Raw genomic sequence first — 115343 nt, 5'->3', positions numbered from 1 at the left:
GGAACCGGCATTCTCCGTTCCGCACAACGTTGCTCAAGCAGGGCGGGATCAAAGATCCTTCCGGTCAAACGCGGTTCCCGCTTGATGGTCAAACTACCCATGATCACCGCATCGCTTGCAGCCCGCAGGAGGTTGAGAATCCAGTAATCGCAGAGACCGCCGTCGGGGTCGATTCTATTGCTTTTGGCAATCAAGGTTCCGTCGGGTGAGGCGGGAAATGCAATACGACCGTCGATCGACATAACGAAAGAGCCAAAGGTGTAGCAGCGGTCGGCGTGAACGGCAGGAAATTTGAGAGGGCCGTAAATTTCTTCCACCTTTGGACAGGAAAGAAGTGTTTCGGGAAGGCTTTCCCACTCCCTTCCCGTATAGATTCTCGACAATCGAAGCCGGTCGACTGGAAAGCGTTCCTCTTCCATCGGTCCCCCCTATTGTACAGATGTATATACCAGTCCCATCAAGAGTGTATGCTGCATAGGGGAATCTGTCAAAGGGGACCGTAGGGTTTTACCGCCTCAACGCCGACGCCGCCATCCCGAAGCAGGCTTTCCGCCCGTTCGCTATCGCCGCTCTTGATTCTGATGCAACTGCCACAATCGGAACTGAGATATCTGGGGACCGGTATCAGGCGGCAGGGAACCCCTGCTCCACTAAGCAGCCTCTCTCCACGAATGGCATGGCTGGTTGAGTGGACAAGCACCACTGCGTACTCTTCGTTCACTACACCTCTCCCGAAAGCCGAGAAACGGCATCCACGGCACGATCGATATCTCCATCATTGGTAAAAGGCCCCACACCGAACCGGATGGTCCCTTCAGGAAAGGTTCCGATGCTTCGATGGGCACTCGGGGCGCAATGGAGTCCGACCCGACAGAGAATTCCGTATTCTTCGTCCAGCCGCATCCCAGCCTCGGAACAGGGCATTCCATCGATGTTAAAAGAGAGTATACCGGTACAGCATCCTGCTTCCGGCAAGGGGAAACCGGGCCTTCGATCGGGCCCATACAGCCGAATCCCCTTCATCTCAGCAAGAGCCTCGTACAAACGCATAGTGAGAGCCGCTTCCCGGCGCTGGAGTTCAACTACCCCCCGACCGCGTATCCATGTAAGGGCTGCAAGCAGCCCTGCAAGGCCGACGCTGTTCATCGTACCGCTTTCAAAACGATCGGGAAGGAATTCCGGTTGCGTCTCACGCTCGGAACGGCTGCCGGTGCCTCCCCGTATCAAAGGATTGATGGTATCCACCGGTACGTACGGTCCGAACAAGGCCCCGCCGGTGCCGGTAGGGCCAAGGAGCCCTTTATGTCCCGTAAAAGCAAGGATATCCACCCCATCGTGTTCCATATCGATGGGTATGCTACCGGCACTCTGGGCCGTATCGACAAGAAACAGGGGGTATTGCATACCAAGAGCCTTTCTTCTCTGCCGGACGACGGCACCGAAGCGGCCTACAGGCTGTACCGTGCCGGTAACGTTCGAGGCGTGGTTCACAACAACAAGCTTGGCAGGCTTCTCCAGGGCAAGCTCCAGCTCCCGAGAATCGGTGCGTCCTTCCGCGTCGCAGGGGAGGGTTTCGACGATAACGCCCTGCTGCTCGAGAAAACGTAAGGGCCGCATCACAGCATTGTGCTCCATGGAGCTGACAATCACCCGGTCTCCGGGGATAAGCAATCCCCGGAGTACCAGATTAAGGGCTTCGGTAACATTGGACGTAAAAACCACCCGCATGGGATCCTTAAGGCCAAAGAACTCGGCAAGGGCCTCCCGGGTGTCGTAGACGATTCGTCCCGCCTCCAAGGCAAGACGGTGTCCGGCTCGCCCCGGACTGGCACCTACGTCGGAGAGGAAGTCGGCCATGGCTCGGGCGACCTCCGGCGGTTTCGGCCAGCTTGTTGCACCGTTATCAAGATAGAGAGGGTCCATCAAGCTTTTCGAGATATAATCATCCGGAATTCGTCACCTACCGCTTCGACCTCAACCGAGCAACCCATTTTCGTTGCCATACGCTTTACATTCTCCCGGCTGGTAACCGTCTCGACCATCACCTCAGCCGGAAGACGCCCCGCCTGGATGGCCTTTCGCACCAGGATAACGGGTTGGGGACAGCTTAATCCCCGTGCATCCAGTTTTTCAAACTCCATACTATTCCTCCCTCATACGAAAACCGACGAACAAACAGAAGATCAATCCGATAAAGACGGCAATCACACCCGCAGGGCCGATTCCTCCCACCTTCAAGACCCCGTCCGCCATAGAGTCGGGAGATCCCGCCAGAGAGAAATTATGGCTGAAAGCAGCCCCTGTTATCATCCCCAAAACAAAGAGAGAAGCATCTCCGTCGCCCTCTCCCGAAAGAAAAAGCTGTCGTCCCGGGCAACCGCCGGCAAGGGCAAAGGCAAGGCCGGCAAGCACCATGCCCAGGAAATTCCAGAGATGACTACTATGGGCAACCGGCATGCCGACAAGCCCCGGATGAAATTGTCCAAGAACGAGATTCATGAGAAAGGCGGCAACAACAAGGGCTGCAACCCCGCTGATCAGGTGACTGTCCCCCATGATGATAAGATCCCTGATAGAACCCATGGTGCAGAAACGCGTTCGCTGTGCCAGAAAACCAATCAACAAGCCTGCAGCAAGGCTGATAAACAGGGGAGCAAACATCGATCCAGGCCCCTTCTCACTGAAAAAGACGGCCCCCCCGCCCAATTTCGGCGCAGCAATGCGCAGAATCAGCAGAAAGACCATAAAGGCGGGAAAGACCCACCCCACCACTGCCCCGCTTTTGTGGGAACGACCAAGACTATACCCCCGCTTCAGGAAAGCCACTCCAATGGCAATACCCACGGTAAGTCCGGCAATACCGGTAACAGCATTCAAATCTCCCGCTGCCAGTCGCAGCAAAGCACGCCAGGGACAGCCAAGGAAAACAAGGGCGCCAATCATTGCAAAAACACCCAGAAAAAAGCGAATCACCGGTGCCGAACCGCTTCTTGAACGGAATTCTCCAAACAAAAGCGCGGCCACCATGGAACCAAGAACAAAGCCCATGATCTCGGGCCGAAGATACTGGACGACGGCTGCACGATGAAGCCCGAGGGCACCGGCGATATCACGCTCAAAACAGGCGACGCAAATGCCCATATTCGGCGGATTTCCAAGAAACTGAAGCAGAGCCGCAATGATACCGATAAGAGCTCCGGTAACGATAATACCGGTCCGGGATGCGAAAAAGAGTGTTGTCTTTTCTCCTCTCATAGATTCCTACCTTATGTGTAATGTTCGGTTTTACCACACCATACCATACAAACAGCCATTGTACAATTAATAACGTAATGGGGGATGCAGGGAAATCGCTGATCCTTTCATTAACAAGACAAGGCTTTGTTTTTATCCCCTTACTGACATTCTGATCTCTTCGGCCTTATATCATCTAAACCTAAAACGTTCGTGGAAAGACCAGATACGCACGATGGAATCGATAAAAAACTGTTAAAGACATTTTCTCCAAAGTGATTTTTCGGTACAATGAACCAATGTCGTCATTATTGATCATCGGCATAGCCATAGGCCTTTCTATGGACGCCTTTGCCGTAAGTCTTTCCAGCGGATGCGGAATGCCGGACGCAAAACCACGTCATGTCATTATCGTTGCAGCATCTTTCGGCCTTTTCCAGGCCGCAATGCCGATAGCGGGGTGGTACGGGGGAGCCATGTTCCGCAAGCAAATAGAAGCATGGGACCACTGGGCCGCCTTCGGGCTGCTAACGATCATTGGGGTCCATATGTTTCTTGAAGGGTATAAAAGCACAGCATATTGTGAAGACCCGGAGATACGTCCGGCAAAGGAGATCCTGCGTCCAACAAGACTTCTCCTTCTTTCTATCGCAACGAGTATCGATGCCCTGGCAGTAGGCCTCTCATTTTCCTTGGCCGGTTACTCCATCTTTCCTGCAGCAATTGTAATCGGAATCGTCACCTTCCTTCTTTCGGCTCTCGGGGTGAAGGCGGGGGGAAAACTCTATCATCTTCTTGAAGCCAAGGCTGAATACGCCGGAGGTATCATCCTCATTGCCATCGGCATGGAAATTCTCTACACCCACCTTTCGTGAAAATCACTAAAGCGCCGCAGGAGATAGGATTGGATTTCGGATCGTTCACCGCCTTTGAGCAAGCGGCAAAAATCTTCTGAATCGGCAGTCAGAATAACCAATTCCGATAGGGCTTTCGTCTGCCGCTGCTCGGCATGGGCAGGAGCAACAAGTACCAGCAACACTTCTCCCCCCCTTGCATCACGAGGCCGGAGAATACCGGCCTTTGCTTCACGGACCCCGGCCGAGCGGCAATGGAGAACCCTGATTCCCTGATCTTCAAATCGCAACGAACCATAGGATTCCCTTCGCAAAAAATCCGTTTCCAGCTGTCGCCTATTCAGACAGACATCGGCTACCGCATCAACGGCGGCTTCGACAAGATGCCGATCGTCATTTTCTTCATATACGGTAAGAAAAAAGCCGTCGAGAATCCGAAGAAGGGATGAAAAGTCGACCGAAGAATCCCTGCTGCACTCTTCGGAAAGGTTTGTCGCATGCGTAGAAAGGGGGATTTCCGCAATGGTACGGCGCAGGCGATCGCGGATAATATCAGCGCTTTCATCCCCGGATATCTGCAACAAGCGACCGGAAAATCCGCGTATGGGATAGGTAGAGATCACCAAATCCCAGGAAGGTTCAGCCTTTCCAAGTCCGGCTGCCTGTGCGGGATCACACCAGGCTGCATCAACCATCCCCCCGGGAGGCAACAACTCACGTACGAGGCTTTCAATATATCGGGACATACCAATGCCTTCGAAGCAAACAACCCTCACACGGATACCACCATAACGGCGGCATATCACCCGTTCGACCCCTGCGGAGAGGGTGACAGCTGCATTCCGAAGCTCGGACAAAAGTCGTGCAAAATCGGGAATAGAAAGGAAGGCGGAAAGCTCAAGGCCGAACTCCCGTACCAGGGTCAGGGAATAGGGATCTCCGACATCTTCTTTTGCCTGATGTCCCTCCGGGCGCCAAGAAGGTACGCCAAAAACGATGCGTCTGATTGCAGCGGCAATCATCAACTTAAGATGGGAAAGCAATTCGTTATCCTCGTGAAGCCATACTCCCTGCTCCTCTTCAATAGTGGTAAGGGTTCTCTCTACGATACGATCGACAGCATCGAAAAGATCGGTAAGCAACAGTGACGGGGAAGGCGTGGAAAGCTGAACGATCTCTCCTGAGGCGAGGATACGCGCAAGCTGAACAAGTTCGCCCTGGGGAAGGGTCTCTCCAAATAAACGGTGAAACGCCAAATCACCGCAGGACCGTGCCGCTTTTATGTAGATACCAGGCAGATGAGGCATCCGGGACGGGACATCCAGCGGGTCTCGGAGAATACCGCCTTCGGAAATTCGGCGATGCGAGACGAAAAGATAGCAAAAGAGAATCATTAAACTGGGGGGAGAGAATTTCGCGCCCAATACATCCTCGGCTTTGCCAAGGGCATCCCGCAGGCCCCTGGCAAGCTGGTCGATGCCGAGGATGCCAAGAAGCTTTCGAGGTGCATGAGATTCCTGTTTGCTAGCTGAGGGATAAAAGAACCCCATGCCTTCCCGAGGCAACAAACTGGGAAAAAGACGGGTGAAAAGCTTGCGAAGCGCCCATTCATCTCCACAAAGGCGAACGCCCACCCCTTTCCGGCGCTCAAGGTAGCTTGAACGAGGCAGAAATAATTCGATCTGATCAAGATCATTTCCCACCGAAGAGTCACTGACGAAAAAGGTATGGGACAGTTCTCCGTATTTGATCCAGCGCCCTCCGGTAATGAGATAAAGGAGAATCATAATCGGTCGCTTCTCGGATTCGACCTCAAGGCGCAGCCCAGCATAGAGATCATCGGCATCCAGCCGCCCCGATAGAGGAGATGAAATTCTCACCCCAACCCCTCGTTTCCGTTCCAAGGGAATCCCCCGCAGGGCCAAGAGGTGTTCCAATCGTTGCAGATCTCGGTGAATCGTCCTGACCCCGGCCCCCGACTCCTCTGCAATCTTATCGATCGTCACCCAATCGTGATTGGCAGTGAGGAGCTTTAAAATGGTGCCGACTCGTTGTTTCACCCATAGACCTCCAACCACCGTCGATACGAAGAGGCAAGGAGGGGGGTAATAAAAGCCCTCGCTTGATCGGCGGATTCGCAGGATAGGAGCTGCCCGTGTAATTCACCAAGCTGTTTCCGAGAAACTGCCGCACAAGCCGCTTTTAACTCGGGGATGGCATTGATGCTTGCACTAAGCTCATCAACACCGAGGGCAAGCAGGGCAATGGCAGTTTCCGGATGGCTTGCCATATCTCCGCAAACCCCGACGGGAATCGCAAGCTCGTGGCAGACCTTCACAACCCGATCGATGGCATGAAGGACCGCTGGATGAAGCTCCTGATACAAATGGGCAACGGCGGGATTGCCGCGATCAACGGCAAGGGTATATTGAACAAGGTCGTTCGTACCGATACTGACGAAATCGATTTCGTGGGCCAGTCGCTCAATGGTCATGACGGATGCCGGGGTCTCCACCATGATGCCGATCCTCGGCATGGTTTCGTCCTGGGGCGCAAGGTCCTTAAGCCTCGAGCGGACCATCTTAACCTCTTCGACGGAGATCACCATGGGAATCATCACCTTAATGGGAAATCCTTCTGATGTAACCTTGGCAATGGCGATTAGCTGATCATCAAGCGAGCCGCTTCTGGCTCTCTGGTACCTGATACCGCGAAGCCCGAGAAAGGGATTGTCTTCCGCAGGAGCGGTTGCATAGGGCAGGGGTTTATCGGCGCCGCAATCCAAGAGCCTTACAATAACGTGCTCCGGCGCCACGGCCAAGCAGACACCTCGGTACTCCTCTACCTGTTGGGAAACAGTGGGAAAATCAGAATAACGCATAAAGATAAATTCGCTGCGTAACAGGCCGACCCCTTGGGCCCCATAACGTTTTGCCTGTTCAGCATCCCGCTTACCCCCGACATTGGCGGCAATGGTCACGGAAGAGCCGTCGGCTGTCCTTGCTTCCGTGGAGGCCGACCATACCATACGCTCTTGTTCCGTACGCCGTTCACGCGCCTTTCGTAACATAGCCTCTTCTATCTTCGCTTCGGTCACATCGGTATCGACTACACCTCTATCGCCGTCGACGATGACAAGCTGGCCGCTGCGAACCCCTTCCACCAGTCCGGGAACCCCTGTCACACAGGGGATGCAGAGGGAACGGGCAAGAATGGCGGCATGACTTGTTCGCCCCCCTTTTTCGGTAGCGATGGCCACAACCTTCTCGGTATCAAGCCGTGCGGCCCCGGAGGGAGTCAGTTGTTCGGCAATGACAACGCAGGAATCAGGGAGAGCTCCGGGATCGGAGATCGACCCATAATAGATGGCTTCGGCAAGACGCCTTCCGATATCCAGGATATCGTCGGCCCGTTGCCTGAAGTAATCGCTTTCAAGCTGGCGAAACTCCTCGGCGGTCTCTTCTGCAAAGTGCATCACAGCCGTCTCCGCCGCCATCTCTTCGGAAAGGATGATGGTTCGGACGCCTTCTTCCAGATCTTCCCCGGTTAAGAGCTCAAGATGGCCTTCGAATATCTCCGCATCCTCCTTTCCAACCTTAAATCGGATACGATCGGCAAGTTTCCTGTAATAGGCCGCGGCAATCCCGATTCCCTTTACCAGCCGATCCAACTCCGACTCGGGCTCTATGCTCAGGCAACCGGCGATGGGAACCTCACGTTCCCTGAGAAGAAACACAGCACCGGCTCCGAGCCCTGGAGAAGCGGGAACACCCTTCATGATTGCCCCTCCCCTGCAGGCCCCTCTATCAGAAAGCGCTTCAGTGTATCCAGTGCACCTTCTTCATCCTCACCATCGCAGATCAAAAGTACCTCATCCCCCCGGACCACTCCCATTTTCATGATCTTCAAAAGGCTGGTACCCGGTGCCTCTTTTTCACCCTTTCTGATAGTAACGTGGCAGCCGAGCTGCCTCACGAGCTGGACAAATTTGTTGGCGGGTCTTGTGTGTAACCCCTCTTCTGATTTCACGATTATTGTTTCTTCCAACATGATCATCTCCTTGTTCCGGCCCCTCTCATGGAGCAACAATGGTGCCCGGTCTGAGAAACCGGGTATTGAGCGACGCCATTTCCGCCGCATGAGCAACAGCGGAAGGGAAATCGGCTCCGGTCGTCAGCGAAAGAGCGAGAGCTGCAAGAAAGGTGTCTCCGCTCCCAATAGGATTCATAGGCAGGGTTGTGGCAACAGGGAGCTCTCCGCCCCGCTCTTTTCTCAGGTCATAGTAGAGGACGGACTTGGCCCCTCTTGTGACGACAAAAGAACAGCCTCGACGCTGTGCCTCAACGGCAAGAGCACCTTTTACATCGGGCCCGGCGCCGAAGCTTTCTTCAAATTCCTTCCCGTTTACCTTTACGACGACTCGGGAATCTTTTTCCTTGGATCTCTCTTCTGTTGCCTCGGCAACTGCGCCAAGCACGGCAAGCATATCGCCACCGGTCATATCGAGGAAAAGGGGAAGACCGAGTGTGACGGCCCGACGAGCAATAGACTCCAGAACCTGCCGCCCAATAGTTCGGGGACGGCTGCCGGCAATCAAACAGAGATCACTTGAGGGAAGGTGGCCGAGCCCGCGCTCCAAAAGTTCTTTGCCTAGCCAAGCGGGTACGGGGTTCGCTTCACCAATGATCAGTTCAGTTGCAGCCTCTTGCCCTTTTTCTACCTTTTCCTGATCGATCAGGGTAACGGCCCAACGCGTCCTTCCCGGGTAGGGCACGGCATCAAGGCGAATTCCATCGGCCTCCGCCATCTGCCTATAGTAATCAAGGCTCTCATCCCCGAGGGGAGAAAGCAATAAGGGAGAGGCCCCCAATTGAGAGGCGACTCGACAGCTGTTCGCAGCCTTCCCTGCGGCAGCCTCGATATAGTCAATCGCCCTGATTACGCTCTCGGCCCTCAGGGAGGGGATTCTCACCACTCTGGAAAGAGCGGGACTCACCCCTACAGCAAAGAATCTCGGTCCGGCCATCACATATCGTCCTTCAAAGCCGGAGCATGTTCAAAAATCCACTGCTCCGCTTCCAAAGACCAAAGGCCTCCGTTTTTCCCGACTATCTCACATAGAGGCGCAAGCCACGGTTTTTTTTCCGCCTCCCCGGAAAGCTCGTCGAGGGCAAAGAGTGGGAAATCATACTCCGTGTAGATCAGTTTCTTTCCGCCGGGTAGCTTATCCAGGGCAAGGGTCGCCTCGGGGACGGCAGGAAGCCCGCCGACATGGGAGACCAAGGCCTCTGGTCTTATCAAGCCGTCCTCCATCAATTCCAAGGCCTCCCGCTCATCATCCGCGGTTCCACCCGTCGTCCCGATCACATGGTGATCAAAGTAGTGGACCCCGTAATAATTCAAGGCCGCCGAGAAATTCTGATCTGTCGGACCGGCAAAAAAATTGATACAGCCGTTAAAGGCAAGCAGTCGATTTGCCTGTTCCAAAAGCGGAGCACTTGCCACCATGACCAGGATATCATCAAAACCGTTTCCCCCGGAAAGATTTTTTAACAGCTCTTCGTTCTGTTCTTCCTTAAGCGGATTGATAAAGAAAAGCTCAATGCCCCGTTCGATCGCAACGTGTCGAAAAATTTCCTGTGCCCTGGTGATTCGGGCATCATCGGCATCGGTAACGACAAGGCGCTGAGGACGCTGGGGGCCTGCAAGGGCGTAATCGATAGCAGCCAGCCCCATGGGACCGCAGCCTCCTATGATTGCCATCTTGCCTCCGTTACGAATCCCCATAAAGTGGTGATGGGACCGCCTGTCGCTGCGAAAAAGACTGCGGCAGGCACCGATAACGCAGGAGTAGGGCTCGGCAAGAGCAGCACGAAACTGCTCCTTGACGGAATGGACAAGCAGGCAATCCACCTCCATCAACTCCGGAGGCAAGATCACATAGGTCGCGTCCCCTCCGCAGTAGGCATAGGAATACCCCGGGGAATCCATGCTTCCCTTGTAGTTGAGGGCCGGCTGGATCGTGAATTGATCCCCTGCCTTGTAGCGATCGGCCCATCGCTTTCCAACCTGCACCAGCTCTCCCGCACACTCATGTCCCACCAGAACGGGGTGCTTGTCCACATCGGCCGGTACCCGCTTGTGTTCGGGACCGAGCTTGGCCGCTTTCAGGGTGCTCATGCAAAGGGTATCAGCTCTGACCTTTGCAAGAATTTCATCCTCCCGGATGTCGGGGAGATCAAAAGGCTCTACCCGAATATCCATCTTTCCATACAAACGCGCTCCCCAACTTTTCATCATTCCAACTCCCCGGCCTGAAAAGCCCGATCAAAATCTTTTAAAACGGCAATCACCTCGTCCCGATTGGAAGAAGCCCGCAGTCGTCCTATGTATTCGTCGCTGTCGCAGAGTTCCGCAACCTGGGCAACCACCTCTTCGTTGTGCTCTTCCCTATTTATCGCCCCGGCGAAAATCAACATATCGACAGGATCGTTCTCCTCATCCCCGAACGCTACCGGTGTATGGAGCATGACAAAGGCGTACCCTGTTTTCAAAACGCCGTTTTCCGGCTTTGCATGGGGCATGGCAATTCCAGGCGCCACGATAAAATAGGGGCCAAAGTTTTTATGGTTTTCGATGATGGCGTCGATATAGCGACTCTCGCAAAGTCCTGCATCGACCATCATGTTCCCTCCCGATCTGATTGCCTCTTCCCAATCTCTTGCAGCAACACCGGTGGCAACGGTTCCGGCATCGACAAGTCTCTGAACAAATGACGGCATGATACTATTCCTCCTGTAAGCCCTTCACAACGATGAAAGCGGGGGTCGCCGACAAGCGCCCCCGACATATGTGTAAGGAATCTCTCTTATTCTTTTTCCGATCCCGCAAGCTCCTTGACGATATCATCGTATTCGGGAGCATTGACGAAATTGGTGATACTGAAGTGGCGGGCGTTAGGAGCGCTTTCCTTTGCCCGATCACTTAAATTGACATGGCTGATAACCAGCTGTGCATCCTGGGGAATATCATCAACCGAAGAGTGGAGTACTTCGACCTCTACCCCTGCAGCCTTCAGCTTCTTTTTGAGACGGTTTGCCCCCATGGCACTTGATCCCATTCCCGCATCGCAGGCAAACACAATCTTGCGGACCTTGCCGAGGTTCTTGATGTTCTGCACCTGGCTCTTGGCCTGAGCAAGGGAAGCATCTGCATTTTCCTGGCGTAAAGCGAAGCGGCGGACAAAGGGCATTGCAACAACGAAACTGACAGCCGTAGAGATAATAACTCCTAAGAGAATAGGGAGCTGACCGCCCTTGGGGGATACAGCCATGAGCGCAAAAATGCTGCCGGGAGAGGGGGTGGCAACTTCTCCGGCCCCGAAAAGGCTGAAGACCGCAACACCGGAGGCTCCGCCGGCGATGACGGCAAGCAGGAGAATGGGGTTCATCAAAACGTAGGGGAAATAGATCTCATGGATACCGCCGAAGAAGTGGATGATAATGGCACCTGGGGTAGAGTCTTTGACCGCGCCCTTGGAAAAGAGCAGATAGGCCAAAAGAACACCAAGCCCCGGGCCGGGATTGGTCTCAAGCAGGAAGTAGATCGAACGTCCGGTTTCCTGGACCTGGGCTATTCCCAGGGGAGAAAAAATACCGTGATTAATGGCGTTGTTGAGAAAAAGGATTTTCGCAGGTTCTACAAAGAGTGAAACCAGGGGCAAAAGTCCCATTTGAATAATCGCCCCGACGCCTGCCTGAAGGGCATGGGTTATACCCAACACAACGGGGTTGATCAGCAGGAACGAAAAGAGCGCCAAAAGCATTCCGATGATTCCGGCGGAAAAGTTATTGATAAGCATCTCAAATCCGACCGGAATGTGTGGTTCGACGGCCTGGTCGAACTTCTTGATAATGATACCGCCGACAGGTCCCATGATCATGGCACCAATGAACATCGGTATATCCGCCCCGACAATAACTCCCATGGTGGCAACAGCTCCGACGACACCTCCCCGGATGTTCCAGATCATACGTCCTCCGGTGAAGCCGATCAGCAGCGGAAGCATATAACTGATCATCGGCCCGACCAGAGTTGCCAGCCTCTCGTTGGGGGTCCATCCCGTAGCAATAAAGAAAGCGGTAATCAAACCCCAGGCGATAAACGCCCCGATATTCGGCATGACCATTCCGCTCAAGAAACGCCCGAATCGTTGTATCCGCGAGCGGGCCCCAATTGCAGCACCTTCCATAACAACCTCCTGTGTGATTTCCTTTTTATGCTACATGGGGTTTTCGCAATCGGGCAACAATAAGCACCACAAAGATGGCAGTTACTGCCAAAGTCCTATTTGGCAGGAAATATGGAAGAATCTATCTTTTTACATATAAATGAGTTATGGTGATTTCTTTCTCTTCGGAGCCATCAAAGGCGCCGAAGAGAAAGAGTGATCGAACCGGAAAAAGACTTTCCGGGAAGAAGCGTCAGCGCTCCCATGTCGTCCCGGTTGAAGGCATCGGTAACATTAGAAAGGGGCTCCAGGGCTACAGCCGAACGGTTGGGAGGGGTAAAAAGCTGAAAAAAGGAGAAGGCTCCTTGCGTGTTCATAGCCAGCGATATGGTATCGGACGACAGTTCTACGGTACGCCCGCTTTCGCCCTTCTCTTTTTCTATGGGATAGGCGATATCGTATACCCCCTTGCCGAGAGGCCGGCTGCGGCGAAAATCATAGAAGCCGGCAGAGGCTTTCCCCTCCTCCACCGGGACGAGGCGGCCGGTCGGCATGAGATCCTCTCTAACCTCCACGTAATGCTCGCAGGGGATGGAGATCTTCATATCATCGGCAGCAAGACCCGGAAGATGGAAATAGGGATGCCAGCCGAAACCGACAGGAGCCGGGCCTTCGCCCCGGTTGACGGCACGGAAGGCAATGGAAGCGGCAATCCCGCTTCCGGAACGAAAAAGCCGATAGCTTACCGAGAGAGCCAGACGGAAGGGATATCCCGCATCCTCACCTAAAAGCCAGCTGAGGTCGACCCGCCTGGCCGACGGACTTGTGCTTTTGGAGACAAGCCGGCCGGGCATCTTGTAGAGCAGCCCGTGGATGGCGGAGCCATCTTCCTGGTTCGCAGGCAGGCAAAACTCCTTTCCTTCAAAACGATAGCCTCCTCCGGGGATTCGATCGCAAAAGGGGAAAAGCAGCCGGCCGCGAAACCAGGGGTTCTCTTCGAGCTCATGCTCTTCATCGCCTGCAAGGAGATCGACAGCATCACCTCCCTGTCCAGGAACAAGAGAAAGCCGCCGGACCGTTCCCCCAAGATGAGGGTAGAGCTCCATCTCCGCCCCCCCAAGGCTCAGGATCACGGGGCGTGCCGCTGAAGCGGGAGAGGTCATCTGGAATCTCCTATCCCCGGGAAAAGGGCCAGATAATCGTGAGGATCGTATAGATCGAAACGGATCCTTCGAAAGAATTCATATCCGCCGCCGCTTCTAACCTTATCGAGCAGGGCCGATATCTGTCGCTGACTCTGGTAAGCGGCAATAGCGGCGAGCTTTGCCCCAAACCCCTCCTTGTCGGCGGCAAGACAGTAATCGGGCTCGCCGGAAAGGGCACAGTAGATGGGATATTCAAAAATCTGAGGGACCTCGGCAAGGGTTTTGCCGAGCTCCGGCCAGATATCCCCTGTGGCATGGAAAAGGGAAATAATGAGCTCTTCATAGACAATCTTATGATCGGGATGGAGGTCCGAGTTGCTGCACAGGAAGAGGCGATCGGGGCGCACCTCCCGAAGCAGAGCCGTATAGGCGCCCTGAAGTCCTCCATTCGGCGCATCTGAGGAGAGGGATCGGCCCCGCCGGGTAAAAAGGTCTCCATCGGGAAAGGAGAGAAACCGACAGTCGGGATTGCCGAGGGCGTTAAGGGCCTCTCTGGTCTCCGCCTCACGAATTTCGGCGATGTTCTTCCGCTCATGATCGTCGCAGTACCCCAAACGACCGTCGGTGGTAATGGCTACCGTCACATTGCAACGGGCTTGTACACCCGCTGCAACGGCAAGACCTGCACCGATGACCGCATCATCATCGTGGGGAACGACGAAAAGCCATGTTTCTCCAGCCTTAGCCCCAAACTCCGCCACCCCATGACGGGCGTGCCAGGAAAAGCTCATTTCGATGTCTCCATTTCGTTTCCGACCTTCCGTGCCCGGGTGGTCTGATCAAGCTTAACGCCACAGTTGATACCTACCTCTACAAGGAGGTTCCAGCCGGCTGCAAGCTGCAGATATTCATCGGCCCCTTCAAGAGCAGGAACCACAAAGGTCGGGAAAGAGGTCTGCCTGGAGGCAATGGCCACGACCGTAAGCCCCACCCCATCCGCAAGAGTTTGTTTCAGCTTTACCTCTTCCTCGGGGAAGGGATTCACAAGGATCACCACATCATCCGGTGTCATTACCTCTTCGATCCCGTGAACGGCATAGGTTCCTTCGAGAAAATCCGAACGCTTGCGGGAAATTTCGTTGGTCTTGAGGGTCAATTCTTCGGCAACCCCGTCGTTCCTTCCCGCCCAAAAGAGGGTCTTGGCCTTGGTCACCGCATCGACGATCTCTTTTGCAGGGGCGGCATGCAGAACCGCATCAAGAGCGGACGCAAGCTTTTCCCTGTCGGGAACAGGAAAACCGGCACGTTCGGCAAAGATGGTGTGGTAGACAAGGGCCTGTTCGATCACACTTTTGGTTGCCGCAACAGCCGCTTCCGGACCGCAGGAGAGGACGATGGCGTGATCAGCCTCGTCGGCGATTGGGGTTCCCGCGTTGGCAACAATACCGACGCTCTTTATTCCCCGTTTTTTGGCGCTGCGGACCAGGCGAAGGCCTTCCTTCGTTTTGCCGGAATTACTGGCCACAAAGGCAACGCCGCCGGCCAGGGGATATTCCAGCGCCTGGGTTGCCCCTTCCACCACAGGAAGAAGGGCAGAACCTCTGCGCAGGGCCTCGATTCTCGCCCGCTTGGCCGGAAAGATCCGGGAAGAACCTTCTCCGGAGAGGAGAAAGGGCCCCTTTATCCCTGTAAGCTCCCCAGCCAACTTTTTTACCGCCTCAACGTCCATTCGACGAATCACATCGGGGCTCTCCAGCATCTCCTTAACAAGAGAAAAATCGGCATATCGTGCATCCGTTCCGTTCATACCATGCTCCTTTTCTATCTGATGATTGTATGCTATGCTTGTGGCTCACTACCACAATCGCTGATACTTCGGCATATCGCCCACAAGGGGGCGAAGGTAGTCGAGAAAGGCATCGGTGACCCCGTTTCCCGACTCATTGATATAGTAATCCGGCATGGGCTTTGCCCGTACAGCGACCTCGGATAAGGGGACAGTACCGTATCGGACGGCATAATCCCCGGCAAGGCGCTCCATGCAAATCATGCTTCCGCTTCCGCCGGAGGCCGCAAGCCTTGCAGCCTCAAGCCCACAGGAAAAGGCCTCGCTTCGATCGGTGGCACTTGCCCGGTCATCGGCACACATGGAAAGGCTTTCGGTGATCTGGAACTCTCCCCGGTAGCCGGTCTCCTCATGGATCAGCTGATGAAGCGAGATAGCAGCGCTGGTACCGCCCATGGCCCCAAACTCGATATTTGAAAACCCGTCCTTCGCGGCAGAGGCCGAAACAGGGGTCCCGTCACGCCAGATGATGCCCTCTCCGCAGACGATCGAACAAAATCCGTAGGCCTTGATGCATTCTTGTACATCTTTCAAAACCTGCTCCCTGGACAAGGGCCGTTCCGGCAGATAGATAAGATGGGGAGCATCTCCCTCACCTTGCTTCGCCATTATCGACGATGCGGCAAGCCATCCCGCTTCCCGTCCGACGGTCTGGTGGATCACAAAGCGATCGACCCGCTGCATGTCCCTGGCAAGCTGCCCCGACTGAAGGAGAGAAAGGGCGGTGTATCTGGCAGCAGAGCCGTAGCCGGGGGTGTGATCCGTACCAAAAAGATCATTATCCACGGTCTTCGGGATGCCGACTCCGTAGAGTTCATACCCCTCTTTACGGGCAAAGGCCTCTATTCTGTGGATGGTGTCCATGGTGTCGTTCCCACCGGCAAGAAAAAGATAGCGTATATCCTGTTTTTTTAGTCGCTCGAGAATAACCGGCAGATCATCGTCTTTTAATTTGTAGCGGCAGGATCCGAGGGCGGAAGAGGGGGTGAGCGCCAGCAATTTCCGTTCATCGGAAGACAGAGCCCCAAGGTCGATGAGACGATCCTCCAGAAAGCCCTCGATACCGAATTGCATGCCGAATATCTTGCCCCTCGCTCCGGCCTCAAGCACGCCCTCCACCGCTCCCGCAAGGGAAGCGTTGATGACTGAGGTTGGGCCGCCCGATTGTCCGATAAGAATATTACCCTTCATGTTTTACTCCCGTAATGATTTCGATATGTTCGTGGAGGGCCATGAGTGCAGCCCCCTTCTCTACCCAGCAAGGATCGTCGACAAAACGAACCGACCCCTTCGGCGCTTCCGCATCCCCAGAACGCTCCAATCTCCTTTTCGCCTCCTCGTCGAGAACACCGGAGATGAATATTGCGTCAACATCCAGAAAGCGACCCAAAAGCCTGCCGAGCCGCAGCACCTGGAGGGCGATATCCCCCTCCAGCGGCCACAGCCCTTCATCCAGCTCACCGGCCCCGCCCTCCGAACCACGGTAAAGCTTTCCGTCGAGAAAGATACCACTTCCGATGGTGGGAACATTGCCGTAGACAAGAAGATGAAGCAGGTTCGGACGCTCACTATCGAGCAAAGAGGCATCGGCCAGGGCGGCGGCATTCGCATCATTGTCGGAACAGATAAGCGAACAGTGTGCCTGTTCGGCCAGAAGCCCCGGGACCTCCCCGAGGTTCCAGGGAAAATGGGAGGAGGAACCGACTCGTCCTCCACCGGAGACCACCGAAGAGGCTGCGAAGCCGATCCCCCGAAGGGGTATGGTGGAAGATGCGGAGCCAAGCCACCGTGCAACATCCGCCAGCTCGGTCAGAACATCCGCTTCGCCCATTCCCGCCAGGGAGAGTGTCCGGCGGTCGGATTCCTGTAAGCCCGGAGTAAAAAGCGATGCGGTCACCCGATCATGGGCAAGATAGATGCCACCGAAACTCCCGTAACCGGGATCGAGTTCCACAAGGGTTGCCTTCCTTCCCCCGGAACTGCCGCTTTCTCCCCTGCCGACTTCCCGGATAATGCCCCAGTCAAGAAGCTCTTTCATCCTGATGCTGACCGTCGAGGTGTAAAGTGAAAGAGCGGTGGCAAGAGCGCTGCGACTGGCAAAGCCACGCTTTTGCAATTCGCCGATAATACGGAGGATTGTCTGTGCCTTTCGATCTTGCTGGTACATCCGTTATTAGTTTCCTCAATGAGTGAACTAATAGAAGTATAGAGGCTTTTCTCCCTGCCGTCAAGAAAGATCTCAGGGATGCGGCTGAAAAAAAGCAGGTAACACTGTACTATAAGCGTTATGAACAGAGGCTCCATACATACCATACGACACATATTTCTTTCCGATCGGCGTTTTGAAGACGAAGGGCTTCCGGAAGAACTTTTTGAGCATTTCCTTGGAGGAAGCGGCATAGCCGCAGAACTCTTTTCACTATTTCCGAGCGCAAACCTTTTTATCGCTCCGGGATTACTGACGGGTAGCTCTCTCCCCTTTTCCGGCGGATGGAGCGTCGTAATGCTCGCGAAAAAGGATGGCTCCCGGCCCATGCTTCTTGAAACCTTTGGCCAAGGGAGTTTCGGGAAAAGTATCGCAAGCTGCGGCTTGGACGGTCTTTTATTTCACGGCATCTCCCCGGAAAGCACAATCCTCCACATTAGCCCGAACAAAGTCCGTTTTTTCTCAACGCCCTTAGACAGCGATTTGAATGATCCCATCGAACTCGAGCAGAGACTCCTCGAAGATATGGCAGGGAAGGGGAAAGAGGGGGCTGTGCTCTGTATCGGAAAGGCGGCACGGGAAGGGGATCCGGCAGCGGCCCTTGTTCACGAGGGGAGGACGCTTCCCGCCGGAGGCGGGACAGGGCTCTTTTTTGGTTCATTGAAGCTTACGGCCATAACGATCGAAAGGGGAGAACAGCAACGTCTTCCTGCCGAGAAGGAAGGGTTTGAGAACCTTGCCGAGACAAGTGAAGCCACCATCCGGGAGCTCGTCACACGAAAAGGAGTTACGGCTTTTATGCCCACAGGAGCCAGGGGGCTCCTTCTGGTACGGATGGCCGGATACCTCCCCATTCGGCCGAGGATCGACGACCGCATGCTCCTGCCCTTTGTCGAAGGGCTCGGAACCGTGGGGCTGCTTGCCCCTGCCCTTGCGGCCGGGCTCATCCCCGAAGGGAAAGAGGAAGGGAAAATGCACAGAAAGGAGGCTCTCCTCTTTCGAAAAATGACCACCGGCGGTTGTAAGGGCTGCCCCTTTCCCTGTAGCGGGCAGCTACGGATCGAAGGAAGATACGGAGAGATGAGCATGCCAGGTTACGTCGACCTGGCCGTTCCGATCTCCCTGCTCGGCATCCGTCATACCGCCGACGCCCTCCAGTTCGTCGAACACGCAAGAAGAAGGGGCATGGATCCCGCCTCTGCGGCAAAAGGATTGTTTCACCTCATAGAAGAGAAAAGTATCCGCCCTGGTGACATCGATGCCTTTTTGGAATTCCTTGATAAGCCGTCGGAACATCACGTTCCGGACCATCCTAATCTCTTTCCCTTTTCCTTCGACCCTTTGGCCGCATTAACACCCCATATAGACACCATACGGGATCGAAACGTCCCCTTTACCCTCGCCGAATATCAGATCGGTACGTGGTGGAAACAGATCAAAGGACTTCCAAGACCCGCCATGTTGTATCACAAAAAGGAGGACTTTTGGGTTGAAAGGGAGAAGGCCACTATCGCCATTGCCGTTGCACAGCGGAACCATCTGCTTGTCGCTGCGGGAATCTGTCATCAGGCCCGGCTGATAAGCGAAAAACATTTCCCGCTTTTCTCCCTGCTTAATGCATTCACAGGCCTGGAGCGAACGCCCAAGGGCTATCTGGAAATGGGAAATCGCATCATGGAAAGGCGAAAAGAACTCTTTCCACTACCGCCTATCAAGGTCGAAGATGAGCGGATAGCCGGACTCCTCTCCTTTGTCGGCGAACCCGTTGATAAACTTCTCTTGACATAAGCGTGAAAATCATGCATCCTCATTTTCACGTTACCGATGTGGGGGCGTGGCGAAGTTGGTTATCGCGCCGGCCTGTCAAGCCGGAGATCGCGGGTTCAAGCCCCGTCGCTCCCGAAAGATTACGATGGATGAACCGCCTGTCAGAGGCGGTTTTTTTGTCAATATCCATTTCTTCTTCCGGCCGGATATGAGTTTTTTGTTAAAATTCTTCTCATCATCACGCAGAGAATTGACCTTGGGCATACTCCTATAATAGGAAGTAGTATGGGAAACGGGGAAACGGTGCGGGTACTTGTCGTCTGCATCCATAATAGCGCACGCAGCCAAATGGCAGAAACCTATCTAAACGCCATGGGCCATGGAAAGGTCGAAGCCAAGAGCGCGGGATTGGAGCCGGGGAAGCTTAACCCCATAGTGGTACGGGCGATGCAGGAAGATGGTTACGACATTTCAGGCAACACTACGAAGAGTGTTTTCGATTTCCGCAAGGAAGGGCGTCGTTACGATTACGTTATAGCGGTCTGCGACAAAGAGGCGGAGGAACGGTGTCCCATCTTTCCCGGAGCAGGGAAGCGACTTCACTGGCCCTTTGGAGACCCTTCAAGTTTTCAGGGCACTGAAGAGGAAAAGCTGGCCTACACGAGAAAAATCAGGGATGAGATAAAAGAAGGAGTTCAGCTTTTCTTATCCCGCTTATGACGATACATCCGCTGATCGGCGCAATTGACCAGCTGATCCACCAAAACCTCTATCTCAAGCTCATATTGTGTGGAGGCGGGTTCAAAGGAACTATAGCCTATGCTGACACTAAGAGGAATCCCTTCCGAGATTACCGCCTCCCGTGCGAGTTCCTCATCGATTCTTATACGAAGCTGCTTTGCCGCATCCGTTGTACAGTTGGGATGGATGAGTAAAAACTCATCGCCGCCAAGACGACAAATAACATCCCCGCTTCGAAGAATCCGTTTCATTACCGCGGTAATCCTCGTAATAAGGCGGTCCCCTGCCTCATGACCAAGGGTATCATTAACCAACTTGAGTCTGTCGATATCGGCAAAACCGACCGTAAGAGGAAGCCGCTCCCGCTTTGAACGATGCAGCTCTTTCTCAAGCATTGCCAGACCGACCCGACGGTTGTAGACCCCGGTTAATTCATCGTAGGTTGCATACTCGGAGAGCCGCATCTGGGCCTGGTGACGAAGGGTAACATCGACAAGCGAAAAAAGAACCTCCCCCGACTCTTCGACCATTGAGGCATAACCTTCCACCCATAACCGCTTGCCAGTTCGGGTAAGCAGCTGAAAGACTATGCGGGGATCATCGACATTAAAGGTACGGAACAGGGCAAGCCTCGCCTTCAGCCGCACTCGTTCACTTCCGGCAACAAGAACAAAGAAATCGGGAAACGAGAGGAGCTCTTCCAGTGAATATCCGGTAAGCGAAGAGGCCTGGGGGTTAGCATAGCTGATGGCCCTGCCATAAAAAACAAAGACCGCCACGGGGCTGTGTTCCGCATAGGCCCGGAAACGACTCTCGCTTTGGATGAGTTTCTGCTGCTGAAGCATTCTTGCATGAACATCCTGATGGATTCCGTGCATCTCCAGGGGAGAGCCGTCACACCCCCTTCTGGTGACCATGCCCTTCGAGCTGATCCAGCGATAGCTGCCGTCATCGGTTTCAAGACGAAATATCTGCTCGTAGCTCTCCTTTCCCGGTTGAAGGGCTTCTTTTATCTTTTGGGCCGCAATGTGACGATCGGCACGGTGCATCATCGCCAAAAGCTCCTCAAAGCGGAGTGCCGATACAGGCTTCCGATTGAGCATAGAAAACCAACGATCGTCGGCCTCAAGACAATCCGTTCCGATATCCCAGCTCCAGAAGCCGAGGCCTGCTCCCTCCATGGCAAGGTTTATTTTTTCTCTCTTCTTTTTGATATCAAGCACATCCCGAAATCGATGGAAGCTAAGTATCCAACGCATAGCCGAAGCCATCAGTCCCATGAGGCCCAAAGCGACCCAAAGAGCCCGATTCAGGTCGGCAAACTGATCTGAAGCATAAAAGATAAGAGCACCTGCCAGATATACGGGAATGATAAAAAACGGGTGGAGTAAGAAGATCGAAGAGACCAGCAGATAACAGCTCATGAACAAAACCGAAGAAAAGAGAGAAAGCCCTGAGTAGTGGCAAAATAAGATCACCCAGGTAAAAAGAAGAAGAATCGAAACATGGAGGAGCGTATGTCCCCACTTCGCGGCATGACAGGGAGAGTGAAAAATGATGAAGCCGGAACCCAAGGCCATCATGATAGATAGGAAAAGGACCGGAAGATAAAATATCACGGTGCTGCCGTCGAACAGGCAAAAAATAATCCAGATTAAAACGGAAAGGTGTAAAAGGATGGAAAAATGGAAAAGAGAATGTGCATTTGTCTCACGATTGTAGGCAACAAAATCCCTCCGGTGTTGAGAATAGGGAGACAACAGTATTCGACATTCGGCAGTCAACCTGCTCAGCATCATAGAATCCCTGCGGTTCTCCCTACATTGCCTATTTTTTCCATATGGTAAGATTAATGGATTATAGCGTAGTGTCAAGCACCTCACCGGCCGGGGAGAAGCGCTTCTATCCGTTCCCTAGGCTGGGGACCGACAAGGAATTCGGCTATCTTGCCATCTCGGACAAGTACGGTCGAGGGGGTTCCCATTACACCGAATTTTCGGGCCGTAGCCATGTCGTTTGAAATATTTACTTTAAAGACATTTTTTCTTGTAGAAGAAAATTCATCAAATAGGGGGGTCATAGGTTTGCAGGCGCCACATCCGTCGCTATAAAAATAAAAGAGAGCAGCTCCTCCGTTTTTCAAAGCCCGATCATACTTACCGCTTAACTCCGGAGCCTGTTTTCCCTTTTTCATCCTCATTTTCAATACCATTCCATATTGAAGAACAAAGAAGAATCCAATCGCAATCAGAACACCGATTAGTAGATTCATAGCGAACCTCCAAAATTAGTTTTACTTAATATATAATTTTATATATATAATTGTCAATGGGTCATGGGCAAAGCAACGCCCATGCGTTATACTATACGTATGATAATATATTATCAGGACATAGCACCGCTCTCGGATTTCGGTATCGGGATCCCTGTTTCAGACATTCGGGCACCCAAATGCATTGAATATCTTTCCGGTCTGCCGGAAATCCGTCCCCATCTTGCGGCATTAATCTGCAAAGAACACGAGGAGAGCATCAGCCGCACGGATGTAACAAGAGTCCATACACCGAACTACGTGAAGCGGATCTTCGAGGAAGAACGGGAGAGCACTCTTATTGAAGCCTTCGAACTTCTTGACGAGAAGGGAAACTATAACCGCTACGATCCGTCAAAGGCCAAACGTCCCCTTAAAGAACTCTTCGACACACTCCTTGTGAAAACGGCCGGAACCTATCAGTGCGCAAAAAGTGCCCTGGAATCGGGTTTCTGCTTTTACTTCGGCGGAGGATTCCACCACGCTCATCCCGACTTCGGTCACGGATTCTGCCTGATAAACGATATAATGATTACCGCAAGACGGCTCATGGCGGAAAAGCGTGTCGAAAGTGTTTGGGTGATCGATGTGGATGCCCACAAAGGTGACGGAAGCGCTGCAATTGCACATTCCGATCCATCAATCAGAACCCTGAGCATCCATATGGGCGCAGGATGGCCTCTGGACAGACTCGAATTCGGCCCGGACGGTACACAGCATCCCTCCTTTATTCCCAGCGATATCGATATCCCTGTCTTCGAGGGGGAGGAGCACCTTTACAACCGTGCCCTTGCCGAGGGGCTGGAAAAACTCGCCGCATTCATGAAGCCGGATCTTGCCATCGTGGTCTCGGGTTCCGATCCTTACGAAAAGGATACCCTCCCCTCCTCGGCGAAGTTACAGTTGACGCTCGAACAGATGGCCGAACGGGATCGCCTTGTCTATGATTTTTTGAAAGAACGCAGGATTCCCGCCGCATATCTTATGGCAGGGGGCTATAGCCCTGAATCCTGGCGGGTCTATGCCGCTTTGCTGGAGTTGGCACTCAAGGATCGCCTCAAAAGCTGAGCATCCCCGAATCTCCAAGTCCGAAGGAAAGAGAGACAAGGGTAATGCCCAGCAAGCACTATTTCCTTAGGCCGACGGCATCGGCTATCCTGGAAGCAAGAGCACAAAGAATCGTTTCGTCGTCGTCCCCGGCACAGCGATTCGCTTTTATGGTCCCGCAGACGCTACAGCGGTGAAGCACCATTATCTCCCCGTCGCTCTTGCTCCAGATTGCAATGGGTTCCATGGCACCGCCGCAGAGGCTTGCCCGGTCCCCCGGACGAATATCGACATGCCGGCTCCAGAGGCAGAAGGGGCAGTGGTTTCGGTGTCTGGTTCCCCAGGAATAGGCAGGAACGGGCGCTCCGCAGTGAATGCACCGAAAGCCGGAAGCTACATCAGCGGCCATCGAAGCCTCCCCTCCGTCCCTCTTTCCGCATGGTATAGCGAAGCCTGCCGAAGCGGCGATCCTTCTCCCGCCGCCTTTCACGCTCATCGACCTCTCCGGCAGAGGCCTCATGCAAAAGCTGCAGATAGTTGAGATAACGATCCTGTTCGATCTCTCCGGCTAAAAGCGCTTTTCTTACCGCACAGCCCGGTTCATTGCGATGGGTACAGTCCGAAAAACGACACGCTTCGGCCAAACGTGCAATATCATCGAAGGAAGCCTCTGTCGATGCCTCGCTGCCGGTAATGCCTACCGACCGGACCCCCGGCGTATCGATGACCAAAGCGCCGGAAGGAATGCGGAAAAGTACCCGTTCCGTGGTGGTGTGTCTTCCCCGTCCGTCGCTGTCGCGAACCGCTGAGGTCCTTGCCATCGAGCTTCCGAGAAGGAGATTGATAAGGGTGGATTTTCCCGCTCCGCTGATGCCGGTCAGGGCGATACTTCTTCCAGGAAGAAAAAGATCGTTAAGCTCCCCGGCTCCCGCTCCGGAGATCGAGTCCACAAGATAGATGGGAAGTTCTCCGAAACGGGCGGCAGCCCGTCGCCTGTAGGTCTCCGGCTCATCGACAAGATCGATCTTTGTAAGAATCAGGGCCCCCTGAGCCCCCCCGCTTTGAACATTGGCAAGGAAACGCTCGATCCGGCGAAGGTTGAGGCCTTTCGCGATGGATGAAACAATTCCTATCACATCAACGTTTGCCGCACTCAGATCCTCGTCGCCGCAGCTGCGGCGATGCAGAACCGTGGCACGGGGCAGGATTCCCTCAATACGGAAATGAGCGGGATCGTCGGTGGAGGAGAGGGCACACCAGTCTCCTATCACCGGCATAGGCTGTACGCCGAGATCAAGGAGATAACGGAAGCTCCCGGAAAGGGTCAACGCTGCTTCACCACCGGGATGGATCCCCCGATAGCGCTCTCTGCCGTCACGGACGACTCTGGCAGGTATCAATCCCTGACATCGATAGGGTTCGAAATTTTCGGCAAAACGACTATTCCAGCCATATTGCTCGAGACGATATATATTGTCGGAATAATGCAATGGTTTCCATCCGTAGAAAGAGGTTCATATACGAAAGGCATACCGCCTAACGGTCAGAATCTCCCCGGAATGGAATGAGTGTATATGAAAAAGTACCTACCTCACTCCCCCATTCCGGGGATACTCACCGAGATAGCGTTCCTGGTTTTCATATACACTTCCTTTCCGCACCATTGTGCATAAGATTTGTTATAATAATGATAGCTCGACGACAGGCGTTGGTCAAGGCCTTTATCAGCGGTATCGGATGACCCGGCACAACCGCAGTATGAGTCCGGAAACGAGAAACAGTGGAAGGAACAAAAGGATCAGTCGGGGAAGCAGGTCGATATGCCGCTGATAAAAGGTTTCAGGTCTCCCGTACAATGGTACATCGGCAACGATATAACCGGGATGGTAGTGGGGCAGTTCCACGCGGATTTTCCCGACAGGCGAGATGATGCAGGTAAGCCCGCTTGCCGTCGAACGAAGCAGGGGGCGACGATTTTCAACAGCCCGAAAGAGGGCGTTTGCGGCGTGTTGCTGTCCTTCGGTTTCGGTTCTACTCCAAAAATCATTGGAAATATTGAGAATCATATCGACTCCGGGTACCACATGTGCCGCCACCTCACCGGGGAAACTGTCCTCAAAACAGATGGGGGTGATAAAATCGGCTCTGGGGTGGGAAAAGATCACCGAATTGCTTCCGGCCTCCCACAAGGTGGCGTCGAAGTCGGTCAGAATTTTATAGAAAAGGGGAAATTGCTTTTCATAGGGAAAGTACTCGGAGAAGGGAACCATATGCATCTTTCGATAGGTGGCGATACGCTTCCCGGTATCCGAGAACAAAACCGAGGCGTTGTAGTGGTTTCTTATGTTCCCGCCGTCATCACCGATCACCTCGTCGTAGTCATCATTGCCGGTCAAAAGCCAGGTGCGGAGTTGTCGCTGAAAATGCAGAAGCCGGTTGGCAAGGGCCGCATTGGGATGCGAGGAAGGATCCATGGCGCCCCACTTCCGGAGATTCGGTACAAAGGCCGTTTCAGACCAGGCGACAAGGTCGACCGGTTTCCCGCTTCTTTTTAACGCGACCACATCATCAGGAAGTGTATCAGACAGAGAGCTTGACGGCGACGAGAGGGCAGCACGGGTTAAGGATTCCAAAACATCAAGGGTCGATGCGTAGTCGTTTTTACGGGGATCGGTGTTCTGCTGAATAAGGGCCACGGTTATTTCGCTTTTCGCTTCACGGGCTTCCCATTTGTCGAGAGCAACAACACCGTAGACCATTACGGAGAGGGTCATGACAACAAGGAGCAGCGCCTCGCAACAGCGCACGGGTTTCCTTCCAAGTTGTTTCCCGCCCTGAGAAAATCCTTCTATAAGGGAAGCAACGAGGGCGGCAAAGAGCCAGAGAAAGAGATTGACACCCCACACGCCGAAAAGGGAGGCAATCTGGATCACCACCGGATAGCGGTACTGGCTGGTGCCGAGAATCCCCCAGGGGTAGCCGAGAAAGCCCCCGGAACGAATAAAATCAAAGGCGACCCATATCAACGCCATCAGAGGCAGCCGAAGACGCCGCCCCAGGGAACCCGGAACGGCCCTTGAGAGCAATAAAAGCAGGGGAATATAGAGGCAGTAGATCACAATGTGAAAATCGGTAACAAAATGGAGGGAAAGCAGATCGTAGGTACCAAGCCAGTAGTTACCGAGAAGCGCCTGAAGTGTCCCGTAGGATACGCCGGCGAAAAAGGCCCTGACAGGCGAGGTATACGACAGCACCAAAAGCAGGGGAATCGGTGCGATATAGCCTATCCAGCCGATCCCCTTTACCGCCAAAGGTGTGGAAAACGAAAGGCTTACAAGCACGGCCGAAGCAAGGGCGAGAAGTGTCGACCAACGCCAAAGAAACAGATCCAAGCCTCTGCCGCCTTCCGCAGCCAGCCGTCCTCGTCGTCCGATGCGAGCGGCAACGTAGCCGACACCATCGAGCAATACAAGGGGAAGATAGCGGATCAGGCTGTTGAGCCGCTGGATGGATGAATCGGGGGCAAGTCTGAGGTTCCCCTTTGTCTCGGCAAACCACTGAGCATAACTCATATTGGCATTGGCAGCAAAAATCAACGAAAAAAGCAGAAAAAGAAGCGAGGGAACGAGCAGAAGTTCACTGCCAACGGAAAGGCGTCTGAGCCGTATTCTGGTGCCGAGACGGCCCCTTGTTTTCCCCATCCTTACGGAAAGGAGCCACAGAAGGTGAAGGGAAAGCAGCAGGGCCAGGGCAATATCTTCGCCCAGGCCGCCACCGGAGGCCATGCCTACAGGTCCCTTAATAAGGTGGGTAAGAGGAACTGCCAATCCCACGATGGCAAAGGCCGGGAACCACTGTTCGAATGGCCAGCCAAAAGCGCTTCTCCGTTGCATGTTGTCACCATACAACGGAAGCCAGGGTCCAGGAAAGTCCGATTCGTCAGAATGGCGTTAGGAAGACGATCCCGACATCAAAAAAGAACGTCGGAAGTACATGCCGAAACATCGGTGACCATCATGCCGGCGGAACGAGCCGCCCGGATGCCGACGGGGCTATCCTCAAAGACCTGGCAAAGCTCCGGGGCCCGGCCCATAAGGCGCGAAGCCTCCAGATAGATCTCCGGATCGGGTTTCGGGCGATCCACATCCTCCGCAGCAAGCAGAAAATCGAAACGTCCGGCAAGTCCTGCGGCCTTGATATTCAGCTCGGCTATCCGACGGTGTTCCGAAGTGGCGAGGCAGACGGGAAGCCTTCCGAAATAGTCGGTAAGAAGCGCGACAACAGGCTCTATCGGCCGCGCAAAAACGAGGCCGGAGGTGTAATGAGCCTCCTGTCGCTCCACATGCAATCGAAAATCAAGGGGCCTTGCAAGAAGCAAAGAAAGCCGTTCGACCATGTCGTTCTTTCCATACCCGATAATCGCCTTAAACTGCTGGGGCGAAAGGCTATAGTTATCAAGCTCCAGAAGCGTCGTTTTCCATGCCCGATAGTGAATAGCGAGGGTGTCCACCAGGGTCCCATCGATATCAAAGATGAGAGCCCTGGCGGCAGGGTCGATAGAAAGGGTCAACGTGGGAACCAGGATCAGGCGGGAACCCAGTCCACATCAACCTTATCTTTCGGGTCATAGGGAGCCTTCACAAACATCGCTTTCCAGGGCTTATCCCCGACATTTTTCAGATAGTGGTTGCTTTTCGGGGGCACATGAATGAGGTCTCCCTCGTTCAGCACGATCTTCTGTTCATCCACATAGATCTCAACACTTCCTTCGAGGGTGAAAAAATCCTCCTCGATCCGTTCATGATAATGACAGGTAAAGTCCTCACCGGGCATGATAACAACCATGCCGATATCGACATGTGGTCCCCGTAAAAGGTATTTCGGACCGGATATGCCGTCGAATCGGTAGGCTACTTCCTTTTCGTTGATCATCTTGTACGTCAAAATTCTTCCTCCATGCTATAATTGCGGGCTCATTCGCCCGGCGCTTTCCACATTGATGTCGTAATACCGGCATCCACCAGGGTAAGTTGCTGCGTATATGCCTTTAGCCAACGGTCATAGGTTTCCTGATACACCGAGGCGTTGCCACGATCAGGTTCGAAGAGTCGCTCCTTTCGAACGACAGCCGCCACCCCGTCGGAAAAACTTCCGTAAAGGCCGGTGCCCTTTCCTGCGCAGATTGCGGCTCCCAGGGCCGTGGCCTCCTTTACCTTACGGGTCTCCACCGGGACCTGAAGCACATCGGCAAGGATCTGGCACCAGAAGGGATCGACAGATCCTCCGCCGGCAAAGATCACCTTTTCGGGAAAGGTACCGGTAAAGTCCCTGATGCGCAGAAGATTTGCCTTTGTCACGATCGCGGCGTTTTCGAGGATGGAACGGCCCATGGCCGCCCGGGTGGAAATATCACCTTCCACATTGAGGTTTAAAAACGATGGAGCGGCATGATACCACTTCGAATAGTTCATCGGGCCCGAAAAGATGGGAATGATACCCTTTGATCCCGCGGGGACCTGGGCCGCCATTTCCGAAATCAGGGCGTAGGTGGACATCTTTCGCGCCGCAGCCGTCGGCTTCAGATCGGGGCAGATGGCGTCCCGAAACCAGCGCATCACAATGCCGGGATAAAAGACGATGGTCTCCGCCTGCCAGAGCTCGGGAACGGCATGGAAATTGATGCGGACCCGGCGACTTGCATCCTCAAAGGGCCTGTTCATGTTCAGTTCCTGCTGCCAGAAACTGCCTCCGAACACCGCACAATCCCCCGCCTGCACGGCACCTACCCCGATGCTGCCGAGCTGGGCATCCCCGCCTCCGGTGACGATGGGGAGCCCCTTCGGCAAGCCAGTGCGGAGAGAGGCTTCACTGCCGACGGCTCCGATCACCTCGCCGGACTCATGGACCGCAGCGGAAAGAAGCTCTTCTTTGATACCGCAGGCCCTGGCAAGAGCAGGGTCCCAAGCGCGGGTTTCAAGGTTAAACAGGCCGGTGGTACCGCCGTTGGAAGGATCGATGCTCAAAGGGGCACCGAGTTTATGAGCGATCCAGTCGCTGAGCATTGCCACCGATGCAGCTTTTTCATAGATATCGGGTCTGCGCTCCTTGACCCAAAGCAGCCTGGCAATGGCTGCCAGGGAATAGGTCTGGCCCGAGGCCTTGTAGACCTGTTCTTCAAGCTCCGGATGATCTTTTCTAAGGGCAATCACCTGCTCGACGGACCTGGCATCGACATTTGAACAGGCCCATATCTCGTTGCCCTGATGATCGAACAGAACAATTGCTTCCCGCATGCTGGTTGCAGCGATCCCTGCAAGATCGAGATCGGAAACCTGTGAGAGCGCCTCTTTCAGGCAGTTCTCAAGCAATTCCCAATTTCGTTCCCAGTCAAATCTCATGGAACCGGGAACCCCTTCCTCTTCGGGATGGCTCCATTCACGGCCCACCGCCGCTATTTGTCTACCGGTTTCATCAAATATGACTGCTCGACCGCTTCCGGTACCCGCATCCAGTGCCAACAGATGTTTCATTCCTCTACCCTCTCAGCTTTTGAAGCGGGGCCGCCGAAACGACCCCATGGTGATAGTTTAGAAATCGTAGTTATCGATATTTTCTGCGTTAAAAACGGTTCGTTCGGGAAGCAAGATGATGCCGTTTCCGTCCGCTTCATAGTCGTAGCCCTGAACCGAGTTCGGGGAAACCTTGACCGTTCCGACCCCGGGTACATCAAAGGAGTCGCCGACGTTATACACCGTGCCGTTTGCAAGTTGGTTGGCAACATAAACAGCCAGTTTGCCCTGGACAACAACATCCCAGAGGGCAAAGCGGTTCACCGTACCGGACTTTACGTACTGCTTCATGGCATTCGGTGTGGAAAAGCCGACAATGATGACCTTCCCGCCAATACCCATGTTCTCTGCAGCCTGTGCCGCGGCAGGGAGAGCGGTGGAATCGGGACACAGAATCGCATCAAGTTCCGGATAGGTTGTGAAAATATCGGTGGCGGTCTGGAGGGATTTCTGGGGATCCTGATAACCGTATTGGGTGGTAACGACCTCCCAATTGCCGTGCTCGCTTGCTATGGTCTCCTTTGCCACATTTACCCACTGGTTTTGGTCGGTAACCTCCGGGCTGGAATAGAAAAATGCAACCTTGGCGGCCTTTCCCCCCACCTGATCGGCAACCATCTTTACGAGAAGCTTTCCAAGTTGCTGAGGGGTCCCTTGATTGATGTAGTAGGAGCGGTAGCGTGGATCGACATCGGAGTCCCAGGTCAAAACCTTGACCCCCTTGTCCATCGCCCGCTTCAGTGCCTGGTTGAGCCCGTCGGGAGAAAGGGCGGAAACGGCAATCGCATCGTATCCCTGGTTTACAAAGTTGTTGATATATTCGATCTGCGCGCTGACACTGGCCTCGCTGGGACCATCGTATTTGACGGAAATTCCCAACTCCTTGCCCATCTCCACGGCGCCTTTGCCGCCTGATTCAAAAAAGCCGTTACCGGTAATCTTCGGAATGAACGCAACACGTGTTCCTCCTGCTTCGCCCTGCCCGCCGGCGAAGGAAAAGGAAACGATAAGCAGGCTTAAAAGTACTATCATGCCCGCCATTCTCATCATGCTTCTCATCATTACACCTCCGTGAGAATTATTATGCTTCCACCTCTAAACGAGGCGGCAAGAACCACATAAACCGCCCCCGCCTATTAGGCCTGGAGCCCGATACGCAGTGCCCTCCGATTGAGACGCTGCTGTTTGAAAAAGGAGTACCCGACCTTCCCGACAACGGTGGCGATCAGAATAAAACCGGTTACCACCTGGGATACATCGTTGGTGACCCCCATGGACATCAATCCCTGCTTCAAAACACCGAGAAAGATCCCCGCGATCAAGGTGCCTGCCACACTCCCTTTTCCTCCCTGGATGTCCGTTCCTCCCAAGACAACGGCGGTAAGGGCGGGAAGCAGCGCTTCCGATCCGAGATCCGATCGCGCCGAGGTAAAATAGGAGGTAAGGAGGATACCGGCGATGGCGGCACCGATGCCGGTGAGCGAATAGGTGATCATCAGGGTCTTTCTGATTTTGATACCGCTGTAGCGAGCCGCTTCCATGTTGTCGCCGATCAGATAGAGGGAACGCCCGACCCTGTTCTTTTTCAGGAAAAGACTTAAAACGAGGGAGAAAAGCAGAACGATGATAAGGCTGTTCGGAACAGCTCCGAGGCCTCCGTAGGCAAGGGAAACAAAGCCTTCGGGAAATCCCCCGATTCCGTTGTAACCGGAAGCTCCAAGGCTCCCGGCAATCCCGGTTGCCAGTCCCGAATAGAGAAACATCGTCCCCAGGGTAATAACAATGGCCGGGATATCTGTAGAGGAAACGAGGAGACCATTAAACAATCCGGCCAAAAGACCTGCCAGAAAACCGGCAAGGATCGCTACTCCGATGGGCAGGCCCATCTGCCAGGAAAAACCTGTTACGATGGAGGTAAGTCCCATCATCGAGGCGATGGAGATATCGATTCCTCCGGTAATAACCACCAGGGTAAGCGGCACGGCAACCAGCAGGATGTGGGCAAAATCACTCGTCGTATAGAGCAAATTCGAAAAGTTGAAGAACGACGAATTGATCAGGCCGAAAACAGCAATCTCCAGAAAAAGTGCAAGAAGGATAAAGTATTCCCATCGTTTAAAGGAAACGTTGCCTACGAGTTTCATACGGCCCCCTCCTCAAGTGCGGACTCTTCAAGTACAAGCTGGGCCCGTCTGCTTTTCAGCTGAGCCTCGAAGGCCTTTCTGAATCTGAAATCAAGCAAGACGACCGAAAGCAGAATGGCCCCGGCAATCGCGTCGTTCCAGAATGCAGGAACCTTCAGGAAAACAAGGATGGAATCGATGGTGGTAAGAAACAGGCCTCCGACCAGCGCCCCCATGGGGCCGCCTACCCCGCCGGAAAGGCTTACCCCGCCGAGAACGCAGGCGGCGACGGCCCTCATCTCCTGACCGGAACCCGTCTGCATCGGAATAAAACCGATCTGCGACACAAAAACCAGACCGGCCAGGCCGGCAAAAAGACCGGCAAAAACATGAGCCCAAAAGACTCCCGCCTTTACATGAATTCCCATGAAAAAGGCACCTTCCCGGTTGTCTCCGACATAGTGGAAGATACGTCCGGCCCTTGTTTTCTGGATGATAAGAGCACTGATGATCCCGAGAAGGAGAACAATCCAGGCAAGGGCACTGATGCCGAAGAGGTCGATACCGGAAATACGCTTGTAGGATGTGACCACATGGTCGATCCAGCTACCGCCGGTGAGGATGTACATGGTGCCTCGGAACACCCCCATGGTACCGAGGGTCATGATGATGGGAGGAACGCCTATGAGTCCGACCCCTATGCCATTGACAGCTCCCGCTGTAAATCCCGCCAGGAGTCCCAGGATCATGCTCATGGGGATGGAGATCCCCGCATTTAGGGAAAGCCCCACAGCAACGGCGCTCAGACCGGTAATGGCACCGACCGAAACATCGATACCGCCGGTAAGCAGGACAAACATCTCGCCTAAGGCGATCAATACGATAATAAGTGAGGAATCTATGATTCCCGATAGTGTCGAGATCCTGACAAAAAGGGGATTGATGATCCCAACGACGATAATGAGCACAATCTGAATCAGAAAGACCAGAAATGCCCGTTTTCTTATTAATACGCTAAACATGGCTACCCTGCACTCCAAAGGCTCCCGCCGTAACGGTTTCGATGTCGCATTCGCTTCGTGCATACTCACCGGTGATCTGACCGTGGTACATAATGTAAATACGGTCGCTCAGTTCGAGAATTTCTTCGAGGTCGGAGGAGATAAGTAAGACGCCGACCCCCTGAGCCGTCAGCGACCTGATGATTTTGTACACGTCAAGACGGGCTTCGGCATCGACACCCCTTGTCGGTTCGTCAAGGATGATCACGCTGGGATCACAGGCAATCACCCGTGAAAGTACCACCTTTTGCTGATTCCCGCCCGAAAGGGTCGATGCGACCTGATCGGGGCCAGCCACCTTTATTCTGAATTGCTCGATGAAGCGTTTGGCAATGCCGTATTCCTTTCCCGACGACATGAATACCTTTCCGAAACGGCGAAGGATGCTGGAAGTCGTGGTAAAGTAATTAGGCTGTCCGAGAAAAATTCCGTGAGCCGCACGATCTTCCGGCACATAGACAAGCCCGGATTCCTGACAGCGGCCGGGGGTCCGGACCGCAAGTTCTTTATCGGAAACACATACTCTTCCCTCGCTTCCTCCGGTGATTCCCATGACCGCTTCTGCAAGTTCCGTCCGTCCCGCACCCACGACACCGGCAAGCCCCACAATCTCCCCGCTTTTGACATTGAGAGAAATATCTTTGAAATCCTCGGAACTAAAATCATGCAGTTCAAAAACGGTCTCATCACCGATGGATTGCCGCTTCTCTTCGCAAGGTTCCTCCCTGCCCGCCTTTCCTTCAGGTAACATGGCTTTGACCAACTTGATGTGATCAAGTTTAGAAGTCGCTTTACAAAGCACCATGTTCCCATCCCGAAGTACGCTCACCCGGTCCGAAATCTCAAGTATTTCATTAAGCCTGTGGGAGATGAAAAAGATGCCTATCCCCTGGGATTTAAGAACCTTCAACCGTTCGAAAAGGGAGTTCACCTCTTTAAAGGTGAGGGTCGATGTAGGCTCGTCCAGAATAAGCACTCTGGCCTTGCGGATAAGACCGCGAATGATTTCGAGCAGCTGCTGTTGTGCTATGCTCAAAGCCCCTGCAAGCTCTGAGAGATCCTCGCAAAAGCCAAGGGCTTCTCCTATTCGAACAATCTCCCTGGTCATATCACCGACCTTACACCCCGTTCCCAAGATGACATTCTCTTCGATACTGAGGTGGGGAAAGATCTGAGGCTCCTGTGGAACCAGATAGATGTGCCCCAGATGGGCCTGCGAGGGGTTTTGGAATACCACCTCTTCTCCGTCCACAAGGATCGTCCCGGCATCACGACCGTAGATCCCGGAAACGATCTTCATGAGGGTCGACTTTCCCGAGCCGTTTCCCCCGAGTAAAGCGTGAATCTCCCCCTCCCGAAGGGTCATATTGACCCCTTTGAGAACAGAAACACCGCTGAAGGATTTCCAGATATTTGAGAGCACCAAGATTTCCTCTTTTTGCTTCTCTTCCGCAGTTTCCATATGACCTCGATTCCGTTTTAGTGAAGCTTGCTCTCTTCGATATCCCGGGCTGTTACCTTGAACAGTTCAACACGCTTTGTCTCTTCATTACAAAGATCGTTGGTATACTCGAGGGCCTGTTTCACAGAAAAGTTTTCATGGATGATTTTCTGAACACCCTGGATAATCGCAGAGGGATACTCGGACTGCCAGATGTTTCTCCCCATATCCACGCCGATGGCTCCTTCCTGGATCGATCGGTAACAAAGGGTCAGTACATCCTCGTAGGTATCAAGCTTCGGCCCTCCGGCGACCACGATGGGAACAGGGGTCTTCGTCACGACCTCTTCAAAACCGTCACAATAGTAGGTCTTGACGATATCGGCTCCCAACTCGGCCGCAATCCGCGAAGCGTGAGCAAGGTAGCGCTTCTCCTTTTTATCTTTCAGCGCCTTTCCTACCGCAGTCACGCCGAGGACCGGCAGATCAAAGCGTGCCGCATCGCTGATCATCGTACTTAGATTGAGAATAGTCTGATGAGAGTGTTCGGCACCGACAAAAATGGAAACGGCAACGGCGGAGGCATTGAGCCTGACCGCTTCTTCTGCGGTGAGGATAAGCCCTTCATCATCGATATCCTTATCTAAGATGGTATTACCGCCGGAGGCCCGCAAAACACAGCCCTTGCCAAAATCGGGATCTATGCTACTTGTCAGGACACCTGGGCTGAGCATCAGGGAATCGGTATACGGAAGTAACTTCTCAATGGCCTTCGACGGAACCTCCATGCCGGTGGTCGACCCCATGAAATAGCCATGATCGATGGCAAGCATCAAGGCCCTGCCATCACCCTTCACAATCTGAGAAAGACGACGTTTTTTTCCCCAAGAGATATTGTCAAACATAAGCTCTCCTATTTGTAGTTGTATTACAAGATTATTTGTTACAAATTAATTTAAACATATGATATTTTATTTGTCAACATTTTGTTTTACACAAATTATCATTTTTAATTGTTACATTTGTTATTTACATTTGTTTTTTCATCATGTATACTTTTATTGAATTTTTACGAAACTACAGGTAAGGTAGAAATCAAGCACAACGAGGACGCAGGTATGATTACCATCGAAAAAGAGGAGTATCGAAAGGCCCTTTTGGCAAAGATTGCCTATTTGTACTACAACGAAGGCAAGAACCAGCAGGAAATATCAACGGAGGTGGGGATTGCCCGTCCCATCATCTCAAAAATGCTGAATGAAGCCAGAGAAACTCATATCGTCGAGATTCGGGTTAAGCATCCCTGGACCTCGCAAAGTCTTGAAACGGAGATCATACAAAGGTTTGGTCTGAAAGAGGCCAGAATCATCGTCTGCCAAAATGAAGAGACCGACTGCAGCATGGCCGACCTGGGAAGGGTTGCAGCGGACTACTTCAACAGTGTTGTCCGTCCGGATTCAATCATCGGAATTTCCTGGGGAAAAGCCTTACGGGAGATGCTTCGCTGCATCGAACAAAGAGAACTTCCAGATGCCAAGGTCATCCAGCTCATCGGCGCATCAGGGTCGGAAATTGTCACCACCGACGGCCCCCGCTACGCCCAGATGCTCGCCGAAAGACTAAGCTGCTCCAGCTTTTATCTTCATGTTCCCCTGGTGGTCGAAAGCGAATCGGTACGCAACGCTCTTTTACAGGATATCAGAATCCACAACACCCTTGCCAATGCGAGGAAGGCTAATATCACCTTCGTGGGAATCGGCTATACCGAAGACATTGATAACTACAGTCTCCTTCGAACCGGATACATAACAAAGGATGAGCTGCGCAAACTTATAAAAGAAGGCGCGATCGGTGATATTTGTGCCCGCCACTTCGATATAGAAGGCAATTATCTCGACACGGACTTCGACCGCAGGACCATAGGAATCAGTTTAGAGGATCTTAGGCAGATCGATACGGTTGTCGGGGTCTCGGGAAACAGTGTCAAGGCACCGGCCCTCTACGGCGCCCTGAAGGGAGGGTATCTCAATGTACTGATCACCGACAGTGCGACTGCGATAGCCCTTATAAAGATAGACGAAAAAAGAAAGAAGAAAGCATAATGAAAGAGCAGTTTCTATCGATTATAATCACCATCGGCCCGATTCTCATTCTGCTTATCAGCGGCATGCTGTTACGGACCATGCACGTCATAGACCCAACGCATGTTCAAGGGCTCCAGATTTTGGTCCTCAAAGTGATCCTTCCTTCCGCCCTTTTTTTGACCTTCCTCGATATGCGCCTGCAAGGCAATTATATTCTGCTGCCCCTCTTTGCCTTTTTTCTTTGTGTGGTAACCTATGCCTACGGTTTCGCTATGAGGAAGAAGTTTCATGAACCTCCAGCCTTTCGCTACCTCATGAGCTCTTTTGAATTCGGGATGATGGGCATCACCCTTTTTGTCGCAGCCTTCGGGCAGCAACAGCTTGGGAAGATTGCCATCATAGGGCTCGGCCAGGAGTTCTTCGTCTGGTTTGTCATGGTCCCGTCGCTAAGCGGGCTTACCGGCTCCCGCTCAGATACAACGAAAGTGATCAAAAGCTTTGTGACCAACCCGGCCCTCGTCGCTATATTTGCCGGCCTCGTTCTTAACATAAGCGGTTTTCCAAGGTGGGGAGAAGATACCCTTCCCGCCCGCCTTCTGATATCGACCCTAAAAAACCTAAGCCCCGCCCTGGTTCCCTTAATTCTGATCATCATAGGCTACAACATGGATTTCAAACCACGCTACATGAAACAAGCAGCCATGATTTTTCTGCAAAGAATCATCATCATGGGCCCCCTTGCACTACTTTTCATCATTTTTATTATGGGGCCGGTCCTCCATCTTGATCGCTTTTTTCTTTATGCCGTCATCACCCTGATCATCCTTCCACCGCCCTTTGTCATTCCGCTTTTCCTTCCCCAAAAAAGAGAGGGGGAGATTCCTCAGATCAATGGGGTTCTGATGGGGTATACACTGTTGACTGTTGCAGCTTTCTGCCTCTTTGTGGTGATTGTTGATCTTCAGTAGTGTCAGGAATCGTGGTGGAACAAAACAAGCCTGGACAGGATTCACCATTCCCATCACAATATAGCAACCCCAGCCAATGGAGGTTCGCCACATGCAAAACGTACAAACCCCACTCCTTTTTTCGCTTGAAGGCAAAGTCGCCCTCGTAACAGGCGGCGGTGTCAACATCGGACGGGGGATTAGCCTGGCCCTTGCCGAAGCAGGCGCTAAGGTATATGTCGCCTATCATTCATCATCCTCGGCGGCCGAAAAAACCGTTCAGGAAATTAACGACAAGGGAGGGGCTGCCGAAGCTTTCCACGTCGATGTCTCGAACGAGACAGCGGTAGAGGCTCTTTTCGGAGAGATCATGAAAAAAGAGGGTGCGCTTGATATCCTGGTGAACAACAGCGGAGTCCTATCTTTATCGGAGCAGAGCGAGTTGTCGGTGGCCGAATGGGACCGAATATTCGGTATAAATGCCCGGGGAGTCTTTCTTTGCTGCAGGGAGGCAGCGAAGAGCATGCATCCGGGATCTGCCATCGTCAACGTGGCAAGCATCAATGCCATTCACCCCGGTTTCGGCAAAAGTGCCCATTACGATGCCACAAAGGGAGCCGTTGCAGCCTACACTCGCAGCTTGGCGGCCGAACTCGGCCCTGCGGGGATACGAGTGAACGCAGTCGCTCCCGGACTTATCGATTCACCACAGCTGAGAAAACGCGCTCCCGAACTTGTGGAGTCTGTAGTCCGAAGAAGCCCTTTGGGACGCCTATCACTCCCCGAAGATATTGGAGCAGGGGTGTTATTCCTTGTCTCAAGGGCCTCAGGCAACATCACTGGGCAACTACTCGTTATCGACGGGGGCTATCTGCTTAGCTAAGGCATATTGCATTTTTAGTGTTCCGAATTCTGGTGGTGATGGAATTGTGACTCTTCAAGCACCACGATTCGGAACAGTAGATAAAAAAAAGCCCCAGCTATCGGCGAACCCTGCCCGAGCCGTCTCCCGACATAAGCCGAAGCACCTCCTGTCTGGAGACAAGGTTGAGGTCACCGGAGACTGAATGTTTCAGACAGCCCGCGGCAACGGCAAATTCCAGTGCCTCTTGCTCATCATCAAAACACAAGAGACCATAAATAAGCCCGGCGGCAAAGGCATCGCCACCTCCTACACGATCAACGATATCGCGGATCTCATATCTGCGGCTCATATAGATATCGCCGCGAGTGGCAAGCAAAGCCGACCAACCATTGGAATCGGCGCTCCTGGCCTCACGTAAGGTGATGGCCAGTTTGGAAAGATTGGGATAACGACCGAGCACAAGGGAGGCAAGATCCCGATAGCGGTCGACTTCAAGGCCACCGGAAGAAACATCGATATCCAGGCCGATGCCCAAAGAGTGCTGGCAGTCCTCCTCATTGGCGACGGCAATATCGACATACGGGAGAAGCTCCCCCATCACCTGTGGGGCACTTTTCCCGTATTTCCACAGCTTTTTGCGGAAATTAAGATCGCAGGAAACGGTAAGCCCCATCTCCTTTGCAGTCCGAACCGCCGCGATACTGAGTGCGGCCGCCGTTTCCGATATCGCAGGGGTAATGCCGGTGATATGAAACCAGCTAGCTCCCGCAAAAAGGGCGCTGAGATCAACCTCTTCCCGCCGAAGCAGAGCTATTGCAGAACCGGAACGATCGTAGAGCACGTTGCTGGCCCGCTGGTTGGCACCGGTCTCAAGAAAATAGATGCCAATGCGCTCACCCTGCCGTATAATCGCAGAGGTATCGACGCCTCGTCGACGCAACTCTCCCACTGCGGCATCCCCCAGGGGGCCCTCGGGCAGTGCGGTGAAAAATGCCGCATCAAGGCCGAAAGAGGCAAGAGAAACGGCGACATTGGCCTCTCCTCCGCCGAAACTCGCCTCAAGAAAGGGCGTTTGCAAAAGCCTTGTGTGGCCGGGACTGGTAAGTCGCAGCATGATTTCACCCAGGGTAACGACCCTGGCATCGGCTGTCGAAGTCGCTTTTTGATCAAACATCCGCAACTCCCCGCACAAGGTTCAGACTCTTTCTGACCTCCGCCGCAATGCCTTCGGCCGTACCGGCCTTGGTGAGCCAGCTGCCGCCGCAGGCCGATACCATGGGAAGAGCAAGGTACTCCCTTACATTCTCAAGGCCGATACCGCCTGAGGGTAAAAAGTGTACCTGAGGATACACAGGGGCAACGGCCTTGAGAAATCGCACGCCTCCCGAAACCTCGGCAGGGAAGAACTTCAAAACCGACAAACCCTTTTCAAGAGCCCACTCGATCTGACTTGGGTTGGAAACTCCCGGAATCATTATGGTTCCGGTACGAAGAACATGATCAACAAGTCTTGGATTGAAACCGGGAGACACAATAAACCGAGCACCTGCCGAACGTGCGGCATCGGCCTGGGACGGGGTAAGAACAGTTCCCGCTCCGACTAAAAGTTCCGGGAATTCTTTGCAAAGGAGCGCTATTCCCGCCTCGGCATATTCCGAACGAAAGGTAATCTCAGCAATAGGAAGCCCACCATCACACAATCCCCTTCCAATATGCCGAGCATCTTCAAGATGTTCCAGTTTGATAACAGGAATAAGCCCGTAGGGCCGTATGGCCCGTAGAAATTGATCACTGTTCATATATAGAGCATACTCGCAAAGCCTATTTCAAACAAGTTCGATCATGTCTGTTGCTATCAACAAGATTTCGGCAACTATACCGATCATCTCCCGATAGCCATTCCTTCGTATCAATCTTGCAACATCACCTTATCTTGCGTATCATTCATGCATGAGAAAGACAAACGGCAGCCTTGTGTTTCAAAGCGACTTCGGAACCATCGACGGTGCGGTTAGCGCCATGTACGGTGTGGCGGAAGCGGTTAGCGATAATCTAAAATTGTACGATCTTACCCATGAGATTCCGCAGTTCAACATCTGGGAGGCCAGTTACCGTCTGATTCAGACCATCGAATATTGGCGGCCGGGAACGGTCTTTGTGTCGGTAGTCGATCCCGGGGTCGGTACCAGCAGGAAAAGCGTGGTGGCCCTGGCACAAAGCGGCCACTACATCGTTACGCCCGACAACGGAACCCTGACGCATATATCCGAATCCATCGGAATCACCGCCATGCGCGAGATAGAAGAGAGCATCAACCGCCTCGGCGGCAGCGAAAAGAGCTACACCTTTCACGGCCGGGATATCTACGCCTATACCGGGGCCAGACTTGCCTCGGGAGTGATCACCTTTGAACAGATTGGACCTGAGCTTGCGCCGGAACCTGTCACCATCGCTCATCAGCCTGCGGAATTACGAGATGGGATTATTACCGCAAGCATCGATATTCTCGACGCCCGTTACGGAAGCCTCTGGACCAATGTTCCCCGGACCATGTTCGAAGAGCTCGGAGTCGAATACGGCCATACGGTACTGGTGGAGATAAGCAAATACGGCAACACCGTATACGGGAACCGGCTTATCTTCGGAAAATCCTTCAGCGACGCGGCAATCGGCCAGTCGCTGGTCTACATCAATTCACTGCTGAACGTGGGTATTGCCGTGAATCAGGGAAACTTCTCCAGGGCCCACAACATCGAGTCAGGGCGGGGCTGGGTGGTCCGTCTGTCCAAGGGTGATTAACGCAAAAATAATAATACAAGAGGTAAGCTATGGATCGACATAAACTACTGCTTTTTCAAACCGATTTCGGCAGACTCGAAGGAACGGTGGCGGAGATGTACGGGGTGGCCCTTGGGGTCGATCAGGGCCTCAAAATCCATGAGATTACCCACTACATCCCCCAGTTCAATATCTGGGAGGCCAGTTATCGCCTCATGCAGGCCCTACCCTGGTGGCCGAAGGAGACGGTGGCCGTCTCGGTGGTTGATCCAGGAGTCGGCTCGAGCAGAAGATCGGTGGTTGCGAAAACCTCACAGGATCACTATATCGTCACCCCGGACAACGGAAGCCTTACCCATATTGCAAAGCATGTGGGGCTTAACGCTTTGCGGGAGATAGACGAGAGAACAAACAGGGCCCCGGGAAGCGGAGAGAGCCACACATTCCACGGCAGGGATGTCTACGGCTATACCGGTGCACGTCTTGCTTCGGGAACCATCACCTTTAACGAAGTCGGGCCAGGACTCGATCCGAAGAGCATCGTTACCCTCCCCCTTTTGGAACCCGAAACGGAAAGGGGGTCGCTTACCGGCATGATCGAGATCCTTGATATCCGTTACGGAAATGTCTGGACGAACATTCCCAAAAAGCTCTTCGACTCGGCAGGTTTTAGCTCCGGGTGCAAGGCCCTTGTCACCATTACCCGAAGCGGCGAAACGCTCTTCCAGGAAACCCTGCCCTACCTCGACTTTTTCTCGGCAGCAGAGCAAGGAGAGGATCTTATCTACAATAACGAGCTCCTCTTTGTCTCCCTCTCCACCAATCAGGGAAGTTTCGCCGAAAAGCATGGCATCCAATCCGGACCGGAGTGGAAAATCCGGTTCGAGATCGCATAATAAAAGGAGTTGCGTCTATGAAAAAGCTCTCTCCCAAAACGGTGGTTATTATTGCCATCGGCGCCGCCCTCTATGGAATCGGGGGCCTGCCGATCTTCGGTATTCCGATCTTTGCAGAGACCACCCTGAAACCGGCCATGGCAATCCTGGCGATCTTTGCCGCCCTCTACGGACCTGTGGTCGGATTCCTCGTCGGGTTTCTCGGCCACTGGATCACCGATCTTTTCGCCGGCTGGGGCGTCTGGATGACCTGGGTCCTCGGTTCCGGTATCGTCGGAATCGTCATCGGTCTCTTTCCCATCATCACAAAGGACAAGGTGGATGAAGGAATATTCGCAGCCAAAGAGATCATCATCTTCATTATCCTGGCCTTTATCGGCAACTTCGTAGGCTACAGCATTTCGGCCTTTCTCGATTATGTCCTCTACGCCGAACCCGCCAGCAAGGTTATCGCCCAGCAGCTGATCATCGCCAGCACCAACACGGTCATCATTGCAATCATCGGATCGATCATCATGGCCCTGATTGCAAAGCGGAACCGACAGGGCAGCGAGCTTTCCGAGGAAGAATGAGCCAGGCGCTCCTTTCCTTCGAAACGTTCTCCTTTCGGTATAAAAGCCAGAAGGCCCCCACCCTGAAGGAGATATCCCTCAGGGTGGAAGCCGGAGAAAAGATACTCATTGTCGGCCCCTCGGGAAGCGGGAAAACGACCCTCGGCTCATGCATCAACGGGCTGATCCCCTTCTCTTTCGAGGGGTCGATAAGCGGAAGCTTCAGGCTCGAAGGTAAGGAGAGTAAAGACGCCGATCTCCATGAACGGGGCGAGCTGGTGGGAACGGTGCTGCAGGACACCGACAGCCAGTTCGTCGGCCTTTCGGTGGCCGAGGACATTGCCTTTGTCCTGGAAAACGCGGCGGTAGGCCGACCGGAAATGATCGACCAGGTGAAGAAGGCCTCGGCCATGGTGGGGATGGAGGAATTCCTCGCACGCTCACCCTTTGAGCTGTCCGGAGGACAAAAACAGCGGGTCTCCCTGGCTGGGATTCTGGTGGACGACGTGGACCTTCTCCTTTTCGACGAGCCTCTGGCGAACCTCGATCCGAAGACGGGAAAGGTCGCCATCGAACTCATCGATGAGATCCACCGAAAAACAGGGAAAACCGTCATCATCATCGAGCATCGTCTCGAAGATGTCCTCCACCGGCCGGTCGACCGGATTCTGCTCATGGAGCAGGGACGAATCATCGCCGACGAGAAGCCCGACAAGCTGCTTGCAGGCTCCCTTCTCGCTGAAAAAGGAATCAGGGAGCCCCTTTATATCGCGGCCATGAAATTCGCAGGCTGCACACTTTCCGAAGAGGACAGGGCCGCATCCATCGATACCATCCGCCTGGAGAAGCACCGTGAGAAGATCCTGAAGTGGTTCAGGGAGCGACAGCTCCCCCGGCCGGAGGCAAAGGGCCCCTCGCTGCTTCGCCTCGAATCGGTAAGCTACTCCTACACGGGTGAGCGAAAGGCGCTGGAGGAGATCAGCTTCGATATCAGAGAGGGAGAGATGGTTTCCATCCTCGGAAAAAACGGAGCCGGAAAATCGACCCTGGCCGCCATCATTACCGGGCTTATCAAACAGGATTCCGGAAAGCTCTTTTTTCGCGACGAAGAAATCTCCAAGACGACGATTGCCGACAGAAGCCGCGAGATCGGCTTTGTGATGCAAAACCCCAACCACATGATCAGCCACCACATGATCCGGGAAGAGGTCGGTTTCGGCCCGAAGCTGCGGCAGATGCCGGAAGATGAGATCGAACGGCGAATCGACGAGGCACTGAAACTCTGCGGCCTCTACCGCTTCAGGAACTGGCCCATCGGCTCCCTCAGCTACGGCCAGAAAAAACGGGTAACCATCGCCTCGATCTTGGTAATGGAGCCCAAGCTCCTGATCCTGGACGAGCCCACGGCGGGTCAGGATTACCGTCACTACACCGATATCATGGAATTTCTCCGCAGGCTCAACGATGAAACGGGCCTGACGATTGTATTCATCACCCACGACATGCATCTGGCCCTGGAATACACCGCCAGATCGATCGTGCTGACCGACGGCAAGATGATCGGAGACGATTCCATGTCCAGGATTTTCAGTAACCCCGGGATCATCGAAACGGCCAACCTGAAGCCGACCAGTCTCTACGAGCTGGCCAACAAGCTGGGAATCGGAGAAGTCGACCGGTTCATCGACCGTTTCATTGAAGAGGAGCAAAGGCAACGCACATGGACCAGTCAAAAATCCGCTTCGGCCTCAACTACATAGATACGGCCTCCCCCCTCCACAGGCTTTCGGGCGTGACGAAATTCGCCCTGTTCATCTACTGGATCACCGTGGTGCTCACCACCTTCGATCTAAGGATCCTTGCAGGAATGCTCTTCTTCGGCCTCCTTCTCATAGTGCTCTCACGGGTGCCCTTTCGCATCTACCGCCCCTTCCTTTTATTCATGATCTATATCCTCATCATGAACAGCCTCTTTATGTTTCTCTTCGCCCCCATGCAGGGCGTCGAGTACATGGGATCGAAAACCGTATTGTTCGTCATCACCGAGCGTTACACCGTGACGCGGGAAACCCTCTTTTACCTTCTGGTGATCGCCGTCAAACACTTTTCGATCTTTCCCATGGCCCTGCTCTTTGTCTTTACCACCCATCCCACGGAATTTGCTTCGAGCCTGAACAGGATCGGTGTCCCCTACAAGGTCGCCTATTCGGTAAGCCTCACCCTCCGCTATCTGCCGGAGATCACCAAGGACTTTGTCAACATCATGCAAAGCCAGCAGGCCAGGGGCGTGGATATCTCGAAAAATGTCCCGCTAAAGCAGCGGATCACCAACGTTACCCGGGTGCTGATTCCCCTCCTCCTCTCCAGCCTGGACAAGGCCGAGGTGATCAGCAACGCCATGAGTCTGCGGGGCTTCGGCACGGAAAAAAAGCGGACATGGTACAACGCCCGCCCCCTCGCAAAAGGGGACGCCATAGTCTTTACCGCCATGGCGCTTTTCCTCATCTTCGCCGTCTGGATGAAACGCAACCTCGGGACCATGTTCTGGTACCCCTTTTAAAAGGGCCATTGGGCGGCTCCTCGCTATCGCTCGGACCGGGCTTTGCGCTCCAACGCTTCGCCCCGCGTCTCCGGGACTCGGGCACGGGCTCACTCCCGATCGCCCTCCTCGTCCCCGCGGGGCTCCAGGGTTTCCGCTCCAATCCCTGCCGCGGGAAGAAAGAATCATAACCTACTGTTCCGAATCCTGGTGGTTGAAAGAGCTCAACTTCTTTTCCTGTAGTCAGATACAAGCAAAACTATGAAAAAAAGTACACACAGGCATAAAAGCAAGTATTTTACCGGTAAAAAGACAGGTAAACCACCAGGATTCGGAACACTACATATCACATATATGTTGACTTAATCATAAGGTACCTTTATATTATTATAAAGGTACCTTACTAACAATATTAGAATTCAGATGCATATGAGGTGATATCGATGAAGAATATCATAGAAGTACATAACTTTACGAAAGAATACGGGGATTTCACAGCAGTAAACGATATCTCGTTTGGGGTAAAAGAGGGCACTATCTTTGCATTTCTCGGTCCAAACGGTGCGGGAAAAAGTACAACTATCAACACTTTGTGTACGATCCTGGAAAAAACTGCTGGGGAAATGACCATAAACGGCCATGACGTATCAGAACAGAAGGATTTGGTACGAAAGGATATCGGCATTGTGTTTCAGGAATCGACTCTTGATGAGAGGCTTACGGTCGAAGAAAATCTTCGATTCCATTGTGATTTTTATAAAGTACCGAAAGAGAACATTTCCGAACGCATCAATTTTGTTCTCGATCTCGTGGAACTGGGAAATCGAAAAACGGCAAAGGTTGCTTCGTTGTCCGGGGGGATGAAAAGACGAGTGGAAATCGCTCGCGCTCTTGTCCACTTTCCAAAAGTATTGTTCCTCGACGAGCCCACCGCAGGCCTTGATCCGCAGACGCGGGCGAATGTCTGGGAGTATATTCAAAAACTACAAAAAGAGAAGCATATCACGATATTTCTCACCACTCATTATATGGATGAAGCGGAAATATGCTCGGATATCGCGATTATGGATCACGGTAAGATTATTGCCTTTGATACACCTGAAAATCTCAAAAAACAGTTTACCGATATCCGAATACAGATTGAAAGTCGGAATCCGGAAAAAATCGAGAACTTTTTCCGTCTTATAAAACGGGAGATTTCCTACGAACGGAATAACGAATATTTTACCATACGTACTCAGGATCCATCCAAAGCGCTCGAGTTACTTTCTTACTGTAAAGAAAACATTTCTGATTTTGAGGTACGAAAGGGTACGCTGAATGAAGTTTTTTTAGCAATCACAGGTAAGGAGATAAGAAACTAATGAATACCATTGGAGCCATATTGCAGCGGAATTTATTGAATTTCATTCGGGACAGGGGAAGATTGTTCGGCGGGATAATCATGTCGTTGTTCTTCTTATTTATCTTTTCCTTTGTCATGAAATCGCCGACAAGCGGCCCCGCACAGCCGATGAATTATCTGATTTCCGGCGTCATTATCATGACGGTATTCCAGTCGAGCCTGAATAACTCGACCGATATTCTGTCGGATATCGCAAGCGGGTTCATGAAAGAGGTTCTTGTGGCGCCCATCACCAGAGCTCAAATATCAATCGGCCATATACTTTCGAGTACCGTGATCGCCGTACTACAAGGACTTCTAATAGTGATTGTTGCCATGTTTATGGGACTGCAACTGGATCTTGTTCATTTTAGTGCGATGATCGTCGTTATGATAGTCGCTGGAGGGACCTTCGGTTCCATCGGATTGTTCCTTGCCACGATATCCCGAAATTCTTCTTCGTTTCAGATTGTAAGTACCATGATTATCATGCCGTTTACGTTTCTCTCCGGTGCATATATTCCGACCACGCTTATGCCGAAGTTTCTCATGCCTCTAGTGTATGTTAATCCGCTGACATATATCACTTCGATATTTAGGTACATCACCCTTAGAATGGAAAGCCTTCCCCTGCCCGAGCTGGCTAAGCAGGGCGTGGCATTTGACATCCATGGCTTTATGCTCACGCCGTTTATGGGTTTTTGCGTTATCATTATCATCGGAATTGTTTTTTTCATGCTATGTGTACAGAAGTTCAATACTGCCGACTTCTCAAGTGTCAAGGTTGCTAAGGTGCATCGCAGATAAATAAAACGATATCAAATTAGGGAGGGTTACATGATCAATAATACCAATGAGCTTCTTGAAAAACTGATGCATATGAGCTGGCTGCTCAGAATTCAGCAAATGAAGCACTACAGGGATCACGGTCCCATGGGGACTCCCTATAGAGGCCAGGGACGAATCCTCGCCATTCTTGCCTTAAAACCGGAGATCAGTCAAAGAGAATTGTCGCGAATCCTGGATATCCGACCTCAATCGCTGGGCGAGCTCCTTGTCAAGCTGGAGAGGCAGGGGTACATCGTCAGAATGCCCTCGGAACAGGACCGACGAGTGATGCTTGTCCGACTGACAAAGGAGGGAGCGGAAGCGGCAAAAGCCTCTGAAGATACCGGCGAACAAGAGGCATTCTTTAACTGCCTTTCCGAGGATGAACAGAATCAATTCGACGAATTCCTGGATCGCCTTATCAACGAGCTCGAGAAAAGCCTGGACAGAGATGAAGCTGATAGATTTACGGACCGCTTTAGCTCAAGACGAGGCCCAAACAGGCCAAGTCGATTCGACCATCACTTCGACGGCTTTTTTGGATCCAATCACTTCAGGGACCGTGACTGAGGAAAGGCATTCGCATGAGACATAGCCATTCCACTCATTCCCCCGCTGGATCAGTAATACCCCCTACGCCTGATACGTAGAGGAAGAGACATTCCCGCCGGTTCCCGTCCAGTTGGTGTGGAAGTATTCCCCTTCGGGCCGGTCGGTCCGCTCGTAGGTGTGTGCTCCAAAGTAATCCCGCTGGGCCTGAAGGAGGTTGGCGGGGAGCTGCCCGCTTCGGTAGCCGTCGAAGAAGGAGAGGGCCGAGGCAATGGCCGGGCTCGGGATTCCGGCAAGGGCGGCCCGGCTTACGGTCCGCCGCCAGCCATCCTGGCAGTTGTTTACGATGTTCATGAAATAGGGATCGAGGAGCAGGCTTTTAAGAGCACCGTTTCCATCGAAGGCCTCTTTGATTTTGCCGAGGAAGCTGCTGCGAATGATGCACCCCCCCCTCCACATGAGGGCGATTTCGCCGTAGTTTAGTTTCCACCCGAAGGAATCGGCTGCCTCCCGCAAGAGCATAAAACCCTGGGTATAGGAGATGATCTTCGATGCGAAGAGGGCCTTCCTGATATCCTCGATCACCTCTTTTCGTTCATCGTCAGACAGCCTTCCGTGTGGGGCCTCGCCAATAAAACCGGCGGCCTCCTTTCGTTCTTCCTTACGGGCCGAAAGGCAGCGTGCATAGACCGCCTCGGCGATGACGGTTACCGGTACCGCCAGGTTGAGGGAATCGATGCCAGTCCATTTGCCCGTTCCCTTTTGTCCCGCCTTGTCGACAATCTTGGTGACAAGGGGCAAGTCGTCCGTATCCTTCACCTTCATGATGTCTCTGGTAATTTCGATGAGGTAGCTTTCAAGCTCACCCTTGTTCCACTCGGTAAAGACCTCGTACATCTCCTCGTGGGAAAGCCCGAGCCCCCGGTAGAGCAGATCGTAGGCCTCACAGATCATCTGCATATCGCCGTATTCGATACCGTTGTGAACCATTTTTACGTAGTGTCCGGAGCCCTCTTCCCCTACCCATTCACAGCATGGAGCTCCATCCTCACTTTTTGCCGCAATGGCTTGAAAAAGCTGCTTAACCAGGGGCCAGGCCTTTGGATTGCCTCCAGGCATGATGGAAGGTCCCCGCCGGGCCCCCTCTTCTCCGCCGGAGATTCCCGTGCCGATAAAAAGAATCCCCTTTGCAGCCAGTTCACGGCTTCGCCTGCTGGTATCGGGATAGTGTGAGTTTCCTCCGTCGATAATAAGATCCCCGGGTGAAAGGAGGGGAAGCAGCTTTTCGATAAAGATATCGACCACCTCGCCGGCCTTTACCATCAGCATCACCTTTCGCGGCGAGGAAAGGGAGGAGACAAGCTCCCGAAGAGAACGGGTCCCGATAATCGTATCCCGTCCGGCAGCTGCATCGCCGAGAAATTCGTCCACCTTACTGGTCGTTCTGTTATAGACCGCGACCGAATAGCCGTGATCATTCATGTTCAGTACTAAATTCTGTCCCATGACCGCAAGCCCGATTAATCCGATATCGGCCCTTCTTTCCATCATCATGCTCCTTTTTGCATTATCTTATCGCAGATCCAAAGCCCCGAGGCCGGATTGGAGATAAAGAAAAACGGATCTCCGTCGCCTCCCTCGTTCCAACCATCCCGAAGGGTATCGGGACGATAGCGCTTCATCATCATATCAAAGTCATCATATCGATAACCGACCTTCTCAACCTCTTCCCTGCTCAAAGCACCGGGACAATAACGGATGGAAAATCGGCCCTCGCTCGATCCGTGGATAAGGTGTGCCGCCGCAGCAAGGTTGGACGAAAGGCCGCCCCCCTGCCCGACCGCTTCGAGGATTCGATCGGTTCCGGCATAGCCGTAACGACGGATGAGACGATCGATCTCTTCATCCTCGCCGAAGCGCTCCACCCCCGGGGCAAGAACGATAAGCTCTCCACCGTCGGCAATGGCCATCCGACTTCGATAGATACTTTTATTCCCAAGCCAGGTCGATCGATATTCGGCGGGATCAAGATAAACAACAACACGTTCGGGGGCATGCTCAAGACGACAGATGTTAAGCTCCGCCGAAAGGCGGCCCGCAGCCTCGAAACAGCGACGGTCATCTCCCAGGAACACCCCTACCGGCTTGTTCCCCTCCCCGGTCCGGGCAATAACGGTGAGGGCGTACTCCAAAGGGATGTCCCCGGCGAAATGCTCCTGTGCATAATCGAGCAGACTTCGCACAGGGGAGTCGATCCTTCCCATGATCCGTTCCATGCCGTATACGGCCCCGAGATAGTGGCTCTTATTGATCCCGTCACTTCCACCGGTACCGATAAATATATTCTTGTTATAGTTTGCCATGCCGATTACCTCATGGGGGACCACCTGGCCCAGAGAAAGAATGAGGTCGTGCTCCCCGAAGGCGATACGGCGATTAACTTCAGCTTCCCAGCTCCAGGAGAGGCGTCCCTCGGACAGCACCTCAATCACTTCGGCAGGAACGGTCCCGAGGGAAACAACGTCATGGCGCCAGTCGTGAACAAGGAAAAGGCGATGGTCGATACCGGGAAACATAAGGTTGATCTCCCGATCGGTCATGGGGGCATGCGTACCCAGGGCAGGCATGATCGCAGTTACAGCAGGGCCGAAGAACTCAACCGCCCAGCAGGTCAAAAGCCCTGCCAGTCCGTGCATCCTCGTGATGTCCGGCGGCAGAAGAAGAATACGGCGGCGATCGGAAAAGCGCCCGAGGGCGCGGAAAAATTCCTCTTTCATATGGTCGGGAGCTATCCCCGACCTGTCGATCAGTTCTGCGTGGATCATATCACCCCTTTACAGCCCCCATGGTCAGCCCCTTTACCACATATTTCTGAAAAATCATGGTCAACACAATCGCAGGGGCCATGATGGCAACGGCAGCCGCCATCACCCCGCCCCAGTCAACCTCCGCATAGGACATAAAGTTATACACGGCAATGGGAAGGGTTTTCGTCTTTTCCATGCTCAGAACCTGAGAGAACATAAAGTTGTTCCAGGAAAAGATAAAACTCAAGGTTGTCGCCGTCACCACCCCGGGAACAGAGAGGGGAAGAACGATCCTTAAAAAGGCAAACTGCTGGGTCGCCCCATCTATCATTGCCGATTCTTCAAGCTCCCTGGGGACACCCTCAAAATAGGCGGACATGACCCAGACAACAACCGGCATGGCAATAAGGATATGGGAAAGAATCAAAGCTGTATAGCTGTCCATCAAACCAAGCCGGGAAAAAACGATATACCAGGGCATCAAAAAGGAGATCCCCGGCATAAGCCGGGCGATAAGGATAAAGACCGCAAGACGTTTTTGTCCGAACCGTGCAATCGAATAGGCGGCAGGAAGCCCCATCAAAAGAGAAAGGGCAACCGATGAGACTCCGACGATGCTTGAATTGATGAGGTACTTCAGGAAATCCTGTTCCCTAAAGACCTTGTAGAAATTGATCATGGTCGGATCAAAAACAAATTTCGGCGGCCAGGAGATGATATCAACCTGACTCTTGATCGAAGAGAGGAGCATCCAGAGGAATGGGAAGAGGGTCGGTACGATAATGAGCACCAGAAGAATGGGAAAAAAGATACGAAAAACCGGTGACTGTTTCATGGCTACCCCCTATGCCTCGAATCGTTTTCGAAGCCGCATCACGCCGAGGCTTGCCGCAAGAACCAAAACAAAAAGGAAGACAAGCATGGCCGATGCCGAGCCGAGGTCGAAATACTCGAAGCTGTATTTGTATGCCATGATGTTGATGGTCTCGGAAGCATAGCCGGGACCTCCCCCGGTCATTGCATAGATGATATCGAAGGTTTTCAACGCATCGATGGCCCGTAGGATAACAGCCGTCAGGATCGTCGGCATGATCATCGGAAGGGTAATGAAACAGAAAATCTGGGTGGAATTCGCGCCGTCGACCCTCGCCGATTCATAGGGCTCCGACGATAGTCCTGCAAGTCCGGCAAGGACGATGAGGGCAATCATCGGTGTCCACTGCCATACATCGACCATGATCAGCGAGGGAAGAACCGTTGATGCGTCGGTTACCCACCCGCTCTGGGGTAGTCCGAGTATACTCAGACAATAGTTGAGAAATCCGATGGTAGGATCATAGAAAAGGTTCCAGACAATACCGATGGCCACAGGGGTGGAGACCAGCGGCAGCAGCAGGATGAATTTAATCCCATTTTTCCCCACAAATTCGCGATTGAGAACAAGCGCCAGTACGGTCCCAATAACGGCTTCGAGAACGACGGCACCGATGGTAAAGGAGAAGGTACGGCCGAAGGCATCGATAAAACGCGGTTCCTTGAGGACCCCGAGATAGCTGGAAAAACCGACGAACTTCATGGGCCTGCCCGAGGTAAGGGCCCAATCGGTAAAACTGATGACGAGGGTATAGGCCACGGGGAAGACCATAAGCAGCAGAACAAAGAAAAGCGCGGGGAGGGGGAATATATATCTGAGGTTACGCTCGAAAAAACCGCTTTTGATCATTGCAACAACTCCTTTCAAGTATGTGACAAAAGGAAAGCGGGGACAACATGATTACATATTGTCCCCGGGATACTTGATACGCAAGGCCTAATTTCCGCCGTATTCTCCGTCGGCTTTCAGCAACTCGTTAACAGCCTCGGTCTTTTCCGCAGCCAGGGCCTCGAGCCTGGGTGATGTTCCCTTTGTATCGATAGATTCGATGATAACCTCACCGATGAGATCCCTGGCCTTCCCGACGGAACTCATGAAGGGACGATCGAAGGGATAACCATTCTGCGCCGCATGGGCCTGGGTTTCGATCAAACCGGGGTTCATCTTTTCCCTGACCTCGCTGTCCTGCCAGGCGGAATTGCGGGCCATGGTGATGTTGGAAAGCATACCTTTGATGGCAAGCTCCTTGCTGGTGGCCCAATCGAGGAATTTCATCGCTGCTTCGGGGTTTTTTGTCTTGCTCGAAATGCTCATTCCCCAGGAAACCACGATAAAGGGACTGTCGCCGCGCGGTCCTGCGGGGAGTTTCGCTATACCGACATCTTCGGCAGGAACCTGCGTCTTCGTGGGGTCGACAACCTGACCGTAAAAAACCGATGCATCGGTCCACATCGCAAGCTTTCCGGCCTGGAACACCGGCATCAGATTCTCCCAGGACATCGAGGTTACCCCCTGAGGTCCGTATGTTCCCAAAAGCCTGCCGTAATAGCGGAAGGCCTCGATCGCCTCGGGTGTATCGAAGACCGCCACGTTATTATCAAGGTAGAGCCCACCGAAGTTGTAGAGATAGCTCGAAAGCTGGGTAACCGCAGACCCACCCTTTCCTCGTGAACCGATTCCGGCAACCTCGTTGGTGGTCAGGGCCTTTGCTGCGGCCTCAAGTTCGGTAAAATTGGTCGGGACTTCGATGCCGGCGGCCTTAAAGAGGTCCTTGCGGTAATACATCACCTGCCATTCGGTAACCAGGGGGATGATGTATACATGACCATTCTTTCGTCCGATATCCACGGAATTCGAGGGATAATCAGAAAAATCGTAGGTATCAAGGGGCTCATACCAACCGTTCTTAATAAAAAGCAAGCCCTCCTGGAGCGGTCGTGTCATAAACACATCCACGGTAGAGGAGTTTGTTGCAAATTCCGTGGTGAGTTTTTGCGTCAGTTGGCTCTCTTGAAGGCTCTCTACATTTACCTTAATACCTGTTTCTTTTTCAAATTCAGGAATCACCTGTTTCAATAATTCGCCGTAAGGATGATTTGCAAGAAGTACACGAATTTCCTGGGGCTTTTCCGACGCAGTCCCCTCAGACTGGCCTCCGGCAAAGAGAGGCAGACACAGGCCTACCATCACTACTAGAACCAAAACCCTTTTCATACTTTCTCTCCTTTTTTCAAAATACGGCAGAACACCGCTTTATCACATTATCCCCCCCCTTTTTTTGAAAGTCAAAAGATAAATAAATATTTTTTTCATTTGCATGATTATTTTTTTCATATTATAATATCCAGGAAATCACAAGGAGCCTTCCATGCTTGAGATAAGCTGCATCTATCTTATTAAGTCGAAATACAAGGAGTTCAGCGAAAAGGAGCGGCTCATTGCGGATTATATCCTTGCCAACCCTCGTGAGGCGGTTCATCCCAGCATCGAAGAGCTTGCGGAGAGCGTGGGGATATCGGAATCCACGCTGGTACGTTTTGTAAAGAAGCTGGGCTATCCCGGTTATCAGCGTTTTCGGATCGCCCTTGCAACCGAGACGGTAGTTCCGGCTTCCCGCCTTTTCGAAACGCAGATCAACGAAAACGACGACGATGTCGAGGTCGTGTTCAACAGCGCCATCTCGACCCTGGAGCTTTCCAGAAACACCCTCGATCGTAAGGCGATGACCGAGGCTGCGGACCTGATCACATCATCCGAACGGTTGTACCTTTTCGGTACCGGCGGTTCCAATATCGTGGCACGGGATGCGTTCCATAAGTTCATCAGGACAGGTCTTGATTGCGCTATGGCGGAGGATTACCACATGCAGCTGATGCTCGCCTCTCAGTCCTGTGAGCGTTGTGCCGCACTTATCATCTCCCACACCGGGGAAAACATGGATACCCTCGCCATCGTCGAAGAGCTCAAGCATTCGGGTTGCAGAACAATCATGCTTACCAGCAATCCCCGGTCGCCCCTTGCCCGCGCGGGACAGATATCCCTTTCGGTACAAATCGCATCGACCTCCTTCGTATCCGAGGCCTTTTCCGCGCGTATCGCCCATTTGGTGGTCATCGATGCACTCTATGTTGAGATCATGAAGCGCTTTGATGAGGCAGGTGTTACGCATCTCGAAGCGATGCGGCAGGCCATTGCAAAGCGTAGAACCTGAGAGAGGATGTTCTCGACCTCGACAGGCTTATATATAAGGAGTATAGCATGGCACAATCCACCTACGACTTCATAGCCCTGGGAGCACTGGTAACACGATTGGACCCCGGGATCGTTCCCTTCGAGTATGCCGATCACTACGATCTCCATGTTTCAGGAGGGGAGTTCAATGTGGCCGCCAACATGGCCAGGGCCTTTGGGAAAAAGACGGCGGTTGTCTCCGCCATGGTCGACTACCCGATCGGAGCGAAGGTCGAGGCCGAGGTAAGAAGGATGGGGGTCGACGGCTTTTACAAGCGGTTTTCCCACAACGGTGTTCACGGACCCAATATGGCACAGGTCTGGAGCGACCGGGGCCAGGGAGTCAGGGCGCCGGTGGTCTTCTACAACAGGGCAAACGAGGCTGCCGCTCTTCTGGGTCCCGGCAGTTTCGACTGGGAAAAGATCTTCGAAGGCGGCGTACGATGGTTTCATTCGGGAGGGATCTTTGCAGCCCTCTCGGCCACTACTCCGGAACTCATCATCGAAGGCATGAAGGCGGCAAAAGAAGCGGGTGCAACGGTCTCCTTCGACCTGAACTATCGCGCAAAGTTGTGGAGTGCCAACGCAGCAGAAGGCATCGATCCGATGCTGCAGGCCCAAAAGGTCCTCGGGGAAATCGCTGAATATGTCGATATCCTTGTCGGCAACGAAGAGGATCTGCAGAAAGGGCTTGGCCTGACCGGCCCCCAGGTGGAGAAGGTATCCAAACTTGATCCCTCGGCCTTCATCTCGATGATGGAAACCGTGGGCAAACGCTATCCCAACATCAAGGCGGTGGCAACCACCATGAGAGAGGTTAAATCGACAAACCACCACGAATGGAGCGCGGTTCTCTGGAGCGGAGGAAAGGCCCACCGGGCCCCGGTCTGCAGCCTGGATGTCTACGACCGGGTCGGCGGCGGCGATGGATTTGCCGCAGGCCTTTTCGCAAGCCTTCTGGAGGAAGCAGATCCGGAGAACGCCGTGCGTACAGGTTGGGCCCACGGCGCCCTGCTCACCAGCTTTCCGGGAGATACCACCATGGCAACAAGGGAACAGGTCGAGGCCTTCGCCGCCGGCGGTTCCGCCAGGATTCAACGATAAAAAGGTAGGCACACAATGAAAGCGCTGGTCATGCACCGTTACAAGCAGCTGAGCTATGAAGAGGTCCCGGAGCCGAAGATAGCCTCCGAGAGGGACCTGATTGTCAAGGTAAAGGCGGCAGCCATTTGCGGCTCGGATGTCCACGGCTTCGACGGCTCCACCGGCAGACGCAAGCCGCCGGTGATCATGGGCCACGAGGCCTCCGGCGAAATCGTAGCCATAGGCAACGGGGTGTCCGGCTTTGCGGTGGGAGACCGGGTCACCTTCGATTCGACCATCTACTGCAGCAGCTGTTATTACTGCCGCAGGGGGCTGGTCAACCTCTGCGACAATAGAAGGGTACTGGGGGTTTCCTGTGAAGAGTACCGCCAGGACGGCTGTTTTGCCGAATATGTCCGCATCCCCAACCACATCGCCTACCGGCTTCCAGAAGGGCTTTCCTTTGTCGACGCCTCCCTCACCGAGCCCGCAGCGGTAGCGGCCCATGCCATGAGCATTACTCCGATCGAGTTGAACGACACCATGGCGGTGGTGGGAACGGGCCTAATCGGCCTTTTGCTTATCCAGTTTCTCAAAGCAGCCGCCTCGGGACGGGTCATCGCCATCGATACCGACGAAAAACGCCTTGCCACGGCACGCTCCCTGGGAGCGGATATGGCGATCAATCCCGCATCGGGCACGGCGGCAGATGAAATAAGGGAGATAACACAGGGTCGCGGCGCGGACAGGGTCTTCGAAGCGGTTGGTGCAAGCGCTCCCATACAGACCGCCCTGGAGGTCGTTCGAAAGGGCGGTTCGGTAACCCTTATCGGCAACGTCAGTCCCAAGATAGAACTCCCCCTCCAGTCGGTGGTGACGCGGCAGATCATGCTTTTCGGTTCCTGCGCCATATCGGGGGAATATCCTGCGGTCCTTGATATGATGCTTCGGAACAAGATCGATCTTGATCCCCTGATCAGTGCCGTCGCCCCCCTTTCCGAGGGGCAAAGCTGGTTTGATCGACTTTACGATCGCGAACCCGGCCTGCTCAAGGTGGTACTTGAACCATGAAAAAGGAACCATTGCGTTTCGGCCTTATCGGCTACGGAAAGGTTGCACGCCTCCACGCCATCGCCCTGAGAGCGGCGGATGGGGCCAGGCTGGTCGCTGTTGCAGGCCGAAACAAACAGCGACGAGACCTGTTCGCCGCCGAGTTCTCCATTGTCTCCCGCGACAGCGCCGAAGCGATGGTACAAAAGGACGGCGTCGATGCGGTGATCATCACCACCCCCCATCCGAACCATAGGGATGCAGCCATCGAGGCCTTTGCCGCCGGATGCCACGTTCTGGTGGAAAAGCCCATGGCGCTAACCACGGCCCAGTGCGACGAGATGATCGAGGCGGGGAAACGGGCAGGCCGTCTGCTTTCGGTAGTAAGCCAGCGCCGCTGGTACCCCTCCTGCAGCAGGATAAAAAAGGCCATCAACGAGGGGAAATTGGGCAAGCCAGCCCTCGCCCAGGTAACCATCCTCGGCTGGCGCGATGAGGCCTACTACAGAAGCGATTCCTGGCGGGGAAGCTGGGAGGCGGAAGGGGGCGGCGTCCTTATCAATCAGGCTCCCCACCAACTTGATCTACTCTGCTGGTACATGGGCTCGGTCGCCGAGGTAAAGGGGTTCTGGGACAACATCAACCACCCCTACATCGAGGTCGAAGACAGTGCCGTAGCGGCGGTCAGGTTCAAAAACGGAGGGATGGCCTCACTTCTGCTCTCCAACTCCCAGAGGCCGGGTATCTATGCAAAGGTTCACATCCACGGGGATAGCGGCTCCTCGGCCGGGGTCCAGACCGACGGAGGGGCAATGTTCGTCGCCGGCCAAAGCGGTATCCTCGAGCCACCGGTCAACGACCTCTGGACCATCCCCGGTGAGGAAGGCAACCTCGACGTCTGGGAAAAAGAGGATACGGCCTTTTTCAAAAGTATCGAGCCCACAACCTGGTTCTTCGGTCGCCAAATCGAAGATTTCGCCGACGCCGTCGCCAACGACAGGCCTCCTGCGGTAACAGGAGAAGAGGGAAGAGAGACCGTCCGCCTCATCGAGGCGGTCTACCATTCGGATCCGAAAAAGCGGTAAGGGAAAGCGGACAGAACAGAGAGAACAGCCCTATCGACGGGCCAGGGAGGCCGCTTCCCTGGCAGCAATACGGCCGAAAGTAACAGCATCCGCCAGGGAATTACCGCCGAGCCTGGTTGCGGCATGGATTCCTCCCGTAGCCTCTCCCGCAGCAAACAGGCGTTTGATCGGTCCCCCCGACTCGCTGATTACTTCCGCTTTCTCGTTTATCTTTAGGCCTCCCATACAATAATGGACAGCGGGAACAATGCGAATACCGTAAAAAGGAGCATGTATAATCTCGGAAGGGAGATCATTTCTTCCAAAATCCCGATCTTTTCCTAGCATTACCAGTTGATTATAGCGCTGAACGGATTGAGAAAGGACGATTGGATGAATACCCAGCATCTCGGCAAGCTCGGATAGGGTATCGGCCTTGGTAATCAAATTCATCGCAAAATAGGTGTCGGTAGCGGATAAGCTTTTTCTGATCTGATCGTCGAAAATAAGATAGGCGGATTTTTCCGGCTGCTTTAGAATCTCCCGGCTCAGGATATCTCTGAAGGCAAGTTCATCGGTAAATCTATACCCGTTTCGATTGACAAGGACGGCGCCGTTTCCACGCACAGCCTCTGTGATAAGCACCCCGTTATTCGGTTCGACCGTTGGATGGGTCTGGATATACGACATATCCACCAAGGCTGGATGAAAGCCCTCAACGATGGAAAGGTAATCACCGGTGGCACCGGGCTGATTCGTTGTTTTAAAACCTTTCAGGTCGGGGTCCATTTTTACATACAATGCGGGCTCGCTACCGAATCCGCCCGAAGCTATGATTACGGCCGAAGCCTTTATTTTATACTGTCGGCCTTCCCTTGTTTCCGTGAGGACACCAAAGACCTCGGTTCCTTTTTGATTATGAAGAAGTCCAATAACCCGATTTTCCGTCCGTACATCGATGCCACGTTTGTTCAACTGTCCGGTAAGAACGGGAATGAGGGATGTACCGATCGGAGCCCCCCCTGCAGGCCGGTGGGTCCGTGATATGCTGTGGCCGGCAAGACGTCCTACATCACTCAAATCAAGCCCCATATGCTCCAGCCAGGAAACGGATTCCGCCGAATTACGGACCAAAAGCCTGACCAGCTTTTTGTTATTTAACCAATGCCCGGCTTTCATCGTATCCTGATAATAGCTGTCCAGGGAATCCACAATTCCGTTTTTCTTCTGCTCTTCCGTACAAGCCGCATTCATCCCGCCTGTGGCTCGTAAGGAGTTTCCGCCAAGATAGCTCATTTTTTCCAGCAAAACGACGGAGCATCCCCGCTCCGTTGCCTCTATGGCGGCGGACATGCCGGCCGCCCCCCCTCCGACCACGACAATATCTGTCCTTTCCGGCAGGAAAAGACAGAACAGGCACAAAGCCCCCATCGCTGCTACGCCCAGGAATGCAAGGAGTACCTTCTTCATTTTTCCCGCCCGTCCCGTAATCGGTAGTAATGGAGCGGACGACCGGGCTTACCGTATTCCATGTGCCGCTCCAGGATCTCGTTTTTATACATGTATTCCAGGTAGCGCCTGACGGTCACTCTTGAGATCCCCAAATCGACCGCTAATTCCTCGGCGGTAAAAGATCGCCCATAGTCTTGCACCTTGTCGGTAATAATCGAATAGGTATAGGTACTCAGGCCCTTATCCAGGAGAGGAGCATGAATATCATCCGTATGAGAAGAATGTTCGGGATGGCCTGGGGAGGTAAAGAGAGAATCAAGGGATTTTTGCTCGAAACGGTGCTCTTTGTCGGAAGCGTTATGCAATGTTTTTCGGATTAAAAAGACCTTTTGTAATGCTTCCTGGAAGCGTTCATAGGTAAAGGGCTTCACAAGATAATCCGAGGCTCCCCAGTTCAGTGCCTTCTCCACTGTCGAAGGCCGTTTATCGGCGGTTATCAATATTACGGACACCGAAAGATCCTTTTGCCTGATCCAACTAAGAAGCGAAGTCCCTTTTTTCTCGGGAAGAAACACATCAAGAAGGACAAGATCGTATTCCGCTATTTCCAGATACCGCTTTGCCTCCTGAACAGACTCGGCACATGAAACCGTTTCTGCCAATCCCGTATTTTCAGCAAATTGTTTATTGATCTTTCCGACCATGGGATCATCTTCAACAATCAGGATGTTCATGTCGATTCCGCCCCTGCCCTTTTTATGGGAAATGTAACAACGAATTCGGCCCCACCCCACTGGTTTGTGTCTATTTCTATTGAACCCCGCTCTTCTTCCACGATTTTCGACACCACATAAAGGCCATAGCCTCTTCCCTCTTCCTTTGTCGTAAAGCCTTTGCACAATATGCTGTTTTCGATTCCTGGACAAATGCCCGGGCCGTTATCCGATACCGTGATTTCCAGGTTACTTTCATCTTCAATCAAACGTACGTCAATTCTTCCATTCTTTGCGGGGATAAGGGCATCCAAAGCGTTTTCTATGAGGTTACCGATGACGGAAACCAAAGATTCCACCCTCATTCCCTCGGGAAGTGTATGTATTGATGAATGGGGATCAAGTTGAAGCGAGACCCTTGCTTCGGCAGCCTTATTATACTTTGACAGGATGAGTCCAGCCAGCGCAGGAAGCTTAATGCTGCTGCTCAGCAGCGATAGAATTTCCTGCCGTTTTTTTGTTATCCCGGATATATACGTTACGGCTGTGTCTATTTCACCCAGCTGGATCATTCCCGATATGGTGTGGAGCTTATTCATGAATTCATGATTCTGGGCCCGCAAAGCCTGGGTCAACTCTTTCATCCCTGTCAATTCCTCCGCCCTCTGTCTGGCTACGGTCAAATCTTCAAAACTGGCCATAAGCCCCAGGAATGCACCGGTGGCAGAATCGCTAACAGGATAGTATTTCCCAAGTAAGATTTTTAGCGGCCCCTGCCGGACCTCTTGTACCAACATCGTATGTCTTTCAAAGGCTTCTGTCAGTCCCGAGGCAAAAAAGTAGTCTTTGTAGTTTTTTCCGATATCGGAAGGAGAGAGGTCCAACAGCGTCTCGGCACTTTTATTATACATACTTATGCAAAAATGTTCATCGACAACAACCAGGCCCTCCTTCAGATTTTGCAGAACGAGCTCTTTTTGTCCCAAAAGAAAGCTGATTTCTTCAGGTTCCAGGCCCCGAATGGACCTTTTGATGCTGGAAGTCAAGGCAAAGGATACAAGAACACCGCACATCATGATGAAAAACATGAATATAAGCAGGAAAATAAGGTTCCTTGTTATCTCCTGGTAGATCCTGCCGTTCAGCATCCCGACAACAACGGCACCGGATAACACACCTTCGGAATAGACAGGAGCGACGGCCTCTGCATAGGTAGCGAAAAAAGAGGGGAAAACGATACGCGCCTTCTCCTCTTTCAATACTACGTCTACAAGCGTTGATGAAAACGTTTCTCCGATAAGAGCCGGCTTCGGATTCGAATAAAACCTTTTGTCACGGTTAAGCACGTAGATATATTGGATTCTGGTTTTTAAACGTAATTTTTCGATGAAATTCTGAATAGCGATATATCCATTCTCTTTCGGTACATGCTCCCGGACAAGCTCGGTTTGTGCTATTGTCAGAGCCATATCGAAGGCTTCACGCCCTAACTGCCGCCTCAGCGTGGAAAACCACTGTATTGTCATGAAAAGGACAACACCGATGATGAGTAGGATAATCAAAAGTGATAGTGTTCTCGATATCTTTGCATAGAGTGTCATGTCTCTTTTAGTATAACCCAAAAGCAGAAAGGGGCTGACCAGGATTGCTTCCCGGCCAGCCCCCTATCGATAAAAAACGTCCGTTCGCTGCTAGTTCGCTGCAAATTCGGCAGCTTTCGTTCCGGCAATCCTGCCGAAGGTTGTTATATCGCTTAAAGAATTTCCACCCAGGCGATTCGCCCCATGGATTCCTCCGGTCACCTCTCCAGCGGCAAACAGGCCGGGAATAGCCGAACCGCCAGTAGTGATAACCTGGGCATCGGTATTGATCTTGATCCCCCCCATGGTGTGATGGACGGCTGGGCCGACCTCAACCATGTAATAAGGCGCATGGACCAATTCCCGCGGCAGATCCGATCTGTCGAAGTCTGTATCGACCCCTGTATTCACAAAACCATTGTAGCGGTCAACCGTTGCCTGCAGCGTTGCGGCATCAAGCCCCATCGTCTGAGCAAGATCCGCAATGGTGTCCCCCTCGGTAAGAAGACCTGCTTTTACGTAATTCTCAATGGCGGAAAGGGAATCCCGTACCCCCTGGTCGAAGAGGAGGAAGGCGGTACCGCCGGTCTGGGCCAACTCCGCATCGGAGACGACATCCCGGGTTTGCATCTCGGAGATAAACCGTGAAGCCTCGCGGTTTACAAGAATTGCACCATTGCCGCGTACGGCTTCAGTGATCATCGTATTTTTCACAGGGACCACCGTGGGATGTGTCTGAATCTGCTCCATGTCGACAAGGGCCACATCAAAGTCCTTGATAAAATCCAAAGCATCTCCTGTGGCTCCCGGTTGATTGGTCGTGCCGAAGCCTTTCAGTTCCGGTTTGTAGGCAACAACCTTTTCCTGGTTTGCACCGAATCCGCCGGTCGTGATGATGACGGCTTTCGCCCGTATCATATAATTTCCATTCTTCGTTTCTACTTCGACTCCGCTAACCGCGTCTCCCTCTTTCAGCAAAGCAACCACCTTGCTGTTTGTTTGAACGTTAATTCCACGCTTTTGTACCGCATCATAGAGAATCTTGACCAGATGGTTTCCCACGGGAGCTCCGCCTGAGGGCCGGTGGGCCCTGGGATTTGTCGCTCCGCCCAGCTTCCCTACATCGGAGAAATCACCCCCGAGGCCGATGAGCCAGTCGATGGTACCAGCCGACCGCTCCGTTAAAACGTGGACCAGCGCCGGGTTGTTCAGGTTTTTTCCGCCTTTCATGGTATCTTCGTAAAAGGTTTCGACAGAATCCTGTATGCCCAATGCCTTCTGAGGCGTCGTTTCCGCCGCATTCAGTCCCCCGGTGGCATAATTGGTATTGCCGCCGATAACAGGCATCTTCTCAACAAGAATAACCGAAGCCCCATGATCATGGGCTTCCAGGGCCGCAGACAAACCGGCACCTCCGGCACCCACAATAACGACATCACAACTCATATCTTCCGGAACTTCACCAGTTGCCCCTTTGGTACCGGCGCTCTTTACCGCCTCACCGGTCTGGGCCTTGGATAGCGCCGCAGCGATGGCAGAGATCAAGCCTGCCGAGGTCTCGGAAGCACCGCTTACGGAATCTATCTCCGCACTATTTTTGTCAAGAACCCGTTTGATGATCTCCTGGACGGCCGGCTTACTAAAATCAGACTCGGCACTCTCTGTTACATCAATCTTCGTTATTTTGTCCGAATCTACCGAAACAGCGACTTTGATGGCGCCGCCGTGCCCTTGCCCCTCGCCCTCATACGTTCCGGGTTTATATGCACCCTTTCCGCTACAGGCAACAAAAGAGAGCAAAAGAACAATGGATGCGATTGCCGCCCCCAAACGTTTGTTTGCTTTCATATCAAACTCCTAAAGGATAATTATTTATCTATATACTATTTTCGGTCCGGGCAATCGTCAACCCTTCTGTATATATTGTTTTTTTTGTTCATTTTGGTCACAGAGGATTTCATTCACAGATAGAAATTGAGAATGCCGGTTAGGGAAGACGATAATCAAAAAAACTTTCAAATCGCTCCCACGCAAATCTGCAGAGCAACCGTAATCTCTTCCTGTTCCTGAGCAGAAATCCTGCCCGCCGGATTGTGAAAGCGTTCCAGGGATAAGAAGCATAGCGATCTTTCCATTCCGTAACAGGTACGACTATGCGCAATGGCAGTTTCCCGACAGAATCGGGAGAAACCACAACGGCCAGCCTTTGCTTGCTGATCTCTGCCCCGATGGTAGGATCAAAATTAATCCACCACAGCTCGCCGCGTTGAGGATCAGCCATCCATGACATCCATTATGTCGTCTGCTAAAAGCTCACTGTCCGGAGCATACATATCCGCACTCTCTTCTGCCAGTTTTGAAAGATAGGCCGAACGTTCTTCAGCACTCAGAGAGAGGTAGGTATTAACAGCTGACGAGCTGTTGTCCTCCAGTTGCTCTTTCACCGTCAGGTAGTCCGGGAAGAGTTCCTGGGCCCGGGATTCGCTTATCAGTCCTTCCGCTACAGCGCGGAACAGGTACTGCTGGGTTAAACGCGGTTCCTCCGGGTAGGGCCAGTGCCCCGGTTCCTCGGAATAAATACCCTTACTCCTGAAATTAATAAACATAGTCTGATAGGCCGACCGGCTTAAAATGCCGAGATCCTTCGCCCTGTAGGTAAGTGCCTGAATACTGATACCGAAACGTTCTTTCATAAGGCACAGTTCCTGGATGGATATATCGGTGCGGCTTGTCCCCAGAATTTGCCGTAAGCGTTCTGCCGGAACCAGGAAAGCCCCGGAAAAACGATGGGCCAAATGTTCGTTTATCTTGGGCTCGGTGCTGGAAAGAAGCAAATGGCCGAGTTCATGGCAGATAGTCAGCCTTGTCCGGTCAACGCTTTTATCTTTCGCGTAAACGATGATTTTCCGATTATTCGGCAGGTTCCCTACAAATCCATCCACCCCGTTTCCTTCTGTCGTGATGGGGACAAGAATAATCCCCTTGCTTTCCAGAAGCTCGCAGAGATTCTGAATAGGAGTATCATCCAAATTCCAGAGGGAACGAAGCTCCTCAGCCATGTTTTCGGCCTCTTCAGGTGTCGCCTCTTCACGTGACCGAGGGAGAACAGAAGGTTCTGAAATCACTCCGCATACATTTTCAATCATTAAAATGTTTTCAACTTTTTCTTCGGCGATTGCCTTGAGACTATCGATTTTCACCTGACTGACGGAGGCTTTCTTTCTGAATGACTGCCATGTAACGGTGGCTGAGGGATTTGAAAAGAAATAATCCGTTTTAACGTCAAAAACCTGGGCAAGAGCATAAAGCGTCAAAGCATTGGGCGTCGCCTTTTCCAGTTCATATTTTGAAAGAGCCGCACGGGTGATCCTGGTTCCCTGCCGTTCAAGTTTATCCGCTAATCTCTGGAGAGACCATCCGCTCATTATTCTTTTTTGCCGTAATTTCTCCCCGATCATTGTACTTTCCTCTGTTGACAGTATCGATATATATTATCTTTTTGTCAACGGAAAGAGTCATGATTTAATATCATTTACAAATTTGTTAAAACAAAAGAAAAACGAACAAAAAAGTCTATTAATCGTAAGAGAGAATTGAACCATCATCTATTTATTCATATAATGGCATCCAATCACACATACTTTTCCATATACGGAAGTATATTAAGAGGGATGCAAATACCATGAAAAGAAACCACCACAATAGCCGGGTTCTATGGGGATCGCTGGTCCTCACCCTCCTGCTCACCCTCGGTGCCTGTAACAAGGGTGCCGATAGTGCCGCGCAGGGATCAAAAAATACAACGGAAGCGACCGTAGCGGCCACGCCGGAAACCCGCAGCGTAACAAACTGCGACGGAACGGTCATCACCGTTCCCTACCAGGTCGAAAGAATCGGATGTCTTTTCGGACCATCGTATGAAAAGGTGGTAATGCTCGGGGCCGAGGATAAGATCGTCTTCGACGGGGATTACCACATCTACAGCTGGCCCTGGTCAAACGTAATTTACAAGCACCTCAACGAGGTTCCCGGCATCAAGAATGCCCACAGCTCCCCCAACATCGAGGACCTTGTGGGCTACAAACCCGATATCGTCTTCAACTTTCCCAATCCCAACACCACGAAGGCGATGAGTGAGGCGGGAATGGCCGTTGTTCCCCTGGCATCGAAACCAGCTTATGATTCCATCGTCGATGAGGTTGGAGTATATGCCGAGGCGATCGGAGGCGACGCTCCAAAGGTAGCCGAACGCTATGCCGACTATTTCAACGCCATGGTGAAACGTATTAGCGCGGTCGTCGACACCATCCCCGAGGCCGAACGGCCCAACGTCTACTTTGCCAATCAGGAACTATTAATGACCCACGGATCGGCCTCAAGTATTTTGGATCTCATCAAGGTCAGCGGGGGCGTTCCCGTTACCACCACGCTTGAAGGGGGCGGAAAAACAAAGGTGACCGCCGAGCAGCTTCTGGAATGGAACCCCGATTACATCTTTGTCGACCATGCCGGTTCATCAGGTAACGCCACGGCCGAAGAGGTGATACACGAGATGCTTTCCGACGACCTCTACGCCGAGATGAGTGCGGTTGCGCAGGACCATATATTTATCGTACCCACCGGTGTCTTTTTCTGGGATTCCGGTGTCCAAAAGCCCCTGCTCATGCTGTATCTTGCGAGTACCCTCTATCCTGATCGCTTTCCCGAAGTCGATATGACGGCGGAACTCAAGAGGTTCTATGCAGAATTCTTCTATTATGACCTGACCGACGAGCAGGCCCGGCGGATTCTGGCCCATCTCGACCCGGAAACGTAATGAGGACGGGGAAATGAGCATGACAGGATTCGCCCGCATGAACATGCCCAGGCTCGAAGCGCTGGAGGAGATCGGCAAGCATATAAAGTATCGGCCGGTCGAAGAAATCGTATCCCTTCCCGATGCGGTTAAGCGGGTGGCGGCCAGGGACATCGTATCCCGTCTGAACGTTCCGGATGTGAAGTGCAGCCGCTGGGACGGCATCTGCTTTTCCTGGCAGCACTATCTCGACTCGGACCGTGACGTAAGTTCGTGGCAGACCGAGGTCGATTACATCTTTTCAAACACAGGCATCCCGGTTTTTCAGCAGGCCTTTGACACCATGGTGATGATCGAGAAAACGACCTTTCACGAAGATCGGCTTATCTCCATAGATCAGAAGGATGTGGTTCAGGGACAGCACATGATTCCGAAGGGAGAGCGCATGGCGATCGGTGAGACCATCGTACAGAAGGGAACCCTCATCACCCCATCCCATCTCAACCTTTTGGCAACAGGCGGCGTGATACAGGTTCCGGTTCTCAAGAAACCGATTGTAGCCCTCTTGCCTTCGGGAAACGAGCTGGTATCCTGCTACAACACCCCAACCCCCGGCCAGACCATCGAATCAAATACCTTTTCCATGGCCGCCAAGGTTCGGCAATGGGGCGGCAAGGAGCTACTTTTTCCCATTGCCAGGGATGAGCATGCCGTGCTGAGAAGCCGCCTGAAAGAGGCGGCGGCAAAGGCCGATATCGTGGTGATCTGCGGAGGATCGGGCCGAGGCCGATTCGACCTCCTCCAGGAGGCGGCGTCGGATGTCGGTGAGCTTTATTTTTCCTCCGTGGAACACGGACCGGGCAAACGGACCTGCTTCTCGCTTATCGACGGAACACCGGTCTTCGGCTTGGTGGGGCCGCCGGGAGGGGAAGAGATGACCTTCGATTTCTACGTCCGCCCCGCACTCTTGGCCTGCCTGGGACAGCCCTACCGTGTCACCGAGGTCCAGGCCGTTCTTGATGAGGATATAGCTCCCCACCACCGGACCGATTTCATCTACACCATCGGCCTTTACCGGGTGCCGGGAGAAAAGATGCTCCATGCCCGTCCCCTGCCCCACAGTCGTCTCGACCGCTCCATTGCCGAGCACAACGGCTATCTTTTCGTGCATCAAAAGGGGCCCGGCCATAAGAAAGGCGAAACCGTTATGGTCGAACTTCGTACCGGTCATGAAAACGTCTGAAGAACAAGGCCGCGCTTTGCCGATTGTGCTGCTCGGCTGCCTCCTGATCGCGGCGTTCTTCCTTTCCTGCTTTCTTGGACGATATTCCCTGACACCCAGGGACCTCTTTTTTTTATTTCGCGAAGGGCTAACAGGACTGCCCTCCGGGCTCTCAGCCAGCGCATCGAAGGTCTTTTTTCGCATCCGACTACCTCGAATCCTGGTGGCGGCAATCACCGGCTGCGGCCTTGCCCTGTCGGGATCGGTCTACCAGGGGGCCTTTCGCAACCCCCTGGTTTCTCCCGATATTCTGGGGGCCACCGCCGGAGCGGGACTTGGGGCGGCTATTGCCCTACTCCTCAACCTCAACGGCAGCCTCGTTCAGCTGATTGCCTTTCTCTTTGGTCTGGCGGCAGTAGGCGGGACTAGCATACTCGCCCGTTCCTTCGGCGACCGAAACAGCATGACTCTCTCCCTTGTCCTCACCGGTATCGTCGTCTCCGCCCTCTTTCAGGCCGGCATCTCCCTGGTAAAATATGTAGGGGACCCCTATACGAAGCTTCCGGCCATCACCTTCTGGCTCATGGGATCTCTTTCGGCGGCCGTCCCCTCATCGCTTCCCCTTCTGGCCGTTCCCCTGCTGTCAGGCGGACTTCCCCTCCTGTTGCTGCGCTGGAAACTAAATCTGCTCTCCCTGCCGGATGAGGAGGCAATGTCTCTGGGAATCAATACCACACGATTGCGTTTTATCGTGATCCTCTGTGCAACCCTCATCACCTCGTCGGTGGTGGCCGTAGGAGGCATCATCGGATGGGTAGGCCTGATCATCCCCCATCTGGCACGAATGCTGGTGGGCTCCGACTGCCGCTTCCAACTTCCCGCTGCCATGGTCCTCGGGGCAAGCTACCTTTTGCTGGTGGATGATATTGCCCGAAGCGCAACGGCTATGGATATTCCCCTCGGCATCCTCACCGCCGTGATCGGCGCCCCCTTTTTTCTATTGCTTATGTACAAACAGCGGAGAAGTCAGTCATGAACATCGAGGTGAAGGAGCTCTCCTGCGGATACGGCGCAAAGGCGCTGCTGGAGGGGCTCAATCTGACCCTTTCCCGGGGTGAGATTCTCTGCATCCTGGGACCCAACGGCGTGGGCAAAACCACCTTCTTCAAAACGATCCAGGGCTTTCTGAAACCGCTTGCCGGAGAGGTATACATCAACAACGCCCTTCTCCCCCGTCTCAGCCGCAGGGAACTTGCACAGCTCATAGCCTATGTCCCCCAGGTCCACGGTCACCCTTTTTCCTACAGTGCACGTGATATGGTGCTCATGGGGCGCACCCCGTACCTGAGCACGCTTTCGGCACCGGGAAAGAAAGATTATGCCGTCTGCAGAGAGGTAATGGAGCAGCTGGAGATCGTGCATCTGGCAGATCGATGCTATTCGCAGCTATCGGGAGGGGAACAGCAGATGGTGCTCATCGCCAGGGCAATGGCGCAGGAACCCACCTTTCTCATGATGGATGAGCCAACCTCCAATCTTGATTACGGTAATCAAATGCACCTGCTCCGGCAGATGATCAAACTGCGCGACAAAGGCCTCGGCATCATGATGATAACCCATTCCCCGGACCAGGCCTTTTTCTGCGCAGACAACGTGGCGCTCTTCTATCGGGATCGCCGGGTGCAGGCCGGAGCAACGGCCAGGATTCTCACAGAAGATAGCCTGAAGGAAGCCTACGGCATCACCGTCGACCTATTCAGAAACCGAAACAGCGCCGGAGAAGTGGTTACCACCTGTTCTCCGGTTATGGGATAGCGCAAAGACCGTTATCGCCTTTTTATCATTCTTAAAGCCCCGGCGCCGATAATCCGATCTTCGGTGACGGCATAGCCCTGATACTGGAGGAGATTCAACATGGCGCTGCTTTCACAGTGATACCCCTCGTGTACCTGAAAGCCCTCGAGCATGAGGCCTTCCGGCGGGCTCCAGCCGGAACCCGTACAACCGAAAAGACAACCCGCACCCAACAGCAAAATAACATCTTTCATTATACTCTCCATATCGTAATGGTAAAAAAGAGGATAAACCCTCCAGTAAGGGGGAGAGGCAAGAGAAATACATACAGACGCCTGCGAGAAATAAAAGTGTCAAAACCAATAAATTTACGTAAATAATTCAAAATAAGCTTCAATAAATACAAATATGAAATCATGTCAAAATTTATGTTGACACCAAACCAGAGTCATGTTAAATCTTTACGTAAACAAAGGCTTGTTTCTTATTTGGCCAGATCTTTTCAGACAAGCGAATACAGCAAAGGTAAATATGATAACAAGGCCTGAATATTCTATCATTTATTCATATCGGAGGATAAAGATGCACAAAAGATCAAAAACAATGCTGGCCCTTTTAACACTACTCGTTCTGGCAGTTCCGTTATTTGCGGGAGGAGAACAGGAGGGAACCAAAGATGACAGACTGCGATTTGCGTTCCTGCCGAACACCCAGAACAATACGTTTCAGAGCACCATGAACGACACATTTAAAACATTGTGTGATGAAAAAGGAATCGCTTACACCGTTCTGGATCCCGACTATGACCTGAACAAGCAACTCAACCAATTATCAGACGCAGCCAATCAGAAATATGATATGGTTTTCGTCATCCCCGTAGACTCCAACGGCATAACCGCAGGACTTATGGAACTCAAACAAGCCGGTGTCCCTGTCATCAACGTCGATACCTCAGTCGGCAAGGACGATTTGAGCCTCGTACTTTCGGTGGTCGCAACCGACGCCTATATGGCGGGAACACTGGTTGGAGCCCAGATGGTAAAAGACTACCCCGAAGGTGGCAAGATCGCCATTCTCGATTTCCCCTCCAATGAAAGTTGTGTCGACAGGGTAAACGGTTTCCTTGAAGGCCTTGGCGCAAACAAAAGCGCATTCGACATTGTGGCCCAGCAGGACGGATCCGCAGCACTTGATGCATCATTGGTGCTTGCCGAAGACATTATCACAGCACACCCCGATCTGAAGGCCTTCTTTTGCATCAACGATCCAAGTGCCCTTGGAGCGGCGGCGGCAATCAAGGCAGCAAACAAAGAGGGTCAGATAGGAGTATACAGCATCGATGCCTCGCCGGATGGAAAGCAGGCACTGCTCGACGGAGAGTTTACCGCTGTGGCCGCACAGGTTCCCATCGAGATTGCAAAATACGCCTTCAACCAGGCCCTGGATGTTCTGGATGGTAAAACAATCGAGAAATCGGTATATCTGCCTTCCCACCTCGTCTCTCAGGAAGAAGCAACCAAGACCCTGAACGACTGGCAGTAACCTGTCGCTAAGATTTCCGAACGTTTCTACCGCAAAGAGGAGGGCTGAACCCTCCTCTTTGTTTGTCAGATGCATGAGGGTAATGGAGATGAATGAAATAGTATTGGAAATGAAGAACATCAAAAAGAGTTTCTCCGGAGTACATGCATTGAAAGGCATCGATTTCTCGCTGAAAAAGGGCGAAGTCCACGCATTGCTGGGAGAAAACGGTGCCGGAAAATCGACATTGATCAAGACACTCGGAGGAATTTACCGCCCTGATGAGGGAACCATCACGATCCGGGGCAGCCAGGTGGTAATTGACAAGGTCACAACAGCACGGGAATACGGAATAGGGATCATTCACCAGGAAATTGTGCTGGTTCCCCACCTCTCCGTGGCCAAGAACATTTATCTCGGAAGAGAACCTTTGACGAGGGGGGGGATACTCGACGAGAAGCGCATGATAACGGAGGCCCACACGATGATTTCACGATTGGGGCTTTCCATCGATGTGACTCGTCCGGTTGAAGAACTAACCATCGCCCAGCAGCAAATGGTTGAAATTGTAAAAGCCATCTCCTTCAACGCCAAGATCCTGGTTATGGACGAACCGACCTCATCCCTTAGTGAAGAAGAAGTGGAGAAGCTGTTTGAAACAATTGGGAAATTAAAAACCCACAATGTAAGCATCATTTATATCTCTCACCGCATGGAAGAATTGTTCAGAATCTCCGACAGAATAACGGTCATTCGCGACGGCCTGTATGTCGGGACCAAGGACACGGACAAAACCAACACGCACGAACTGGTTGCCATGATGGTGGGACGAAACCTGGAAAGTTTCTATACAAGAACATACAACAAACTGGAGAGAGCGCCGGTTGTACTGGATGTAAAGCACCTTTCAAGCAAAGGCTATTTTGAGGATGTTTCTTTTTCCGTAAGGCGTGGTGAAGTGATAGGCTTTGCAGGCCTGGTGGGAGCCGGCAGAAGCGAGATCATGATGAGCATTTTCGGCTGCCCTCCGCAAAGATCATCGGGGACCGTTCTCCTCAATGGAGAAGAAGTGCATTTCACCAACTCCCTGCAGGCAATAAGAAAAGGAATCGGGTTCGTTCCCGAAGATCGAAAAAAACAGGGATTGGTCCTGAGCAACTCGGTCGGATACAACATTACACTTGCTTCGCTGAGATTTCTTATGAAGGGAATCTCAATCAGCAAAAACAAACGGCAGGCAATTATAGACAAGCACATCAAAAAACTGATGATAAAAACATCATCGGCAGACGCGGAGGTATCGAGTCTATCAGGGGGCAATCAACAGAAGGTCGTAATAGCAAAGTGGCTGGCAACACAGCCAAGCCTGCTCATTCTGGACGAACCAACCAGAGGCGTGGATGTCGGAGCCAAGTACGAAATATATACGATCATTAACCAGCTGGCTTCTGAAGGGATTGCAATAATTTTCATATCCAGCGAACTCCCTGAAATCATAAATATGTGCGACTCGGTATGCGTGGTCAGGGCCGGAAAAATCGTCAAACAGATTCCCCATGAAACATTGTCGCAAGAATACATCATGCAGTTTGCCGCAGGAGGAAAAGAGCATGAATAAAAACTTCAGGACCTGGCTTCGCAGCAATACCGTCACCACCATGCTCCGCAATAATGCTGGCATCTTGGTCGTCTTGATCCTGTTCGGGGTCTTCCTATCCTTTACCACCGATAACTTCCTCACGAACGGAAACATCATATCGGTATTGCGCCAGATTTCCATCAATATGTACATCGCCCTCGGGATGACCCTGGTCATAATCCTTGGAGGTATCGATTTATCTGTCGGCAGCATTGTCGCCATGAGCGGAACACTCATCGTCGGATTCATCGTTACTCAGGGGATTCCGTTATGGCTCGCCATTGTGCTGGGACTCCTGCTGGGGACCCTGGCCGGTCTGATAAACGGAATCATCATTGCAAAATTCAAGGTCCCAGCCTTCATCGTCACAATGGCAATGATGAACATTGCCAGCGGCGTTGCTTACGTATACAGCGGAGGCCGCTCCACAAGGATCACCGAAGACTTTTTCGTACAGATCGGAACAGGCTATATATTGGGGAAAATTCCCCTCCCCGTCGTTTACATGATAGTGCTGATCGCAGTCTTCGTATTCATGCTCAATAAAACGAAATTCGGTACCTATGTGTATGCAATCGGCGGAAATCGCGAATCGGCAAAGGTAAGCGGCGTGCCCATCATGAAGGTCGAGATAGCCGTATTCACCCTTACCGGCCTGCTATCGGCCTTCGCAGGGCTTGTGCTTGCCAGCAGGATGTACTCAGGACAACCTTCGGTGGGAAGCGGCTATGAACTCGACGCCATTGCTGCGTGTGTTCTTGGCGGTGTTTCAATGGCAGGAGGAAAGGGGCGTATCAGCGGGACCGTTATAGGTGCGATGGTCATTGGAATCATTTCAAACGGCCTGAACCTCATGGGCGTCAGCTCCTTCTGGCAGCTGATAGTGAAGGGAGTAATCATTCTTTTCGCCATCCTCATCGATACACAAAACGGCAAGGGAAGTGCATTTTCCACGTTCATCAAGAACGCCTCATTGCGTCATAGATCATAGATACTGGAGCAGCATATGAACATCTTTAGAAAACCATCATTCACCGAATCCACCGGTGATGCCATACCATTTTATCACGACGGCACCTACCATATTTTCTCATTGACATCCCCACCGGGAACTACGGTATATCCCGATCGACTCAGAACGACATGGAGTCATACCATATCTGAAGATCTGGTAACATGGAAAGAACTTCCGACAGCCCTTTATCCTGGAGAAGGCGACGAGCCGGACGCCTCGGGCGTATGGACAGGAGCCGCTCTTTTCGGAGAGGGAACATATCATATTTTTTACACTGGCTATAATATACATGCGGAATATCAACAAACGATTTGCCACGCCGTAAGCGACGATTCAATCTCCTGGCACAAGGATCCACGAAACCCAATTATCATTCCCAACACGGAGCTGTACGAAGCGCTTGACTGGCGCGATCCATATGTTTTTTACCATGAAGAGGAACATGAGTACTGGATGCTGATATCAGCACGCAGGAACAACGGACCAAGCACTCGACGTGGCTGCGTCATACTCTACAAATCCCCCGACCTGACATCCTGGCACTATTCCCGGGCCCTGTACACGCCAGGCCATACGAACTGTCCCGAGTGTTCCGAAATGTATAAAATAGGTGACACATGGTATCTTTCTTATTCCCGCTTTTCCGAGTTTGGCAACACCATCTATCGAATTGCCGATACCCCCTACGGGCCATGGAAAACCCCGGTAAAAGATGGTATAGGCGGCCGAAGATTTTACGCCGCGAAATCAATGAAAAACGACGAGGGGCGACGTTTCTACTTTGGCTGGGCCCACGATCGTGCAGGCAATAGTGATGCAGGCCAGTGGTATTGGGGAGGGCTCTTCTGTGTTCCGCATGAGGTTGTGCAGGATACAAACAAAGAACTCAATGTCAAACTTCCCATTGAAATAGAAGCCACCGCAAAACAGGAAATAGCGTGGAAACTTCTCCCTAAATTGGGGAATGTCGTGACGCATGGAAAAAAATCATTATCCGTTGCATCAAAAGAAACCTTCTCGTACGGTTTCTTTGATCACTGCGAGGAACATTTTCTCTTTTCTTGTACAATTTTGCCCCGGGAAGTTCACGATCATTTCGGCTTGCTGATCAAGTCCGACGACGATGCGGCAAATTGCCTCCTGCTCTCTTTTGATGTAGCCATGAACAGGGTTTCGCTCCTCAATCTACCCATGGGAGTCGATCCATTCTGGCAGCAATCCTGTCAGGCCATTCCCGAACCAAAGGAACCGGGCCCCGATGGTATCCGGGTCGCGGAAAAAGTGTTCAAAATCAGCCTCAATAGTACGATCGGAATAAAAGCTCTTATCGACAAGGACATGGTGGAACTGTTCATAAACGATGAGGTTGCCTTCACGTATCGCTACTTCGCCAAGGCAGACCATGAAATCGGATATATGGTACAGGATGGCGAGGTCTATTTCGATAGCATCACGATAAAAGTATAAGAGCGTATCAATATAGAGAGCCACCATACCGCCGGTTCACTAGCTGCCGGCGGTATTTTTTGTACATGCTGCCATGATTCCCAGTCAATTCATGACAGTCTGTTTTACCAGGCGTTCAAGATCGCTTGGAATGGTCTCGTGCAAGATATCTTTCCAGGCTTTTATAAGCTGTTTGGGTTTTACAACATACGGCTGAACACCGACAAATTTGAATGTCTCGTTACTAACTAATGCTTTTGCAACCGCCTTGGCCGTAGCCTCACCTTGCTCATAAGGGCGCTGGGTACTCAACCCCATCACCATCTTTTTTTGGGCCATATATGAGGCTATTTTATAATCAAGATCAAATGTAAAGATCGCTATATCCGTCCGCCCCATCTCTTCCAGAGCTTTGATTGCATACAATGCCGGCTGATCCCAGGAGATGTACAGCCCCTCAATATCCGGATGCTGTTTGATCATCTGTTTGCATGTATCATAGGCATGCTCGATCCTTCCAAAGGATTGAATGGCAACAATATCAATATGAGCGTACATTTCCCGGACCACCTTCTCCGCAGAAGCATCCCGAAGATGCGTGCCATAAAAGGGAGTACCATGAATAATAAACCCGACTTTTGCACTCGATCGTGCTTTAAAGTAGTCTCCAAGCAAAATTCCCGTGTTATTACCGTTTTCCCTCTCGTTCACCGAGACACAAGTGACGTAGGATTCTTTCGATAATCCTTCCGGCACATTGCTGATAAAGACCAGCTTGATCGTCTTGGAAAGCTCCTTGAATTTTTGTGCAGTGACATGATCATCGGTAGGGATGGCAATCAGCACATCGGGACGCTGGATCCGTATTGCTTCAAGCTGGGCCAGCTGCAACGACGGATCAAACTGCGCATCCATGACAGATACCACAGAAATCCCAAAAGATTCCAATGTTGCCCGAATAGCCTGTTCGTGCAGGCGGGTCCACGCGGTACCCCCATAATGAAAGGAAATCGCCACACGATAATTCTTGTCACGGAGCATACGTCGTTCGTCCGTCGTCAATATAATTTCATCGGGAGAAACAGCCTTTTCGCCAAAAGGTCCCATTCCCAGCATCCTTGTCGACTTTCGATTAATCAACTCGACACCCACTTGCAGGTCACGGCTTTCAAGCTGCTCTCCAGCCATCAAACGCAGTAAAGCGTCCCAGGCCCTTTGGGCCATCTGTTCGGTATCCTCTTTTAAAATTGTCAAGGGAGGAGCCGTGATTTCATAGAAGGGATTATCCCCATATGCAATTATGGAGACATCCCGAGGACATTCCTTGCCCATATTCTGCAGCGTTTTCAACAGATCACAGGTCAGCTCATTCCCAACTACAACACATGCGGAAGGTTGTTGTCTTTCATAGGCAAGCTTAATCTCATGCTCATATGCCTCTCCGTTCATATGGGGCTCAAATTCAAAAACAAGCGAGCCTCTGTAATAGAGTGAACTTTCCTCCAGTGCTTGTTGATATCCCTCAAGCTGATCTTTGCCAGTCGCCCCAATCCCCTGTATCTTGAGCAAGGCAATGCGCTCATGTCGGTTCTTGATCAGTTGTTTGGTACCAAGATATATCGCCTTCTTTATGGCAAATGTCACAGAGCAAATTTCATCTGAGTTGATTCTCCGCTCGATACAAACAAAAGGAATCCTTGAACGTAGCAATTTGCCATAGAATCTCGGATTATCGGTGGCAGGAACCAAAAGTATCGCCGCATACGTCTTTTTGGAAATAAGCGATTGTAGTATTTGCCTCTCCACCTGCTTATCGTCATTCGTGATATGCACGGAAAGCCGAAGGGTAGAATCTTCGGCTAAGGTATGAATATGGGAGGCGATACGAACATAGGTTTGTTCTTCGAGATTCGGCACCAGCAGGGCAACAGCACCACTGCGGCCGTACGAAAGGGACCCGTCGGCACCGGTTCTTTTATTCTGGTAACCTGTTGCTACAATCGCCTCCTGAACGCGCTGTACAAGCTCTGGCTTAACATAGCGTGTACAGTTGATAACATGAGAAACCGTTGCAATCGAAACACCGGCAGTATCCGCAACATCCTTTATAGTGACCTTTTGCCTTTTTGCCATTTCACTCTCTTTTTACGCAAATTTCCAGTGAATTATAAAGGTTATAGCAGAAACATGTCAAACAGAAGAATAAATATGCCAATAAAAGCAATAGGATATGCTTTTTTATATAAACAAATTGTTACCAACATGCATCTGGATGAAAAAGGGGACTGTATAAAAACAGAAACAGTGCCGGAGAAGTGGTTACCACCTGCTCCCCGGTCGTACGGTAAACCCTGTATTGGCGTTATTTTAAGCGTCGGTATGGTTTCTCGGCATCATTGGAGAGAGGAACTTCAAATTTGCAACGATCCCCCCGGACAATCGATTGAGTAAACTCATACACCTCATTATTTTCCAGATAGCCGATCCGCTCCACGGCAAAGGCAAGAGTCCCAGCGTGACAATTAAGAAGATCGCTCTCCTGTTTACTCACCTGAACCACTTCGTACGATTCCACACCATGATGCGGCATTATCCCACACTCTTTATTCAGAATATTGTAGAGTGATTCGTGTTCCAGACGATAGCTGTTTAAGACCGAGCAAATCTTGTAAGGGATATAGGTCTTTTCCAAGATAAGAGGAACGCCATCCGCTTCTCGTATCCGATAGATATAGTTCACCATAAAGCCTGAATCGGTAATACGAAAAATTTCCATCAGACGAGGATCGGCTTCGATAACCTCATAATGAATAATCCGCGAGGAGGGCTCCATACCCTCCATACGGGCCTGGGCGGAAAAACTGTACAGCGAGCTTACATTTTTTCGCAACTTCGGATTAGCGACAAAAGACCCCAGACCGCGGCGCCGGTATACAAAACCCTCTTTTTCCAGTGCCCCGAAAGCCTGCCGGGCAGTTGACCGACTAATTCCATACCGGGAACAAAGCTCGGACTCAGAGGGCATCCTATCACCCGGCTTTAGCTCTCCCGAAAATATACATCGTTTAATGATGAGAATAAGTTGGCTATATAAGGGCGTCTCATCTTCTTCGCTTACATTGTACTGAAAAATAGGGTTATTCTCCAAGCAACTATCTCCCGTATCTACTTTCCTCATCATAGAATAAACCCTATTATTTGACAATGATTACTGATTAATACAATCATCGATCAGAGCCATTCCCTGTATCAGCAATCGGGGAAGATGGAGTGTGCCTTTCCACGCAGAACCCTTTATCGGCAACGCAATGCTGCCGTCTCTGTGAAGATATCCATACCATTCACCATATTCATAATCGGGAAAGTGAGAAAATGTCCATGCATGAACCTCGTCATATGACGCCAGGTATTTGTCATCTTTCGTGATAACATACGCCAAGAGCAGCGCATAGAGACTTTCAGTATGCGGCCACCAATATTTCATATCCCATTCAACATGTTCGGAGGGTTTTCCTTCAAGATCAACAAAGGAAAACAAGCCTCCGTATGTTTCGTCCCATCCCCGTTCCAAAGATGCATCAAGGATTTGTAAGCCCAGAGCAATGGTATCTCTGTTACCACGATACAGCCCCTCCTGCATAAGAAACCAAGCCGTCTCAATTGAATGCCCGGGGTTTATGGTCCTCCCGTCCGGAGTATTAATGACAGAACCATCTTGTGCGACAGTCTCAAGAAGCGCCCTCTCATTGGGCTTAAAAAAGTAGCGCTGAATATCTCCGATGCAGGTATCGATTACCTGAGAAAAATCTGATGAAACATTTTTATCCACATCCATTGCTCTGATGACCTGTGTAGTCGACATAAGCAGCATGGTGGCCGTCAAACTCCGTATATTCCGGTTTTCACTATAAAATTTGGAAGGCAGTTCCTCGGGGTGATGATACAAATGGACAATAAGCTTGTAGGTTTGTAAAGCCAGTTCATAGGCTTCGCGATCATTTGCAGCCTTTGCATATTCACTTAGCCCCAATACACCAAAAGTTTCGGTAAACCAGTACCTTCGTTTTCGTAATTTCCTTCCTTGTTTATCCACAAGAAAGAACATCCGTCCGTCGGAATCTATACAGTGATTTTTAATAAACTCATAGCCATTCTTTGCAGCAGCAAACCATTCATCATTCTTTTCTATCTCATTATATAATTTTGAAAAGAACCACAATGAACGATTCTGCAGCCAGACAGCTTTATCGGAACACAGCAAGCTTCCATCGCGGTCAAGATAATGAAAATAACCGCCGTTTTTTCTATCAATGGAAAATTTCATCCAAAATGGGACCACATCATTGAGCAATGTTTTGCTATATATATAGCGTAGCTGTTCTAATCTATGGGTATCAATACATCCGTCCATCATTCTGCCCTTCTGTTTCCTTTATCGATTCTGTTTGTTACTGGACACATCAAACCAAACCGCCATAAGTAATATCAGCCCCTTTATCACATCCTGCCAGGCGGCAGTCAGATTTAGCAGGCTCATTCCATTGCCAAGACTTGTCATAACGAGAGCTCCGACCAATGCTCCGAAGAGCATACCCCGTCCTCCGGTCAGACTAATTCCTCCTATGACGCATGCCGCAATACTATCCATCTCAAATGAATTTCCAGCATTCGGCGTGGCAGATGCCAGTCTTGAAGTTAATACATTGCTGGCCACAGCCGAAAGAAAACCCATCATAACAAAGACCTTCATATATACCTTTCGAATATCAATACCCGATAATTTCGCGGCCTTACTATTACCGCCTACAGCATATATATACCTGCCGTATTGTGTCTTGTTGTACAAAAAGGCAAAGATGAAATAGAGAATAAGCAAAATGAGCACCGGAACAGGAATACCTTGATACGAATTAAATCCGAAAACAAAACCTCCTACCAACACTAGTACCAAGAAATACTTTCCGAAGAGTACTCTTTTTGATGTAATATCAAAGCCATATGAGGATCGCCTACGCCGCATGCCCTGTTCAAAGAATATAAAACCGCCAATACATATAATACCGAGAAGGATGCTTAGCCATCCGGGAAGGTATTCCTGCCCGAGCAGCGCAAAATCAGGATTGGAAACGGGAATCGAACATCCTTTCGTTACTAAAACAGTGGCCCCGCGAAAAATCATCATTCCCCCCAGGGTCACAATAAAAGCCGGAACATTTTGATATGCTATCCAATAGCCCTGCCACACACCTATGAGTAATCCGGCCAAAAGTGAAATAGCGATGGCACATACACAATTCATATCATACTGCGTTTGTAGCAAGGCGGTAATGGCACCGGTTACCCCGACAACAGATCCTATTGAAAGATCAAACTCTCCTGACACAAGGCAGCCGACCATGCCGATTACCAGAATACCTTTTATACCGGTAAGCCGAAAAAGGTTGGAAAGATTTCGCACTGAAAGAAACGTACCACCGGTTAATATGGCAAAGAGTACCCAGATGACGATCAAGGCCCCCACCATTGCATAGGATCGTATACCTTTGATTAGCGTGTATCGATTTTCCAAAGAATTGGTTTGCAAAGACTTCATTTGTGTATTCTCCTATATCGATGCAGTCGCATATTGCATAATGCGTTCCTGAGTTGCTTCTGTATATGAAAGCTCACCAGTTAGGCGACCTTCACACATGACCAGAATTCTATCGGCCATGCCAATGACCTCCGATAATTCCGAAGAGATCATGACAATAGCAACCCCCTGATCAATCAGATCGTTCATAATTTCGTATATGTCATGTTTTGCTTTTACGTCGATTCCTCTGGTAGGCTCATCAAGAATGAGAACATCAGGTTTCGTCATCAGCGATTTTGCGATGACAACCTTCTGTTGATTACCACCACTGAGGTTCTGGACCAGCTGCTCTAATCCGGAGTACTTTAAAGAAAGTTTCTTTGCATATGTCTCGGTTTCACGAATCTCTTTATTGGAATCAATCTGCCTGAACCAGGAAACCATATTGGGAATATTTGCCAAGGTAGAATTTCTTATAATATCCATACACATGACAAGGCCCCGTTCTTTTCGATCTTCAACGACCAAGCCAATACCCTTTTTAATGGCATCATACGGTTTGTGGATATTAATCTTTTGTCCATGAATGAAGACGGTACCCGAAATCTCGTATCGCTCATATGCGCCGAATAACCCCATGAAAAGTTCCGTTCTTCCGGCTCCCATAAGTCCCGCAAAGCCCAGGATCTCACCTTTTTTCACGGTAAAACTGACGTGATCAACCAAAACCTTGGAGATCGCAGGGTCAAACACACTGAGGTCTCTTACCTCCATCACAATATCCGAAGGGAAATGTTCCTTTCGGGGATATTGCTCAGTTAGATCCCTTCCTACCATATGTTTGATTATGAGATGCTCATCAAACTCCCTTCTGGGGGCCGTTATTATACTTTTCCCGTCTCTTAACACTGTTATGGTATCGCTTATTTCCAGGACACGATTAATCTTGTGCGAAATATACAGACAGGTAATGCCGTCATTCTTTAAAGAACGTATGATGTCGAAGAGAATGAGAGCGTCGGAATCAGGTAGGGCCGAAGTAGGTTCATCAAATATGATCACCTCGACGTTTTTGGAAATTGCCTTTGCAATTGCAACGATTTGCTGTTGTCCGACACTCAGCATCTCAACAGGAATATCCGGTGATATAGAGGATTTTAGTTGTTGAAGAATCTTGATTGACTCATTTCGCATGCAGTTATAGTCAATAACGCCATGCGTTTCAGGTTCATTTCCAAGGAAGATATTTTCACAAACTGTCATATTGGGGATCAGTTCAAGCTCCTGGTATATGATGCTAATTCCCGCTTGTTCAGCCTGTTTGGTGTCCCTATTGTGCTGTTCAACACCTTTAAACATGACGCTGCCGGAATATTCGCCATAGGGATATACTCCAGCCAATATTTTCATCAAGGTAGATTTTCCGGCCCCGTTTTCTCCGACTATCGCATGGACTTCGCCTCGGTTAACACGAAAACTTACTTGATTCAGGACAACGACACCAGAAAACCCTTTGACTATTCTCTCAAATACTAAAAAGCTACGGTTATCCATGCGTACAACTCTCCATTTTGCAAGATCAAGAAACACAAAGAGTGCCCGGACGACTATAGAGCAGTCCGGGCATACATCAGCTACTTAGGCCACCGATTTTTCGGAACGTTTTTGTATACATCTTCCATCTTTTGCAGTTTTTTCCCGATCACGATATCGTACAAAGTATCAGAAGTTATCTTACTGGCAGACAGAAGAACAGCAGGAACCGACTCACCACCGGCCTCAACGGTTCCATTAACAGCCTGATGGTCCACACCCATTGCAAGATCTATCGCCGCATCGACGGCAGCTTTCGCAATAAAATCATGTTCGAAAAGCATAGTCATGCTTTGACTTCCTTCGGCAATCCTCTGGAGAGCAGCCACATCGCCATCCATTCCTGTTACAAAAACCTTTCCATCAAGGCCCTGTGCCTTTAGTGCCTGTATGCAGGCTCCTGCCATGGTGTCGTTTTCAACTAATACAGCCTGAATGTTGTTATGTTCATTGGTAAGTGCGTTTTCCATATTTGACATGGCGTTCTCCGGCGACCAGGTATCGATGTACTGCTCATACACCACACTGATATCACCGCTGTTAATCTTCGGCTGAATGACATTGTAGAAACCATCCCGCAGCTGATAGGAGACATTATCTCCCGAGTCTCCTGCAATCACGACGTAGTTACCTTCTGGTACACTATTAGTTGCACTTTTCGCCATATCTTCGCCTATCATGGTAAAATCGTATCCCACAAACATTGTGAGTCCTTTATTATCAATGAGCCGCAGATACGAAATCACCGGAATACCGGCCTCCTTTGCGGCATCCAGACTCGAAGACATTGCATTAACATCCTGAGGACCGATAATGAGGCAATCCACATCCTGAGTTATCAGATTATCTATTTGTTGATTCTGTACATTTGCATCGGTATCGGCATCCTGGACAATAAGCTTCACACCTTGCTGCTTTGCATATGCAATAGCAATTTCCTTTTCAGCAGCCCAACGCTCCTCACGCAATGTAGGGAAAGAGAATCCGATGACAACCTCTTCCTTGCTCTTACTCTCCGCCGTGCGTTCCTGCGAACCTTCTGCGCTAACGAAGAACGGGACTAAGAATAAAACTAATGCCATTACACTTGATAACATTTTCTTCATCGCTCTTACCTCCATAATGTTCTAATAAGCTGTCTATCTTTAGATCAGCTGTTCATCAAGCAAGATTTCAGCTACCCACCGTGCCGCAGTGCCGACAACACAGGGGCACTTGTATTCATGCGCACCAGAATTTCCGAAAGCTGCTTTTTGACGAGCATCACGTAGTAGGAAAAATTCACCGAACAGTTTTTCTTGCACACCTTTTCCAAGGACGCTTCCATAGGTTTCGACATATTTATCATGTAATCTCTGGGCCATAGAAAAAGAACGGTACTGGTTCTCTTTATCATTGGAAAACGTATCGAAACTTCTGCCGATAAAGGTCCCCATGTACAGGATTCCCCCGGAATATCCCCCGCAGGCACCATCTCCACATTGCGCCATGCCTCCGGAAAGTGCGGTGGCAGCTTTAAAAAGGCTCTTATCCACCGGCGTAATCGTTTCCCCTAATCCATACAAGATACATTGGGAACAGCCGTGGAAACGAACTTCAGCCTGATATGCGGCTTCGTAGACCTCTTTTAACCGTTTTACCCGTCTTGCTGCATCAACGCGGGGAGGATCCTGGGAAAACTTACCATACTGTTCATATATAAGCTGAATAAGATCGGGGTGCCGGTCCAAGACTGTATATCGCTTAACAGCATATCTAAGCCCGACATCAACCGTGTAGCTTCCTATTTCTTCAAGAAATGTATCTTTCGTCCCCGCCTGCATGAACATCAGAGCAATAGCGGTAGCAAGATAATAGGCAAGCTTCCCTTTTTTTCTGTATGAAAGGGTCGCATTAATAAGCATCTCCAACCATGAGCAAGCAGTTGCCGCGCTATCCATCGAGATGCCATGTTCGAGTTCACCGCTTTCCTGCAATTCACAAACCGTAGAATGCACAATGTGGTTAACAGCTTCGGCATCCAGGTTGCGTGAAGAGATGAGTAATTCCAAGAAATTTCGTAATGTATATTCGTTGCTTTTCTTTTCCATTACAAACTCGACCTATGTGTTATTTCTCTTTCAGGGTACCGGCTTGTTCACGCTGCCTGCATTCATCAAGGATTGTCTTTGTCGCCGTTGCACCAAACCGCGAGGCCCCAGCAGCACGCACATCAAGTGCAGCATCTAAGGTTCTGACACCCCCGGCAGCTTTGATCTGCACCTTTGGGCTGCATGATGCACGCATAATCTGCAGATCATGAATAGTCGCACCGCCGGTCCCGAAACCCGTCGACGTCTTTACAAAATCAGCCCCGGCAGCCTCCGACAACTCACAGGCTATCTTGATGAGATTGTCATCGAGATAGCAATTTTCTAAAATCACCTTCACAAGAGTATGTTTAGCGTGGGCCACAGCAACCAGTGCTTTTATTTCTTCTTGTACGTATGCATAGTCATGAGACAAAAGCCTTCCGATGTTGATGACCATGTCGAGTTCCACTGCTCCGTCAGCCATGGCCTCTTCTGCTTCATAGAGCTTTACCTTGGTGGTATGTGCCCCATGGGGAAAACCAATAACCGTTGTTACCTTTACCTCCGTCCCCGCCAGTATCTCCACCGCCAACCTGACATCGGCAGGATGCACACAAACCGATACCGTCTCGTACGCCTTTGCCAGCTTCAATCCTTCCCGAACCTGCGCAGTAGTCAGATTGGGCCTTAAAAGGGAGTGATCAATCATTTTTGCAATGTCGTGCGTCGTAATCATGTAATACCTCTTATATTTCAAATGTTTGTAACATTTACAACATATGATGGTATATCGTCTTTTCTTGTTTGTCAATAACATTAATGTCGCAGAGAAAGGCCACGCAGCAGAGGCTTGGTATTCAACACGATATGACGTGTTGACGATCCGTCTCCTCCAAGACGAGAGACGCAGCATTCAACGGTCCGTTCGACCATCTCATCCCAAGGCACGGCTATCGTTGAAAAATTCAGCTCTTCAGACACCGGCATATTATCGAACCCCATGATAAAAGGAGGAGCTATACCACTATCGGAGCAATAATGAATCACCGCAGATGCTAATTTGTCGTTACAGCAAAACACAGCACACTTTTCTTTTTTTACCTCTGTTTCAAAGAGGGTCGGTACGTGACGCAGGGCCTCTTCAAAATGCCAAGTCCCTGCCGATACCACCTGCGCATCAGGAAGTTCGGAAAGAAAACCGGAAACCCTTGCCCCACTGCGTTCATCATCTTCAGGACCGGCAAAAACACGACATGCATCCAAAGAAAGATATTCTTTGAAAATCTGAGCAGCGGCAGTCCCTCCGGAGTAGTTATCAATATACACACTGTCGACCCAAATCGACGAAAGACCCGGTGCAGCTTTTTGGTTCAACAAAAAGCCAAACATATTTTGCCGGTAAAGCTGCATTTGAAGATAACCCGTATCGATCATTACCGGATAAAGATCGTCCTCCAAAACAGTATTGCGATCGGTCCATACGATTTTATGAGGAAGATCAACCGCTTCAAGACGAAGGACCAGTTTATGCAGCAGGAAAGCACTGTAGCTTGTTTTAATTTGGGCCCGTTCGGATACATAAAGACCTACCGCGTCATACGTATGATGCTCTCCCTTGACAAATGAACCGGACTGGGCCTTTCGGCCCAGGTAGCCCTCCTCTTCCAGCTCTTTGAGAAGCCTGTGAGCAGTCATGTAGCTAATATGAAAGCGTGCGGCAATTGCACGATTTGAGAAAAAACGGTCACCGCTTTGATAGTATCCAGACGCTATACGGCCAATAAGATTTTGCTTGATTTCGGCAACCTTCCGGGTCCTTCCTTTCGGCATTTATACAAAGCTCTTTATATGCGAAAGGTCGTCACGGTAGGCATCACAGGCCTCCTGAACAAGCGGCTGCTGAATAAAAGCACGGATATCGTTCGGAAATATAAAACCGGATTTTACACCATGAGCAGCATAAAAACTTAGGTCTGTAACATTATACAGACCGGTACAAATTTCAACATCGAGTTCCTGGGCATCAATGATCTGTTGCATTCGCAGTACTTCTTCGATCTTCGAGGAGACTCCTGCCTGCTGGATCATTCGGCTGTAGGGTGCAATAGCTATTGCTCCGGCCGCTACGGCAAGAAGCATAAGAGGAGCCGTGGGCACAATCGTAGCCATGGCAATCGATCCCTGTTCTGTCAATGCACGAATAACGCGTAAACCGGCCGGTGTTGCAGGTACTTTGATGCGCATTTTGTTTGGATCTATGGATACCATCCTATCAGCCTCTCCCATCATCGCGTCAAAAGTCCCGTCGCCTATCTGATAATAGAGAGAATCGGCTTTACTGCAAAGAGCCTTAAAGAGCTTTACCGGATTCATCTCTTCTTTTGCCACAATAGTGGGGTTTGTGATGATACCCTCAAAAACACCTAGGGATAACAGCTCTTCAGCTTCCGTCGTATTTGCCGTTGCCAACCAGAATTTCATAATCTTCTCCTCACATTTCGCTAGAATTTTGCCCTGAAAGTTTTATACGCATCAAAAATAGACTTCTCTCGTTCCAAAACTTCATCAACATGCTGAGATACATTATGGCTTGGATACACCATTACGGGTACATCCCGCTTTTTCAGCAAAGCAGCTGTCTCCGACACAATTGTATTCATAACGATCATGGACATAACGGTTGAGGCCCCTCCGGATTTCTCACCATCGCCAATATCCACAATTGCGTCATGTGCCGGGACACAGGTATCGATGACATACGAAGCGACCTCATCCAGGCGCTTCCCCGAGGGGGCTTTCGAACTCTGAGATTTTGCATGCGCAAGGGACACCACCGCAATTGTTTGCATACCAAGCAAGTGGGCCATCTCTGCCATCTCGACAGGAAGTGCATTAATTCCGGAATGAGAAAAAACAATTAATGTATCATCAGAAGAAAAACGGTAATTCTCAAAAATAACAGCGGCAAAACCCGAGGTTTGTTCAAGAAACGACATCTGCCGCTGTCCGCCCTTTCCGGTAACGAATCCGTTAAACCCCAGGCTTGGTTCGGTCAGTTGATGAAAACCGATAAAAGAGCCAATCCGGGGAAAGGCCTCCATACACGGCAAGGCACTATGTCCTGCCCCAAAAAGATGGATCCCGCGTCCCGCCTCAATACTATTCGCACAACATGTTACCGCCTGTTGTAATTGCAGACAATTGCGTGAAACGAAAGTATCAAGGAGATCCTGTATTCCTTGAATAAATCGCGGCTCCACAGATTCCTCCTTTCCTAAAATTGTAGTGGACGATTCCAATTTTGTAAACTATAATATATCAGTTTATTTTTATTCTGATATATTTTAAGAGGTCGAATATGTACACATACTATGTGGGATTAGACATGGGCGGTACAAAACTCAAAGCAGCGGTACTGGATGAAGGCTATCAAATAATCAAAACGTTTTATTGCACTCCACAAAATGAGAAAACTACCCGGGAAATGTGCTCCGAAGAGTGGAAAAAACTCATCACTCCATATCTTGCTGAGCTTGAACAAGAATACCATGCATTACCTTCCGCATTCGGCATTTCGACTCCGGGAATCCCGAAAAAAGACCATACGGCAATAGGCCACATGCCAGAACGACTAACCGACATTCAAGGTTTGGATTGGAGTGAACTTCTCAAGTATCCTGGAAAAATCTATACGGTAAACGATGCAAAAGCGGCTTTTATTGGAGAAATTCAAGCCGACGAGCTTAAGCACATCAAAAATATCTGTATGCTTACGTTGGGTACCGGTGTGGGAGGTGCTGCAAAAGTCGATGGGATTCTGTTGGAAGGAAACATTGGCAGAGCAGGACACCTTGGAAATATGAGTGTGGATATGGAAGGTAGACAAGCTCTGACAGGCATCCCCGGAGGGTTAGATAATTTGGTCGGGAATTGCCAGATCTCCGAAAGGACGCATGGTTTATATGATGACCCGCTTGGTCTTGAAATGGATTATGTCAAAGGAGATCCGGCGGCCGTTGAATATTGGTTAAAGATGGTAAAGGCCCTGGCCGTGGGGATTGCTTCGCTAATAAATATACTTGATCCCGAAATTATGATAATAGGCGGAGGAATTGCAAATGCCGGAAAAAATCTTTTCGGCCCCCTCAAGCGATACCTCGATCTTTATGAATGGAGGCCCTATGGCATTCCGACAAAGATTATTCCCGCAGCAAATGGTGATTTCTCCGGCGCAATTGGCGCAGCGATATTTGCTCATGCGTGGCAACTGCATATCGACTCAGGATCAAACGGGCAGTTAGTAATATAACCAATAGAGCCGGCCATAGCCATCTGCAGCCTTACCGAAATAGTGCCAGGATTTCCTCCCGGTTCATCTTTCCTATAAGCGAGGAATCGAAGGAGAGCAGCTCGTTGGCGACACGCCGCTTATGTTCCTGAAGCTCTATAATCCGTTCCTCAACGGTCCCGGCAGAGATGAACTTGTAGGCAATCACAGGCCGCCTCTGGCCGATACGGTGACTTCTATCGATAGCCTGAGATTCCACCGCGGGATTCCACCAGGGGTCGAGGATAAAGACATAGTCGGCTTCGGTGAGATTGAGACCGGTTCCTCCGGCCTTGAGGCTGATAAGAAAGATCCCCTTTGCGTTTTTAAACGAGCGAATGGCCTGTTCCCGTGCACGAGTCCCCAGAGAACCATCAAGATAGGCATACTCCATCTCCTTTGCTTCAAGGCGCGCGCGCAGCAATGAGAGGACCTTGACAAACTGACTAAAAATCAACACCTTGTGGCCCTCGGCGAGGAGGGTTTCCAAAAGCTGAATTACGACATCCAGTTTGCTGCTGGTTTCGGGCTTCTCATCCAGAAGAATCGGGGAAATGGCAGCCTGGCGGAGTCTGAGCAGGGCCATCAATATTGCGTTGGCTACCTTGAGAGATCCGGGCTTGGCATCGATGAGACTTTTAACCTCCGCCCGCATAGACTCCTTCAACCGGGTGTAGAATCGAGCTTCTTGGGAGGAGAGCTCTACTTTGTACAAAACCTCTTCCCTTGCGGGAAGCTCTGAAGCCACAATCCCTTTGGTGCGTCTGAGAATAAAAGGAGCGATTCGTTTCCGCAGGTTTGAAGTTATCTCCCCATTACCGGCGTTTACCGCCTTTGCGTAGTGACGTTTAAACGCCTCTCGTGTACCCAACAGGCCGGGATTAACGATATCCATCACGGCCCATAGCTCCATTACCGAGTTTTCGATAGGGGTTCCTGAGAGGGCTAAAGCACGATCTGCCGAGAGTGTCCGAACGGTTTTGTAGGTTTTCGTTGCTGCATTCTTAATGTTTTGACTTTCATCAAGACAAAGGAGATGCCAGGATATTGATGTAAACTCCCCGGCATCCAGCCTGAGAATCTGATACGAGGTAAGAACCACACCCCTGGGGGCCTTTCCCAGGGGTGCTCTGTCGGTCCCAATGTGAATTGTTACCTCCATTTCCGGCAAAAACCGGTGAAATTCCGAGGCCCAGTTGGGAACGACACTTACGGGGGCCACGATCAGATAGGGACCGGAATCTCCCCTCCGAAGAGTATCCGCCAAGAGGGCAATGGTCTGGATCGTCTTTCCCAGTCCCATATCATCGGCCAGTATCCCTCCCAGGTTGTAACGTTCCAGAAAGCGCAACCACTCCAGTCCGGTTTTCTGATACTCCCGGAGCTTCGCCCGGAGGAGAGGACTAGGGGGCTCTTGGCGGGTATCGAATCCGGTCTCAAGCCTGGCGATGATATTCCGGCTGCGTTCCAGTCGGGGATCGTCGATGCCATCTATCAGGGAACCGAGATCCTGAACGGTTGCGATATCGTTGGGATACAAACGAAAGCTGCCCGATTTCCCTCGATCCAGTTCGTTAAGATGGATCAGCCGATCCACCTGATCATCATCCAAAACAATGAAATGATCTTCCGCAGAAAGCAATCGGCGGGATAGATCCAGCGAGTGAGTACCAATATCTTGTCCATCTATAGAAACTCTAAGGTCAAGCCAATCCACCCCGCTGGCGGATTCAATCCTGATTTCACCGGCAGGATGAATCGGGATGCTATTCAAACGGAGTAACAAACCGGCAGCAAGCAGCTCGTGAGCCTTTTCCTTCAGGAATTGAACCAGAGTCATGTTGACTCTGAACAGCGAAGCATCGGGGGAAAAGCCTTCAGAAGCGCCCATACTGCGTGAAACCTGCTTCAAAGCAGCCTGATAGTCCACACGGGGAATCACCCAATATCCATCAGCATGAAGGGAGACTTCGGAATCTGGAAGCGAGGCGTGGTCGATACCGACCGAAAACTCAAGACCTTGGGGAACCTCGGTGATGTCGAGAGTAAGCCTGGGAATATTATCGGAAAACCGAAACTCAGTTTTTACTTCCGCAAGGCTTATCTGCTCCTTCGGAAGCAGCCTTTCCAACTCCCGAATATTCTCAGGACGCCAGGGCAGAAGGCCATTAACCAAGAGATCAAGGGCTCGATTTTCCGTACCGTTATCCACGGGGACGAGGGCCAGCAGACCGGAAAGGGGATGAAAGAGGAATTTCTCTGCACCCCGTCTGTCCAGAAGGCACTCCCTCGCAGCAACATGCTGCCGACGCCCCTGGGAATCGATATATGCGAGCAGTGGCTGAAATTCAACCTCCCCATTTTCTTCCAGTTGCGGTCGAAAATCCACCTCAAGACCCTCGACAGGGAAAATAGTGATGGGGACCGGGGGAGTTTGCCCGTTATCGACGTAAGCAGGAATCCCCTTTTCCCCGAGAAGATAGCCTATGCCGGTGTGAAGATCCAAACGGTTTCCTTCATACTCGAGGCATGAAGAAAGGAGCATTTTCTCCCTGTCGGATACATCTGCAAGATGAGCCGAATCACGAAAATTCGAAATTGCACCGAGCTCACCGTCTTGTCGTATGTACCGAAGGGCAGGACGGACGAAAAGTTTCGACCGGAAAGCATAGGAGGGGTAAGGCCCTATGAGGAAAAGAAGGCGGAACCGCTTCTTCGGATCGCGGACAGGATGCTGCGGCTCTTTGATCAGATCACGGACCCAGGATTCTCCAGAGGCACGAGAGAACGACTTCGAAATCCCTAATCCGGAAGGTAAAGGAAGCTTGTCGTTTATTGCCGTCAGCAGGGATGCCCAAATATGCTTACAAAAGTCATCGTAGGGACAATTGCAGCTTGAAGCCGAAAGGTCGTCTCCTTTGTCTCCCTTCGTCCTAAGCACAACAGAATAGGGCATTCCCCGGCTCCCCTCCACCGAGAAAAAGGCTCCTTCAGGAGAGAGGCTTTCGAAGGCCACCCGGCCTTCCCGAAAGTACTCTGCCCCCCGATGTCGAATAATCGGTTCAAACAAATGCTTGGCTGCCACCAGATGCTTTGATGTAAAAATCATATCAGAGAAGGGATATTCATCATGTATGCTCTTTTGGGATGCCATCAGCACGCTCCTTGCACCGATTACACGGTATACTGATCCTAAAGATACTACACAAGAAGCGACTGAGGCTATTCATGGCTCATTACAAAACATACGCTGCAAAAATCACGGAGTGGTTTCGGAGGATTCCCGCCGCACCAATGTAACCGGCAGGACCGTTCGAATCGGGACGACCTCCCCTTTCATTTTCTGAAGAATGATCTCGATTGCATATTTACACATCAGTTCTATGGGCTGGCGGATGGTAGTGAGCGTCGGGGTGGTCAGGGTTGCTATTTCTATGTCGTCGAAACCAACAAGTTTCACATCCTCGGGAATACGAATCCCCTTCTTGTAACAGGCCTGAATAGCCTGTGCAGCAATGACGTCACTTGATGCAAAGATACCGTCTATCTCCGGATTTTCTTCAATCAGGGTATCTATCTCGGGCCTATAGCGACGATTATCAAACTGTTCCTCATTCGTCGTAAATATCAGAGGATGAACGTTCGCCGCATTACATATGTCGATGAAAGCCTTTGCTCTGTCATCGGCGGGAAGACGGACATGCAGGCTGCCGTTAAGCATTGCCGGATGGGTACAGCCCGATTCCAGGAGATGTTTGGTTGCCAGAACCCCTCCGAGGTAATTATCGCAGAGAACAGCAGGAATCTGATTGGAAATAGATCGCTCAAAGGTCACTACCGGAAAAGAGTAGCCGAGGTATTTTTCAACCTCTCCACTTCGTGTACATAAGATAATTCCGGCAACCTTATTTGATCTTAGCATATCGAAGTATTCCATTTCTTTTTCGATATTCCGCTGAGAATTGCAGATCATTATCTTGAAGCCATGCTGTGCCGCATACAACTCAAAGTAATTAATACTCACGGCAAAAAAGGGATGCAACAGAGAGGGTACAATAATACCGATCGAGTTGGTCTGATTCTGTGCCAGAGCACGGGCAATCGCGTTGGGACGATAATCCAACTCTTTCATCGCCTGATAGACTTTTTTTCTGGTCTTGTCGCTTATATATCCTCTGTTGTTTAGGACCCGAGAAACAGTGGTCACGGTAATACCGGCACGCTCCGCAACATCCTTGATCGTAGCCACTTACATGCTCCTAGTGAAAAAGCCATCATCAGAGACCTCAAGGGTCAAGCCATCGTAGGTAAGCCTCAGGCCTTCTTCAGCTATCAAGTCCTGAAACTCATCATGTATCATACCGCACATATGAGAGAAATGGTTGAGGTAGATTCGAGAAGCAGGGGTAATTCTTCCCATTTCTTTCAGCTTTCCGCAGAGCGACCGAACTTCCTTGATCCCCATATGTCCATCGCCATCGAGCGTTCCCCGGGCGCAATCGAGGCTTACGACGCTAAAGGGGTGAGGCAAGCGTTCGACCCCGGAAAAAAAATCTTCGGTTGGGGCACCGGTATCATTGGCGTAGAGTAAGGAGTGTTTCCCTTCCCGGACGCAATAGAGGAAGCACTCTTCGTCGGGGATATGCTGTGCCGGCAGTGGAGTAAATTCCAGGCCCTCGATCAGATAGGGCCGGTAGGCTTTCAGTTCATGAAAAATAAGAATGTTTCTATCGGCATGTGGCTGGGAGGAAAAGGCATGTTCTATTTTTCCGATAATTGCACTGCTCCCGTAGACATGGATGTGATTTTGAGAAGGGGGTATATCGGGGAGATGGGAGGATCCGGTCCGGCACCTTAACATCAGGGAAAAAAGGTCCAAGTGATCTTCATGTGAATGGGTACAGACAATTGCCTTAATCTTCGACATGCGAATGCCGAAGGAGAGGCTTTGTGCAAAAATGTCGGGAGATATGTCGATGAGGACAGAGTCGTTCAATAACGTACAACTTCTCATCTTCAGGTTTTTTCCCCGCCGGTCCCTTGCCTTCCTGCAAGCCGCACATTCGCAAAAAAGCCCGGGAAAACCCTCGGCAGCTCCTGTTCCGAGATATTTGATTCGCATGGCTAACCTTTGATACCAGTCATTGCCAGGGATTGAATGAATTGCTTTTGGAACAATACAAATATGATAAGGACCGGCAGCGTCATAAGTGATGCGAAGGCAAAAATTTGTCCCCAGAAGATATAGACATCGGTGGACAACGCACGTAAAGCCAGGGGAAGGGTTCGATATGTTTCATCCCGGGTAACAAGAGTCGGCCATAGCAGATCGCCCCAGGATCGAATAAATCCCATAATGGCAACCGTGGAGATGACCGGTTTCGACAATGGGAGCATGATTTTCCAGAATATACCGTTATAGGTTTCACCATCAACGATAGCGGCCTCGAGCAACTCCCTCGGCATCCCCTTAAAATGGTTATAATACAAAAAAATAAACATGGGATAGCCGACAGTTGGTAATGCAAGCCCTGCGTAGCTGTTAAGCATGTGCAAATGAAGCGCAACCATAAAACGGTTGATGATAACAGATTCGGTGGGAATGATTGCAAGCGCAATAATAAAAGAAATCATAAACTTCTTTCCCTTGAAGCTAAGCAATCCCAAGGCATATCCCATCATTGCATTGAGAATGGTAACCAACGAGACATTCAGGATGGCAACAACCGCGGAATTCTTAAAAAACTTAAAGAAATTCACCTTTCCTATTATTGCCGAGTAGTTTTCTGCGGAGATATGGCCGGAAGGAATAAAGGCCCTGAAGGTCGACATATCTTCTACAATTTGGGCATCAGTTTTCACGGAAGAGACAAACATGTAAAGCATAGGAAGCACAAATAGGCATGCGACCACTATGTAGGCAAGATACAAACATGCGACAGATATATGTTTTCGACGTATGGATATTGATATCATAATATTACTTCTCGCTCATGGCATAATTCTGGATCAGCGAAATGATCAGCACAATCAGGAAAAAGACAACGGCAATGGCCGAAGAATAGCCCAACTGACTATTGATAAAACCGGCTTTATACAGCAGATATACAACTGAAGTTGTTGAATGGTTTGGACCACCGTTCGTCAAAACATAGACCTGGGTGAAAAGCTTCAGGGTATTGATGGTCGTGGAAATAAGGACATAGACCAGGGTGTTTTTCAGCAGAGGCACGGTGATGTAAAGAAATTTCTGAACAATGCTGCAACCGTCCAGACGACCTGCTTCGTAAAGCTCTTCCGGAATATACTGCAGCCCCCCCAGGATTATTATCATCTGAAGACCTAAGGATTGCCATATGTACATAACGGCAATACAGAACAGGGCCTGATTCGAGTTCTGAAGCCAGCTCTGAGGTGGTATTCCTATCAATCCTAAAAAAGAATTAAGGAGCCCGCTCTCTCCCGGCGAAAAAATAAAAGACCAAACAACCGCCACGACGGTCATTGTCACGACCTGCGGGCTAAAGTAAATCGCCCGGAAGGTTTTCACTCCCTTTACCTGCCTGTTTACGAACACGGCTAAGATGGTACCAATTACCATAATGGCGGGTACGACCATAAGCGCGTAGAGACCGGTATTGACGAAAGCCTTTGCCGCGATATCGTTTGAAAGAATTTTCAGATAGTTTCCCACCCCAACAAACTCGGTCGATCGTCCTATCCGCGGAACAAGCATCTTATTTGTAAAGGAATATGCAATCGAGAGACAAAAAGGGATAAGGTAAAACAAAAAAACCGAAAGTAGTGCAGGCGCACAAAACAGCCAGGCCGTTGCTGTTTGCCCGTCACGAATGTGATGACTTCTTCTCAACGAAATGCTTCTTCTATTCATGGTAAAGATACTCCGAAGTGCAAGAAAGGAGGGCATACGAAACTGTATGCCCCCCGTATTGGTTAAGACAATCGCTTATTTATTCCAACCGTTATCTTTGATGATTTCATCTATGGACACAGCCGTGTTGTGTAAGGTCGTCGCAGCATCTGAACCGGCTATAATATCGGCTGTTGCCGACTGTACTGCACTATAGATCGTCATATGAGCAGGGGTTAAAGGCCTAAGAACAGATATACCGGCTTCCAACTGTTCACGGTACAAATACAATCGTCCTCCTTTCTGAAGTTCAGGGTTGCTGTTCATAACCGATTTTCTCGAGGGAATAGCCCCGTTGAAGCCCGTTACCAGGTTGATGTTTTCAGGATCAAGGCTCTTTTCAATTACCTTCCATACCACATCTGCAGTACCGTTTTCGCTTGCCGAAGTCGTCATTGCCCAGACCGTTGAACCGGAACATGTATAGACCCCATTACCGAAATCGGGGATTGGCACCAGGATGGCATCATCACCGAGATTTGTCACATGATCCTTGTACTTCCAATGTCCAAGCAGGGCTATTGCACTTTCTTTTCTTCCGTAAAAACCATTCTCATAGTCACAAGCGCCATTCATATAGCCCTTGTCGATAAGCCATGAGATATAATCATAGGCAGCGATGGTTTCCGGGCTATCCAGGGTCCCTTCCGTCAGCATGGTATCACGATTGATGAAATCACCGCCAAAGCTTGCGACAACCGGCAAATACATAAAATACAGGGAAGAAGGCTTGTTCTGCCGAATATAGATCGGATACGGCACTCCATCGGCCTTCAGCCTTGCCAAGGCATCCTCGAACTCTTTTCTGTCCCATGCCTCTTTGTAGCTCGCGGGTATTCTGATTCCTGCATGTTCCAGCATGCTCTTGTTCGCCCACATCGCCATCCCTGCATCAAACTGCGCAGTGGTAATGAATTTTCCATCATAGGTGGATTCCGCTATCACCGAGGGAATCAAATCGTTTTTCAGCGTATCGGGTATTCGTCCGTCAAGAGATGCTATTAATCCGGCCTCGTAGTAGGATGGAATCTGAAGATAGTCAACCACGATCATATCAGGAGCATCCCCGACAACGGGAGCCATCTTCAGTTTGCTATCAAGTTCATCCTTCGGATAATACTCATCATTAATGGCGATACCCAATGCCGATTCCATGTTGTCGAACATATTCCTGTAGATATCATCCTCTGCACCACTGCTGACCCACACCTTGATCTGCGCCGTATCACCTGAAGCAGATGCCTCCTGCTTACCCTCCGCACAAACTAAAACCAAGGGAAGAAGAAGTACAAGCAGAATAAGAATCGTTTTTTTCATAAAACACTCTCCTCTCTAAAAAATAAAAAAGTCAACCGTTTGACATATAAAAAGCAAAATGCTTTCCATATCCACACCAAAACTACGCGTAACATCAGGTATATCGATGTCAACTAATACTTTATTAACCATTTTCTCACAATTTTCTCATTTTTTGTCAGTATACGCCATATCATCTGTATGTCAAGCGGTAAATATATTTATTATATCAATCGATTGACATACCATTTTGATGCGTTTATCATCACCGCAGTTTACCGGCAAAGTCCTATTACCATACCACATGAAAAAAGGAGCTGTTGTATGAAGTTGCTTGTCGTCTCAGATATACACAGTAATATCTGGGCGCTTGAGACGATTCTTTCGGCGGAAAAAACGTATGATCAACTATGTTGTGCGGGAGATCTTGTCGATTACGGGATAGCACCGAAAGAGGTCATATCGACATTACGACAAAAAAAAGAGAATTCCATGATTGTACAGGGAAATCATGACCGCCATGTCGCTAAAACATATCATGAACATGAATTCCGCAACATTGCTCCCGCGATGTATAAATGGGTACACTACAATTGTGAACGGTTATCGAATCAGGATATTTCATATCTATCCGCTTTGCCCCTCCACCGTTTCTTTGAGGCCGACGGTTGGCACTATCTTATGCAGCACCAGTACGACGAGGCCTACGGCTGCATAGAAACATCACACCAGTTTGAGCTTTACTGGAAATCTCATACACCCAAGGAATACTGGAACGCGGAGCGAAAAAGAATGATTTTCGGACATTCACACAGACAATGCAGGCATCAACTGGCAACCGGGATGGAATGGATAAATCCCGGCAGTGTATCATACCGTCGCCCGGACGATCCCGACAAATCGGCGCATTATGCATGTATCGAAGAGGGAAGGCTTACGCTCAAACGGATTCCGTATGACAGAACGCCCCAACTGGAAGAGGCACGAAAATATCATGAACGCAATGCAATGATGGAGACAGAATTACAGGATTTTTTCTTTTTCTTTGGATCGGCAGAAACCTCGAGGGATCCCCTCCCCATGGTAAAAAAAGAGAGTAAAAGGACAAACTCATGAAAGCATTACGGCGATGGAACCTGCAAGGAGTGGCGAACTTCCGAGATTTGGGAGGCTATCCGTGTAAAAACGGGGAGGCAACCCGATACGGAATATTTTTCCGTTCCACACATCTCCATCATGCAACGGAAGAAGACCTAAACATGCTACGAACGGCGCACATCGACACCATAATCGATTTACGCTATGAAGAGGAAAGAGCGCTCTCCCCCGATAGAATTCCGGAAGGCGCATCATATCATCACATCTCCTTAATGGGCTGTGTTGAGGCAAAAGATATCAACGTAAACTCTTCGGTCACCGATACACGGACCCTCCACCGAATGTATCGCCAAATTCTTAGCTTCGGGCAGGAAGAGATAGCAAAAACCCTCAAAATTCTCGCCAATGCAGGAAGGGCGATCTATCATTGTGCCGCAGGAAAGGACCGTACCGGCATCATAAGCATGTTCTTACTGAGCATTGCCGATGTTCCAAAGGAAGACATCATTGCCGATTATGAGGTGAGCCATAGCTATATCCGAGATTTCACGAGCGACATATCGGGATCAAATTATTATAACATGCAGCTCGTTATAGAATTTCTGGAAAAACGCTACGGCGGTGCGGTTCCCTATCTCAAAGCAATCGGAATCGACGAGACGACGCTTCATACAATACGCTCGAAATTCATCCTTTCCGCATAGTCGTTCCCGGGGGGAGCGGAAAAGCCGCCCGGCCGCCCCGGCGGAGGGGACGGAGCCGGAAGAGGCGGACGGAGAAAGCGGCTTTGCAGCGAGGGGGCGGCTGCCCCCCCCAAAAAAATACCTACTGTTCCGAATCCTGGTGATTGGAGGAACATAACTCCTTTTCCCGTAGCCACCTGGAGGAAAAACCATAAAAAAAAGCGAGCACCGGCACTATATCGAGTATGGTACAGACAAAAGGGCATGCAGACCACCAGGATTCGGAACACTAAGAACATGTCACCGCCGAAAGAAGGCCTCCCGCAGACGCTCCAGTGAAAGCTCTGCGGTGGAAGACAGACGCAAGGCGGCCCCTTCGAGATAGCCGCCGATGCCGACGGAGAGCATTCCGGCGGCGTTTATGGCGTCGATACCGGCTTGGGCGTCTTCTACGCCAATGCAGTTGCGGTAGGGAACCCCCAAAAGCTCGGCGGCAAGGAAGAATTGTTCCGGATCGGGCTTACCCTTTTTGAGGGCACCGGGATCGGTCACCACATCAAAGCGGTCGGAGATCCCCAGGTAGCCGAGAATAGCACCTGCATTTCTGCTTGCCGAAGCAAGGGCGGTCCGAATGCCGGCCTCATGCAACTCCGAAAGAAGGGCATCAATGCCGGGAAGCAGATCGTCCGGGGTAATACGGGCAATCAGTTTTTTGTAGTATTTGTTTTTTCTGGCGGCAAAGGCGGCCTTTTCCTCAGGGCTGTAGCGGCGCGTACCGCGGGCGAGAAGCAGCTCAAGGCTTGCCATTCTGCCTACCCCTTTGAGATTGTTGTTGAACTGCCGGTCAAAGGGAATCTCAAGTTCGTCGCAGAGTTGCTTCCAGGCGAGGTAATGATACTCGGCCGAATCGGTGATAACGCCGTCGAGGTCGAAAATTACCGCTTCGAGCTCCGGTCTCATGCTTATCACCAGGGGAGAGCCGGGAAAAATCTTATGTCTGCGTCCTTCATGGAAAATGGTCAGGGCCCCTCCCCGTTTGATTCGGTAGGAGACCTCTTCGTGGCCGATGCTGACCTCGAGGGCCGAATGTCCCTTTCTCAGGGAAAAAGAAAGGCGGCTCCAGGCTGCCGGCAGAGCGGGAGCAAATCTAAGCATGCCGTCGTAATCTTCCAGTCCTGCAAAGCCGTAAACAAGGCTGATCCATGATCCGGCCATGGCGGCGGCGTGTATGCCGTCCCGGACATTGCCGTTGACGTCGTCCAGATCCATCCTCACGCTGCGTGTGAAATGTCGATAACTTTCCTCAGCGTATCCAAGCCGAGCGGCCATCACCCCTTGGATGCAGGGGCTTAGGGAGGAGTCGGCGGTGGTCAGGGGATCGTAATAGTCGAAGTCGCGTTTTTTCTGGGCATGGGAGAAATAGCGTCCCAAAAGCATCTGGGCAAGGACAAGGTCCGCCTGCTTAAGGATCTGGTAGCGGTAGATGGTAAGGGGGTGGTAATGCAGGAGCAGGGGACGCCGCTCGATAGGGACGGAAGCCCGCTCCCAGCGAGCTTTGGAGAGAAAGGTGTCGTCCTGAGGTGTAACTCCAAGATCTTCGTTATAGGGAAGGTACATGGCATCCGCGGCCGTAAGCCACGCCTGGGGCTCCCCGGGATCAAGGCCGACGGAGTCGACAAGGCCTTTCCATGCCTCCGGCTGTCGCTTTTTCAAGAGATCGAGGAAGCGAACCGCACTGCGAAGATTCTCCCGGGCCATGAGGTTGGTATAGTAGTTATTATCTACCAGCGCAGTATATTCATCGGGTCCGGTAACGCAGTTGATACAGAAAGCACCGCCGCGGGAGGGGATAAAGTCTCCGAAACCGTACCAGAAACGGGCGGTTTCGAGGAGAATCTCCGCTCCATGGGCCAGAAAGCTCTCGTCGCCGCTTACATCAAGGTACTTTACCACTGCATAGGCGATATCGGCATTAATGTGATACTGAGCGGTACCGGCGGGAAAAAAGGCAGAGGCTTCATTTCCGTTGATGGTTCGCCAGGGATAGAGAGCCCCGGGATAGCCGAGCTGGGCTGCCCTGCCCCGGGCATGGGGCAGGATGCGGTAACGGTACTCAAGAAGATCCCTGGCAATTTCCGGACGGGTGTAGAGAAAAAAGGGAAGCGCATAGATCTCCGTGTCCCAGAAAAAGTGTCCTTCATATCCCTCGCCGGTAAGCCCTTTTGCAGGGAGCGAGGTTCCTCCTTCTCTTCCGGCTCCCTGCAGCAGATGGAAGAGGTTGAACCGGATGCTCTGCTGCACATCGGGGGCATGTTCGACCAGGAGATCGGCATCTTCCCAAAACTGATCGAGAAATTTCCTCTGCGTATCTGCGGCCGCATCGAAACCGCAGGAAAGAGCCTCGGAAACGTGCGAAATGGCTCTGGACTCCAACTGTTGCTCCTCTCCGGCTGCACCGTGATACCATCCTGCACAAACAACCATCTCCAGCCAATCACCTGCCTTCATGTCCGCCTGAGCCCCGACAATACCACCGCTGTTACGTTCTTTCCGCCATAGTTCATACCCCCCTTCACCGGCAGAACAGGAAAAGGAGCGGTCCGCGACGACACACATACGAAGGCCGCTCATTTTCGTAAAATGATTCAGCACGGTATGGTTTTCTTCCTGGCGAACAGATTCGATCCCGAAATCTCCCGGCATAATATGAGAACCGGTACGGGGATCGTCACCGGCGGCGAGATTGGAAACATCACCGGAGAGTTCGTGACGAAGGGAAAAATTCCCTCCCCCCTCGATGAGGGTAACCCTATAGGAAATCAGCATGAGATGACGAGGCTGGTAGGGTACAAGACGACGGCTTTCTACCTTCACCTTCGTACCGGGAGCGGAGGAAGGCGACCACACCAGGCTCCGCTTCAGGATTCCGGTGCGAAGATCAAGCTCCCGGCTATAGGCATCGATATGCGAAGTCGCCGGGGAAAAAGATTCCTCATGCAGATTCAGCGTGATAAGCGTGGCATCACTGCAATTGAGAATGGTCTGGTAGCGATCGGCAAAACCATAGGCCCTTTCACCATAGACAATGGGGCGGCTTTCATAAAAGCCGTTGACATAGCTGCCCCGCCACCATGAAGCATCCAGCTCTTCATGACAGCCCCGAATGCCGAGATAGCCGTTGCCAAGGGTAAAAAGCGTCTCCCTTGCGGCAATCGTGTTCCTGTCGAAACGCTCCTCGCGTAAAACCCAGGCATCTATGCCGAACAAATGATGATTCATTCCATTTCCACCCCTTTGCACACGGTTGCATACAAAATACTTTACGCTGTCCTATTGCCTATTGTCAAGGAGCACGGGGTGGCTAGAAAAATAAAATGGTGATACGATATCGCAGGTATGAGCAGACACCCTGATAGCGAGAGGCGACGGCATGTCATCATGTTCGCTGTGGCGGACAGAGCCGAGCAAATGGCATTTCATCAGTTAGTAAAAAAGGATAATCTTCCCTATACCCTTCTTTTCCCCGAATCGGTTTCCAATGTGGAAGAACTCAGCAAAACTCATGATGTGGATATCATCGTCACCGACCTGAAATTCCAGAATGGAGGCTTTGCCGATTGGCTTATTCTTTGGCCCCAGCCTTTTATTTTGTTGTTTGATTTCATCGATCACAACATGATCGATGAGATGGTTTCGAACGAAACCAGTGATTTTTTAATACGTGACAAAGAAGGGACGTATCTTACGACTCTTCCTCACAGGATTCGAAAAATTCTTAATTACAAAGAGAGCATGGACCGGCACAACATCCATCTCCAGGCAACCGAACGGCGTTACCTGGATTTGGTCCAGGCGCTTCCCGATATCATCTACTCACTCGACGACAGGGGGATGTTCAATTTTGTCAATGATGCCGTCCGTGTCATCGGATATGAACCCTACGAATTACTCGGTAAACATTTTTCCAGCATCCTTGACCCCTCCGATATCCCAAGGGTAAGCAGAGAGACAGTGCTTCCCCGATATACAGGGAAAACGACCGGCGACGTGGGTGCTCCCAAGCTCTTTGATGAACGGCGGACAGGAGAACGCAAGACAGCCGGACTCGAGGTAAGGGTCATCCCCGGACCACACCTCCCTGATCGTCAGAAGCAGATGATAGGTGCCGTAATAGCCTATGGTGAGGTTAGTGCCGTAGGGTTCTCAAATACGATGCTTGAGGGAGGCTTCGGATCGGTTGGTATCATCAGGGATATTACCACGAGAAAGGAGCATGAAAATCTTCTGCGAAAGTCTTTGGCGGAAAAAGAAGTTTTGCTGAAAGAAATTCATCATCGTGTTAAAAACAATTTACAGATCATCAGTAGTCTTTTGAGTCTTCAAAGCAACTATTTTGAAAATGATAATGATTACAGGCTCTACCTCGATACGCAGATGCAAGTGCAATCTATGGCACTGGTTCATGAACAGTTATATCTATCGGAGAATTTGAGCCGAATCGATATGACACAATATTTTAATCGCCTGTGTGACGCTCTTTTCGATATTTACCGGCAAACAGATCACGTCAGCTACCACATCGCGGCTACAGATGTCTTCCTCAGGCCCGAGGTTGCAACACCGCTGGCCCTTCTCACGGCAGAGCTCATTTCCAACAGTCTGAAACATGCCTTCCCGAAGGATCGTCACGGCCGAATTGATATTACACTTAAAGAGCGCGAGAAACTTTCTTATACATTGACGGTCAAAGACAATGGGATAGGAATAAACAATAAAGAAGAACAGAAAGAAACAGAAACAACAGGTTTAGGCCTTCTGCTTATTCGAAATCTCACCGAACAGTTGAAAGGGACGATTGAGGAATTAGACACACCGGGGACAGGCTTTCGGATCAATTTTTCGACCGCCCTTGAATAGACGCTTTTCTTTCGATACAATCGATTTCCACGTTTCACGAGATTTTGGAGCTACTTGAAATGAAGAAGCTAATTGACTTTTTTGCCCCCAGAGAGCTTTTACATATTGTAAGTATTGCAAATCGACTGAAGATACTCTCAACAGAAGAAAAAAAATATCTTCTTGCGGTGAGAATGGGATCGAAACGAGACGAAAACAAGGAATGGGATCTTGAAGAAGGAGAAAAAGAGAAATTTTATCCACTTTTTTCCCGGTTCATGAATCTCTTTCCCAAAGACTATGAGTGTGTGCGGGATGAATGCCCCGTCTGCAGCCGACTTCTCTCGCTAAAACAAGATTTTACCGGCAAGGGCAAGAGTGAAGAGTACAGTATGCTCATGAGCTGGGTCTCCCGGGGGCAGAATCATTATACAGGTGGGAATAGTGTTGCCCATGAAAGTTTTTCGAGTGAGGATCTTCCAGGTGATGCCAAGCAGGAGGAAAGTAAGCAGCCTTCCCGATCGGCAAGGGTAAAACGCATCCGCGTTGTTGCCAGAAAACCAAAACTCGATCGAAGCGAGCCCAAAGAGGCAAAGGTTCCCGACGAGCACCCCCATCACCCCTTTATCGAATCGGTGCGAGAGCTTGCCGAGATGGAGACCGATAACCTAGACAGAGAGGATCTTCTCGAGTATTGCAGAAGAAGCCGGGAACTTTTTGCAAGACTGATAGCGCTCTGGGATCAATTCGACAAAACGGGTAAAGAATACAGAAATCGCCACAGCTTTTCCTGGATCACGGAAACCAGACAGGAAATTCAGACAGATCCACAAAGGGGATAACGGCATAGTCAAACTTCGCTTTCGAACCGGGAAAAGACGCCCTTCATCGGTTCATCGACGAAGGGACGTCCCGATAGACGGCAAAGCCGAGAGGCTAAGCAGAAAGCCCCTGCAATACCGATTCGTAACGACCAATCACCCGACGAACAAACCCCGACTCACCATGCAGGGACCGTACCATCTCCGGCTCAGGCCTTACCACTTCCCCCCTGGGCAGGACGGCAGAGGTAAGATCATCGACAGAAGGCAGTCCCCGTCGAAGGGATGAAAGAGCGGAAACCCCAGCAACGGCGGCTCCAAGCCCGGCCCCCAATCTGCCGATGGTGACCACCGGGCGGTTCCAGACCGCTGCAATTCGGGAAACCACTCCAGCTGCCCCTGCAGGGCCTCCTGTCACGTATAAGGGCTCATCGGTATCACGGGAGAAACTGCGTGAATAATGTTCGATGATCGTAAGGGTGGTATCGATAATACCGGCATAATCCGCCTCAAGGGAGGCAGTCTGCCCATCCCGGACTGGATCTGCTATTGCGCCGCCGGCGGGGAAAGATTCGGCATCAGGCTGCCAGATCAGAAGGTATTTTCCAACGGGTATCGAGGGCAAGAGATCATCGGCAGGAGCGTATTCATCTCTCTTCAAACCGTGCATCATGCGGACCCGGTCCCAGACAAGGGCCCCGTTGGTCCGGCAACCGAAAAGAAAGGGCCTTCCAAGCCCGTCGTACATGGCATTGGCGTAGCCCGCCTGATCCATGGCAACCCGGCCATCGCCTGAGGTCGAAGCCGCGACCATGAAAACAAAGCTGGTGCCGAGGCTCAAGAGATCACCGTCGACCAGAACCTTTGTCTGCGGATTATCACCGCTGCCTGCCGCAACAATACAATCGGGCGAAAGCCCGTAACGCTCGACGAAATAGGCAGCTACCGAGCCGACAACAGCATCTGGGGCAACGACATCGGTAAGTTTTGCACGGAAGGCCTCGGAACCTCCCGGCAGGGATGCCGATGCAGCATCAATCAACTCAGGAGACCAGGAGCGTCGCTGATAATCAAGCAAACTGGTACCACAGCCGTTTCCAAAATCGGTACCGACCCTACTGTTACCAACGAGAACCGCAGGAATAAAGGAACTGATGAGGAGTACCGTTTCGGTCTTTTCCCATACATCGGGATAACGCTGGGCGACCCTCCTCATAACCGCTCCGGAAAAACGCAAAGGGCTGTCGCTGCCGGAAAGCTCGATCATGCGCTGCTTTCCGCCCACCCCGGTCCGAATAGCCTCTGCCTGAGCCGCGGTATCGCTCGTCTTCCAAATCGGAGCCGCCTTGTAGGAAAAAACATCGGCCAGCCGATGTACCAGGTCTCCGGCTTCCGCACCGATCCCCTTTTCCCGTAAGGTCGAAAAGGATTTTTGTGCACCGCTTTTCAGATACACATGACCATGTTGCTGCCCGGAAACATTAATGACAGCCACGGAATCGGGCCTGACAACGCCATCTTCTTTCATATCGGAAAAAAGGGCGTCAAGGGCGGCGAGGAAAAGCTTCGGCGGCTGGTCCGCCTCTCCTTCAACCCTCGGAGGAACAAGAAATGTATCATGTTCCAGGCCGAAACCACCGAGACGGGAATCGGACTGGTATGACAGGCTCTTCTTCCAGACAACGGAACCACTCTCCGCATCGATTGCCACTCCTGTCATACTCTGGGTACTACAATCAATTCCGAGACTCACTGTGCTCATGAAGCAACCTCCTGTCGCTGTGAAATGTGCTTTTTTCCGCTGACCGAGGAAAGTATAGCATGCAGAGCCTCACGCTGGAATATCCTCTACTCCTCTTTCGGGCTGTCAATCGTTTTCGGGAGAATCAAATTCAGCACGATGCCGACGAGGGTGGCAAGGGCAACACCGCTTAGTTCAAAATGAAGGCTTTCGTTCAGGGGAAAGAAAATTCTTCCGCCGCCGATTCCGATCACCAGGATCACCGAACTGATGGTAAGATTCCTTTTGCAGGTGTAATCAACGCCACTTTCCACGACCGTGCGGATACCTGCACTGGCAATAATCCCGAAAAGCATCATCGATATGCCGCCCATTACCGGAACGGGAACCGTATTGATGATAGCCCCGACCTTGGTGATAAAAGAGAGGATGATCGCAATCACCGCTGCCCCTCCGATGACCCAGACGCTGTAGACCCTGGTGATGGCCATAACACCGATATTCTCCCCGTAGGTCGTATTGGGGGGCCCGCCGAAAAGGGCGGCAAGGGCGGTTGCAGCACCGTCACCCGCAAGGGTTCGGTGAATACCGGGATCCTTCAGAAAGTCCTTTCCCACCACCTTACTGGTCACCATGGTATCTCCAAGATGCTCGGCAATGGTCGCAAGGCTGACAAGCAAAAAGGTGATAATAGGAACGACGGAGAATTTCGGGATCTTTGGGGCCGTAAAACCGAACCAGGCTGCTTCCTTTACCGAAGAAAAATCGATCCAGGAAAAAGCGGGCCAGATTGAGCCGGCAACCAAAGTAAAGAGATAGCCACCGAAAAAGGCAATCAGAATCGGAATGACGGTAAAAAACCCCTTCAGCACAAGGAGGGAAACCACCGCGATGCTGAGGGTGACCACGGCAATGATCACCGATGCAAGGCTGTAGCTGCCATCAGGACCATTCATGGCCATATTCATCGCCGTCGGTGCAAGATTGAGGCCGATTACCATGATGACCGTCCCAATCACAACAGGCGGCAGAAGACGGTCTATCCAGCCGGTTCCGGCCTTACTGATAATAAAGGCGACAATAAGATAGAATATTCCCACGCAAAATGCTGCTCCAAGAGCATATTCCATTCCAAAGCTTCCCGAGATCGCAATAATCGGCGGAATAAAGGCAAAAGAGGAGCCGAGGTATGCAGGGACTCGTCCCCCGGTAATCAGGATATACAAAAGTGTACCTATTCCTGAGGTAAAAAGTGCCGTCGAAGGACTCAGGCCCGTCAAAAGCGGCACAAGAACCGTTGCTCCGAACATTGCAAAAACATGCTGAAAGCTCAGGGGAATCCATCGCCTCAGCTCAGGCTGTTCCCTTACTCCAATGATCTTGTCCTTCATCGTTCCTCCTTTATTACGGATAAAAAAAAAGCTTTCCTTTTCTCTATAAAAGAAAAGGAAAGCCGTCGGAGGGAAAACCCGCGCCCACAGGCAACATATAAAAAACCATACTCCCTCCTTTTGTTATCCAAATTGTCGGATTTATATCAGAAGGGAGCAAGTTCTGTCAAGTCTTTCTTCGTCATAATCACCTATGATGAAATACCTCGGCATTAAGACACTGGGCACCAGCCCTGCCGTCGAGCATTGCAATAAGGTTTTCCGCAGCCATTACCGCCATGTCTCCACGTGAACCACTTGTTGCCGAACCAGTATGGGTCGTAATCACCACGTTATCGAGATCCGCAAGCCCCTTGCTCATTGCAGGCTCAAACTCATATACATCAAGTCCGGCACCGGCAATCTTCCCCTTGCGCAAAGCATCAACCAAGGCGGCCTCATCTATCAAAGCTCCCCTGCCGGTATTGATAAGACACGATGTCGGTTTCATCGCCTCAAACTGAGGTCTTCCGATCAAATGCCGGGAAGTATTGTTCAGGGGAAGATGCAGCGAGATGAAATCAGATTCCTCAATCAGCTGATCAAGCTCAACCCGTTGCGCTCCCACTCCCTCCTCGAGTCGGGGGGATGCACTTCTGTTCCAGTAGATCACCTTCATGCCGAAGCCACTGCTCATCAATCCCATTGCGGTGCCGATTCGGCCGGCACCGATAATACCGAGCGTCTTTCCGGTAACATCACAGCCGACAAATTCCATGGGGGCCCATCCCTGCCACCGGCCGCTGCGCATCAGGCGGTCGGAAGGAACGACCTGACGGGCTACCGCAAAAAGTAGTGCCCAAGCCATCTCGGCAGTAGCATGTGTAAGGACATCAGGGGTATTGCTTACCCCGACTCCAAGGCGACCTGCGGCGGTAAGATCGATGTTGTCGTAGCCGACCGCATAATTGGCCACCGCCTTCAGCCCGCCTCCTGCAGAAAGTACCTCTTCATCTATCTTATCGCATAACAGCGAAAGCAAACCGTCGGCCCAGTCGGCTCCTTCCAGAAGCTCTTCCCTTGTGGCCGGTCTGTCCGCAGCCTGTACACGAACATCGCACTGCCTGCGCAGCAGCTCGATCCCTTTATCCGAGATTGCTCTGGAAACATAAACCTTCTTCATAATCTCCAGTCTACTTCCATGCGGTGTGCTCTGCAAGAGGACCCCGGTCTCAAGGAGAATTTACAAACCTACAACGTTGAATAAGCTTGACAGAGGACCGGAGTGAGTTACAATAACTGAAGTTTTTCATTAAATGACTCTGAAAGAGGGGCACAACTATTTCAATTCAGCTTTCACGTCCGTCACTGGAAAGGCTTCCCGTATATTACCGCATCTTGAAGCATGCGGCTGAGCAGAAATCGTCGTATATATCATCCTCCGAGATAGGTCGAAAAGCAGGGGTTCCAGGAGCCCAGGTTAGGAAGGATCTGCTCTGTTTCAAAGCAAAAGGAAGGCCGAGTGTAGGCTTTCATGTTCTTACCTTGCGAAAAGATCTTGAAAAGTATCTCGGCCTTGAGCATTCGAGAAGTGTAGCATTGGTCGGGGCAGGAAACCTTGGAAAGGCCCTCGCGCAGTTTCCTGGTTTCGCTCAATACGGCATGAAGATCACCCTTTTGCTGGACAAGGATCCCCAAAAGATAGGAAGTGTAATCGGAGGATTAGAGATCAAAGGGATGGACGTTCTGCCCCTCATTGCAAAAAAAATGAGGCTCAGGATCGGAATTATCACCACTCCGGCCTCCGAAGCACAGCTTGTTGCCGAACAGATGGTTGCCGCCGGAATTATTTCCATTTGGAATTTTACCCCCACAAGGCTCTCCCTTCCGGAAGACGTCTTCATTCGCTATGAAGACCTTTCGGCAGGATTGGCACTCCTCAGCCAGAAAGCGGCGGAATTCGAAAGAAATCATAGCCACGAATAAAAAAAGGAGAGAGGCCTACGAGGGTTCCGCCTCTCTCCTTAACCTGGAATGATAGACATTTTTTGCTTACCGCTTTTTTTCATCAACCTTTCTTCTTTGTTTTTCTGCCATTCACTTTATCTGTATGTACTATACCATAGCAATAATCAGCCTAAAACTGGGATTAGTCACAATCGTATAGGGAAAAGTCCTAGAATCAATCGATATCAATGAGCCCAATCCTCGTTGCATAGTGTACAAGCTCAACCGAATTATTGATATTGAGCTTCTTGAAAATACTTGTACGGTGGTTTTCCACCGTCTTCTTGCTGATAAAAAGCATTTGAGCCACCTTACGAACGGAATTCCCCTGAGCAAGGAGACGCATGATTTCCTGCTCGCGAGCGGTAAGTGTTGCATAAGCACTATCGCTGACATCCATGATGTTATAGGAATTTTCCAGTAACTTTCCAACGATAGCATCGAGGACCGTTCCGTCGAAGAAATATTCACCGGCATGAACCCGCTCAATGGCTTCGGCTATCCGTGAAGGAGAGGTCTCCTTTGTCACAAAGCCCCGGGCCCCGTTCCTAAGCGACTCGACAATATAATCAATCCGATTATACATGCTCAACATCAGAATCCTGACATGAGGCAGCTTCATTCTGATTTTTTCGATCAAATCGATTCCCGATCCGTCGGGAAGACCAATATCGAGCAAAATCACCTCCGGACGCACCGCCTCAAGATCAACAAAGAGCCGGTATGCGTCATCGGCCTCACCCACTATGGAAATAAAGCCGCTGCGAAGCAAGGCCGAACGGACACCGTCACGAACGGCCGGATGATCATCAACAAGATATACGCATATCTTTTCCATACGTTAAGTATAGTAACAATGGCCCATTTTCGCCACTTTTTTGGATGATTGAAAACCAAAAGACTATTGTAAAAAGGGATGCTACGCTACTATATCGGTATGAAACAGCAAACACTACCCGATGGGGCTTTGGAAGTTGCAACAGAGGCGGCACAGAAAGCCGGCGAACTGCAGAAAAGACTATTAGTTGAAGGTTTCCGGGTGGACCGAAAATCGACAAGTGTCGATATGGTCACCGAAGCTGATAAGAAAAGCGAACAGATCATCCGGTCTGTGATCATCTCCCGTTTTCCCGACCATGATATTCTGGGAGAAGAAGAGGGTTCGACGGTGTGCGGATCGCAATGGCAGTGGATCATCGATCCTCTCGACGGAACCACCAACTATGTCCACCATCATCCGATCTTCTGCGTTTCCGTCGCGCTTACCTTCGAAGGGGTGCCGATGCTCGGTGTTGTATACGCACCGATGCTGGATGACCTCTACAGCGCAGTGGCTGGAGAGGGGGCATTGAAGAACGGTATCCCAATCAAGGTGTCCGAACGACGGATATTGAACGAAACGCTCATGGCCACGGGAGTGCCCTACGACAGGGCTACGAGCAGTGAAAACAACATCGACTACCTCGCCGACATGTCCACAAAGGTAAGGGGCATAAGAAGGCTTGGGGCGGCTGCCTACGATCTTTGTCTTGTTGCAGAAGGGGTTTACGACGCCTATTGGGAGCTCAAAATAAGGAGCTGGGACATCGCGGCGGGGAGCCTTATTGTCAAGGAAGCGGGGGGCTTTGCGGTACATTGGCATCACGGAGGAACTGCGCAGCAACCGGCTCTGCTGGACTGTCTGGCAGCAAGTCCGGCAATCCTCCCTACCCTTCTCGAGGCTCTTTCCGAGACGGGAAGCGCCTATGTCGATGCAAAACATACGGGAAGTGAGCTTTTTTAGTAGTGTTCCGAATCCTGGTGATTTCCGCTTTACCGCCAGGGCCTTCACGAAAACGCTTAGCTGCTGTTCTGCGGAACGTCATCACTTCCCGCAAAACAGCAGCCATGGATCATAGCTAATATTTGACGGCGCCCTGGACAAGCCCTGCAATGATCTTTCGCTGAAAAATCATGACAAGAACAAGGAGCGGCACGGTTACGATAACCGCCGCAGCCATAATTTCACCGAAAGGCTCCTGCTTGGAGACCTCTCCGGTAAAAAGAGCGATCGCTACAGGTACGGTCCTTGCCGACGGCTGAATCGAGGTAAAGGTTAAGGCGAAAAGATACTCGTTCCAGGCCTGGATGAAAGCAAGCAGCCCGGTGGTAACCAGAGCGGGGGCTGTCAGGGGAAGGAGAATCTGGTAAAAGCTCTGAAACGGTGTTGCGCCATCTATCTGAGCGGCCTGAAGCAGAGAGGTCGGCAAACCGCGAAAGAAGCTGGTCAGAACCCAGATCGTAAACGGAAGCGTCATCAGCATATAGGTAAGAATCATGCTAAGGGTGGCAGGAATACCGAGAACGCGAATCACCGCATACAAACCGGTAAGGACAGAGACCTGCGGAAACATCGTCATCGAGAGAATGATATACATCGAGGGAGTTTTCCCACGGTATCGCAGCTTTCCCATGGCAAAGGCGGCAAAGGAACCAAATAAGAGGGAAAGGAGGGTCACCGACCCTGCGACGACAAATGAGTTCAGGATCCCCCGCATAAAGGTTTTGTTTCTAAAAACCGCGGCATAGTTTCGCAAATAGAGGGAGACTTTCATCGTATCGGGATCTCTGGGGACCATGGTACCGGGGGTCATTTGGAGCTGCCCCTCACTTTTGAGACTGGAATTAATCGCCCATAGGAAAGGAAATGTCATATGAATGAAGATGTAGACGATGAGAATCCAGAAAAGGATACGAAGAAGCGGCCTTCCGGAATACGGCTTATGCATCACTGTCCACCCCCCCTATCATTTTTATGTAAATAAAGTCAAAGATAAATATCAGAAGGAATATGACGACACTGGAAGCAGAAGAGTAGCCCATCAGCTTATTATCTACCAACTGATAATAGGCAAAACTCGCCATCGAATATCGGTTTGCGCCGAAGACGATCTGAAATACATCGAAGACCCGTAAGGCATCCAGGGTCCGAAACACAAGCGCAACAGCAAGGGTCGCTCTGAGCATTGGGAGGGTCATGGACCAAAACTGTCGCAGTTTATTGGCCCCATCCACATATGCTGCTTCATAGATCTGACGGGGAATCATCTGTAAGCCAGCAAGGATAAGCAGGGCCATAAAAGGGGTTGTTTTCCACACATCAATGGCGATCATGACCCAAAGCTGACTTGACGATTCGACGAGAAAGGCGAACTGGCCGTTGTTTATCCCGATTTTATCAAGAAGAATATTGAAAAATCCCGTTCTGTTCGAGGCAAACATCCATTCCCACATCCTTGACGAAACGGCGGTGGGGATGGCCCAGGGGATCAGCATGACCATTCTCATGAAGCCCCTTCCTTTGAAGGCCGAATTGAGGACCAGGGCTACCGCAAGCCCCAAAACCGTCTCGATAAAGACCGAAAGGATGGTAAATCCAACGGTATCACCGACGGCCTGGAGAAAATCGGGATCTGTGGCGCCGATAACGTATTGGGCGCCCATGAAACTGAATTGAGATAGTTCTTTGTACCGTACCGGTTCCGTCGGCAAAACATCGAGGGGACTTTCCCAGACTGCATCGCCTGTTTCAGGGTCGAACTTCTGCTTTCCCGTTGCATCATCAATCACCGGAGGAAGAACCATCACCTTGAAACCAAGGAGTTTCTTGTAGTTTTTCAATCCGACGAATTCCGTCTTTTGACTACTGGCAAAGCGCTTATTTGTCACGCTGTTTACAAATACGCTGCCCAGAGGATAGAAAGCAATCATGATTAAGATAATAAATGACGGAACAAGAAGCAGATAGGCAAGCCGAGCCTCGGATTTGACCAGACTCTTTGATGTGGTCTCCATACCTTACTCTCCTTTCTACAAAAGGGCGGGCCGGAGAAGTGCTCTGGCCCGCCTTTCATTATAGGCAATTTGTCACTTATTCGGGAGATCCGGTCGGATAATCGAGAAGATCCTTCAGGTCAAGCTCCATCGCACGAACCGCTGTGGCGGCATCTTTCTTTCCGCTGAGCACATCGTGAACATTGGTAAAAAAGATCTTCGATGTTTCACTATATCGCGGTGCAGTCGCCGTCGAAGGACGGGGGGTGGCATTAACAAAAACATCGTAAAGTGTTCCGAAGATAGGGGTAGCGTCAAGAACATCCTTGTCCTGATACAAGGACTTGATAGTCGGATTAAAAGAGCCTTCAATGGCCCTCATCTTCTGCACGTCGTATCCGGCCATATAGCGAAGCACTTCCGCTGCAACCTTTTTATTGTTGCTGTACTTGGAAAGCGCAAGCTGCCATCCGCCGAGGGCAGCAGCCCCTTTACCGGAGTCGCCGGCAGGAAGCGGAGCAGCAGCGAATTTTCCTTGGACCGCACTTTCATCCGAGGTACTCAGATTGTAGGCATAGGGCCAGTTACGCATAAATGCGGCATTTCCCGCCTGCCATACGTTTCTCGCATCCTCCTCACCAAAGGAAAGAACACCCTTCGGGCTGATGGTACCGACCCATCCTTTCGCCATATTGAGGGCGGCTATAGCCTCATCATTATTTATAGTTATTTTTTTGTCGGGGCTGACAATGGTTCCACCGCCGTTGGAAGCCAGCCATTCGATGGCATCGCAGGTAAGGCCTTCGTAGCTGTTACCCTGCCAGACATAGCCCCAAAAGTCCGCATTCCCTGCGGCCCGTTCTCCGTCCTGGATCGTTTGTGCCATGGTTTCAAGCTCTTTCCAGGTAGCCGGCGGCCCGTCGAATCCATATTTTTCGAGAAGATCGGTACGGTAATAGAGCAGCCCTGCATCGGTAAACCAGGGCATGGCCACCAGTTTTCCATCAACGGTATTGTTTTGAACAATAGGAGCAAAGTGTTTTGCAGCATCCTCTTTCATGCCGGGATACTGGTAGAGGTCTTCAAAGTGTTCGGCCATATCTCCGGGCCATATTACGTCAACCTGATAAAGATCGACCTCGGAGCTTTGGCTTTCGAAGAATTGTAGATAGAGACCAAGACGATCGTCGGAGAGATCAGGAGTATCAAGCACCTTAACCAAAACATCAGGGTGCATCTTCGTGTATTCGGCCGCCGCCTGTTTCGTCAACTCAAGTTCCTGGCCGACGGCACCGGCGGCAATGGTAACCACCACCTGCCCCGAATCACCGGCAGGAGCGGACGAATCCTGCTGACCTCCAGCCATAACAAAGGGTGCCGAGATAAGAGCAAGCAACGCCACAAGTACGGCAAAGCTTTTCATTCTTTTACACATCTTCTTCTCCTTCTTTCTTTTAGTATTCTCTCATACAACAGAGTCTATGCACACGGTTGCATTTAATAGTGTAGGTGTCCTCATCACAGATGTCAAGGGGAATATTTTACTACTGTCTGGAATCGTGGTGAAAAATGAATAAAATCTCCTTTTCTCGTAGTTACTTATAGTAAGAACGCTACGAAAAAGGAGTTTTTCCATGTTCCATCCCCCCTTCTGCCCCAATCCCCATTGCCTCAACCACTTCTCTCCAAAAGGCCACTGGTTCTTTAGAACAGGCTCCTACTCCACCAAAACCTCCCCCCGCATCCAAAAGTTCAAATGCAAAACCTGCCACCTCTCCTTCTCCACCCGCACCTTCAGCATCGACTACTGGACCCATTTCCACCTTTCCTACAAAACC

Annotated in this window: 104 protein-coding genes and 1 tRNA gene (1 of these 105 running past the window's edge); 35 read left to right on the top strand and 70 right to left on the bottom strand. The window is 51.2% G+C overall.

The genetic code is table 11. The features are described 5' to 3' along the window. From F459_RS0100525 to yedE, 5 genes are all read right to left on the bottom strand, one after another. Positions 1-419, bottom strand: the beginning of a protein-coding gene (locus tag F459_RS0100525) for a RibD family protein (protein ID WP_020610784.1). Its footprint begins 517 nt before the window's first position; only the first 419 of its 936 coding nucleotides appear in the window; its start codon is at positions 417-419; its stop codon lies beyond the left edge, outside the window. 68 nt (positions 420-487) lie between these two features. Further along, positions 488-721 carry a DUF3343 domain-containing protein gene (locus F459_RS0100520; protein WP_013256096.1) on the bottom strand — a complete coding sequence of 78 codons (234 nt, stop codon included), beginning with the start codon at positions 719-721 and terminating at the stop codon, positions 488-490. Then, the gene (locus F459_RS0100515; RefSeq protein WP_020610783.1) at positions 721-1923 is read right to left on the bottom strand and encodes an aminotransferase class V-fold PLP-dependent enzyme; all 1203 of its coding nucleotides are present in this window, start codon (positions 1921-1923) and stop codon (positions 721-723) included. Before F459_RS0100515 ends, F459_RS0100520 begins: the two co-directional genes overlap by 1 nt. Then, positions 1923-2141, bottom strand: coding sequence for a sulfurtransferase TusA family protein (locus tag F459_RS0100510; protein WP_013256098.1), 219 nt, complete (start codon positions 2139-2141; stop codon positions 1923-1925). Before F459_RS0100510 ends, F459_RS0100515 begins: the two co-directional genes overlap by 1 nt. A gap of 1 nt (position 2142) precedes the next feature. Then, positions 2143-3255 carry a YedE family putative selenium transporter gene (gene yedE / locus F459_RS0100505; protein ID WP_020610782.1) on the bottom strand — a complete coding sequence of 371 codons (1113 nt, stop codon included), beginning with the start codon at positions 3253-3255 and terminating at the stop codon, positions 2143-2145. A 278-nt stretch (positions 3256-3533) separates the two neighbouring features. Here yedE and F459_RS0100500 point away from each other — a divergent pair, with 278 nt between their 5' ends. Then, on the top strand, positions 3534-4109 hold the full coding sequence (locus tag F459_RS0100500; protein WP_020610781.1) for a manganese efflux pump MntP: 576 nt from the start codon (positions 3534-3536) through the stop codon (positions 4107-4109). On the opposite strand, the gene F459_RS0100495 is transcribed toward F459_RS0100500, so the two are convergent. From F459_RS0100495 to F459_RS0100440, 12 genes are all read right to left on the bottom strand, one after another. Further along, entirely contained in the window at positions 4091-6148 is a 2058-nt protein-coding gene (locus F459_RS0100495) for an HTH domain-containing protein (RefSeq protein ID WP_020610780.1), read from the bottom strand. The two genes, F459_RS0100500 and F459_RS0100495, sit on opposite strands and share 19 nt — an antisense overlap. Then, the gene (gene ptsP / locus F459_RS0100490) at positions 6145-7866 is read right to left on the bottom strand and encodes a phosphoenolpyruvate--protein phosphotransferase (RefSeq protein ID WP_020610779.1); all 1722 of its coding nucleotides are present in this window, start codon (positions 7864-7866) and stop codon (positions 6145-6147) included. The genes F459_RS0100495 and ptsP overlap by 4 nt, the downstream gene beginning before the upstream one ends. Beyond that, a complete protein-coding gene (locus tag F459_RS0100485; RefSeq protein WP_020610778.1) occupies positions 7863-8138 on the bottom strand; it encodes an HPr family phosphocarrier protein in 276 nt (91 codons plus the stop codon). The genes ptsP and F459_RS0100485 overlap by 4 nt, the downstream gene beginning before the upstream one ends. A 25-nt stretch (positions 8139-8163) precedes the next feature. Further along, entirely contained in the window at positions 8164-9114 is a 951-nt protein-coding gene (locus F459_RS0100480) for a PfkB family carbohydrate kinase (protein WP_013256104.1), read from the bottom strand. Beyond that, positions 9114-10385: a zinc-binding dehydrogenase gene (locus F459_RS0100475; RefSeq protein ID WP_026294807.1), complete on the bottom strand. Its 1272-nt coding sequence runs from the start codon at positions 10383-10385 to the stop codon at positions 9114-9116. The genes F459_RS0100480 and F459_RS0100475 overlap by 1 nt, the downstream gene beginning before the upstream one ends. After that, positions 10385-10870 (bottom strand): PTS sugar transporter subunit IIA, encoded by a 486-nt coding sequence (locus F459_RS0100470; RefSeq protein ID WP_020610776.1) that lies wholly within the window; start codon positions 10868-10870, stop codon positions 10385-10387. Before F459_RS0100470 ends, F459_RS0100475 begins: the two co-directional genes overlap by 1 nt. 86 nt (positions 10871-10956) lie before the next feature. Next, entirely contained in the window at positions 10957-12339 is a 1383-nt protein-coding gene (locus F459_RS0100465; RefSeq protein ID WP_020610775.1) for a PTS mannitol transporter subunit IICB, read from the bottom strand. Positions 12340-12512: 173 nt separating this feature from the next. Beyond that, on the bottom strand, positions 12513-13481 hold the full coding sequence (locus tag F459_RS0100460; RefSeq protein WP_020610774.1) for an aldose 1-epimerase: 969 nt from the start codon (positions 13479-13481) through the stop codon (positions 12513-12515). Beyond that, entirely contained in the window at positions 13478-14254 is a 777-nt protein-coding gene (locus tag F459_RS0100455; RefSeq protein WP_020610773.1) for a PIG-L deacetylase family protein, read from the bottom strand. The genes F459_RS0100460 and F459_RS0100455 overlap by 4 nt, the downstream gene beginning before the upstream one ends. Beyond that, on the bottom strand, positions 14251-15270 hold the full coding sequence (locus tag F459_RS0100450) for an SIS domain-containing protein (RefSeq protein WP_020610772.1): 1020 nt from the start codon (positions 15268-15270) through the stop codon (positions 14251-14253). Before F459_RS0100450 ends, F459_RS0100455 begins: the two co-directional genes overlap by 4 nt. 48 nt (positions 15271-15318) lie before the next feature. Continuing rightward, on the bottom strand, positions 15319-16500 hold the full coding sequence (locus F459_RS0100445) for a diphosphate--fructose-6-phosphate 1-phosphotransferase (RefSeq protein WP_020610771.1): 1182 nt from the start codon (positions 16498-16500) through the stop codon (positions 15319-15321). Next, positions 16490-17476 (bottom strand): ROK family transcriptional regulator, encoded by a 987-nt coding sequence (locus F459_RS0100440; protein ID WP_020610770.1) that lies wholly within the window; start codon positions 17474-17476, stop codon positions 16490-16492. Before F459_RS0100440 ends, F459_RS0100445 begins: the two co-directional genes overlap by 11 nt. Positions 17477-17596: 120 nt before the next feature. On the opposite strand from F459_RS0100440, the gene F459_RS0100435 reads away from it, so the two are divergent. The 3 genes from F459_RS0100435 to F459_RS0100425 all read left to right on the top strand — a co-directional run bounded on the left by F459_RS0100435 (position 17597) and on the right by F459_RS0100425 (position 20002). Beyond that, a complete protein-coding gene (locus F459_RS0100435) occupies positions 17597-19303 on the top strand; it encodes an aldehyde ferredoxin oxidoreductase N-terminal domain-containing protein (RefSeq protein WP_020610769.1) in 1707 nt (568 codons plus the stop codon). A gap of 40 nt (positions 19304-19343) precedes the next feature. Beyond that, positions 19344-19417, top strand: a tRNA-Asp gene (locus F459_RS0100430). A gap of 150 nt (positions 19418-19567) precedes the next feature. Then, positions 19568-20002 (top strand): arsenate reductase ArsC, encoded by a 435-nt coding sequence (locus F459_RS0100425; RefSeq protein WP_020610768.1) that lies wholly within the window; start codon positions 19568-19570, stop codon positions 20000-20002. Here the strand turns inward: F459_RS0100425 and F459_RS0100420 are convergent. Together F459_RS0100420 and F459_RS0100415 are read right to left on the bottom strand one after the other, a co-directional pair. Further along, a complete protein-coding gene (locus tag F459_RS0100420; protein ID WP_020610767.1) occupies positions 19978-21822 on the bottom strand; it encodes a sensor domain-containing diguanylate cyclase in 1845 nt (614 codons plus the stop codon). The genes F459_RS0100425 and F459_RS0100420 overlap by 25 nt on opposite strands. Before the next feature lie 80 nt (positions 21823-21902). Beyond that, on the bottom strand, positions 21903-22295 hold the full coding sequence (locus tag F459_RS0100415) for a thioredoxin family protein (RefSeq protein ID WP_020610766.1): 393 nt from the start codon (positions 22293-22295) through the stop codon (positions 21903-21905). A 99-nt stretch (positions 22296-22394) separates the two neighbouring features. Between F459_RS0100415 and F459_RS0100410 the strand changes: the two genes are divergently transcribed. After that, on the top strand, positions 22395-23402 hold the full coding sequence (locus F459_RS0100410; RefSeq protein ID WP_245540035.1) for a histone deacetylase family protein: 1008 nt from the start codon (positions 22395-22397) through the stop codon (positions 23400-23402). A gap of 58 nt (positions 23403-23460) precedes the next feature. Here the strand turns inward: F459_RS0100410 and F459_RS0100405 are convergent, their stop codons facing one another. The 11 genes from F459_RS0100405 to lsrF form a co-directional block, all read right to left on the bottom strand. Then, the gene (locus F459_RS0100405) at positions 23461-23790 is read right to left on the bottom strand and encodes an RNHCP domain-containing protein (protein ID WP_020610764.1); all 330 of its coding nucleotides are present in this window, start codon (positions 23788-23790) and stop codon (positions 23461-23463) included. Beyond that, a complete protein-coding gene (rsgA, locus tag F459_RS0100400) occupies positions 23780-24871 on the bottom strand; it encodes a ribosome small subunit-dependent GTPase A (RefSeq protein ID WP_020610763.1) in 1092 nt (363 codons plus the stop codon). The genes F459_RS0100405 and rsgA overlap by 11 nt, the downstream gene beginning before the upstream one ends. Positions 24872-25105: 234 nt before the next feature. Next, positions 25106-27274, bottom strand: coding sequence for an apolipoprotein N-acyltransferase (gene lnt / locus F459_RS0100395; protein ID WP_020610762.1), 2169 nt, complete (start codon positions 27272-27274; stop codon positions 25106-25108). A 77-nt stretch (positions 27275-27351) separates the two neighbouring features. Beyond that, complete coding sequence (locus tag F459_RS0100390; protein ID WP_020610761.1) at positions 27352-27951, bottom strand: HAD family hydrolase; 600 nt, start codon at positions 27949-27951, stop codon at positions 27352-27354. Positions 27952-27965: 14 nt separating this feature from the next. After that, the gene (locus F459_RS0100385; RefSeq protein ID WP_013256122.1) at positions 27966-28325 is read right to left on the bottom strand and encodes a cupin domain-containing protein; all 360 of its coding nucleotides are present in this window, start codon (positions 28323-28325) and stop codon (positions 27966-27968) included. Between the two features lie 29 nt (positions 28326-28354). Next, positions 28355-29911, bottom strand: coding sequence for an autoinducer-2 kinase (gene lsrK, locus F459_RS0100380; protein ID WP_020610759.1), 1557 nt, complete (start codon positions 29909-29911; stop codon positions 28355-28357). Positions 29912-29968: 57 nt separating this feature from the next. Next, entirely contained in the window at positions 29969-31012 is a 1044-nt protein-coding gene (gene lsrB, locus F459_RS0100375; RefSeq protein WP_020610758.1) for an autoinducer 2 ABC transporter substrate-binding protein LsrB, read from the bottom strand. Between the two features lie 74 nt (positions 31013-31086). Then, positions 31087-32094: an ABC transporter permease gene (locus tag F459_RS0100370; protein ID WP_020610757.1), complete on the bottom strand. Its 1008-nt coding sequence runs from the start codon at positions 32092-32094 to the stop codon at positions 31087-31089. Continuing rightward, positions 32091-33095: an ABC transporter permease subunit gene (locus F459_RS0100365; RefSeq protein ID WP_020610756.1), complete on the bottom strand. Its 1005-nt coding sequence runs from the start codon at positions 33093-33095 to the stop codon at positions 32091-32093. The genes F459_RS0100370 and F459_RS0100365 overlap by 4 nt, the downstream gene beginning before the upstream one ends. Then, positions 33088-34596, bottom strand: coding sequence for a sugar ABC transporter ATP-binding protein (locus F459_RS0100360; RefSeq protein WP_020610755.1), 1509 nt, complete (start codon positions 34594-34596; stop codon positions 33088-33090). The genes F459_RS0100365 and F459_RS0100360 overlap by 8 nt, the downstream gene beginning before the upstream one ends. A gap of 17 nt (positions 34597-34613) precedes the next feature. Further along, a complete protein-coding gene (gene lsrF / locus F459_RS21995; RefSeq protein WP_020610754.1) occupies positions 34614-35480 on the bottom strand; it encodes a 3-hydroxy-5-phosphonooxypentane-2,4-dione thiolase in 867 nt (288 codons plus the stop codon). A 213-nt stretch (positions 35481-35693) separates the two neighbouring features. Between lsrF and F459_RS0100350 the strand changes: the two genes are divergently transcribed. From F459_RS0100350 to F459_RS0100340, 3 genes are all read left to right on the top strand, one after another. Next, on the top strand, positions 35694-36677 hold the full coding sequence (locus tag F459_RS0100350) for a sugar-binding transcriptional regulator (protein ID WP_020610753.1): 984 nt from the start codon (positions 35694-35696) through the stop codon (positions 36675-36677). Then, positions 36677-37627 (top strand): AEC family transporter, encoded by a 951-nt coding sequence (locus F459_RS0100345; RefSeq protein ID WP_020610752.1) that lies wholly within the window; start codon positions 36677-36679, stop codon positions 37625-37627. The genes F459_RS0100350 and F459_RS0100345 overlap by 1 nt, the downstream gene beginning before the upstream one ends. A gap of 91 nt (positions 37628-37718) precedes the next feature. Beyond that, the gene (locus F459_RS0100340; protein WP_020610751.1) at positions 37719-38489 is read left to right on the top strand and encodes an SDR family NAD(P)-dependent oxidoreductase; all 771 of its coding nucleotides are present in this window, start codon (positions 37719-37721) and stop codon (positions 38487-38489) included. Positions 38490-38586: 97 nt separating this feature from the next. On the opposite strand, the gene F459_RS0100335 is transcribed toward F459_RS0100340, so the two are convergent. Both F459_RS0100335 and eda read right to left on the bottom strand, forming a co-directional pair. Continuing rightward, complete coding sequence (locus F459_RS0100335) at positions 38587-39645, bottom strand: sugar kinase (protein WP_020610750.1); 1059 nt, start codon at positions 39643-39645, stop codon at positions 38587-38589. Then, complete coding sequence (gene eda, locus F459_RS0100330) at positions 39638-40270, bottom strand: bifunctional 4-hydroxy-2-oxoglutarate aldolase/2-dehydro-3-deoxy-phosphogluconate aldolase (RefSeq protein WP_020610749.1); 633 nt, start codon at positions 40268-40270, stop codon at positions 39638-39640. Before eda ends, F459_RS0100335 begins: the two co-directional genes overlap by 8 nt. Before the next feature lie 151 nt (positions 40271-40421). Here eda and F459_RS0100325 point away from each other — a divergent pair, with 151 nt between their 5' ends. The 8 genes from F459_RS0100325 (at position 40422) to F459_RS0100290 (ending at position 48017) form a co-directional block, all read left to right on the top strand. Beyond that, entirely contained in the window at positions 40422-41270 is an 849-nt protein-coding gene (locus F459_RS0100325; protein WP_020610748.1) for an SAM hydrolase/SAM-dependent halogenase family protein, read from the top strand. A gap of 29 nt (positions 41271-41299) precedes the next feature. Then, positions 41300-42145, top strand: a complete 846-nt coding sequence (locus F459_RS0100320; RefSeq protein WP_020610747.1) for an SAM hydrolase/SAM-dependent halogenase family protein — start codon at positions 41300-41302, stop codon at positions 42143-42145. Positions 42146-42162: 17 nt separating this feature from the next. Then, positions 42163-42717, top strand: a complete 555-nt coding sequence (locus F459_RS0100315; protein ID WP_020610746.1) for an ECF-type riboflavin transporter substrate-binding protein — start codon at positions 42163-42165, stop codon at positions 42715-42717. After that, a complete protein-coding gene (locus F459_RS0100310; protein ID WP_020610745.1) occupies positions 42714-44456 on the top strand; it encodes an ABC transporter ATP-binding protein in 1743 nt (580 codons plus the stop codon). The genes F459_RS0100315 and F459_RS0100310 overlap by 4 nt, the downstream gene beginning before the upstream one ends. Continuing rightward, complete coding sequence (locus F459_RS0100305; protein WP_013256138.1) at positions 44417-45256, top strand: energy-coupling factor transporter transmembrane component T family protein; 840 nt, start codon at positions 44417-44419, stop codon at positions 45254-45256. Before F459_RS0100310 ends, F459_RS0100305 begins: the two co-directional genes overlap by 40 nt. A gap of 422 nt (positions 45257-45678) precedes the next feature. Beyond that, positions 45679-46599 carry a daunorubicin resistance protein DrrA family ABC transporter ATP-binding protein gene (locus tag F459_RS0100300; RefSeq protein ID WP_020610744.1) on the top strand — a complete coding sequence of 307 codons (921 nt, stop codon included), beginning with the start codon at positions 45679-45681 and terminating at the stop codon, positions 46597-46599. Next, complete coding sequence (locus F459_RS0100295) at positions 46599-47426, top strand: ABC transporter permease (RefSeq protein ID WP_013256140.1); 828 nt, start codon at positions 46599-46601, stop codon at positions 47424-47426. Before F459_RS0100300 ends, F459_RS0100295 begins: the two co-directional genes overlap by 1 nt. Positions 47427-47456: 30 nt before the next feature. Beyond that, positions 47457-48017 (top strand): MarR family winged helix-turn-helix transcriptional regulator, encoded by a 561-nt coding sequence (locus F459_RS0100290; RefSeq protein WP_020610743.1) that lies wholly within the window; start codon positions 47457-47459, stop codon positions 48015-48017. A gap of 63 nt (positions 48018-48080) precedes the next feature. Here the strand turns inward: F459_RS0100290 and gnd are convergent, their stop codons facing one another. From gnd to F459_RS0100265, 5 genes are all read right to left on the bottom strand, one after another. Beyond that, positions 48081-49547 carry a decarboxylating NADP(+)-dependent phosphogluconate dehydrogenase gene (gene gnd / locus F459_RS0100285; protein ID WP_020610742.1) on the bottom strand — a complete coding sequence of 489 codons (1467 nt, stop codon included), beginning with the start codon at positions 49545-49547 and terminating at the stop codon, positions 48081-48083. After that, positions 49547-50821 carry a lactate racemase domain-containing protein gene (locus F459_RS0100280; RefSeq protein WP_020610741.1) on the bottom strand — a complete coding sequence of 425 codons (1275 nt, stop codon included), beginning with the start codon at positions 50819-50821 and terminating at the stop codon, positions 49547-49549. Before F459_RS0100280 ends, gnd begins: the two co-directional genes overlap by 1 nt. A gap of 1 nt (position 50822) precedes the next feature. Continuing rightward, the gene (locus tag F459_RS0100275) at positions 50823-51638 is read right to left on the bottom strand and encodes a carbohydrate ABC transporter permease (protein WP_020610740.1); all 816 of its coding nucleotides are present in this window, start codon (positions 51636-51638) and stop codon (positions 50823-50825) included. A gap of 9 nt (positions 51639-51647) precedes the next feature. Further along, on the bottom strand, positions 51648-52526 hold the full coding sequence (locus tag F459_RS0100270; protein ID WP_020610739.1) for a carbohydrate ABC transporter permease: 879 nt from the start codon (positions 52524-52526) through the stop codon (positions 51648-51650). An 87-nt stretch (positions 52527-52613) separates the two neighbouring features. Next, positions 52614-53891 carry an ABC transporter substrate-binding protein gene (locus F459_RS0100265; protein ID WP_020610738.1) on the bottom strand — a complete coding sequence of 426 codons (1278 nt, stop codon included), beginning with the start codon at positions 53889-53891 and terminating at the stop codon, positions 52614-52616. 154 nt (positions 53892-54045) lie between these two features. Here F459_RS0100265 and F459_RS0100260 point away from each other — a divergent pair, with 154 nt between their 5' ends. The 4 genes from F459_RS0100260 to F459_RS0100245 are packed head-to-tail and all read left to right on the top strand — an operon-like array spanning position 54046 to position 58126. Continuing rightward, complete coding sequence (locus F459_RS0100260) at positions 54046-54888, top strand: MurR/RpiR family transcriptional regulator (protein ID WP_020610737.1); 843 nt, start codon at positions 54046-54048, stop codon at positions 54886-54888. 47 nt (positions 54889-54935) lie between these two features. Further along, entirely contained in the window at positions 54936-56012 is a 1077-nt protein-coding gene (locus F459_RS0100255) for a sugar kinase (RefSeq protein WP_020610736.1), read from the top strand. Between the two features lie 15 nt (positions 56013-56027). Continuing rightward, a complete protein-coding gene (locus F459_RS0100250) occupies positions 56028-57062 on the top strand; it encodes a zinc-dependent alcohol dehydrogenase (RefSeq protein ID WP_020610735.1) in 1035 nt (344 codons plus the stop codon). After that, a complete protein-coding gene (locus F459_RS0100245) occupies positions 57059-58126 on the top strand; it encodes a Gfo/Idh/MocA family protein (RefSeq protein ID WP_020610734.1) in 1068 nt (355 codons plus the stop codon). The genes F459_RS0100250 and F459_RS0100245 overlap by 4 nt, the downstream gene beginning before the upstream one ends. A gap of 30 nt (positions 58127-58156) precedes the next feature. Here F459_RS0100245 and F459_RS0100240 read toward each other — a convergent pair whose 3' ends face one another. From F459_RS0100240 to F459_RS0100215, 6 genes are all read right to left on the bottom strand, one after another. After that, positions 58157-59575: a flavocytochrome c gene (locus F459_RS0100240; RefSeq protein ID WP_020610733.1), complete on the bottom strand. Its 1419-nt coding sequence runs from the start codon at positions 59573-59575 to the stop codon at positions 58157-58159. Continuing rightward, positions 59572-60291 (bottom strand): response regulator, encoded by a 720-nt coding sequence (locus F459_RS0100235; RefSeq protein WP_020610732.1) that lies wholly within the window; start codon positions 60289-60291, stop codon positions 59572-59574. Before F459_RS0100235 ends, F459_RS0100240 begins: the two co-directional genes overlap by 4 nt. Continuing rightward, the gene (locus F459_RS0100230) at positions 60288-61871 is read right to left on the bottom strand and encodes a sensor histidine kinase (protein WP_020610731.1); all 1584 of its coding nucleotides are present in this window, start codon (positions 61869-61871) and stop codon (positions 60288-60290) included. The genes F459_RS0100235 and F459_RS0100230 overlap by 4 nt, the downstream gene beginning before the upstream one ends. A 90-nt stretch (positions 61872-61961) precedes the next feature. After that, complete coding sequence (locus F459_RS0100225) at positions 61962-63698, bottom strand: flavocytochrome c (RefSeq protein ID WP_020610730.1); 1737 nt, start codon at positions 63696-63698, stop codon at positions 61962-61964. Positions 63699-63837: 139 nt separating this feature from the next. After that, the gene (locus tag F459_RS23095; protein WP_051086145.1) at positions 63838-64131 is read right to left on the bottom strand and encodes a type II toxin-antitoxin system PemK/MazF family toxin; all 294 of its coding nucleotides are present in this window, start codon (positions 64129-64131) and stop codon (positions 63838-63840) included. Beyond that, positions 64124-65308 carry a helix-turn-helix domain-containing protein gene (locus tag F459_RS0100215; protein ID WP_020610729.1) on the bottom strand — a complete coding sequence of 395 codons (1185 nt, stop codon included), beginning with the start codon at positions 65306-65308 and terminating at the stop codon, positions 64124-64126. The genes F459_RS23095 and F459_RS0100215 overlap by 8 nt, the downstream gene beginning before the upstream one ends. A 224-nt stretch (positions 65309-65532) precedes the next feature. Between F459_RS0100215 and F459_RS0100210 the strand changes: the two genes are divergently transcribed. The 4 genes from F459_RS0100210 to F459_RS0100195 are packed head-to-tail and all read left to right on the top strand — an operon-like array spanning position 65533 to position 69682. Continuing rightward, on the top strand, positions 65533-66666 hold the full coding sequence (locus tag F459_RS0100210) for an ABC transporter substrate-binding protein (protein ID WP_020610728.1): 1134 nt from the start codon (positions 65533-65535) through the stop codon (positions 66664-66666). Positions 66667-66679: 13 nt separating this feature from the next. Then, positions 66680-67888: a molybdopterin molybdotransferase MoeA gene (locus tag F459_RS0100205; RefSeq protein ID WP_020610727.1), complete on the top strand. Its 1209-nt coding sequence runs from the start codon at positions 66680-66682 to the stop codon at positions 67886-67888. Continuing rightward, positions 67875-68903, top strand: a complete 1029-nt coding sequence (locus F459_RS0100200) for a FecCD family ABC transporter permease (protein ID WP_020610726.1) — start codon at positions 67875-67877, stop codon at positions 68901-68903. Before F459_RS0100205 ends, F459_RS0100200 begins: the two co-directional genes overlap by 14 nt. Beyond that, positions 68900-69682, top strand: coding sequence for an ABC transporter ATP-binding protein (locus F459_RS0100195; RefSeq protein WP_020610725.1), 783 nt, complete (start codon positions 68900-68902; stop codon positions 69680-69682). Before F459_RS0100200 ends, F459_RS0100195 begins: the two co-directional genes overlap by 4 nt. A gap of 11 nt (positions 69683-69693) precedes the next feature. Here F459_RS0100195 and F459_RS0100190 read toward each other — a convergent pair whose 3' ends face one another. Further along, positions 69694-69915: a cysteine peptidase family C39 domain-containing protein gene (locus tag F459_RS0100190; protein WP_020610724.1), complete on the bottom strand. Its 222-nt coding sequence runs from the start codon at positions 69913-69915 to the stop codon at positions 69694-69696. Between the two features lie 328 nt (positions 69916-70243). Between F459_RS0100190 and F459_RS0100185 the strand changes: the two genes are divergently transcribed. The 4 genes from F459_RS0100185 to F459_RS0100170 all read left to right on the top strand — a co-directional run bounded on the left by F459_RS0100185 (position 70244) and on the right by F459_RS0100170 (position 75303). Further along, positions 70244-71203 (top strand): sugar ABC transporter substrate-binding protein, encoded by a 960-nt coding sequence (locus F459_RS0100185; protein WP_020610723.1) that lies wholly within the window; start codon positions 70244-70246, stop codon positions 71201-71203. A gap of 88 nt (positions 71204-71291) precedes the next feature. Continuing rightward, positions 71292-72800 (top strand): sugar ABC transporter ATP-binding protein, encoded by a 1509-nt coding sequence (locus F459_RS0100180; RefSeq protein ID WP_026294804.1) that lies wholly within the window; start codon positions 71292-71294, stop codon positions 72798-72800. Further along, on the top strand, positions 72793-73812 hold the full coding sequence (locus F459_RS0100175) for an ABC transporter permease (RefSeq protein ID WP_020610721.1): 1020 nt from the start codon (positions 72793-72795) through the stop codon (positions 73810-73812). Before F459_RS0100180 ends, F459_RS0100175 begins: the two co-directional genes overlap by 8 nt. 15 nt (positions 73813-73827) lie before the next feature. Beyond that, a complete protein-coding gene (locus F459_RS0100170; protein ID WP_020610720.1) occupies positions 73828-75303 on the top strand; it encodes a GH32 C-terminal domain-containing protein in 1476 nt (491 codons plus the stop codon). An 84-nt stretch (positions 75304-75387) separates the two neighbouring features. On the opposite strand, the gene F459_RS0100165 is transcribed toward F459_RS0100170, so the two are convergent. From F459_RS0100165 to F459_RS0100115, 11 genes are all read right to left on the bottom strand, one after another. Beyond that, positions 75388-77415: a LacI family DNA-binding transcriptional regulator gene (locus tag F459_RS0100165; protein ID WP_020610719.1), complete on the bottom strand. Its 2028-nt coding sequence runs from the start codon at positions 77413-77415 to the stop codon at positions 75388-75390. Between the two features lie 229 nt (positions 77416-77644). After that, positions 77645-78463, bottom strand: a complete 819-nt coding sequence (locus tag F459_RS0100160) for a GntR family transcriptional regulator (RefSeq protein WP_020610718.1) — start codon at positions 78461-78463, stop codon at positions 77645-77647. A 27-nt stretch (positions 78464-78490) separates the two neighbouring features. Further along, positions 78491-79606, bottom strand: coding sequence for an AGE family epimerase/isomerase (locus F459_RS0100155; RefSeq protein WP_245540033.1), 1116 nt, complete (start codon positions 79604-79606; stop codon positions 78491-78493). Between the two features lie 108 nt (positions 79607-79714). Next, complete coding sequence (locus tag F459_RS0100150) at positions 79715-80875, bottom strand: sugar ABC transporter permease (RefSeq protein WP_020610716.1); 1161 nt, start codon at positions 80873-80875, stop codon at positions 79715-79717. 12 nt (positions 80876-80887) lie between these two features. Next, positions 80888-82411, bottom strand: a complete 1524-nt coding sequence (locus F459_RS0100145; RefSeq protein ID WP_020610715.1) for a sugar ABC transporter ATP-binding protein — start codon at positions 82409-82411, stop codon at positions 80888-80890. Between the two features lie 80 nt (positions 82412-82491). Next, positions 82492-83556: a sugar ABC transporter substrate-binding protein gene (locus F459_RS0100140; RefSeq protein WP_020610714.1), complete on the bottom strand. Its 1065-nt coding sequence runs from the start codon at positions 83554-83556 to the stop codon at positions 82492-82494. Positions 83557-83595: 39 nt separating this feature from the next. Then, complete coding sequence (locus tag F459_RS0100135) at positions 83596-84540, bottom strand: C-GCAxxG-C-C family protein (RefSeq protein WP_020610713.1); 945 nt, start codon at positions 84538-84540, stop codon at positions 83596-83598. Between the two features lie 19 nt (positions 84541-84559). Continuing rightward, positions 84560-85258 carry a deoxyribose-phosphate aldolase gene (gene deoC / locus F459_RS0100130; protein ID WP_020610712.1) on the bottom strand — a complete coding sequence of 233 codons (699 nt, stop codon included), beginning with the start codon at positions 85256-85258 and terminating at the stop codon, positions 84560-84562. Between the two features lie 80 nt (positions 85259-85338). Beyond that, on the bottom strand, positions 85339-86352 hold the full coding sequence (locus tag F459_RS0100125) for a GntR family transcriptional regulator (protein WP_020610711.1): 1014 nt from the start codon (positions 86350-86352) through the stop codon (positions 85339-85341). After that, positions 86353-87003, bottom strand: a complete 651-nt coding sequence (locus tag F459_RS0100120) for a transaldolase family protein (RefSeq protein ID WP_020610710.1) — start codon at positions 87001-87003, stop codon at positions 86353-86355. 20 nt (positions 87004-87023) lie between these two features. Then, entirely contained in the window at positions 87024-87782 is a 759-nt protein-coding gene (locus F459_RS0100115; RefSeq protein ID WP_020610709.1) for a sugar isomerase domain-containing protein, read from the bottom strand. A 98-nt stretch (positions 87783-87880) separates the two neighbouring features. Between F459_RS0100115 and F459_RS0100110 the strand changes: the two genes are divergently transcribed. Beyond that, positions 87881-88831: an ROK family protein gene (locus F459_RS0100110; protein WP_020610708.1), complete on the top strand. Its 951-nt coding sequence runs from the start codon at positions 87881-87883 to the stop codon at positions 88829-88831. A 31-nt stretch (positions 88832-88862) separates the two neighbouring features. Here F459_RS0100110 and F459_RS0100105 read toward each other — a convergent pair whose 3' ends face one another. From F459_RS0100105 to F459_RS0100080, 6 genes are all read right to left on the bottom strand, one after another. Further along, positions 88863-92003 (bottom strand): DEAD/DEAH box helicase, encoded by a 3141-nt coding sequence (locus tag F459_RS0100105; RefSeq protein WP_020610707.1) that lies wholly within the window; start codon positions 92001-92003, stop codon positions 88863-88865. A gap of 105 nt (positions 92004-92108) precedes the next feature. Continuing rightward, entirely contained in the window at positions 92109-93098 is a 990-nt protein-coding gene (locus tag F459_RS0100100; protein WP_013256177.1) for a LacI family DNA-binding transcriptional regulator, read from the bottom strand. Next, complete coding sequence (locus F459_RS0100095; RefSeq protein WP_020610706.1) at positions 93099-93971, bottom strand: MBL fold metallo-hydrolase; 873 nt, start codon at positions 93969-93971, stop codon at positions 93099-93101. Between the two features lie 2 nt (positions 93972-93973). Further along, the gene (locus F459_RS0100090; RefSeq protein WP_245540031.1) at positions 93974-94711 is read right to left on the bottom strand and encodes a carbohydrate ABC transporter permease; all 738 of its coding nucleotides are present in this window, start codon (positions 94709-94711) and stop codon (positions 93974-93976) included. A 118-nt stretch (positions 94712-94829) separates the two neighbouring features. Beyond that, on the bottom strand, positions 94830-95741 hold the full coding sequence (locus F459_RS0100085) for a carbohydrate ABC transporter permease (RefSeq protein WP_245540030.1): 912 nt from the start codon (positions 95739-95741) through the stop codon (positions 94830-94832). A gap of 75 nt (positions 95742-95816) precedes the next feature. Further along, on the bottom strand, positions 95817-97097 hold the full coding sequence (locus F459_RS0100080) for a sugar ABC transporter substrate-binding protein (RefSeq protein ID WP_020610703.1): 1281 nt from the start codon (positions 97095-97097) through the stop codon (positions 95817-95819). Positions 97098-97400: 303 nt separating this feature from the next. On the opposite strand from F459_RS0100080, the gene F459_RS0100075 reads away from it, so the two are divergent. Continuing rightward, complete coding sequence (locus F459_RS0100075) at positions 97401-98192, top strand: metallophosphoesterase family protein (protein WP_020610702.1); 792 nt, start codon at positions 97401-97403, stop codon at positions 98190-98192. Further along, positions 98189-98878, top strand: coding sequence for a tyrosine-protein phosphatase (locus F459_RS0100070; RefSeq protein ID WP_020610701.1), 690 nt, complete (start codon positions 98189-98191; stop codon positions 98876-98878). The genes F459_RS0100075 and F459_RS0100070 overlap by 4 nt, the downstream gene beginning before the upstream one ends. Before the next feature lie 279 nt (positions 98879-99157). On the opposite strand, the gene pgmB is transcribed toward F459_RS0100070, so the two are convergent. Next, complete coding sequence (gene pgmB, locus F459_RS0100065; protein WP_020610700.1) at positions 99158-102136, bottom strand: beta-phosphoglucomutase; 2979 nt, start codon at positions 102134-102136, stop codon at positions 99158-99160. Between the two features lie 117 nt (positions 102137-102253). Here pgmB and F459_RS0100060 point away from each other — a divergent pair, with 117 nt between their 5' ends. Both F459_RS0100060 and F459_RS0100055 read left to right on the top strand, forming a co-directional pair. Next, positions 102254-103774 carry a sensor histidine kinase gene (locus F459_RS0100060; RefSeq protein WP_026294802.1) on the top strand — a complete coding sequence of 507 codons (1521 nt, stop codon included), beginning with the start codon at positions 102254-102256 and terminating at the stop codon, positions 103772-103774. Positions 103775-103833: 59 nt separating this feature from the next. Further along, entirely contained in the window at positions 103834-104595 is a 762-nt protein-coding gene (locus F459_RS0100055; protein WP_020610698.1) for a hypothetical protein, read from the top strand. A 94-nt stretch (positions 104596-104689) separates the two neighbouring features. On the opposite strand, the gene F459_RS0100050 is transcribed toward F459_RS0100055, so the two are convergent. The 3 genes from F459_RS0100050 to F459_RS0100040 all read right to left on the bottom strand — a co-directional run bounded on the left by F459_RS0100050 (position 104690) and on the right by F459_RS0100040 (position 108868). Next, complete coding sequence (locus tag F459_RS0100050; RefSeq protein ID WP_020610697.1) at positions 104690-106336, bottom strand: FGGY family carbohydrate kinase; 1647 nt, start codon at positions 106334-106336, stop codon at positions 104690-104692. An 86-nt stretch (positions 106337-106422) separates the two neighbouring features. Continuing rightward, a complete protein-coding gene (locus F459_RS0100045) occupies positions 106423-107706 on the bottom strand; it encodes a solute carrier family 23 protein (RefSeq protein WP_020610696.1) in 1284 nt (427 codons plus the stop codon). A gap of 187 nt (positions 107707-107893) precedes the next feature. After that, positions 107894-108868: a 2-hydroxyacid dehydrogenase gene (locus F459_RS0100040; RefSeq protein WP_020610695.1), complete on the bottom strand. Its 975-nt coding sequence runs from the start codon at positions 108866-108868 to the stop codon at positions 107894-107896. Positions 108869-109026: 158 nt separating this feature from the next. Here F459_RS0100040 and F459_RS0100035 point away from each other — a divergent pair, with 158 nt between their 5' ends. Then, positions 109027-109671 carry a redox-sensing transcriptional repressor Rex gene (locus F459_RS0100035; RefSeq protein ID WP_033300989.1) on the top strand — a complete coding sequence of 215 codons (645 nt, stop codon included), beginning with the start codon at positions 109027-109029 and terminating at the stop codon, positions 109669-109671. Positions 109672-109867: 196 nt separating this feature from the next. Here F459_RS0100035 and F459_RS0100030 read toward each other — a convergent pair whose 3' ends face one another. Then, on the bottom strand, positions 109868-110530 hold the full coding sequence (locus F459_RS0100030) for a response regulator (RefSeq protein ID WP_020610693.1): 663 nt from the start codon (positions 110528-110530) through the stop codon (positions 109868-109870). Positions 110531-110629: 99 nt separating this feature from the next. Between F459_RS0100030 and F459_RS0100025 the strand changes: the two genes are divergently transcribed. Then, positions 110630-111475, top strand: a complete 846-nt coding sequence (locus F459_RS0100025; protein ID WP_020610692.1) for an inositol monophosphatase family protein — start codon at positions 110630-110632, stop codon at positions 111473-111475. Positions 111476-111590: 115 nt separating this feature from the next. Here the strand turns inward: F459_RS0100025 and F459_RS0100020 are convergent, their stop codons facing one another. The 4 genes from F459_RS0100020 to F459_RS23855 all read right to left on the bottom strand — a co-directional run. After that, on the bottom strand, positions 111591-112460 hold the full coding sequence (locus F459_RS0100020) for a carbohydrate ABC transporter permease (RefSeq protein WP_020610691.1): 870 nt from the start codon (positions 112458-112460) through the stop codon (positions 111591-111593). Next, positions 112453-113526: a carbohydrate ABC transporter permease gene (locus F459_RS0100015; RefSeq protein WP_020610690.1), complete on the bottom strand. Its 1074-nt coding sequence runs from the start codon at positions 113524-113526 to the stop codon at positions 112453-112455. Before F459_RS0100015 ends, F459_RS0100020 begins: the two co-directional genes overlap by 8 nt. 76 nt (positions 113527-113602) lie before the next feature. Next, complete coding sequence (locus F459_RS0100010) at positions 113603-114940, bottom strand: ABC transporter substrate-binding protein (RefSeq protein WP_020610689.1); 1338 nt, start codon at positions 114938-114940, stop codon at positions 113603-113605. Between the two features lie 178 nt (positions 114941-115118). Then, on the bottom strand, positions 115119-115343 hold a 225-nt coding region (locus F459_RS23855), incomplete at its 5' end, for a hypothetical protein (protein ID WP_033300983.1).

Origin of the sequence: Sediminispirochaeta bajacaliforniensis DSM 16054 (genome assembly GCF_000378205.1) — a bacterium.
Classification (GTDB): domain Bacteria; phylum Spirochaetota; class Spirochaetia; order DSM-16054; family Sediminispirochaetaceae; genus Sediminispirochaeta; species Sediminispirochaeta bajacaliforniensis.
This window is presented reverse-complemented; position numbering and strand designations above follow the sequence as displayed.

Bases quoted from the DNA above. Each gene is read 5' to 3' on its own strand.
- F459_RS0100515 (WP_020610783.1), bottom strand. From the start codon at position 1,923: ATGGACCCTCTCTATCTTGATAACGGTGCAACAAGCTGGCCGAAACCG.
- F459_RS0100510 (WP_013256098.1), bottom strand. From the start codon at position 2,141: ATGGAGTTTGAAAAACTGGATGCACGGGGATTAAGCTGTCCCCAACCC.
- yedE (WP_020610782.1), bottom strand. From the start codon at position 3,255: ATGAGAGGAGAAAAGACAACACTCTTTTTCGCATCCCGGACCGGTATT.
- F459_RS0100500 (WP_020610781.1), top strand. From the start codon at position 3,534: ATGTCGTCATTATTGATCATCGGCATAGCCATAGGCCTTTCTATGGAC.
- ptsP (WP_020610779.1), bottom strand. From the start codon at position 7,866: ATGAAGGGTGTTCCCGCTTCTCCAGGGCTCGGAGCCGGTGCTGTGTTT.
- F459_RS0100485 (WP_020610778.1), bottom strand. From the start codon at position 8,138: ATGTTGGAAGAAACAATAATCGTGAAATCAGAAGAGGGGTTACACACA.
- F459_RS0100480 (WP_013256104.1), bottom strand. From the start codon at position 9,114: ATGGCCGGACCGAGATTCTTTGCTGTAGGGGTGAGTCCCGCTCTTTCC.
- F459_RS0100475 (WP_026294807.1), bottom strand. From the start codon at position 10,385: ATGAAAAGTTGGGGAGCGCGTTTGTATGGAAAGATGGATATTCGGGTA.
- F459_RS0100470 (WP_020610776.1), bottom strand. From the start codon at position 10,870: ATGCCGTCATTTGTTCAGAGACTTGTCGATGCCGGAACCGTTGCCACC.
- F459_RS0100465 (WP_020610775.1), bottom strand. From the start codon at position 12,339: ATGGAAGGTGCTGCAATTGGGGCCCGCTCGCGGATACAACGATTCGGG.
- F459_RS0100460 (WP_020610774.1), bottom strand. From the start codon at position 13,481: ATGACCTCTCCCGCTTCAGCGGCACGCCCCGTGATCCTGAGCCTTGGG.
- F459_RS0100455 (WP_020610773.1), bottom strand. From the start codon at position 14,254: ATGAGCTTTTCCTGGCACGCCCGTCATGGGGTGGCGGAGTTTGGGGCT.
- F459_RS0100450 (WP_020610772.1), bottom strand. From the start codon at position 15,270: ATGAACGGAACGGATGCACGATATGCCGATTTTTCTCTTGTTAAGGAG.
- F459_RS0100445 (WP_020610771.1), bottom strand. From the start codon at position 16,500: ATGAAGGGTAATATTCTTATCGGACAATCGGGCGGCCCAACCTCAGTC.
- F459_RS0100440 (WP_020610770.1), bottom strand. From the start codon at position 17,476: ATGTACCAGCAAGATCGAAAGGCACAGACAATCCTCCGTATTATCGGC.
- F459_RS0100435 (WP_020610769.1), top strand. From the start codon at position 17,597: ATGAACAGAGGCTCCATACATACCATACGACACATATTTCTTTCCGAT.
- F459_RS0100425 (WP_020610768.1), top strand. From the start codon at position 19,568: ATGGGAAACGGGGAAACGGTGCGGGTACTTGTCGTCTGCATCCATAAT.
- F459_RS0100420 (WP_020610767.1), bottom strand. From the start codon at position 21,822: ATGATGCTGAGCAGGTTGACTGCCGAATGTCGAATACTGTTGTCTCCC.
- F459_RS0100415 (WP_020610766.1), bottom strand. From the start codon at position 22,295: ATGAATCTACTAATCGGTGTTCTGATTGCGATTGGATTCTTCTTTGTT.
- F459_RS0100410 (WP_245540035.1), top strand. From the start codon at position 22,395: ATGATAATATATTATCAGGACATAGCACCGCTCTCGGATTTCGGTATC.
- F459_RS0100405 (WP_020610764.1), bottom strand. From the start codon at position 23,790: ATGGCCGCTGATGTAGCTTCCGGCTTTCGGTGCATTCACTGCGGAGCG.
- lnt (WP_020610762.1), bottom strand. From the start codon at position 27,274: ATGCAACGGAGAAGCGCTTTTGGCTGGCCATTCGAACAGTGGTTCCCG.
- lsrK (WP_020610759.1), bottom strand. From the start codon at position 29,911: ATGAAACATCTGTTGGCACTGGATGCGGGTACCGGAAGCGGTCGAGCA.
- lsrB (WP_020610758.1), bottom strand. From the start codon at position 31,012: ATGATGAGAAGCATGATGAGAATGGCGGGCATGATAGTACTTTTAAGC.
- F459_RS0100370 (WP_020610757.1), bottom strand. From the start codon at position 32,094: ATGAAACTCGTAGGCAACGTTTCCTTTAAACGATGGGAATACTTTATC.
- F459_RS0100365 (WP_020610756.1), bottom strand. From the start codon at position 33,095: ATGTTTAGCGTATTAATAAGAAAACGGGCATTTCTGGTCTTTCTGATT.
- F459_RS0100360 (WP_020610755.1), bottom strand. From the start codon at position 34,596: ATGGAAACTGCGGAAGAGAAGCAAAAAGAGGAAATCTTGGTGCTCTCA.
- lsrF (WP_020610754.1), bottom strand. From the start codon at position 35,480: ATGTTTGACAATATCTCTTGGGGAAAAAAACGTCGTCTTTCTCAGATT.
- F459_RS0100350 (WP_020610753.1), top strand. From the start codon at position 35,694: ATGATTACCATCGAAAAAGAGGAGTATCGAAAGGCCCTTTTGGCAAAG.
- F459_RS0100345 (WP_020610752.1), top strand. From the start codon at position 36,677: ATGAAAGAGCAGTTTCTATCGATTATAATCACCATCGGCCCGATTCTC.
- F459_RS0100340 (WP_020610751.1), top strand. From the start codon at position 37,719: ATGCAAAACGTACAAACCCCACTCCTTTTTTCGCTTGAAGGCAAAGTC.
- F459_RS0100335 (WP_020610750.1), bottom strand. From the start codon at position 39,645: ATGTTTGATCAAAAAGCGACTTCGACAGCCGATGCCAGGGTCGTTACC.
- eda (WP_020610749.1), bottom strand. From the start codon at position 40,270: ATGAACAGTGATCAATTTCTACGGGCCATACGGCCCTACGGGCTTATT.
- F459_RS0100325 (WP_020610748.1), top strand. From the start codon at position 40,422: ATGAGAAAGACAAACGGCAGCCTTGTGTTTCAAAGCGACTTCGGAACC.
- F459_RS0100320 (WP_020610747.1), top strand. From the start codon at position 41,300: ATGGATCGACATAAACTACTGCTTTTTCAAACCGATTTCGGCAGACTC.
- F459_RS0100315 (WP_020610746.1), top strand. From the start codon at position 42,163: ATGAAAAAGCTCTCTCCCAAAACGGTGGTTATTATTGCCATCGGCGCC.
- F459_RS0100310 (WP_020610745.1), top strand. From the start codon at position 42,714: ATGAGCCAGGCGCTCCTTTCCTTCGAAACGTTCTCCTTTCGGTATAAA.
- F459_RS0100305 (WP_013256138.1), top strand. From the start codon at position 44,417: ATGGACCAGTCAAAAATCCGCTTCGGCCTCAACTACATAGATACGGCC.
- F459_RS0100300 (WP_020610744.1), top strand. From the start codon at position 45,679: ATGAAGAATATCATAGAAGTACATAACTTTACGAAAGAATACGGGGAT.
- F459_RS0100295 (WP_013256140.1), top strand. From the start codon at position 46,599: ATGAATACCATTGGAGCCATATTGCAGCGGAATTTATTGAATTTCATT.
- F459_RS0100290 (WP_020610743.1), top strand. From the start codon at position 47,457: ATGATCAATAATACCAATGAGCTTCTTGAAAAACTGATGCATATGAGC.
- gnd (WP_020610742.1), bottom strand. From the start codon at position 49,547: ATGATGGAAAGAAGGGCCGATATCGGATTAATCGGGCTTGCGGTCATG.
- F459_RS0100280 (WP_020610741.1), bottom strand. From the start codon at position 50,821: ATGATCCACGCAGAACTGATCGACAGGTCGGGGATAGCTCCCGACCAT.
- F459_RS0100275 (WP_020610740.1), bottom strand. From the start codon at position 51,638: ATGAAACAGTCACCGGTTTTTCGTATCTTTTTTCCCATTCTTCTGGTG.
- F459_RS0100270 (WP_020610739.1), bottom strand. From the start codon at position 52,526: ATGATCAAAAGCGGTTTTTTCGAGCGTAACCTCAGATATATATTCCCC.
- F459_RS0100265 (WP_020610738.1), bottom strand. From the start codon at position 53,891: ATGAAAAGGGTTTTGGTTCTAGTAGTGATGGTAGGCCTGTGTCTGCCT.
- F459_RS0100260 (WP_020610737.1), top strand. From the start codon at position 54,046: ATGCTTGAGATAAGCTGCATCTATCTTATTAAGTCGAAATACAAGGAG.
- F459_RS0100255 (WP_020610736.1), top strand. From the start codon at position 54,936: ATGGCACAATCCACCTACGACTTCATAGCCCTGGGAGCACTGGTAACA.
- F459_RS0100250 (WP_020610735.1), top strand. From the start codon at position 56,028: ATGAAAGCGCTGGTCATGCACCGTTACAAGCAGCTGAGCTATGAAGAG.
- F459_RS0100245 (WP_020610734.1), top strand. From the start codon at position 57,059: ATGAAAAAGGAACCATTGCGTTTCGGCCTTATCGGCTACGGAAAGGTT.
- F459_RS0100240 (WP_020610733.1), bottom strand. From the start codon at position 59,575: ATGAAGAAGGTACTCCTTGCATTCCTGGGCGTAGCAGCGATGGGGGCT.
- F459_RS0100235 (WP_020610732.1), bottom strand. From the start codon at position 60,291: ATGAACATCCTGATTGTTGAAGATGATCCCATGGTCGGAAAGATCAAT.
- F459_RS0100230 (WP_020610731.1), bottom strand. From the start codon at position 61,871: ATGACACTCTATGCAAAGATATCGAGAACACTATCACTTTTGATTATC.
- F459_RS0100225 (WP_020610730.1), bottom strand. From the start codon at position 63,698: ATGAAAGCAAACAAACGTTTGGGGGCGGCAATCGCATCCATTGTTCTT.
- F459_RS23095 (WP_051086145.1), bottom strand. From the start codon at position 64,131: ATGGCTGATCCTCAACGCGGCGAGCTGTGGTGGATTAATTTTGATCCT.
- F459_RS0100215 (WP_020610729.1), bottom strand. From the start codon at position 65,308: ATGATCGGGGAGAAATTACGGCAAAAAAGAATAATGAGCGGATGGTCT.
- F459_RS0100210 (WP_020610728.1), top strand. From the start codon at position 65,533: ATGAAAAGAAACCACCACAATAGCCGGGTTCTATGGGGATCGCTGGTC.
- F459_RS0100205 (WP_020610727.1), top strand. From the start codon at position 66,680: ATGAGCATGACAGGATTCGCCCGCATGAACATGCCCAGGCTCGAAGCG.
- F459_RS0100200 (WP_020610726.1), top strand. From the start codon at position 67,875: ATGAAAACGTCTGAAGAACAAGGCCGCGCTTTGCCGATTGTGCTGCTC.
- F459_RS0100195 (WP_020610725.1), top strand. From the start codon at position 68,900: ATGAACATCGAGGTGAAGGAGCTCTCCTGCGGATACGGCGCAAAGGCG.
- F459_RS0100190 (WP_020610724.1), bottom strand. From the start codon at position 69,915: ATGAAAGATGTTATTTTGCTGTTGGGTGCGGGTTGTCTTTTCGGTTGT.
- F459_RS0100185 (WP_020610723.1), top strand. From the start codon at position 70,244: ATGCACAAAAGATCAAAAACAATGCTGGCCCTTTTAACACTACTCGTT.
- F459_RS0100180 (WP_026294804.1), top strand. From the start codon at position 71,292: ATGAATGAAATAGTATTGGAAATGAAGAACATCAAAAAGAGTTTCTCC.
- F459_RS0100175 (WP_020610721.1), top strand. From the start codon at position 72,793: ATGAATAAAAACTTCAGGACCTGGCTTCGCAGCAATACCGTCACCACC.
- F459_RS0100170 (WP_020610720.1), top strand. From the start codon at position 73,828: ATGAACATCTTTAGAAAACCATCATTCACCGAATCCACCGGTGATGCC.
- F459_RS0100165 (WP_020610719.1), bottom strand. From the start codon at position 77,415: ATGGCAAAAAGGCAAAAGGTCACTATAAAGGATGTTGCGGATACTGCC.
- F459_RS0100160 (WP_020610718.1), bottom strand. From the start codon at position 78,463: ATGATGAGGAAAGTAGATACGGGAGATAGTTGCTTGGAGAATAACCCT.
- F459_RS0100155 (WP_245540033.1), bottom strand. From the start codon at position 79,606: ATGAAATTTTCCATTGATAGAAAAAACGGCGGTTATTTTCATTATCTT.
- F459_RS0100150 (WP_020610716.1), bottom strand. From the start codon at position 80,875: ATGAAGTCTTTGCAAACCAATTCTTTGGAAAATCGATACACGCTAATC.
- F459_RS0100145 (WP_020610715.1), bottom strand. From the start codon at position 82,411: ATGGATAACCGTAGCTTTTTAGTATTTGAGAGAATAGTCAAAGGGTTT.
- F459_RS0100140 (WP_020610714.1), bottom strand. From the start codon at position 83,556: ATGAAGAAAATGTTATCAAGTGTAATGGCATTAGTTTTATTCTTAGTC.
- F459_RS0100135 (WP_020610713.1), bottom strand. From the start codon at position 84,540: ATGGAAAAGAAAAGCAACGAATATACATTACGAAATTTCTTGGAATTA.
- deoC (WP_020610712.1), bottom strand. From the start codon at position 85,258: ATGATTACGACGCACGACATTGCAAAAATGATTGATCACTCCCTTTTA.
- F459_RS0100125 (WP_020610711.1), bottom strand. From the start codon at position 86,352: ATGCCGAAAGGAAGGACCCGGAAGGTTGCCGAAATCAAGCAAAATCTT.
- F459_RS0100120 (WP_020610710.1), bottom strand. From the start codon at position 87,003: ATGAAATTCTGGTTGGCAACGGCAAATACGACGGAAGCTGAAGAGCTG.
- F459_RS0100110 (WP_020610708.1), top strand. From the start codon at position 87,881: ATGTACACATACTATGTGGGATTAGACATGGGCGGTACAAAACTCAAA.
- F459_RS0100105 (WP_020610707.1), bottom strand. From the start codon at position 92,003: ATGGCATCCCAAAAGAGCATACATGATGAATATCCCTTCTCTGATATG.
- F459_RS0100095 (WP_020610706.1), bottom strand. From the start codon at position 93,971: ATGCGAATCAAATATCTCGGAACAGGAGCTGCCGAGGGTTTTCCCGGG.
- F459_RS0100085 (WP_245540030.1), bottom strand. From the start codon at position 95,741: ATGAATAGAAGAAGCATTTCGTTGAGAAGAAGTCATCACATTCGTGAC.
- F459_RS0100080 (WP_020610703.1), bottom strand. From the start codon at position 97,097: ATGAAAAAAACGATTCTTATTCTGCTTGTACTTCTTCTTCCCTTGGTT.
- F459_RS0100075 (WP_020610702.1), top strand. From the start codon at position 97,401: ATGAAGTTGCTTGTCGTCTCAGATATACACAGTAATATCTGGGCGCTT.
- F459_RS0100070 (WP_020610701.1), top strand. From the start codon at position 98,189: ATGAAAGCATTACGGCGATGGAACCTGCAAGGAGTGGCGAACTTCCGA.
- pgmB (WP_020610700.1), bottom strand. From the start codon at position 102,136: ATGAATCATCATTTGTTCGGCATAGATGCCTGGGTTTTACGCGAGGAG.
- F459_RS0100060 (WP_026294802.1), top strand. From the start codon at position 102,254: ATGAGCAGACACCCTGATAGCGAGAGGCGACGGCATGTCATCATGTTC.
- F459_RS0100055 (WP_020610698.1), top strand. From the start codon at position 103,834: ATGAAGAAGCTAATTGACTTTTTTGCCCCCAGAGAGCTTTTACATATT.
- F459_RS0100050 (WP_020610697.1), bottom strand. From the start codon at position 106,336: ATGAGCACAGTGAGTCTCGGAATTGATTGTAGTACCCAGAGTATGACA.
- F459_RS0100045 (WP_020610696.1), bottom strand. From the start codon at position 107,706: ATGAAGGACAAGATCATTGGAGTAAGGGAACAGCCTGAGCTGAGGCGA.
- F459_RS0100040 (WP_020610695.1), bottom strand. From the start codon at position 108,868: ATGAAGAAGGTTTATGTTTCCAGAGCAATCTCGGATAAAGGGATCGAG.
- F459_RS0100030 (WP_020610693.1), bottom strand. From the start codon at position 110,530: ATGGAAAAGATATGCGTATATCTTGTTGATGATCATCCGGCCGTTCGT.
- F459_RS0100025 (WP_020610692.1), top strand. From the start codon at position 110,630: ATGAAACAGCAAACACTACCCGATGGGGCTTTGGAAGTTGCAACAGAG.
- F459_RS0100020 (WP_020610691.1), bottom strand. From the start codon at position 112,460: ATGCATAAGCCGTATTCCGGAAGGCCGCTTCTTCGTATCCTTTTCTGG.
- F459_RS0100015 (WP_020610690.1), bottom strand. From the start codon at position 113,526: ATGGAGACCACATCAAAGAGTCTGGTCAAATCCGAGGCTCGGCTTGCC.
- F459_RS0100010 (WP_020610689.1), bottom strand. From the start codon at position 114,940: ATGTGTAAAAGAATGAAAAGCTTTGCCGTACTTGTGGCGTTGCTTGCT.